This window comes from Aliiglaciecola sp. CAU 1673 (assembly GCF_029223185.1).
Taxonomy (GTDB): Bacteria; Pseudomonadota; Gammaproteobacteria; order Enterobacterales; family Alteromonadaceae; genus Bowmanella.
On record NZ_JARHUG010000017.1, the window covers coordinates 1 to 114,785 of the forward strand.

A 114,785-nucleotide genomic window follows, 5' to 3' on the forward strand; every position below is an offset into this window, starting at 1 on the left:
CCTCAATCACGCTTAAGAAAAAATCAGCCAATCCCATCAATAGGTAAGGAGCCACGGAAAACTCACTGGATGGCCCTAAAAAACAAAACCCCACCAAAATGGTGGGGTTTATCATCAATCTGAAGGGCCTGTCGGCCCTTTTCTTTGTTTATTCCACAGTCACTGACTTAGCCAGATTTCGCGGCTGGTCTACATCCGTACCTTTGATAATGGCCACATAGTAGCTCAATAACTGTAGCGGAATGGTATAGACGATGGGGGCAATGGCCGCATCTACATGGGGCAGGTTAATAACCCGCATGGTAGCGTCACTGACAAAACGGGCGTCTTTGTCTGCAAAAACGTACATGATGCCACCGCGTGCGCGAACTTCTTCGACGTTGGATTTGAGTTTTTCCAGCAGCTCGTTGTTGGGCGCTACCACAATTACCGGCATCTCATCATCAATCAGGGCCAGCGGTCCATGCTTAAGCTCACCGGAGGCATAGGCTTCGGCGTGAATGTAGGAGATCTCCTTCAGCTTCAACGCCCCCTCCATAGCGATGGGATATTGGTCGCCACGGCCCAGGAACAGGCTGTGGTGTTTGTCGGCAAACTCTTCCGCCAGCTTTTCGATGTCTTTGGAAAGGGCCAGGGTTTCCTCCAGCTTTGCAGGCAAGCTGTACATGGCTTCCACAATCTTGTGGTGCTGCGCTTCATCCATGCCGTTATACTTACCCAAGGCCAGGGTCAGCATCAACAGGCCTGTCAGCTGAGTGGTGAAGGCTTTGGTAGAGGCAACGCCGATTTCGGCTCCCGCCAGGGTCATAAAGGCCATATCAGACTCACGCACCAGGGAAGAGCCGGGCACGTTGCAGATAGTTAAACTGGCTGTATAGCCCGATTCCTTGGCCAAACGCAGCGCTGCCAGAGTATCGGCGGTTTCACCGGATTGGGAGATGGTGACCAGCAGGCTGTTAGGATGTACAAAGGACTTGCGATAACGGAATTCAGAGGCAATCTCTACGTTACACGACACATTGGCATATTGCTCCAGCCAATAGCGGGCAGTCATTCCACTGTGATAGCTGGTACCACAAGCCACGATCTGCACATGCCTGATCTTATTCAGAATATCTGCCGCACCGGCGCCGAAGACACGGGCATCGACGCCGTCTTTGGTCAGACGATCTTGCAGGGTATTGCGCACCACAGTGGGCTGTTCATGAATTTCTTTAAGCATGTAGTGGCGATATCCGGCTTTGTCACCGGCATCATGTTCGATTTCTGAATCATGAACCTGGCGCAACACTTCCATACCATGTTTGTCGAAGATACGCACGGTGGTGCGGGTTATCTCGGCCACATCACCTTCTTCGAGGAAAATAAAGCGACGGGTAACAGGCAACAATGCCAACTGATCGGAAGCGATAAAGTTCTCATCAATTCCCAGACCAATCACCAAGGGACTGCCAGAGCGGGCTACCACCATGCGCTCAGGATCCTGCTGATCCATAATCACTGTACCGTAAGCGCCATGGAATTTTTTCACAGCGTTTTTCACCGCTTGTAGCAGTGTGTTGGCGGTTCTGAGTTCCAGCTCTACCTGGTGGGCAATGGTCTCGGTGTCGGTATCTGAGGTAAATACATAGCCTTCACCGCGCAAAGACTCTCGCAGAGCTTGATAATTCTCGATAATGCCGTTGTGGACCACGGCCACGCGATCACTGGAAAAATGTGGGTGGGCATTGGCTTCAGTCACGCCACCATGGGTGGCCCAACGGGTATGGGCAATGCCGGCATGGCCCTTAACCGGATTAGCGGCCAGTGCATCTGCCAGTTCCTGGACTTTGCCGGTGCGACGCACCCGATGCAGTTGATTCTGCGCATCCAATACCGCCACGCCAGCACTGTCATAGCCGCGATATTCCAGGCGCTTTAGTCCTTCCAACAAAATACTGACCACGTTACGTTCGGCGATAGCGCCAACGATGCCACACATAAATCTCTCCTATTCTGTCGCGGCGCAGATCACTTCCACACCCTGCTTTTCAATTTGTTGTTTGGCCAGAGGCGGGATCTGATCATCGGTGACCAATATTGAGATCTCGCTCCATGGCAATTCTAAATTCGGGATTTTGCGTTCCAATTTATCCGATTCGGCCAGCACAATCACCTGCCGTGACACCTGTGCCATCACCTTGGACAATTGGGTCAATTCGTTAAATGTTGTGGTGCCTTTTTGCGGGTCGAGACCCGCAGCGCCCACAAATGCCTGGTCGAAGTTATAGGCGCTTAGCATCTGTTCTGCCATTTGCCCCTGGAAAGAATGAGACTGGTTATCCCAAGTGCCACCGGTCATCAGCACCGTGGGCTCATTTTCCAGCTCCAAAAGCTGACTGGCCACATGTAAGGCATTGGTCATCACCACCAGGCCCCGACGCTTGCCTAACTCCGGCAACATAGCCGAGGTGGTACTGCCGCTATCAATAATAATGCGATAGTTATCTCGAATCAGGGCTGCGGCTGCCTTGGCTATCGCCGACTTTCGATTCGAAACTTTCTCATCTTCTTGTGCGGAAGGCTCTTTATGAGTCAATACCGCACCACCATAGCGACGCACCAATAGACCGTTATGCTCAAGCTCTGTCAGATCTTTGCGAATGGTGACTTCAGAGATGTCAAACAGATGGGTCAGCTCGTCAACTGTGACTTCGCCTTGCGCCATTAAGCGTTCAACTATGGCCCTGCGTCGTTGTTGGGTATTTCTTTTAATCATCAAAACGAAATCATATGTTTCACAACGAAACTTATATTATCGGTTTTTTTTGATTGTGCAACAGCGAAGATGAAATTTTGTGCAACTTCATTTGAAAAATCGTAACTGGAAGAGAATGACCGTTTATGTCGCAAGATTGTCACTCTCTATCATATAGCTAGCAGCAGCGGTTCCTTATAGTGGTGCTCAAGTTAATTGATCCGGTTTGGATGTCGGAAGTTGAGGCACTATGTCGCAGATTCTGTTACTTGAAGCTCCTAAAAACAATAACGTGGGTCAACCGCCAAAAGACCTCTTGCGTGTTGTTTATTCCAAAGACCAAGCTGGCTATGACAATTGGTTAAAGAAGCTACAAGAATACCGGGCAACACAACAGAAAAAACAACAGTTTGAAAGCGTTCAATACTCGCTAACTGCCATGCTTCTTGTAGGTATTGCATTCCTTGGCTTCGAATCCTTGGGCTACGCAACCATTGGTGGCTTTAGCGTCACCGCCATGCTGCTGGTAACCTTGTTGGGCGCAATTTTCCTGGCCCCGGTTTTGACCATCAAAAAAGGGTTGAAAGAAAGGCAGTTTATGTTTTCCCGAATTTTCTTTAGTCACGGTTTGTGCATAGAAGAAACCAACGACGGGATTTGTTTGATCAGAAATGCAGACCATGAAATAGTAGCCAGAACAGCCTAACTGCATGTTCTAAAATTGAATTCCTCCTCTTCCAGCAGAAATTCTTCACTAGTGTGGGTAACCTTAGTGCCCACATTGGCTTTTACTTTATTACTCTTCCTTCCCATGGATGCCAGTGGCCAATTGCTTGCTGCGTTAGGGATCATCATGCTGATGCTGGTGGCTGTTAGCCTCAGCGAACTACAATCCCAGTTACGCCAGCTTTTTCGCGTATTGGTGTTGGTCATGGGCATCGCTCTTACACTCCGATATATATTCTGGCGTGGGCTTTATACGCTAACTGCCGATGATTACTTGTCTTTGCTTTGTGTTTGGCTGTTGTTTGCCGCCGAACTTTACGCCGCTTTTACCCATATTATTGGCTGTATCGTCAACGCCTCTCCGCTAACCAGACCCTTACTCGACATTGAGGAAACGGATCCATCCAAGCTCCCCACTGTGGATGTGCTGGTACCTTCCTATAACGAAGACGAGGAAATCCTGGAAACCACTTTGCGTGCTGCGTTGAACTTGCAGTATCCGTCAGAGCGCTTCACCGTCCATCTGCTGGATGACGGCGGCACTGACGCTAAGGTCAATCAGACCAATCAAAAGGCTGCTGCTGCTGCCCTTTCGCGTCGCCAGTCATTACAGGCCCTGTGTGCCCGATTGGGAGTCACCTACAGAACCCGGCCCAAGAATGAGTTCGCCAAGGCAGGTAACGTCAACTATGCACTGGGACATACTCATGGCGACCTCGTAGTCATCCTCGATGCGGACCATGTCCCTACCGCCGATTTCTTGCGCCGCACTGTGCCGTGGATGATCAAAGACGAGAAAGTGTTCCTGGTGCAAACCCCGCATTTTATGGCCAACCCCGACCCCATCGAGCGTAACTATTTCTCTGCTTTTGAGAGGATGCCCTCAGAAAACGACATGTTCTACGGCACCATTCAAAAAGGCCTGGACTACTGGTCTTCTTCCTTCTTCTGTGGGTCGGCGGCGGTGATTCGCCGTAAACATCTGGATGAAGTAGATGGACTCTCAGGCCAATCCATCACCGAAGATGCCGAAACGGCGCTCGACCTGCATGCTTTGGGCTATCGTTCAGTCTATGTGGACCGGCCCATGGTGAGCGGCCTGGCGCCAGAGACTTTTGATGGCTTTATCGTGCAAAGAATGCGCTGGGCTCAGGGTATGACGCAAATCCTGTTACTCAAAAAGCCTTATGCCAACAAAGGACTGCATTGGTATCAGCGCTTGGGCTATATGAGCTCGATCTTGTTCTGGCTATTTCCTTTTGCCCGAATCGTGTTCCTACTGATGCCACTGGCATACCTGGTGTTCGGGTTGCAGGTTTACCATGCTTCTTTGCTAGAAATTGTTGCTTTCACACTGCCGCACCTTATCGGCACTTACATGGTGTCGACCATGCTATTCGGCCGCACCCGCTGGCCTCTTGTGTCCGAACTCTATGAGTTATTGCAGTGCGTATTTACCTTCCGCGCATTGGTAAAAGTCTTCCGCAATCCGCACAAACCTTCGTTTGTGGTCACGCCAAAAGGCGACACACTGGAAAAAGATTTTATCTCCCCCTTATCTGGACCCTTCTATATTCTCTTTGTTGTGCTGATGCTGGGGATGGTAGTTGGTGGTGTCAGATGGTGGACAGATCCTTTAACCCGCGACCTTACCAGCGTGGTAATGCTTTGGAACCTGTTTAATCTGGTCTTGATGCTGGGCATTTTCAGTGTCTTAATCGAACGCAAACAGGTACGTAGCCAGCCAAGGCTGCCTGCTCAAGACAATGTCACCATGCTCGATAAAACCAGGCGCTTGTTCCAGGCCAAGCTGAGGGATATTTCCGCCAATGGCGCCCGAATTATTGTGGCCGAACCAATAGAATGGCAAGTGGGCGATCAGGTCACCTTGCAAGGCTGGAGCGAAGCGACCCAACGGCTGGTGTTACTGCCCGCAAGAGTGACCGCTGCACAATCCGGCCCCAAAGATGCGATTGTCAGGCTAAAGTTCAATCCACAAACCGAACAACAACACCGGGAAGTGGTGGGATTTACGCTGGGCGACAGTCGTCGCTGGGTTAGTTTTCAACGTCGGCGTACCCGTCCCATGCCTTTTTGGCAGGGGATGAGCCATATTTTAAAGGTTAGTGTGGTACCACCACTCACGCATGCACTTAACTTTCTGATATTGTTAACAAAAAAATTCAACAAGGAAAAAACCAATGTGTAGGTTCTGGCTCATTCTGCTTACTGCACTGTTTTCCATTTCGGCAGTCGCTGCAAAGCAAAGTAGTTACCGACTTACGGATTTTTACCCGGGCACTAATCCAGCCCGCTTACAGGGTAAATCAGACAGTGTTGAATTATCCATTCCGTTGGCGCACGCCTCAAAGGTAGATGAGGCGATACTGCACCTGCGTTTGGTTGCTTCAATGGCGCTGATTAAAGAGCGCTCTATTGTTACCGTGCGCTTTAACCAAGCAGCGATAGGCCAAATTGCCTTGGATGGTAGTCAACCGGAAGTATTCGCTTCTGTGCGAATTCCCAATAGCCTTTGGCGGGGTGGTTTTAACAGTTTGTCCTTTAGCGCCAGTCAGCACTACGATCGCCAATGTACTGACGGTACAGCCCCTGAACTATGGTCGGAGTTGGACCTTTACTCATCCAGACTGGAAGTTTCCCACCAAACCTCGGTAAATAACCCCGTTCTGGCCGACCTAAGTGGATTTCTAGCCCCTGGCATTGGCGGTGTTGATGCCATCACGTTGTTCAGCCATTCCTCTGCACTGAATGACAACATCAACCGTCAGGTTCTGCCTGTGGTATCACAGGCTTTGGCTCTGCGTCGCCAATATGCTCCGCTGCAAGTTCGTCATTCTCAATGGCAGTTACCCCAGGCGGAGCAGTGGAACGAGTCCTGGGACGAAGCCCAAAAAGAACAATATCAACACTCAGCCTTCTATGTAGGCAAGGACGCGCGACAAGCCCCTCTGCATGTTGTTGTTGGCACTAAGGCACAGCTTTCTGACATTTTAACCGCCGCAGAATCAGATGCGATCGACACCGCTTACCTTTCGTTAAAAGCCGTACCGGCTTTTATGGTGGAAGAGGAAGTAATAGTACCAGCCCACCTTCGCCTGGTTGTCAGTGGCAATGATGAACAACAGGTTATGGCCGCAGCCAAGACACTGCTGGCCATGGATGATGCGCTCAACCAGGACGATGCTGTTAAGGCTTTGGAAGAAGGAGCCCATCCCCAGCAAAATGAGGTTCTGGCAGCACAATACCTACTAGCTGACAATACCTACAGCTTTGCCGATATCGGCAGTAGCGACATTGTTTTTTACAGCGCCGATGACCACCGATACGATCTCAACTTCAGGCTCCCTGCTGACTTTTATGTGCCTGAAAGCGCACGAGCAGAACTGTCACTGGATTTTGGTTACGGTGCGGGCATGGGCTTAGGCTCTGTCATGAACGTGATGGTCAACGGTAAGCTTATCCATGGACTCACCTTCGATAATGCCCAAGGCCAATCCTACAGAAGTTACCGACTGGATATTCCGGCAAGACTTTTGAAAGGTGGTAGTAACAGTATTACCTTCGCGGTAACCATCCGCTCTCCTTTGCCTGGTCTGCAATGTGGTGAAGTACCAAGCTCTCACTTGCTATTCCAGCTAGCCAACCGCTCCACCCTGACGTTGCCAGAAGCAGGGCAGGTAAGCCTGTTACCTGACTTGCAGCTGCTGGCCAAGACCGGTCACCCCTATACCGCGCAAGGAAATACCGAGCTGAATGTGTATCTGACCGATAGCGATATGCTGGATGGCGCCCTGACCTTTGTCGGTAAGCTCGCCCAGGCCGCTCATGTTCCTCTGGCCAATGTCACAGTGCACCAAGGTCTTGCTGATTATCAAGCCGAGGCCAAGAACCTGGTATTCGGTACCCCGGACAGCCTGCCACAGGACTTGTTTGCCCAGTGGAATCTGAGTATCAGTAAGACCCAACGTTGGCCCTATCGCCTGATTAATGACCTGCGAATTAAGGCTGATGTGGTGCGGGACGAGTATCAGGTAATTGAAATAGAAAACCAGCCGAGTCTGAAACTTGGCGGCTATCTCGAACAAGTCAGCAGCCTGGGCAATATGGCGGTAATGACGGCTATGGCCACTGAGAAAGGACAAAGCGCCATCATTGCCGCGCAAAATGCCAAGATCCTGAATGCCCGTATCGATGACATCACCAGTCTGACCTTGTGGGGACAACTCAACGGCGACTTCTTTGCCTGGGAAGATAGCAAGGCCCCCTTAATTGCCATGCAGGTAGCAGAGCGTAAGACCTTGGGTAACGCAGAAGACCTTTGGTTGGAGATTCGTCTGTGGCTCTCCAGTCATCCATGGGCCTGGTTGGCTGCCTTGGTTGCCGTTATTTTACTGCTAAGCCTGTTGTTACACCTGATGCTCAAACGCCGTAATGCCAAGTTAGAAGATGAATGGAAGCAGTAAGAGTTGGTGGGCTGCGCTGATAATCATGTTTTTAGCAGGTTGTCAGCCAGCGCCGTCCTTGTTACCGACTAAGAGCTGGCAGGCATTTAGCCAGGCGTATATCGAGCAAGGCCGGGTGGTTGATAAAGATAACCAGGGCGTTTCGCATAGCGAAGGCCAGGGTTATGGGATGTTAATGGCTGAGGCGGCATCTGATCGAAACAGCTTCGACATCCTTTGGGGCTGGACAAAGCAGAACCTGCAGCGTGATGATAACTTGTTTAGTTGGCAATACCGGCCCTGTCCGGCGCAGGATAGCGACTGTATCAGTGATCCCAATAACGCCAGTGACGGCGATGTACTGATTGCCTGGGCATTGCTCAGGGCGGCCAAACGCTGGAACAGCGATGACTATGAGCGTGAAGCAGAGGCCATTATCCAAGCTATCGCCGAAAAGTTGATTATCCAGTACCAGGATTATTGGCTGTTAGTGCCTGGAGAGTACGGTTTTAAAGATCCGAATCGGGTAACCGTCAACCTGTCCTACTGGGTGTTTCCCGCCTTTAAAGCCTTTGCCCAACGTTTCCCGGAGCAGCCCTGGCAACAGCTCATAGACAGTGGCAAGCAGTTAATCCTGCGGGCCAGATTTGGTTCACAACAGTTAAACCCTGACTGGTTGGATATCAGCGAAAATGGGCTGTCAGTATCGGAGCGCTATCCTCCTCAGTATGGTTTTAACGCTTGCCGCATCCCCTTACATCTGGTCTGGGCCAATATATATGAAGAGGAACTGCTGGCACCTTATCTGGCGTTTTGGCAGCAACCCTCGCCACCAGCTTGGATTGATTTAACCCAGGAAGAGCAGGCGCCCTATGCCTGGTCGGCAGGAAAACAAGCCATTGCCCAAACCACATTGCAGATTCTCGGCAAAGCAGTCGCTTCAGCAAAGGTCCCCCCCGAAGTGGATGATCGCTATTTTTCATCTGCGCTTAGTCTGTTATCCCATATCGCCGCTCAGGAGGTTATCCATGGCCAGGGTTAGTCTTGTCACGTTGCTGGTTTGTGCAGCATGCCATAATCAGGCATTGGCACAGGCCACCTATGACAAAGATCAGGTCATTAAAAACGAGATCCCAACGTTGGAATCCCTAACCCAGCAGCAGGTGGATGTAACAGGGTTCTGGTTTTATGTGCGCGAGGGCAAACTGGCGCAGGCCAGAGCAGAGATTCATCGGCTGCAGCAACAATTTCCCAATTGGGTGCCCAACCCCGATATGTTGCAGGCGGTTAACCCTCAGCCATTAGCGCAAGCAGAAAAGACCACAAAACGTCGCGACTTGTACCGTGAAGAAATGGGCATGCTGGCGAAAATGTCAGCCAAGCAATGGAAATATCTCTCCGATAAGCGACTTAGTATGTCGCGAGAAGGGGTAAAACTGCGCAAAAATGCAAAAGACGCGCAACTTCTGGGATGGATCTCACTGGCCAAGGGCCAAGGCGAGATTGCCCAGGACCTGTTCGAAGCAGCCAGAACCTGGAAACCCTCTTTAGACATCAAAGACGGTATGCTGGCGTCGCTGACCCAACAAAGTCAGGCTGCGGTCGAGCAAAAAGATATCGAACGGCTGCAACAAATAGACCATCAAGCCAGGCAATGGGGTGAGGAAGGCATTGGCCTGGGGGGCGCCTGGCAATGGTTTGAGCAAGGTGACTATGATGCCGCGTTGGTGCTATTCAGAGCGTTACCTGAAAGTGCGCAAACCACCCTGGGACAAGCCCTGAGCCTGGAAAGGCTAGGTGATAAGGAAAAGGCCCGGCAACTGGCCTGTGCCAATACCCATATGCCCGATTTGGCAGGGATTTGCGTGGATAAGTGGCGCGAAAATATGGTGAATGCTTACCAGGCTGATGACTACGCCGGTACCATTGAAGTCAGCGACCAGTTAGCTCCCCTGGATGGCCTCAATAGCGACCAGAAAGTACTTCAAGCCTGGAGCTACTACCACTTGGAGCAAACCCAGGCTGCTGCCAAGCTATTCAATGAGCTGCTTGAACAAGCTCCTGAGGACGAAGCATTGGCACAGGGCTTGGTTAATACTGCTGACAGCAACCAGCTTGCCAGCGCTGCACAGCGCTTCCCGGCAGTCCAGCGAGTGCTTCATCAACAAGTCGCCGAGCAGGCGTTCTCGCGCAAGCAATTCGATCTTGCCCATATCAGCGGACATGCCGAGGCCGACTGGCGAGACAGCCTGATGCTAACCCTGGCCACTCAAGGAGAACATCGCGGCGGACAGCAAGGATTGCAGCGTTTCGACAATTGGCACAGTAGTTTAGCGTTATCGGCCATGTACCAGGATTGGCGCTGGTGGTTAGCACTGGATTATCGCGGATTTTACAGCGGCCTGCCGGCGTCGGATGCACCATTTGGCTCCAGACCTGAAGAAGACAGCGTTTCCCCAATTAGCCAAGTCCAGGAGCCAGGCTGGTCGGCCGGCTTTCGCAGAGAGTGGCGTGACTGGCTGCTCAAGGGACGACTGCTATCAGATGACAGTTTGCAAACAGGAAGTCGCTTGTACGGTGATATCGCCCTGCAATGGTTTAACCAGGATTGGACACACCGGATAAACTTGTTTGCCGAGCCTATCAATGAAAGTCTTTTGTCACGTACCGGCGCGTTGGATCCGGTCGATGGCATGGCTTGGGGGGCTGTGGAGCAGCGCGGTGCGGAAGTGTTAAATGTATACAGCTTCCAGCCCTGGGCAGTTGCCATGACCCTGCGTCATGCCAATCTCAGCGGCACCGATGTGGTTGACAACAGTACCCAGTTTATCCGTCTGGATTTGAATCATGACCTCACCGACTCAGATGCCCTGGACTATTGGCGCCTGGGACCATTTATTAGCTATCAGCAATTTGATCACAACCTCAGTGGGTTTACCCGTCAGCAAGGGGGCTACTTCAGCCCGGAACAGGACTGGCGTTTGGGCCTTTACAGCGAGCTACTGACCGCCGAGGCACAGACCTGGCAGGTGCGCGCCAGTACCAGCCTGGCCTATGGCAAAAGTCGAGAACAAGCCGAATTTGCCAATCAAGTTCTGGTAGAAAATTCAGGGATAAATGCTGATCTGCGTGTGGAAGGGCAATGGCTGTTAACCAGCAGGGTACAAGTGGAAGGCTATTTAAGCCGCTCTACCGCCACTGGGTACCAGGGCACCCGTGGCGGTATTTGGATTAGATTATTCTGGCAACCTAGGCAGCATGTGCTGAGTCAGGAACTGCCTTTATCCTTCTAGTACTCATCATCAGGATAATGGCCAGACCCAGGACAAACATCAGAATAACGGCAGGCTCCGGTACCTTGGCGCTGAAGCGATAGTTATTGATCTGGCCTGAGTACTCCCCAAACGGACTACTCAATGACTTACTGATCAGCTGCCCGTCGATATGGCCGTTGAAGAAGGATACATTGGCAAAAGGAGCAAGCACGCTGGCTTTGATACCGATACTGTGAAATAACAATTCGGTAGCATCAACAAAATTGAACAATACGTTATTGGTCAGAGAGCCATCATGGCGGTAGACGCCGGGATTATTGTCCAGAATCTTTTGGTCAGGGGCACTGGAAAGCACATGGTGGAAGCCCATGCTGCTCATATCCACGTAGCTACCAAATACGTTAATGATGGCAAAGGAGTTAGTAGGCAAATCGAACCAGAAAGTGCCAGCCTTACTTAAATCATCGCCGTTAACGTTAAAAATATTGGCGCCTTGTTTTCCTTTGACCGTGATTTCGTTCCATTCGCTAACCACAGTTTGACCGGTCGCAGCCAGGCTGCCCCATGAGGTTGCCTTCTCCTGAAGTTCGCGACCAATAGCGGTAAAATCAAGTGGGTTACCAGCTCGTTTGGTGCCGCTTTCAACAAAATTAGTGCCATTGGTTTCGCTGTAAAACCCAACACTCTGGGCAATATGGTCTGTGCCACCAATAACGGCATTGCCTGAATACACCCGACCATTTGTAAAGTTTGCATCGCCGCCGACAATCAGGTCGTTGCGCGCACCCTGAGAGTTATTTAACTCCATGCCGATTGCGTAGTTGTTTAAAAACAAATTGCCGCCCACAGCCAAACGACCTTCGGTATCAGAATTGATGGCATACATATCTTCCAGGATAAAGGCATTAAAATTGGCTGCCTTTCCTAGGTCAAATGACATCACCGAGGCCTGTGCAGGCATCTGAATACAGATAGCCAGTGCGGCTGCTGTCACTGAGTTGCGAAACGGGTTTAATGAAAGTGCAAACATGGCTTGCGATCCTAATAGCAATCCGATGCTCGCAATATTAAGCAAGTTCCAATCATCAGAATATGACATCAGCTGCCAATACTATGACTTTGCTTGTCAGAACAGGATCTTATGAGGAGGGAGAATAATCCAAGGCCTGTTCACGTAAATGGGAAAGCTTTTCTGAGAAGCGATGGTAAAGATTTTGCACCTTTGCCAGCAGCGCCGAGTCATCTAACTCGGGAAAATCTTGCTGCAGCAACGCCCAGCTATCCCCTCCCACCAAGGGCAGGTTTATTTCTTCCAACTCAAACAAAGCGCTGGCCAGCGCGATCACGCGGGCACTGCGTTTGATCACCTCTGCAGCGCCGGCTGGCTTTGCCAGTTCCTGCAAGATATCGGAAATCTGATCCGGCATATGCCAAAAGCGGCTAAAGAATTCTGTGGCTTCCAGGCTATTTGTGCCAAAACGAAAGGATTGCAGAGCAAGTAACTGCTTCCAGCCGATGATTTCATCCAATTCCTGCATCAATTCTTTATGCGTTGATGGCATGCAATAGGCCAACAACAGGTGACCAATATTGTGTAGCATCCCGGCAAGATATAAGTCCCGGCGTTGACTGCCCTTAATAGCGAATGGCTCAGCCAAATCATTACTTAACTCGGCCACGGCGAGAGCGCGCAACCAGAAATCTCGGTAAGGAAATTGCTCAACATCCACTGTAAAAGCACTGGATGCAGTCAGGGCAACGGTTAATGCACGCAGACGCTTTAATCCCACAACACTGAGAATAATGCGTTTTACCGAGTCTAAATTCAGATGGCCGTATAAGCCGCTGTTGGCAAAGCTTAGGAGTTTTGCTGTCAGTACGGGATCCTGCTCCACCGTTTTCGACAATTCATCCAGATCGCAGTCATCATCCTGAATAAGGTTTAACAGTTTGGCTGCGGATTCCGGAATATTGGGCAGTTTCTGGGCATCAATAATTTCACTGATATCCCTTTCCACGGCCAATTTCCCGTACTGCGACTGGAACTGTACCGGGGTTTTGCCTTGCCATTTTTTAAATGCCCGCTCAAAAGCAGCACGCTCCGAATACCCCAAGTGCAGGGCTGTCTCCTCCACGCCTTTACCCTGAAGCAAATATTCCAGTGCCATGGTGCTGCGAATGGCCACAAAGATATCCCGGTAGCTGGTATTTTCTTCTTCCAGGCGCCTGGCCAAGGTGCGCTCACCGACAAAAAGCTGCTCGGCTATCTTCGCCTGCGAGGCCTCGTTAATATCGGGCAGGGATCTCAGTTTCGCCCTGACCTTATGGGTCCAGCTCTCCGCACCGACAATATCCTGGTAGACCTGTTCAACTTCCTTCTCAAACACTTTGAACAGGCGTTTGTTAGCGTTTTCCAGAATTTGCTCAAAAAGAGCAGAAGGGAATTGCACTTGCAGTTCGGGTTCAGCATGAAAAGCCAGGCTAACATTCATGCTCCCCAGCAGACCTTCTTCGTTTAGAGCTGCAGGGATAAATACTTTCAACGGCTCAGCGGCGTTGCCCAGGCTAAGCATCAAAAGGCGTAACAGGGAGGCCACTTCAAAAAGGGTCAGCAAACGTTCGCCCTGATGCTTCGGCGGCACGATGCTCAAGCTTAATCGGCCTTGACTGTCACTTTTTTTCAAATTAAGCCGGGAGGTATCCAGCCCCAACAACACGCCATGTTTAAACAGGGCCTTTAACCAGCCTTGCCATGATGGTGCCGACAGCAACATATAACCGACACTGCCAAAACTGCCCATCGGGATGGCCAAGGCCTGCTCCCAAATGCTCTTTGGCGCTTGCCCTTCGGCAACAAAGCTAAGCAACAAATTGGCAAACTGGCTGCGACTGACACGATAAGCTTCATCTTCTATTTGACGAGCGCTAAGCAAAGACTGCTCTTTACAGACCTTATCAAGGGTAGCCTTGTTCATGCCTGGCCAACCCAGCACATACTTAACAAAGAGCCCTGGGATCCCGGGCTCTATTTGTACCGAGCCTTGTTTAAGTCCTGTTACGCTCAAGATGTTACTTCCAACTCCGCTATGATTTCTTTACTGGCCGCTGCCATCCATGAATATTGCGCTGCTTGCCACGGGCGATGGCCAGTTCTTCATCTTCCACTTCTTTGGTAATAGTCGATCCGGCACCAACAGTCGCCATCTTGCCAACTGTTACAGGCGCCACCAGCGAGGAATTAGAGCCGATAAAGGCACCATCCTGAATAATGGTCTTAAACTTATTCACACCATCATAGTTACAAGTGATAGTACCAGCACCAATATTAACGCCGTCACCAATCTCAGCGTCACCGAGGTAGGTAAGGTGATTGGCCTTTGATCCTTTGCCAAGCACGGTCTTTTTCATTTCTACGAAGTTACCGACCTTAGCCTTTTCCTGCATTACAGCGCCGGGGCGCAATCTGGCGAAGGGACCCACCTGGCAACGTTGTCCGACCTTGGCTTGTTCAACAATGGAGTTCGCCTCTACCACAGTGTCATCGCCAATTTCACAATCAATCAGCACACAATTAGGACCAATCTGCACATTATTGCCCAGTACCACCTTACCCTGCACAACCACATTCACATCAATACTCACGTCCTGACCTGCAGTCAGCTCACCGCGTAGATCGAAACGATTGGGGTCCAGCAGACTAACGCCTTCCATCATCAAGCGCTCGGCCTGCTCTTTTTGGTAGGCACGCTCAAGTGCAGCAAGCTGCTTACGATTATTGATACCTTCCACTTCAGTCGGGCCACTTGGATGGGCAGCTTTAATCACTTTGCCTTCAGCCGCAGCCATGGCGATAACGTCGGTCAGATAAAATTCGCCCTGTGCATTGTCATTTTTCAGTGCTTTTAACCAACGTTTAAGGTTCGCACCTTTCATCACCATCATACCGGTATTGATTTCGCGGATTTGACGCTGCTCGTCGGTAGCATCCTTGTGCTCAACGATGGCTACCACCTGTTCACCCTGACGGATGATACGTCCCATACCAGTTGGATCAGGCAATTCAACCGTCAGCAAGGCCAAATCGGATTGCGCTTTGGCGGCGAGTAAGGCGTGTAATGTCTCCTTTTTAATCAGCGGGGCATCACCCACCAAAATCAGGGCATCCTCGTCATCTTTGATAAGGGGGGCGGCTTGTTGAACAGCGTGACCTGTGCCCAGCTGCTCTGCTTGCAGGCACCAGCTCAAAGCATTATGAGAGAGCGCTTGCTGAAGCTGTTCGCCGCCATGGCCATAGACCAGATGCACATTTTGTGCACCAAGTTGCGTCACTGTATCGATAATGTGCTGAACCATGGGCTTGCCGGCAATAGGATGCAATACCTTGGGTAAAGCGGACTTCATGCGAGTGCCTTTTCCGGCGGCGAGAATGATGACAGAGAACGCCATATTTGGTCCTTAAGTATCTTAATTGCCTGCTATTCTATCGAAGAGTGCGAATTCTGCCAGGCTTTAGACAAACTCCTTTGTGTCCGGATTGCGAAGCCATACAAAGACAAAAAGTGCATATGGAGGCACATTGAATATTTTTGAATCCATGCAAAGAAACCTGGTCATCCTGTTTCTGTTGGCGGTAGCCGCTATCAGCGCAGTGACTTACTTCGCGATCAACAACGTAGTTTCTGAGCAAAGCCGTATACAACAGCGGGCGATGGCCCCGGTATTCAGCTTGATTCGCCAAGAACTGATTCGTCCCTTATATATGGCTCAGATGCTGGACGCCCTCGGCCCGTTCAAAGGCTATCTGGACGGTTCTGAACCGGATCCGCAGGCCTTGCAAACCAAACTGGAGAACATCGGCAATACGTTGGATATGCTGGTATTTGTGGCCAGTGAGCGGGAGCGAATTCAACTGCAGTCAAACCGCGAAACCATCATCCTCGATCCAGAGCATGTGGATTGGTATTTTCGCTACAAGGATATGCCCGGTGACTTTTTCGCGGTATTGGGAAAACGCGCTCAGCCCCACCTGTACATGGATATTAAACAATATGACAAAGAGGGAAACTTTCTCGGCTTTATTGGTGTGGGCAAAAGTTTGGCGGAGTTTATGCGCACCTTCGAGCGCTATAAGAAACAATATGGTTACGACTTTGTATTTGTGAATAGCGCCGGCGAAATCGCCCTGTCTTCCGATCCTAAATGGGAGCCAAGAGCAGAGCGGTACCAGAAGATTACGGAGTTGGCTTGGTATCAGTACTGGGATAAAAGTAAAAGAACCGAGGAAGAGCGTAGCGAATTTATTTCTTTCAATAATGAAGACTTCCTGATCACGCAAGTGCCCATTGAGGCGATGCAATGGCAGATGTTTTTACTCAGTCCCCTGGAAGAGCAACAACAAGCCAGCCGATACTTCTTTATCAGTAATTTAGCCGTCGTATTGTCACTGATATTGGTGACCACCGTTGCACTGGCCTACTTACTCAAGCACTTCTCGCAGCATGTCAATAAAAGACTCTACACCGACCCGCTGTCCGGAATATCCAATCGTTTGCATATGGAAAAGTTGCTTGAGGATATGCGCGCCCAGGGCAACGAATTGTGCCTGATCATGGCGGATATTGATCGCTTTAAGGACGTAAACGATACCTATGGGCACAATGTCGGCGACGATGTTATCCGCATCGTTTCCAGATTGATGCAGCAAGGCATGCGCAAACAAGACTTCGTTGGCCGCTGGGGCGGCGAGGAATTTGTCATGCTACTGCCAGAAACAGATCTGGAGCTCGCCAGGCAGGTAGCTGAACGTATTCGACTGAGCATTGCAGAGCGGCCCATTGCACTTGGCAATCTCAAGTTGCACGTAACCCTGAGTTTCGGCGTAACCCACACAACACAAAATGAAAATACCACTGAGTTGGTTGATGCTGCCGATAAGGCCTTGTATCAGGCCAAGCAGGCGGGACGCAATCGAGTGGTAGCCAGGGAGTTAACTGAAACCTCGTGAGTCATAGCTTATTGATCGGTAACGGCAGTCCTTGTGACAAAGCGTTTGAAGATACCAGTGGTCAAGCCCACTCCAAGCAGGATCAACACGCCTCCCACTAAAGACTGCCAGCGTAGCACTTCACCCAGGAACAATGCCCCCCACAAAATACCGAACACCGGCACCAAATAAGCCACAGCAATAGCATTGCTGGCTCCGGCCTTTTCTATCAGGCCAAAATACAGGATATAAGCAAATCCGGTACAAGCGATGCCAAGTGCCAGCACTTGCCACCAAGCAACCGCACTTGGGCTATTCCCTGGCCAACTCCAAAGCGCAAAAGGCAATAAACACAAAGCCGAATAGATTTGGCTACCTGTGGCGATGGCCATGGCCGGCACCCCACCTAAGGCTTTTTTGGTGTAATTAGCGGCAAAACCATACAGACAAGCCGCACTTAACCCGGCCAATACTGGCAAATAGGAAAAGGGCCCATCCAGGGCATCACGTGCCAGCACCAGCATAAAAACACCACCAAAGCCAATCATCAATCCTATTACCGCCAGCCACGTCAACGCTTGTCCCAGCCAGAAAAACGCAATTAATGCAGCAAACATAGGCGCAGTGGCGTTAAGAATAGACGTGTAACCGGCTGCCAGGTTCAAGGTGGCATAGGCAAATAAGCAAAAGGGAATCGCGGTATTGGTCAACCCCACTATCAATATGGGCCGCCAATGGGTAAGCACATAACGTTGTTGTGAGCGCATCAACAAAAATGGCAACAGAAATAAGGCTGCAATTGCCGTTCTGAGTGCCATCAGCGCAACAGGACCAAATTCAGGCGCGCCCTCACGCATAAATAAAAAGGAAGCCCCCCAAAGGGCAGCCAATAGCAACAACTGGGTAATTTGCAGCAATGTCATGTGACGTTCCCTGATAGGCGCAGTCCTCGCTCAAGATCAAGCAGGAAGGCCTTGCGCTCAAGCCCACCAGCATATCCGGTCAGTCGCCCATTGCTGCCGATAATGCGATGACATGGAACCACAATGGCAATAGGGTTCTTGCCGTTGGCAGCACCTACCGCCCTGACGGCCTTGGGGTTGGCCACCTTGTTCGCAATGTCGGCATAGCTGGCGGTTTGTCCGTAGCAAACAGATTGCAACTGTTCCCATACCTGTTGCTGAAACAGCGTCCCCTTGGCTTTTAGCGGTAAGTTGAAGGCTTTCCGGCTACCGTTGAAATAATCCTGCAACTGTTTTTTCGCCTCCAGTAACAGGGGCGTATTTACAGGTTCGCTGTCCATTGTCTCAACAAACTCAATGGCACATATTGCATCGTCTTGCTCACGAATGGCCAACAATCCGATAGGGGTATCCAAGTACTGGCCAAGAATGCTCATGCCATGCTCCAAAGTTGAAAAGTAAGGTAACTTCGCCATGGTGCTATTTGTGAAGCATCTACAACATACTTGTTTAATTGCTTCTTGATCACCAAGTCGGTATCCAACCAAATATCTGGATGCGACTGGCCGCGCATTTGCATGTAACTCAAGGTCCAGGGACCGATGCCTTTTAGCGCCAAAATATCCTGTAAATTTTCTGGCTCACCATGCGCATGCCAGTAGGCGGCAAATCGCTGAAGTGCTTCCCGGCGACTACCTGGCATCTTCAAAAATGCTAGATCAGATTGCGCAACAGCCGACGGGGTTGGGAACAGCCGACCTCTGGAATGCGTTTCACCCAATGCTACAACAAGCTGTGTGACCAGCTTAATGGCCGCGGTGACAGACACCTGCTGCCCCAATATGGCCCTGCAACCTGCTTCAAAACTATGCCACACACCCGGCAAACGAAGTCCCTGCACCAGCTTGTCTTCAGGCACGCCGCTGGCCACCAGGCGCTCACCAATCAACATACTGTCAGCGTCTAAATCCAACACCCGGCGGATCTCATCAATTACCGCCTTAAGCTGACTGAGATCGCTGAGTTCAAGCTCGACTTCAAAACCATGACGCTCAGGTCGATGCCGGGCAATAAAATAACCCTCACAGCTGGCCAAACGGAATGTACGTGCATAGCTGTTATCAGTGACCCACTCCATACTCTCAATGGCCCGGGCCGCAAGAAACTGGCGAAGTTCAGGCCAGGCATAGGGCGGACGATAAGCCAGATGCAAAGATAAGGGCGCATCGTGCTTGCTATTGACCTGGCGGATTTGTTTCGGGGACAGCCCGAGATATTGTTTGAAGTTATCCTGCAACCGACGGGCAGATTGAAATCCTGCAGCCAAAGCCACCTCTTCCACATTCAGACGCGACTCGTGCAACAGTTGTTTGGCAAATAACAATTGCTGGAACAATTGGTAACGCTTGGGCGCCAGTCCCACGTGTAGGTTGAACAACTTACGCAAATATCTGTCGCTGACCCCCAGCTTTTCACTTATTTGTTCAAGACTCAGATGCGGATACTCCCGCAAGAGCTTAAGGGCCCGCTCAACCGTGGTGTCGACCCCTTTCCAGGCAAATGAGTGGGGCGAACTGTCCGGGCGACAACGCAAACAAGGTCGATACCCCGCATCCATGGCTTGTTCTGCCATTGGGAAATATTCAACGTTCTCTTCCTTTGGCAAAGTAGCAGGACAAATGGTCCGACAAAAAATCCCCGTGGTCTTCACAGCAATAAAAAACTGGCCGTCAAAACGTCTGTCCCGTGAAAGTCTTGCCTGTTGATGCGTCTCTGTGGTCATGGGCATTCCCGATAAAATGGAACTTGATTGTAGCGACTCTGGAAAGGAATACACGATGAAAACGGAACTGAAGTTATTATTGCTTTGCCCGCTGTCCGGCCGATGACTTTGCGATGGCGCCTGATACAATACGCGCACCGAAATAGACACTAGAAACTATGCGCGCGTTTGTACTGACATTGTTGTTATTGGCACCATTAATGGTGAAAGCTCAGGAAAACTGGCTTGGTGCTTATGCTGAAGATGTAAAAAAGGCAGCCAAACAACAACAGCTCCCCGGTTATGCCTTTGCTTATGTGAATGTCGGTAAAAAAGACCAGATTTTTCAGTACGGTAAAACCAAAAAAGATGGCCATGCCATTAACCCGGATACGTTATTTCGTCTGGCCTCAGTATCAAAAACGTTCACTGGTGTATTGACTGCAAAACTCGCCGAGCAAGGTCAGCTTAATCTAAAGCAGCCTCTGTCCAAGCTGGTCCCTGGCTATCCCTTCGATCCGAAACTCGCCAATAGCATGACCCTGGAACACATCCTCAGCCAATCCAGCGGCTATATGCCCAACGCCTTTGATAATCTGATTGAAGCAAACTACTCAGTGGACAGGGTCATGCAGCAATTGGCCGGGCTGAAACCTATCTGCTCACCAGGTCAGTGTTATACCTATCAGAATGCGCTGTTCGGTGCCGTAGAGCAGGGCATGTATAGTGGTCTTAAGCGCAATTATGCCCAGTTGCTTAGCGAACAATTCCTTAAACCATTATCGATAAAACGCATCAATGTCGGCCGCGATGCTCTGATAAAAGATAATAACTGGGCAGAGCCCCATGTATTGATTGGCCCCAAGCAGTGGAAGAAAGTGGCCGTATCTGAGGACTATTATCGCTTTGCGCCTGCGGCCGGGGTGAATGCTTCGGTGCGAGACATGACCACCTGGTTAAAACTGCTGCTTGGGCAATATCCCCATGTGCTCTCCGGTCACAGCATTGAACAAGTCTTGCAACCCCGCACGAAAACACGAAAAGAGCTGTATCGCCGCCACTGGCGTGGACACCTTAAAGATGCCCACTACGGTTTGGGATGGCGTATCTATGATTTTGAAGGGGAGCGCCTTGCCTACCACAGCGGCTGGGTTAAAGGCTATCGCGCCGATATCGGTTTCGCCCCTAAATATAATGCTGGTTATGTGTTTCTAATGAATGCAGAGTCCAACCTGATGAATGAGATCAGCGTGGATTTCTGGACCCGCTTCTTTGAGCAGCAACGCTTGCAGGCGAAGAAAAACGGTAAGAAGCAGAATACCGGAAAATAGAAGCCAGAAAATCAAACGGGGCCGATCGGCCCCGCTTGTGTTTCATGAATACCTATTTGGTATGTTTCAAATAGGTGTAGCCATGCAGACAGTTTTCATAGAAGTCCGTCCATTTCACCCCTTCGCGCGGCTTGATGGCGCCGGCCGCCACATGACGGTCGATCACACGCTTGACGTTCTGCGCCATGGAAGACGGGTTATATTGCATAATCGACAGCACGCTGCTGACCGATGAGCCGTTGACCACTTCTTCAATGTAGAAATCTTCCGGATCATCATCGTCGGAGAAGATGTGCACTTCGTTCAGACGCCCGAACAGATTATGCATGTCCCCCATCACGTCCTGGTAAGCGCCGGTCAGGAACATACCAATGTAGTAGTCCTCGCCGGGTTGCAATGGGTGCATAGGCAACACATCGGTAATACCGTCTTCACCAACAAACTGGTCAATCTTGCCATCACTGTCACAGGTGATATCTACCAATGAGCAGTTTACGGTTGGGCGCTCATTCATGCGGGTAATAGGCACCACCGGCAACACCTGATCGATAGCCCAGGTATCCGCAGCCGACTGGAAGATAGAGAAGTTACACAGGTACTGTGACGACAGGTTGTAGTCCAGTTCCTTAAGCTCTTCCGGTACAAACTCCTCGTTTTTCAGGCGTGGCTGCAGGCGCGACATAATCTGCCAGTACAGGGTTTCGATCTTGGCCAGCTCGGTCAGGGAAATAACGCTCAACTTGAATGCGTTCAACGCTTGCTCTTTCCACTGCGAAGCATCATTGAAGATTTCCTGGACATTGTCGCTGTCATCCATGGTGTCATGCAGGTCGCGCATATTGTCCACCAACACATGCTCACCTTCCTCGGCTGTGGTATCAAAAGCTGCCGCAGCGGGTTTAATCTCGCCGACAATCTGGGTGATTACACAGCTGTGGTGGGCAGTAATAAAACGGCCACTTTCACTGACCAGATTCGGGTGAGGCACACCTTCCTGCTCACAGACTTCTTTCATCCCGTAAACCACGTCAGCGACATATTCCTGCAGGTTATAGTTACGGGAAGAGTCATTGGTGGACTGACTGCCGTCATAGTCGATACCCAGGCCACCGCCGACATCCACGTATTCCAGTTCAACGCCCATGTGACGAAGCTCCGCGTATATGCGACCACCTTCGCCAATGGCATCTTTCACTGAGCGGATATCGGTCAGCTGACTGCCGATATGGAAATGCAGCAATTTCAGGCAATGAGCCATGCCATGCTCTTCCAGGTAACGGGTGGCGTTAATGATTTCTGCGATCGTCAGACCAAACTTGGCGCGATCGCCGCCAGAGCTTTCCCATTTGCCACGGCCTTTGACGGTGATTTTTGAGCGCACGCCAATCAGCGGATCGATATCCAGCTCTTTGGCAATCTTGACCAAAGACAACAGCTCGGAGTACTTCTCAACCACCACAAAAATCTTGCGACCCAGCTTTCGTCCGAGCAACGCCAGACGCATAAACTCTTCGTCTTTGTAGCCATTGAGTATGGTCAGGGCATGTTCGTTGGTGTTATAGGCCAGAACGGTCAGCAGCTCGGCCTTGGAGCCCGCTTCCAAACCATAGTTGAAGGCCTCACCGGCATCGGCAATCTCTTCAACGACTTCGCGCATCTGGTTAACTTTAACCGGATACACACCCATATAGTTGCCTTGATATTCGGCTTCTTCAATCTTCTGACGGAATGTCTGATTCAGTTCCGCCACCTGAGAGCGCAGAATATCGTGGAAACGCACCACCACGGGGAACTGGATCCCTTCTAACTTGATTTCTTCGATAACGGATTTGAAATCTATGCGCACTTGCGGATTGCCCGGTACCGGGGTGATATGCAAGTTGCCATTGGCGCCGATCTCAAAATAGCCAGCGCCCCAACGATTTACGCGGTAAACGCGCTCCGCATCTTCAATGGTCCAATCTGCCAAGGTGTTTCTCCCTCAGGTCGAGTCTCAAGTTTTTGCTTGAGCTTAGTACAACAAGATCAGAAGTGCTTACGCCCTTCCGCGAGCAGGCCCTCAGGCCGGTTTTTGCGTCAGACACAGGATCAGCTCGCGCACCACCTTGGCAGCAAACACTGAACTATTGCCTGAAGAATCAATTTCTGGTGACAACTCCACCACATCACAGCCTACAAAGTTTTTCTGCGACAGTAACTTAACCAACTTGATAAAGGAGTGGAAATCCTCACCGCCAGGCTCTGGCGTGCCGGTGCCCGGCAAAAAGCTGGGATCAAAGTAATCCAGATCCAATGTCAGGTAGACGGGCCTGTCTGCAGCGATAGCGCGCACATCCTCAAGGAAGGATTCTCTGGATGTGCGAATGGTGCTGTTGGCATGCATCCACTGATATTCCTCCTTGGTACCAGAGCGAATACCGTATTGAATCAACTGATGACCCGGTCCGAAGTGGTCCAGCGCCCGGCGGATAATGGAGGCATGGGAAAAATGATAGCCCTGATAGCCGTCGCGCAGGTCCGCATGGGCATCCAGATGAATCAGCACCAGATCAGGATATTGCTGCAGGTATTTCTTGATTGGCGCATACGAAATGGAGTGCTCGCCACCAAAGGTCATCACCTTGATGCCCTGCTTAACCAAATCCACCCCGCCAAACAAGCGCTCAAAATCGTCAGTTGCACTTTGCCACTGCTGTTCAATATCGTCGCTGTTGCCCAGAGATAAATTGCCGAGATCGACAAAACGGCTCTGTTCCAGATCCTGATCCAGATAGGGAGAATAGCTTTCAATGTCTTCAGATACATCGCGCAGGGCGTCCGGACCGTTGCGAGTGCCTTTACGAAAGCAGGCGGTACCGTCAAAACCAAAGCCAATCAAATGCAGCGCATTGTCTTGAACAGCACGACTATCCATCGCCATATGGTAGACAGTGGTGGGTGCCTCTAAGGCGATTGCATTAGCGCTGGACATGGATTTCTCCTTCGCGACAAAAAATGGGCCGACATTATAAAGAAACTGATGGCATTTCACTCATATTTTCTTCAATAACACCGAGATTCCTTCTAATACCCTGTCAGCCACCAAAACGGACCAGTTTTCAAACGCATATCCTTTGCTTTTTAATCGGGCAATGCCATTATAACGGGTCAAAATAGACGGGTTCGGGAGTATAGGTGAAGGGGTTAAAACTCGCCGCAATTATGCTGGCTTTGTTATTGTCGGCATGTGGAAACCGGGGCAACTTGTACTTACCACCGGCAGAGCAAAACGCCACTGCCACAAAGGCATCGGCAGACCCTCAGCCACAAGCGTCCCAAGAGCAACAATAGATGGACCATTTCACCTATCAGCAGCAACATCTTTATGCCGAAGCGGTGCCGGTTACCGACATAGCCGCAAAATATGGCACCCCTTGCTATGTCTATTCCCGCGCCACCATAGAGCGTCACTGGCATGCTTTTGACCGCGCTGCTGGTGATCACCCTCATCTGATTTGCTATGCGGTAAAGGCCAATTCCAATATCGGTGTGCTCAGCATTTTGGCCAAACTAGGATCCGGCTTTGACATCGTTTCAATGGGCGAGTTGGCGCGTGTTTTAGAAGCAAGGGGAGACCCAGGCAAAGTGGTGTTTTCCGGTGTTGCCAAAACCGAAACAGAAATCGCTTTTGCCCTCAAGCAAGGGATTAAATGCTTTAACGTCGAGTCTCCCTCTGAACTTAAACGCATCAATAAAGTAGCCGCCGAGCTGGGTACTCAAGCCCCCATATCCCTGCGTGTAAACCCGGATGTGGATGCTAAAACCCATCCTTATATTTCCACCGGTTTGAAAGCCAACAAGTTTGGTATCGAGAGAGAACTGGCGGTGGCCGTCTATCTCGAGGCGGCAGCCATGAGCAACCTCAATATCGTCGGCATTGATTGCCATATTGGCTCGCAGCTGACCGACAGTACTCCCTTCGTAGATGCACTGGACAGGTTACTGTTGCTGATTGATGAACTGGAATCCCATGGTATTAAAATACAACATTTGGATGTCGGTGGTGGCTTAGGCGTGACCTATAAAGACGAGACGCCGCCCCTACCAGACGCCTATGTGCAGGCGTTAATGACCCGCCTGAGAGGACGCCGGCAGCTGGAACTTTTGTTTGAACCCGGACGGGCCATTATGGCCAACGCTGGCATCCTGCTGACCAAAGTGGAATTTATCAAACAAGGGGCGCAGAAAAACTTTGCGCTGGTGGATGCCGGGATGAATGATCTTATTCGCCCGGCACTGTATTCTGCATGGATGAATATTATCCAAACAGATCAACGTCTGTCGCGCCAAAGCGCCACTTATGACGTGGTAGGACCGGTATGTGAAACCGGTGATTTCCTTGGCAAAGACAGAGAACTGGCCATTGCCGAAGGCGATCTGCTGGCGGTACGTAGCGCCGGTGCCTATGGCTTTACCATGGCCTCTAATTACAACAGCCGTTGCCGACCTGCGGAACTGCTGGTGGATGGCGACCAGGTTCATGTGGTGCGGGAAAGAGAAACTTTAGCCGATTTATGGCGGGGCGAGCACAAGCTCCCCTAAACGGCCGGGAATAACAGTGGTACCGATGCAGATTCAGTTTTCAAAAATGCATGGATTGGGGAACGACTTCCTGGTCATCGATAACGTGACCCAGAATGTTTTCTTCTCCAAGGAAAAAATCCAGCAACTGGCGGATCGCAATTTCGGTATTGGTTTCGATCAGTTGTTAATGGTTGAGCCCCCCTACGATCCCGATCAGGATTTCCACTACCGGATTTTTAATGCCGATGGCACCGAAGTCTCCCAATGTGGCAATGGTGCCCGTTGTTTCGCGCGCTTCGTGCGTATGAAGGGACTGACCAACCGCAACAAGATAGTGGTAGGAACGCGTTCAGGGCGCATGGTGCTGTATCTGGAAAAAGATGGGCAAGTCACCGTCAATATGGGCAGGCCCGACTTTGAACCGGCGCAAATTCCGCTTAAAGCCAATAAAGAAGAAGCCACCTATATTATCCGTGCAGAAGATCACACTGTCTTTTGTGGCGCCGTGTCCATGGGCAATCCCCATTGCGTGATTGAAGTAGATGATATCGACACCGCGCCGGTTGAGACCCTCGGTGCCCTACTGGTTCAGCATGAGCGCTTCCCGGAAGGGGCAAACATCGGTTTTATGCAGATTTTGTCGCCCGAACATATTAAACTTCGCGTCTTCGAACGAGGCGCTGGAGAGACCCTGGCATGTGGCAGTGGCGCCTGTGCGGCCGCAGTGGTCGGTCAAATTTGGAACAAACTGGGTAAGGAAGTGCGGGTAGATTTACCCGGCGGCACACTCAATATTCGCTGGCAGGGAAGAGATAAAGTTGTGAAAATGACCGGACCGGCTGAGCATGTATTCGATGGAACATTGAGTCTATGAGCGACATATCCCGACAGGAAAAAAGCGAAGCGCTGGCAGACGACCAGCCGCTGGTCACGGCCGCTCAGGTTAAAGACTACCTGTTGGCTCACCCCAATTTCTTTGTTCATTACCCCGGCATTTTAGATAGCTTGCGCATTCCTCATGAAAAGAAGGGCTCGGTGTCATTGGTTGAACGCCAGGCCGAACAGCTGCGTGAGAAAGTCCGTCAGTTACAGCATCAAATCAGCGAACTGATGGCCGTTGCTAAGCAAAACGAGCGCATCTATCGAATCTACGCCGATCTGAACTTACGCTTGTTTCGCTGCAAGACGCTGTTTGATGTGCGCACTACCCTGGAACAGGTGTTGCTGTATCAACTGGAACTGCAGGCAATCTCCCTTAAGTTGTTCGGATTCGAAGACGATTTGCCGGAAACCAACAAGCGCTTGCTGTTGGAAAAACGCTTCAATAACAATATTTATTACCTTGGTCGCTTAAGCAAAGAAGAGCAGGAGATGCTGTTCGGCAAGGCACATGTGGAATCTGTGGCCATGATGCTGATTGGTGAGCGCGGTGAGATGGGCCTGCTGGCGGTGGCCAGTCGAGAGGCGCACCATTTCCATCCGGGCATGGATACCTTGCTGATTACCCAGTTGCAGAAGTTTTTGACCTTGGTGGTGCCACAACTGGCGGAGTATTAAGATGTCATCGCCAGCCCTCTCAAAGCGGCTGGAAGCCTTCCTCGATCACCTACGCTACGAACGCAACCTGTCAGCCAAGACCCTGGAAACCTACGGTCGTCAGTTGGCAGAAGTATCACAGCAGCTGGATATATCCGATTGGTCAACATTGACCCCTGAGCATATTCGCCTTGTTCTCAATCAGGCCCGACGGGCAGGTCACAAACCCACCAGTATTGCCCTGCGATTATCCGCCTTGCGTGCCTTTTGCCGTTACCTGATGGAAATGGGACAACTCAAATCCAATCCCTGTGCCGGAATTCAAGCGCCAAAGCGCGGCAAGCCCCTGCCAAAGCAATTGCATGTGGATGAGATGAGCCGGTTGCTGGAGTTTGATCTTGGCGACGATGTGTTAGCCATTCGCGATCGGGCCATGATGGAACTCACCTACGGTTGTGGTTTGCGATTAGCCGAGTTGACCGGGCTGGATGTCAAAGATCTACTCGACAATATCACTCAGCTCAGGGTCTGGGGTAAGGGTCGGAAAGAGCGACAACTGCCCATCGGTAAGTTAGCCCGTGAATGGGTACAGAAGTGGCTGTCTGTGCGCCACCAGCTAGCTGAAACGGACGAGCGAGCGCTTTTTGTGAGCAAGCAACGCCAACGTATTACATCCAGACAAATCGCCAAACGCATGAAACTGTGGGCGGTCAAACAAGGGTTGAGCCAACCGGTCAATCCGCATAAATTGCGCCACTCTTTTGCGACTCATATACTGGAGTCCAGCGGTGATCTGCGTGCCGTTCAGGAACTGCTGGGTCATGCCAACCTCTCCACAACACAAATATACACGCATCTGGACTTTCAACATTTGGCCCAGATTTATGATAAAGCCCATCCAAGAGCAAAGAAGAATAAAAATTCCTCATGAGATTCTTTCGAAGTATCAGAAAGCCCCTGGCACTCTCATTCGATCTTGATGACACCCTGTACAACAACGGGCCAATTTTGCATCAGGCCGAACAGGCGTTAGTAGACTACCTGCAGCAGACTCATCCCCTGGCAAAAGGCAAAGATCAGCAGTATTGGCAGCAACTTAAGCATCAACTGCTGAATCAAAAGCCCGAACTGGGTAACGATATGACCGTCCTGCGCCGCGCCATATTAACCTATGGGTTGGCAGACAGTGGATTGCAGGGGGGAGAGCTCAGCAAAGCCGTAGAAGAGGCTTTTCACTTTTTTTATCAGGCCCGCAGTAACTTCAAGGTAGATAAGAACGTATGTTCCTTATTGGACATATTAGCCCGGAAAGTACCACTAGTAGCCATTACCAATGGCAATGTTGACTTGGTACGCATTGGCATAGCCGACTACTTTGAGGCGACTTTCCATGCCAGTCTGGCCTTACCCATGAAGCCACACCCGGCCATGTTTGTAGAGGCCATAAGACATCTGAAACTGCCTCCAGGTCAGATTCTGCATATCGGTGACAATCTGCAGAAAGATGTGGCAGGGAGCCTGGCTGTGGGCATGCAAAGCGCTTGGCATGCATGCAACCGGCCCATGCAACTGACAAACGAGCCGCCCGGACCATTACCCGATTTACAGTTAGATAGCCTGGAAGAGATTTTACAGCTGATTTAAGCCACCCGACTGCCGTCATCCCACCCATGGGGATCGTCAGCACCGAAAAAGTAGGCTTGCATCATTACTTTTTCCAATACGTATTTCAGGGCCTGATTGATGGGCATATCCTGCTTGCCGAGATCATAGTCCAGCTGTTTGACCCGCTCCTTACCATGGCGAAGCATAGGCGGAGGATCTGACTCCATCGCGATCAAACTGTCGGCGTATTGCTGAGGATGTGTTGCTTTAATAGGTTTACAGGTAGAAATCTGGATTTTACCATCTTTGCCACCATACCCGGCCGCGCCAAACATACGGCAAATGGCCGGACGCTCTTGATACACGCCACACTGCCCTTGTGAACCATCGAGTGATGCCCGTTGAAAGTGATAGCAGGCAAAGCCAGAGTAAATTTCCAGTTCGGCAAAAACTTGCTCAGCGCGTCCCTCATCATAGAGGCGCAATGCCAGCGGTAACATCTCTAATGGCGTCGCTTCGATAGCGGGGTTATTGCAGCAAGCGCCGCAACCGCTGACACAGTCCAAACCACGACGTTTTTGGTACTCGCCAAAGCTTTCGGAAAGCTCGTTAAACACAGCCTCAACAAGACGCGATAAATCTCGCAGCCTTTGCATAGTGACTCCGCAACAAAAAATGACGGCAGCAAATTAGGGTGGCGGATTGTACGGGGATGTCGGAATTTTGCGCAATAGGGCCAGCAAAATATTTCCTGGCCCGGCGCTGGATGAAAAGATAAGTCCCGGCCATTGACCGGGACTTCCGCCTGCCTAAACGCCAACCTTACCCAGATAGTCAATCTTGCCAATCTCTACACCAAGATGACGCAGAATGCCGTAAGCAGTAGTGACGTGGAAAAAGAAATTCGGTAATACAAATTGGGTCAGATAGTCCTGGCCGTTGAAGTTCAACGTGATGCTAGGGAAATTCAAAACGATAGCTTTGCTTTCACCGCCATCGACTTGCTCAGCCGTTATCCCCGACAAAAAGTCCATGGTACGTTCAATACGAACCTTCAGCTCGGCTAAAGATTTTTCATTATCCTCAAAGCGGGGGATATCTACCCCTGCAAGTCTGGCGCCACAGCCTTTGGCGGTGTCACAGGCGATTTGAATTTGTGAGCTCAGCGGTAACATATCTATCGCCAGACGACTGCCGGCGATAGTGCTGGAGTCCACTTTTTTGGCAGTGGCAAATGCCTCGGCCTTGTCCAAAATCGCTTTCAGGTTGGCAAGGCTGTGTAACAGAACGGGGACGGAAGCATTAAACATGGATAGGGACATGGTTGTTCCTTTTACGTTATCAGGGTTTGTAACAGTAGTGCTAAAAGTCAGTTCGCAACAGGCCGTCTTGGACCAGGTGCAAAAAAGACAGGGACTTACTCCACCAAATGCTGCGCCAGCCACTGCATCAGGCTGTGCTTCGGTAAAGCGCCGGATACCCGTGCTAACTCCTTACCTTGGGCAAAAAGCATCAAGGTTGGAATAGACCGAATCTGGTAGCGGGCGGCACTGTGCTGATTGGCCTGGGTATCGAGTTTGATAAAGCGAATTCGATGTTCCAGCTCTTTGGCAGCTTCGGAAAACACCGGTGCAAAGTTCAGGCAGGGGCCGCACCAGGGCGCCCAAAAATCCACCAGCACGGGCATATCATTTCGCTCAATATGACGTAAAAAGGTCTCATCCGTTGCTTCAATCGGCTTGCCGCTAAGCAGTGGCGCCTTGCATTTCCCACAAAGTGGCTGCTGTTCTAACCGACTAACTGGGATTCTATTGACCGCGGCACATTGACCACAAACCAATTGCAGATTGTTATCCATCAAAGATCTCTACAGGGCGTTTCCCTTAATATGGAGGCGATTGATCTTTGTTCAAGGTAAATAGACACCAATTTCCCGCTGATGCCGATCGGCATCGGGATCAGCCATTGCAGCAACGGCTTCGATAGCAGCAATATAGTTTTCGCAAAAACCATGCTCCATCGCCCCTTTCAGCACATGCCACTTGTACCAGTCGAAAGGCATCAGCTCACTGACCACCTCGGTAGCCAGATAACTATGGGCCAGCAAGCGCTCTCCAGATTCCATTTGGACGCCAAGTGGACGGCGCACATAACCTCTGCCCTCAAACTTATCCAGCAACAATAATTGCTCTGCGCTGATGGCGTAAAGTACTCCCCATACAATGTGTTTTGGATCGCCTCGGTGCCAAATATCACACTTTGCCGAGCCGTCGGCACCGCGCTTGTGAAAACGTAGTTCAAAACCGGATATACAAGCTTTGCCTAACAGGTTTACTCGGCCAAGACGCTGCTCGAGCCGGGCAATGGGCATATTGGAGCCGTAGGCAAAGTAATATTCAAAGGGGATGAGGGACATATCTCTAGACTGGCTTAAGTGGCAGGTTTCGGCGCCAGGCTCACTTCGCTATTGGTCAGCTGGCCGGTGTCCAGTTTAAACTGTTTAAGCCAATTCATTGCCGCCTGATTGTCCGGATGACGAGAAAAAGCGATGGTGCCATGCATTAAGATGTATTTTTCAAGAGCAACCGCTTGCGTTGCGTCTTTTACCAACCAGCATTCACAGATTTGATTGCGCCGGTCAAGCAGCACGCCTGCCGCCGGTGAGTGTTCGGGCCAGCGCACATCACTGCCATCCCATTCCAACATATCTACCAGCACTCCCCATGGATGACCGCGGATCACCATATTGTGAATATGCTCTGAAAATTCAGTTAGGTAGGCGAGTTCCGTATTCGACTGCCAGGCACCTGACAATTTGACCCGGAGCAAATCACCGGTTTGCCAGAATTTAAACGTGCCCCGCTTCACACAGGTATCCTTATAAATTGAATTGCCTTTGTTCAATCTGAGCTTTTGCCAGTCGCTAGTCAAGCCACCAACGCCCTTTTACTTCAGCTGACGGGGTAGCGCTCAGCCGTGCGAGTACTGAGCACCTCAATTTCCATGTCACAGGCAATCATTCCCTCATTCAGCGGAGTGACATTCATGCCGAAGTTAATTTTCCCGGATTCATGTTTGCGAAAACGGCTTAGTGTGGCCAGCGGCTCTTTGTTTTCAAGGAATTCTCCAGTGGCTGGATCGCGGGTGGTGAATATGCAGCGGCTACAAGGACTATCTACCCGGAATGTCACATCGCCGATACGAAACGTCTGCCAACTATCCTCCGCAAATGGCTCTGTATTGCTGACCACCAGATTAGGACGGAACTGAGCCATTTGGCTTGGCACTGCAGCTTTCGCATTAAGTGCTTGCAAAGACGCCTGGCTGATCAAAAGAAGTGAGTAACCATCGGCAAAGCTGACCTTGGCACTAGCACTTTGACTGAAACGGGGGGAGTTCTCACTGGCATATAACAACTGGCAATCCCGGCCCAACAATCTGCTAAACCACTGGTTTGCTGTTTCTGTTGTCGCAAAGGCTTCAAATTCGTCTTTCCACACATGGGTCGCCACACCCTGCATGGAAAAATCCGTACAACGCAAGGCGAGCATCGGCATGTCGGGATGAGAAACCATTAACCCCCAGGCTGTAGGTGCCGTTAACACCTGCACCAACTTGGGAAAGGCACGGCCGGTCAGCATTCTGCCGTTCATATCGGCCAGCATATAACGACGGTCAAAGCTAAGCCCGGTCTCTTCTACCCAACTGCGATCAAGGGTCAGCCCCCGGGTGGATTTAATTGGATAAATGCTGATCTGTGCCAGACTGATCCTACTCATTGGCGTTTCCTTGACCGCTGATTTGAACGAGGTGCAATACTACTCTTTTTGCCAGCGTTGCAGCCACAAAAGCTCTCGCTGGTTCATTTTTTCCTGCCGAATGGTCCAGGCCCACCATGGCAGCAAGATAACAATGACCAATGCCAGCATCAGCGCAGAATTTTGCCATCCCCGGCTTGCCAGCGTCAGGTCAAAATACCAGTTTCCTGACACAAAGATCAGGAAGGCCAGCAATGTGGTTAACAGGCTTAATCGGGTAACCAATACCAGTTTTAGGTTATTTCGGCATTGTGTTTCCAAGCTATGCAAATAGCTACTGGTTGAATCGCTGCTGGTAGAGAGGGTTTGCCAACGCAGCCTGGTGTTGAGAACGGTAAACCACAAAGCGAGTAAAAACATCACGGCAAACCAGGCTTTCTCGAACCAATGCTGCGGCGCGAAAAACCAAATCAATGGGATCAGTACTAGCAAACTCGCTAAATCCAGCATAAAGAAAAGTCGCTGTTTTAACTTTGCATGGCGCCATTTCTTCTGCAGTACAGCGGGATCCGGCACGTTAACGTCCTGCTCCAGCCATACCTCACGCCATTGCTCCAAATTATCCTGCATGGCTCAGCTCCTTAGCAAGTTGGTTTCGTGAGCGGCTGATAATGACCCCCACATTGGATAGGCTGAGACCGCATACCTCAGCAATGTCTTCATAGCTCAAGCCCTCCATAAAAAGGGTCAGTACCTGGCGACTCTGAATTGGCAGGGAACGAATAGCATCCAGCAGTCTCTGCTGCTGCTCATTACGCTGCAATTGCTCTTCCAGCTTGGGTCCTGCTGGCGCAATATCCTCCTCCATCGTCTCTTCTAATTGTCTCACCTGCCTGGCCACATGGGAGACGGCCTTGTTGTGAGCAATCTTCAGTACATAAGTCTTTTCGCTGCTATCGCCTTTAAAGGCCGGCATGGCTTGCCATACCGCCAACAAAATCTCCTGCAGTAATTCCTGACAGAGGGCGTGATTAGCCTCATAACTGGCCGCAACCCGGCTGAATAGTGGGCCATATTGTTGCAGTAGATTATTAAAATCCATGATTTAGCGCTGTTCCATTTTCCTTAGCTAGTCACCATTCGAGAGATTTTCTTACAAGACAATGCATTTTTTTGTAAGAAATTCGCGAAGGCGAAGACTACCAGTGATGAAACCCACACTGGAGGATAATCTGATGGATATGCTTATGTTTTTTACCTTGTTTGCGCTGATGATACTGGCCAGCCTTGGTCTTAGCTGGCTGGATCATAAATACAACGTACGCCTGACCGATTGGCTGAATGGCAAGACGGATAATCCATTCAAACCACGCAGATCGATCAGTCAGGTAGGGCATATGGAAGGATTGAGGGAGCGTATCGAAATACTGGAAAAAATCGTGACCGAACCGGCCTATGAACTGAACAAGAAAATTAACGCCCTGAAGTGATCAGGGCTTGTTTTATACCAAGTCCACTAATGATCTGGTCAACTCAGAGCAGGTCAGAAGGGCTTAGATCAAGGCGCTGCTTTGAAGGCATAGTGGTGTCTATGTCAAAAAGCGGGAACGCGGAGATAAGCCCTTCTGGCCGCTCCCTGCGGGCGAGGTCAAAATACCCCCTGGCGGTGTTAGGGACCTTTGATTTAGTCCCACTAGACCTGCAGGCCCCTGCCTTGCCACGGAGCATTTTGCTCACTCGCTGAGTGAGCACATTATTAATGGACTTGGTATTAGATTACTGACGGATATGGCCATCGCCAAGGACAATGAATTTTTCCGTGGTCAGGGAGTCCACCCCCATGGGACCGTAAGCATGCAACTTACTGGTGGAGATACCAATTTCAGCACCTAAGCCAAGCTCACCACCATCGGAAAAGCGCGATGAGGCATTAGCCATCACTACCGCGGAATCAATGCTGCGAATAAAATGCTGGGCTTTGGAATAATCCTGAGTGGCAATCACTTCAGTATGACCTGATCCATAACGCTCAATATGCTCGATTGCCTGCTCGTAGGTATCTACCACCCGCACGGCAATCTCGAGTGCCAAGTATTCCGCATCCCAATCGGCATCGGTGGCAGGTTCGGCATCATGGAAGTAATCCACGCTCTGTTCACAGGCATGCACTTTCACTTTGTGCTCGGCAAACATGGCGGCGGCCATAGGTAAAAAAGCAGGGGCAATGGCCTTGTGTACCAATAAGGTTTCCAGGGCGTTGCATACGCCCGTCCGCTGGGTCTTACCGTTTTGCAGCAAAGCCAATGCCTTCACTTTATCGGCAGCGTCATCCACATACAAATGACAAACCCCTTTATAGTGCTGGATCACCGGGATACGGCTGTTTTCCGATACAAAGCGAATCAAACCCTCGCCACCACGCGGAATAATCAAATCGATGCTTTCATTAAGGGTCATCAACTCATTCATAATGGCGCGATCAGGATCAGGCACCACCACCACGGCATTAGGGTCAATGTTCTGGGCTTTTAGTGCCGATTCAATACAAGCTGCAAGAGCCAGATTGGAATGCAGCGCTTCTTTCCCTCCACGCAGCACTACCGCATTACCGGCTTTAAAACATAAGGCTGCGGCGTCGATGGTGACATTGGGACGAGACTCGTAAATCATCGCAATTACGCCCAAGGGAATGCGCATTTTACCCACTTCGATGCCACTGGGCTGACGGCGAATATCGCGAATACTGCCCACAGGATCGTCTTGAGCGGCAATTTGCCGTGCCGCTTCGGCAATCGCGGCAATGCGCTTGGGATCCAAGGTTAAACGGTCAAGCATGGCAGCCGATAAACCTGCGCTTTGTCCGGCATCCAAATCTTTCTTGTTAGCCGCTAAAATGCTATCGGTTTTGCTGATTAGTTCATCGGCAATATGTCTTAATACCGCGTTTTTCTTCTCGGCTGTCAGTTTGGCAATTTGTCTTGATGCAATCCTGGCCTTGGCGGCCATCTCTTTAATGGAAAATGTCATAAATACTCCTTGGGGGACGACGCATCTTCGGCCATCCCTTTTTTTATCGCTAACGAATACGAAAAGAAAGCTATAGCAGGGCGAGATCGTCCCGGTGTACGGCGGCCTCACCAGATGAATATCCGATAGCATTTTCAAAATCGTCGCTACGCAGACCCTTAATGGCATTTAAATCTGCCGCACTGTAAAGGGTGACACCTTTGGCAAAAGGCACTCCATTGTGACAGATCTCAACCGCATCGCCGGGTAGGAAATCGCCGGCAACCCTGGTAATGCCAATGGGTAACAAAGACGCCCCTTCCTGTTTTAAGGCATTGCGAGCGCCCTGATCCACTTCGATGCGGCCCGTCGCGATCAGAGTATGCTTGAGCCATTGTTCCTTGGCCGAGTCAGGACTTTTTCCCGGTGAAAATCGGGTCCCCGGAATGCGACCGTCGAGTAACGCATCAAATACTTCGCCTTTGCCACCGTTGACAATCAGGGTTTGGATGCCACTTTCCGCACATTTATCAGCAGCCTCGATTTTTGTACGCATCCCGCCAGTACCCACTTTTGTGCCCGGCCCGCCTGCCAGGGCATAAATACTGCCATCGATTTTATCGACCCTGGGGATCAACTTTGCATCGGCGTTAATACGTGGGTCGGCGTCATACAAACCATCAATATCGGAGCAGATAACCAGCGTGTCGGCTTCTGCCACCATGGCCGTATAGGCTGCCAGGTTATCATTGTCCCCAACCTTCAACACATCCACCGCCACGGTGTCGTTTTCATTGACTATGGGTAGGATGTTGTTGTTCAACAATTCACGGATGGTGCTCTTGATATTGACGTAGCGGGACCTGTCATGAAAATCATCGTAGGTCAGCAGCACCTGTGCACAGGGAAAATCGAAGAAGCGAGACCAATTGGCCATCATTTGGGTTTGCCCAACAGCGGCCATCGCCTGCTTCTCAGCGATAGAAGGGTGGGCGTTGTGCGCAATGCTACCGCGACCTGCAGCAACACTGCCTGAAGACACTATCACCACTTGTTTACCGCGTTCGCGGCTCTCAGTAATAAATCTGGCAATGGCCAGTAAATACTTGGCACTGCACTGATGGCCGTCTGGGGAGATCAGTGCGCTGCCAACTTTTATCACAGCCCGTCGCCATTCAAATTCGTTCATTTATCCTCCAATTCTCAACCCTTTTATTAGGATAAGGAACTAAAAAAGGATAAACAAGTCGGAATAGTTATAAGCTAATGGATAGCAACTCTAGAAGTGTAAACATGGAAGTTTACAGTGCATGTCTTTGACCTAATTGCAGGGGAATGCGCATAGCATCGATCTGCTGTTTTTTATGACCAATCATTTCATCGTAAGGCGACTGATGCACCAGCTCAGCATGGTCTATCTCGCAATGCTCAAATGCCTGGCGTGCTTGTTCGATGCTGGAAAAGCGCAGCGGTCTGTCGCCACTAAAAACCATGCCTTCCTGACCATCCACCGAGATTTTGACGAGATACATCCCCATCTCGAAAGACAGCAGCCAGGCTTTTTGAATATGCGGGGTGTCATTCAGCAAAGATTGATAGTCGTAATGCATAAGATTTCCTCCGTTTGTGAGGAAAGTTACGACGGTCTTTGCTGTTCAGTTCAGTTTTGCGTGGGTAACGGGTCCGGGGATGGCAGTTTGCTGCGCCCCAAAACCACCAATAAAGCCAGGCTCAACGCTGTACCGACGGCCATGGTGTAACTAAACCACACAGGCAGGCTATAAATATACAGCGCAGCAAATACCAACAGGTTTTTGCCACCTTCCAACCAAGATGCAAAGGATCGACCTTCCATCAACGCACCGACACCGAAGCTGGACAGCAGCACAAAGAGCATGATCAGCCATTGATTACCCATGGATATCTGCTCAACGGACGCCATAAACAGGAAGGTAATCAATATGGTCATGGCATGCTGCAGTACCGAGTAAATCTTGGTCGGCAGGCTCATTGGCGTATCAAATTTTTTGAATTTGGTCAGATCGGCTCTGGGTAAGGGATACTTTTGCTCCATGTCGGCAGGTCGCCAGCCGGTGCGTCTGAACCAGATCCCCAACTTGTCCTGCCAGCGCTGGGTGCGCCAGCAGTCCTTGGCCAGTTGACTATATACATGCACATTGGCCCATAGTGGATTCCAGCTATGCAATGCTTTACGAATGCCGTAAATCGGCGGTTCGTTGTCCAGCTCTTCCTGGAAGGAGCCAAACAATCTGTCCCAAATAATAAAGACACCACCGTAATTTCGATCGATGTACACCTGATTTTGCGCATGGTGCACGCGGTGGTTGGAGGGGGTCACAAAAATCCACTCCAAAGGTCCCAGCTTGGGCACATGGCGGGTATGCACCCAAAACTGATAAATCAGGTTAAGGGCACCGACAGCGATCATAATGGCCGGCTCTATTCCTATCAGGGCCATAGGCAGATAGAAAATCCAGCCGAACAGGCTACTACTGCTTTGTCTTAAAGCGGTGGTCAGATTGTATTCTTCACTGGAATGGTGCACCACATGGGCGGCCCACAAGATGTTTACCTCATGGCCCAAACGGTGATTCCAATAGTAACAAAAGTCATACAGGACAAAGGCCAAAACCCACACCCAGGTAGCATCCGGCAATTCAATCAAAGCGATATGCTCGAATACCAATGCGTAAAGCGTAAAAGGGATGATCTTGTGGGCAACGCTGGTAACCCGGCTAAGAACTCCGGCACTTAGACTGTTGATGGCATCGTTGACGCGGTAGTACTGCGTACCTCTGACCTTCTCGAGGACCAGTTCCAAGACTATCAGCAAGAAGAAGAAGGGAACCGCAATCAAGATGTAACTCATGGGATAAACAACCTGAAAAAATTGTTAAACTAACGTAAATAAATCTTGTCTGACCAGTGTAATCCGAGCAGATAGGACTGTCTATATCGGACCCGGTTGAGGCGATCCCCGTTGCTGTAAAATACTTGCAACGGGAACAGGCAAAGGAGTGCATTTCATGCTTCAATTGGGTAACGTATGTTCCCGTTTCCATTGAGAAAAATAGGTCTGTCATGAGCGAAAATGAAAGCGCACCGAAGAAATCTATGTTGCCGCAGTTGGTGATTGCCATCGTTCTGCTGGCCGTGGTGGGGGTCGTTTTCTTTTTACCGGAAAAAGAGCCCGAGCGACAGCCAGTGCCTGTGTTGCAGGAAGAGGTAACCACTGCCCCAGCCGAGTCCACTGAGGAGCTGCCACCCGAGCCTGAAGTGATTGAACCAGAGTCCGATGCATTTATGCCGGAAGCAGTTGCCACCCCGGAGCCTCTGCCCGCACTCGAACCAAAGCCTGTGGATATCAGTGATGGGGCCGTTAAAACCGCCATCGTCAAGCTGGCCTCCTATGAGCCCATAGCCAGGCTGATTGTCGATCAGGAATTACTACGCCGCTTTGTGGTGTTTGCCGATAACCTGGCTAACCGTGAATTGGCTGTCAACCACCAGGTGCTGCAACCACCCGGCCAGGAATTCAAGGTGTACCGACAGGCTGGCAAAGAATGGATAGATTCGGCCAGCTATAAGCGCTATACACCTTATGTTGAGGCGCTGGAATCCATCGAAACTGAGCAGTTGATCAATCTTTATCGCCTGTACGAGCCGGCTATTCTGGAAATTTTCTCCGAGATCAGTGGTCGCGAAGGCAATTTCGATGGGCGTTTACGTGCTGCCATCAACCATCTGTTGGACACACCAGAGGTCCCGATGCCGGTAGAGGTGAGCACCGACAGCGTGATGTATAAATATGTGGATCCGCGCCTGGAATCCTTAAGCGCTCCACAAAAGCAACTACTGCGCACAGGCCCTGAGAATATGCGTATCATTAAGGCAAAACTCAGAGAGATCCTGACTGCACTAAACAGCTAAGCTGCATAGCGAAATGGATCTGGAACGTTTACAGCGGCAACTGGCAGCAAGCGATGCCAAGTTGCCGCCTGTCCATTTATGGCACCCTCCTTACTGTGGACAGCTGGATCTCTGCATCAAGCATGACGGTAGTTGGCACTATCAGGGGACTCCCATTGGTCGGCTGGCACTGGTGAAGCTCTTTGCTTCTGTGCTTTGGAAAGAAGATGAGGATTACTTTCTGGTGACACCTGCTGAAAAGGTAGGGATCCAGGTGGAAGACGTCCCTTTTGTCATCACCCAATGGCAGGAAGAACAAAGCAACTTGCTGTTTACCACCAGCCTAGGCGATAGTTTTTTGGTGGGTAACGAGCACCCCGTAGTCTTAATGCGGGATAAGATCAGCGGGGCCGAGCTGCCTTATGCGAAGGTCAGACGCAATCTTTACGGCAGATTGCACCAAAATATCTACTATCAGCTGGTAGAAAAAGGGCGCGCTAAGACTTATCAAGGCGCGCCCCATTTAATAGTAAGCAGCGGCCCCTACCAATTCAGTTTGGGCCGGCTGTAGCGCTTAACCGAAGGTCTTCACCATCGCGGCGATGCGATCGATACTCGTCTTCAGTTCAGAAGAACTTTGCTCCATCGACTGAGCCACCGCCGCATTCTCATCGGCAACGCGAGTGATATTCACGGCATTACGGCTGACTTCTTCACAGACCAAACCTTGCTGCTCTGATGCGGTAGCAATCTGAACCGAATAGTCGGAAATTTCCGACATCATGCGATAAATATCTTCGATGGATTGAGCCGAGCGATTGGCATCATCCACGCAATCCATGGCGCGGGTCTTACTCTGCTCCATACTCTTCACCCATTGCTGCAGGGTATCGCGCATGGCTTTAAGGCTTTTATGAATGTTGGCGGTAGATGATTGCGTGCGGGTAGAAAGGGCTCGTACTTCATCGGCTACCACCGAGAAGCCACGCCCACTCTCACCAGCACGGGCCGCCTCAATCGCAGCATTTAAAGCCAGCAGGTTGGTTTGCTCGGCAATGGCCTCGATTTCACCCATCACATTGGCCACTTTGTCGGCCTCCGTTACCAACTGATTGGCCGAGCCCGCCGCTTGTTCCACGACGCTGGCCAATCCTGCCACTTTATCTTTGCTGTGCAGCACACTGTCTTTTGCGTTCGCGCAAGATTCATTGGCCTCTTTAACCTTGTTCGAGGTCTCCATGGTGTTGCGGGCGATTTCCCGGCTGGTGGCTGACATTTCGTTGATGGCAGCGGCAATTTGCTGTACTTCAAACTTCTGCTTCTCGAGGCCCCCGGCCGTGTCGTGGGCAGCCTTAGCCGTTTTCTTGGCTATGGAGGCCAGGCCATGGGTAGAGTCCTGCATTCTTCCCAGCGCGGTACGCAATCTGGCTTTGGACAAGCCCAAGTGGAAATCGAAATCGCTGGCGGGGCCTTTGCCGCTGTAGAGCAAACGGGACACGCTGTCGTATTTATTACGAAGCTCTGTGGCCTTCACTGGAATCTTTACCAATTCGGACCAATACAATGTGGCCAAGCAGGCAACCAATGCAAAGGTTACCAGCGCCGGCACCAGGCCACCTTGCCAGGCCACCAGTCCAAGCGCCACAGCACTTAAGCCAACAGCAATGAGCTGCTTGGTACTAACGGATGCTTCACTCCCCAGGCTCTTCCCTGCGCGGATCAAGGCGTAGACCTTCTCGGCCTTTTCCACCAGGTCACGGGCAGGCTTTACCCGCACTGACTGATAACCGACTTTGGTGTCTTTTTCGAAAATCGGGGTGACATAAGCATCCACCCAATAGTAGCGACCGTCCTTACAACGGTTTTTGACCAGTCCACGCCAGGAGTCACCTTTACCTAAACGATCCCAGAGATCTTTAAAGGCTTCCTTGGGCATATCGGGATGACGAACGATATTGTGGTTTTTGCCCAACAACTCTTCTTCCGTGTAACCGGCAATTTTACAAAAGTTTTCATTGGCGTAAGTGATCACGCCCCGCAAATCCGTTGTAGATACGAGCTCCTCTTGCTCCGAATACATGACTTCCTGATTCACCACAGATTCGTTTCGACGCATGTCTCGACCTTTTTGCCTTAGAAGGGAATGAGTATCCCCTCATAATAAACAAAAAATCGAATATTTTCCGTATGTTGGCTCGTTAAATCTGAGCGAGCTTAAATAATGCGTGAGAAGCTTCTGTTTAGTTTGGCAGTCATATAACGGTCGAACTGCATACAGATCGCCCGGATCCAAGGGCGACCGGCATCGGTGACTTCAATGCTGTCTTTATCAATTCTGACCAAACCATCTTTTTCCATTTCAGCCAAACGCCTTAAGTCGTCAGCAAAGTAGGCGTTAAATTCCAGCCCAAAGCGTTTTTCAATTTGGCCGAAATGCAGATGAAAATGACAGATCAGTTCCTTTATCACCACACCACGAATTTTGTCATCCTGATCCAGGGCATAGCCCTTATCTGTTGCCGATCCGCCAGCTTCGACCGCCCCATAGTAGTCCTTAATCTCCTTATGATTCTGCGCTAACACATGACCAATTTGGCTAATGGCAGAGACCCCCAGCCCAAGCAAATCCGCTTCCTGTTGCGTGGTGTAGCCTTGGAAATTTCGATGCAGCTTGCCCTCGCGCTGTGCCTTAGCCAACTCGTCATCGGCCAGGGCGAAGTGGTCCATACCGATACAGAGGTAGCCACCATCCACCAGCAAGGTCGCAGCCATGGTAAAGATGGCGCGCCGCTCATTCACCGTGGGCAGGTCAGATTCTTTGATGCGGCGCTGCGCAGCAAACTTTTCCGGTAAGTGGGCATAGTTGAAAAGTGACAATCTGTCAGGCCGCAGTGCCAGCACTTTTTCCATGGTTGGTCTGAAGGATTCCACACTCTGATGGGGCAGGCCGTAGATCAGATCCAAGCTGATGGAACTAAAGCCAAGCGCACGTCCCTGTTTAACCAACTGAAATATATGCTCTTCATCCTGCACCCGATTCACTGCTTGCTGCACTTTGCTATCGAAGTCTTGCACGCCAATACTCAGGCGGTTAAACCCCAGTGCTGCCAAGTGACCTAGACGCGGCAATTCGGTTTGTCTGGGATCTATCTCAATGCTGATTTCTGCCTTGGCTGCCACTTCGAAAGCCAGACGCAGCGCAGCCATTAATCGGGATAACTGGTCATCATCAAGGTAGGTTGGTGTGCCCCCCCCAAAGTGAATTTGGGTAACGGGTTTACCACTGAACAAAGCAGCGCGTTGCTTTATCTCCAGCAGCAGATACTGCAGATAGGTTTCTGATTTTTGTCGTTGCCGAGTGACCTGTTTATTGCAGCCACAGTAATAACAAAGGGAGTGACAGAACGGAATATGCAAATACAGGGACAACGCCTGCTTGTCTGACGAGGTCCATCCCTGAATCAGGCTTGCAGGATCCAGTTCGCCGAATTCCAAAGCGGTGGGGTAGGAAGTGTAGCGGGGTCCGCTGACGGGGTATTTTGTAAGTAGTGCAGTGTTCATGTCGCTTCCTTAATTTCGCGCCACTTTACCGTTTTATGCGACCAGAGGCTTTGATCTGACACAACAACTCACATACTGTGGTCAGTGTCATCGCCGAACATCTGAAGATGAGGAAAACAATGAAGAAAAATAAACTGCTGATGATGCTGGCCGTGCTTTGCACACCACTGCACGCCGCTACCTATATTCACGCGGGTAAGTTGATTACCGCCAAGGACGACAAAGTCTTAACTGATATGACCGTGGTAGTGGAAAACAACAAGATTGCCTCGGTGCAAAAAGGCTTTGTTGCTCCAGGCGAGGGAGACCAGCTGGTAAACCTGAAAAACGCCACCCTGATGCCGGGATTAATGGACATGCATACCCATATCAGCTCCCAACAAGGACAGGGCAGCTATATGGAACGCTATACCCTGAATGAAGCCGACTACGCACTGAAAGGCGTGTACTTTGCCGATAAAACCTTGAAGGCAGGCTTTACCACTGTGCGTAATCTCGGCGACCAATACAATGAGACGGTTGCCCTGCGCAATGCTATCAATAAAGGCATGATCAAAGGTCCACGTATTTTTACCGCTGCCAAGTCTATTGCCACCACTGGCGGACATGCCGATCCAAGCAATGGTTTTGCCAAGAAGATTGCCGGCGATCCCGGCCCATTAGAAGGTGTGGTCAATGGCGTCGCCGAAGCCCGGGAAGCAGTTCGTCAACGCTACAAGGATGGCGCCGATCTTATCAAGATCACAGCCACTGGCGGTGTGTTAAGTGTCGCCAAAAGTGGAATGAATCCGCAGTTTATGGCAGATGAAGTCAAAGCCATTGTGGAGACGGCTAAAGACTACGGGATGAAAGTTGCCGTGCATGCCCATGGAAAAGAAGGCATGAAGCGCGCCATTGAGGCCGGCATCGATTCCATCGAGCACGGTACTTTTATGGACGATGAAATCATGCGCCTGATGAAGAAGCACGGGACTTACTATGTACCAACGGTGTTGGCAGGCAACTGGGTAGCCGAAAAAGCCAAGATTGACGGTTTCTTCCCTGAACTGGTCAGGCCCAAAGCGGCCTCTATCGGCCCTCTAATCAAGGATACCTTTGCCAAAGCCTACAAAGCCGGGGTCAAGATTGCCTTTGGTACCGATTCCGGTGTGTCCGAGCATGGTGACAACGGTCAGGAATTTGCGTTGATGGTAGAGGCTGGCATGCCGGCGATCGAGGCCATTCGCTCTGCCACCTATCATGGTGCGCAGCTGCTGGGAGAGTTGGACAGCCTGGGCACGGTAGAAACCGGTAAGCTGGCCGACCTGGTTGCGGTTAAAGGCGATCCACTGGTGGATATTCGTTTATTGCAACATATTGATTTTGTGATGAAAGACGGCGAAGTGATTAAATCACTCTGATTCTAGTAGCGAAAATACACGGCAAGCCTAAAATAGAGGCTTTGCCGTGCAATGAGATAAGGGAAATGTTGCAAAAATTAATGTCAGTGCTGGCTTTGGCGCTAGTCGCAGGATGCACTACCACTCCAGAGGCCTCCAAAGCGCTGACACAAAACCTACCGGCGTTAAGCTTCTATTACGTCCCACCAGGAAAAACCCTGCTACGGCAATGTCAGGACATGGCCTTAGCCGGTGAGCAGTGCGTCGGCAATACTTTGGCAAGTTCGGTTTACCAGAAGGCATTGCAAGACAGCGGGAAGTTCCCCTGGGTAGGTCAGGATGAGAACACCGATTACCTGTTGACCCTGGCTACAGCGGGTACCGAAAAGACACCCTGGCTCAGTGCACAGATGGTGTTGAGTTGGCGCGGCATTCCTATTCAATCCTATATATTAAAACGGCAACCTACTTATAGCGCCTGGACTCCCGAGGAAGCCTCGGCAAGGTTAATTGAGCGTTTCCTCGACCAAGTTAATGAAGATGGACTTTTTAGTGCCAGTTTCCTAGCAAACAAACTGGGCTCTGAGGACTATGAAGACGATTTTCATGCACCAGACCGTGTTTCGGCCTTCGAACTGAAAGATAAGGTTATCTATAACGACCCGCTGCAAGGCTCCATGTTGACCTATCAGGATCCTCAATTTGGTGCTGATCGTATAGAGATTTCCGTGTATCCCATCCCCACCAGTGACATTAAAGACACGCCAGCGGTTTTGAGCAGTGAAGCAAATAAACTGAGGGCCAACCTGAATGGCTTTGTGGAACGACATAAACTGCCACCTTTATTGATGACGGAAAACAAGCCGCTAAGCTGGCACGCAAAGGACAAGGAATACAAAGGGTATTATGTGGATGCCGTTATCGACAGCACTGATACTGACCCCTTCTACGCCGCTTACTTTTTCTTTGTGCAGGAAGACAAGATCGTTAAATTCACCACCACATTTCCTGCCAGCTACGCCATGGACTTTGTAAAGGAAACCCTGCCGCAGATGCAAGTACCGCAGGAGTCGGTGTTTTTGTCGAAGCTACGGGCCATGCCCGATTAAGCTGATCTAACAAGAAATTCGATTGGCTGTATCTAGACAGTGCATTTGAGAACAGCTGAATAAGGGGTAATACTGACTGTCGAGTTTTTATCAGGAGGATCAGATAATGAGTAACATCGATATTGGTATCACAGCACAAGACAGAACGGACATTGCAGAAGGTCTTAAACGTCTGCTGGCAGATTCCTACACGCTTTATCTGCAAACTCATAACTTCCACTGGAATGTGACAGGACCGCAGTTTCGCGAATTACACCTGATGTTTGAAGAGCATTACACCGAACTGGCCGTGGCGGTAGACGATATTGCCGAGCGTATCCGCACATTGGGTGTGGTCGCCCCCGGTACCTATAAAGCCTTTGCCAAGCTCAGCTCCATAGAAGAGGTTGAACATGTGCCGTCAGCCTCAGAGATGGTGGTGCTGCTGACCAAAGCCCATGAACAAGTGGTTAAAACTTGTCGCGAAACCCTTAAGCTAGCGCAGGAAGGCAGTGATGAATCCACTGCGGCACTGGTCTCTGACCGAATGCGCATTCATGAAAAAACCGCTTGGATGCTGCGTGCAATGCAGGGCTGAAATATCTCCAACTAAGCCAAACAAAAAGCGTCTTATAAAGTCAGGGGTAAGATCCCCTGACTAGGTGCTTGCAATCCATTCAATTGATAACTATTCTCATTTGCGTAAAGTTCTGACCTTGGAGGAGCTAATGCAAAAGTCAGCAGCCGGTGGCCTTGGCACAAAGAAAACCGTCGATACCGTCGACTATCTGGTCCTGAAAATCAAAACCGCGTCACTGGCAAGATTGCTGTGTCAGCACCAGTTATTTGCTGAAGATCTGCGATGCACTGATGCCCTTGGCGCAAAACAACTTAAACAGCTGCTTCTACAAATGGCCGCAGATTCGCTCTAGGCTTTTTTGCCCTTTCTGATGACATAGCGGTAGGGCGTCTGCTGGGTATCGCTAGCAACCAATTCATGCTCCATAAATCGGCAAAAACTGGGGATATCTCTGGTGGTGGCCGGATCATCGGCTACCACCAAAATAGTCTGTCCCTCTTCCATCTTGCGAATAGCAAGACGCACCATCATCACCGGTTCAGGGCAGCGTAGCCCCAATGTATCCAGGTGCTGATCCGCACTTTCCATTGCATCAGATGCCATAGGTGGCACGGTACTGCTTAATATTCGCCAGATGCTCTGCCATCTGAGGCTTGTCCTGCAGATAACTGACCAAATCCGCCAGACTGACAATGGAAATCACTTTGGTGTTAAAGTCACGCTCTACTTCCTGGATAGCAGACAGCTCACCTTTACCTTTTTCCTGTCTGTCTAAGGCAATCAGGACGCCGGCAAGGTTAGCCCCCGCGGCCTGAATAATATCCATGGATTCACGAATAGCGGTACCGGCGGTAATCACGTCATCCACCAGCATCACTTTGCCTTTCAGTGGGCTGCCAACCAATGAACCACCCTCGCCGTGGGTTTTCGCTTCTTTGCGATTAAAGCAATAGGGCTTATCGGTGTTATGGTGATCCGCCAGGGCCACGGCTGTAGTGGTCGCGATGGGGATACCCTTGTAGGCAGGGCCAAAAAGTAAATCGAATTCGATACCCGACGTCATCAATGCCTGAGCATAGAAACGGCCCAGTTTGGCCAAATCGCGTCCGGTGTTAAACAAGCCAGCATTAAAAAAGTAGGGGCTGGTGCGCCCTGACTTAAGGGTAAACTGACCAAAGCGCAGGACCTGTCGCTCCAGGGCGAACTCAATAAAGGCTTTTTGATAATCTTGCATCTGCTCTATCCGCCGAAAATATCAGTTCAGGGCCGCACGCTGGATATCGAAGATCTCGCGTAAGGCATGCTTGGCCAACTCCATCATTTCCTGCATTTCTTCGAAGCTGAACGGCTCTTCTTCAGCAGTACCTTGCACCTCAATCAGCTTACCAGAATCGGTCATCACCACATTCATATCGGTTTCTGCCGCAGCATCTTCCAAATATTCCAAGTCCGCAATGGGCGTACCTTTAAAGACCCCAACGGAAACCGCGGCAATCATATGTTTCAAAGGGTTGGTTTTGATAATGCCTTTGCTGCGCATCCAGGTCAGCGCGTCCACCAATGCCACGCATGCACCAGTGATCGATGCAACGCGGGTACCACCGTCGGCCTGAATCACATCACAATCCAGCAAAATTGTGTTTTCGCCGAGTAACTTTAGATCGACTGCTGCGCGCAAAGACCGGGCGATCAGACGCTGTATTTCCAATGTACGCCCACCTTGTTTACCCCTGGCCGCTTCACGGTCGCTGCGGGTGTGAGTTGAGCGCGGCAGCATGCTGTATTCTGCGGTTATCCAACCTTTGCCCTGACCTTTCATAAAGCGCGGCACCCCTTCTTCCACAGACGCCGTACAAATGACCTTGGTATTACCCAATTCGATCAGCACAGAGCCTTCAGCATGGCAAGTAAACTGCCTGGTAAGAGTAAGTGGACGGATTTGGCTGGCGGTTCTGCCGCTTGGACGCATAAGCTGAGCTCCTTTTGATGACTGGCCAGAGATCTGGATGGCGCGCCATTATAGCTTATTCCCCTGACCATGAAACATTTGCGGGCTGGGTTTATACCAAGTCCACTAGATAAGTGATGATTCAGCGAGAGCCAAAATGTTCATTGCCAAGGCGGGGGGCTGCAGGTTTAGTGGGCCTAAATCAAAGGCGCCCAACAAAGCCAATGGGCATTTTGGCCTCGCCCGAAGGGAGCGGCCAGAAAGGCTTACCTCTGCGTTCCCGCTTCTCGACGTAGACGCCACTACGCCTTCACAAATGTTTCTGGAAAACATTTGAACATCCGAAGGATGGCCAAAGGCGAAGGGCATGGAGCCCTTAGTCAAGCGGCGCCTTGATATAAGCCTTTCTGACTCGCTCTGAATTAACCACTTATTTAATGGACTTGGTATTAGTCACTTCTGCATAGAAAACGCGGCACTTGGGTTATACTGCCCACATCAAAAGCATTAGGAAATTAAGATGATTTACAGCATGACCGCCTTTGCCCGCCGTGAGCATAAAGCCGACTGGGGTAACGCGGTGTGGGAAATTCGCTCGGTCAACCAGCGCTATTTGGAAACCTATTTCCGTCTGCCTGAACAATTCCGCGGCATGGAACCGGTACTACGGGAAAAATTTCGCCAACAACTGCAACGGGGTAAGGTGGAATGCAGCCTGCGCTTTACCGCTAATGATGCCGCAGTGGGCAAAGTCACACTAAATGAAAAACTCGCCAAACAATTGATGGAAGCGGCTGATTGGGTACAGTCCCACGGCCAGTCCAGTGGCGTAAATCCTTTCGATGTGCTGCGCTGGCCCGGCGTAATGTCTGCCGAGGAGGCAGACATGGATGCCATTCAAGCACAAACGCTGCAAGCCTTTGATCAATGCATCAGCGATCTTATCACCGCCCGCGCCAATGAAGGTGAGACCCTGAAAACCCTACTGAATCAGCGTATGGATGCTATCGAAGTGGAAGTCGGTAAAGTACGCGAGCAAATGCCCACCGTGATGGAATGGCAGAGAGAGCGCATCGCTATCCGCTTTGCCGACGCTAAGGTGGAACTTGAGCCTGGTCGCCTGGAGCAAGAGATGATCATGCTGGCACAGCGATTGGATGTGGCCGAAGAACTCGATCGCCTGGATTCCCATGTGGCCGAAACCCGCAAAATCCTCAAAAAAGGTGGTGCCGTGGGCCGACGCTTAGATTTTATGATGCAGGAATTCAACCGCGAGTCGAACACCCTGGCATCCAAGTCCATCAATGCCGAGATCACCCAGTCTGCGGTGGAGCTTAAGGTACTGATTGAGCAAATGCGTGAGCAGATCCAGAACATAGAATAGCGCCGACCTCAGCGGCAATTACCATTGCCGCCATTTCCACCAATACTAGGCTCTGTGTGATCTGACATACAAAGGGATGACAATGGCCTTGCTATGCGCCTAATATGAGCATTAAAGCGCTCAGAAAGGATAGTCGATGGAAAATGAGAAAATAATTGCTCAAGAAGAGTATGAATTGGTGATTGAGCTTTTACAGGCTTATTACCAGGAACTGCTTAGCATGGGTCAGATGATTAAGATCATGCGCAAGGATATCCTCGAGCTTAACCAGACCCAATTTGCTGAGTTAACCGGTATCAGCCGACGCACTTTGTCAGATCTTGAGCAGGATAAGGGCAGCCCCACCCTAAGCGTCTTAGATGCGGTCTTTGCTCCATTAGGGGTTAAAACCAGTCTACTGCCAAATAATGACAAGGTGCTCAAACAGGTCGCAGCCAGTTTAGGTTCATAAAAAGTAAGTACTCACACCCTCTTTAAAATAGCGCCTTTGCGGTTACCAGACACTAACATTGATATAGGATATTTTCTGAGAACTGAATTTAGATAAGGTTCAGTTATTATTCATCGTTGTCTTCCCAAACTGGATCACAGGATTAAGGAGACGATTATGAAATATCTACTCATCGCCCTGGGATTTGCCAGTGCTTTTGCCGCACAAGCTTCACAGTGGAAAGCGGAGTCAACTGAACTGTACTTAAGCGCTGAATCACAGCCAGTGCAAAAATCTTCTCAGGTATCAGAAACAAAGCAAAATAAATCATCTCAGGAGCAGCCTGCCAAGCACTTGGAAAGTCGACCTGAAGCCATCAGCCACAATGAGTTCTGGATTTACGATGCCTGGGTGGTTTTACACCGGGATGTGGACACCGATGGCTATTATTCTCGATTTTCTCTTACCTTTGATGCGGACACGGTTTATGGCAGCGCCCCCGTTTATGCCAGACTCTATCTGGGAAGAACGGACACCTTCAGGGAGTACCATACGACATCTGTTTTTAATTTGTTAGGTGACAGTACCGATGATGAATTCAGTGTGGAAACTACCTTGGTAGAGGGCTTTATCAGCGATGATTATGAAATTCTGATTGAGCTATATGATGCAGACAGCGGCGAAAGGGTTGCTATTTACGATGGCTTGCAAGACAACGATTTATATTTACTGCCGCTGGAGAGTAGCGATTATGAATATGTTCCGCCGCCGGTTCAGGTCGTGGTGAGCCAAGAATCTGGGGGGAGTTTGGGCTGGCTAGCGTTGCTGGGGTTATTGTCGCTGCTTGCCTGTAGAAGGATTAGATGGTGTCATTGATTTGCCATTCCCATGGGCACCGCTACACTTCTGGGTGCAATGCAAAGCCAGGAGTGAACAATGAAAAAATCCTCTTTCCCCCTGCTTTTGCTGGCATCCATGTTGTCGCTGGCAGGTTGTTCAAGCACTAACACACAAGAAGATGGCCAATGCTGGTCTCAAAAAGGCGGTGTCGGCCTTATCCTGAAAAACTCTTCCACTAAGGAAGAATGTAAGGAGTTGGGTGGTAAGTCTTGGTGTGCAGTAGGTGGTAGTTGTGTCGATCTCGATTGATTATTGAGCCACCCGGGTCGCTTGCCAGTTTAGCGCTTGCCAGCGACCTTCCCTGTTGATAAACACACCGCTGTTAAAGAATCTGTTCTCTTCCTCTGCCGACTTGGCCACCAGTGTAAAAGTGACAATTGCAATATCATTGAAATGGCGAATATTAGTGTCCAAGGCTCTGTACTGAACCGAAGGCATTTCCTCGTCCTGCTTTTCTGACTGTAGGTACTCCATCAATTCGGCCTTGTTGTAGCGTATGCCATGGGAGCTGGTATACACCAATTCCTCAGCCCAAAAGCGATCATGGACTGCCATGTCGTTAACGGAAGCCCCTTGCAAAAATGATTCAAGTGTCTGCATCAATGCCCTATCCGATACGGCACTATCATCACCAAACGACGGGAAACAAAAACCTAACAAGATTGCAAAAAAGCTCAGGCGAGATCGGAGAAAAGACATTTTTTACCTGCATTAAGGTCTTCAATATTTCCATCCTATGCCTTTTAGGACGTGTTTGGCCAGTCTTATGCATGTATTACGTTGGGCTTCTGGCTTTTAAAGATGGTCAAATATTCATCAAGTTGACCTTGCTGGAGCCGATAACATAAATGTGGCAATGACGGTGAGGTGTGTAATGTCTTGTCTTACCAGAGATTTACAACAGCATTTGCTGCGCTATCTGCGTCAGCACAGTGAAATCAGACAGGTGAGAAGTCCGGCTAATGTGCGAAACCTGCTGATTGTAAAGGGGCTTTGTCCTTCTGATGTGACCACAGATCAAGTGCAATGGTTACTGGAAACGGTCAAACGATAAGGTACCTAACCAGCAATTGACTCATTGAAGAAGCGATTAAAGTCGATACCTAACTCCTGTGGCAGTACTGACTTTTCAATATCGACGTTCATCCGCGGTGTACTCAGATCGTATTCCTTTGGGGACAGGTAGTGCCCACCCGTTAATGAATAGAAGACTTTGATTCGAGGCTGAAGCGGGTTTTTCTCGTTTTGTTTGATGACCATGGCGACTTTGCCATTGTCCAATTTCACCAGGCTGCCAGTGGGATAGATGCCCACACACTTCACGAATTTCTGTACTAACAGCATGTCGAAATGATTGTCCGCCTGCAACAAGGTTTTCAGTGCTTTGTTCGGTGGCACGGCCTTCTTGTAGGGTCTTTCGGCGGTCATCGCATCGTAGCTATCGGCAATGGCTAACATTCGGCCAAATAGGCTAATTTCTTCTCCTTTTAACCCATTAGGATAGCCACTGCCATCTATGCGCTCGTGGTGTTGCGCAATAGCAGTCAGCGTCGATTCTGGCACGCCCTCCAGTTCTTTTAACTCATCAACCCCGGCAATGACGTGCTGTCTGACACTTTGCCACTGACTCTCGTTAAGACGAGTGGTTGAATTGAGAATGTCATCGGCGGTTTTTATCATTCCCAGGTCGTGTAGTAAGCCGGCCATGGTCATTTCATGGATGACCTTTTCGTCCATCTCCATCGCGGCAGCAAAGTTTGCCATCAATACCGACACATTGGTGGCGTGCTCCATCAGATAAGCCCCTTTTTCCCTAATTCTGGTCAATGTCATTAAGGCATCGTTATTGCGCCGGCTGGAAGCTACAATGCGCCCGGCAAGATCATCGGTAATGGCAGCATCAATGCCCTCTCCTTGTTCCAGAGATACCAATAAACGCTTACAAAGGGATTTACCCTGTTCGTGCAAAAAACGGGCGCGTCCTATCTCTGCGTCGTAGGAAACGGCAACATCCTTTTCTTCATCGGGAATAACGTCGGGTTGCTCTGATTTTTGTCGCTGTTTTTGCTTTGCAGGGTCAATAATCAGTGACTTGATGCCCTTGCTTTTCAGCTCATCAATGGTTGCCCAGCTAGTAACCAGGCCACGACTCTTAATTTTAAGATTGCCATCCTGGGTAGCGATGCTATGTACATACATGCCCACCACCAGATCATTGATGCTGACTTCTTTTAACATGATTCCATCTGTTAGGTTGAAGCTTTGCTCACCAGCAAAGGAGGACTGCAGTATACGTCAGAACTTTAGGGTAAACAGCAGTTCAGCGAGATCTGGACGCCAACCAAAGTCTTGCAACCGCACTCGGTTATTTAGCACCACAACCCCCTCTTCCTGAAGCTTTCCTTTTTGCTCTTCTGCCCCTTTGCTGCCGGATGGGAAAGCGATTTGTCCATTAGCCCGCAGTACCCTGTACCAAGGCAATTGCATATCGTCCGGCACCATCCCCAGGGCTTTACCAACTAAACGGGCACGTCCCGGTAACCCTGCAAAATCTGCAATCTGACCGTAGCTTGCCACTTTTCCAGGTGGAATGGCCTGAACCGTTTGCCAGATCTTGGTATAGTTTGACGCCTTCACTCTCGTTATCTCTCCTTATGCACAAACGCCAGTATTGTGAAAAATGCCATTACCCTCAATCGGTTTGTCTCTGCAATCAGGTTCGGGGCATAGACAACAAAGTGAGAGTTATTGTTTTACAGCATCCCAGTGAAGTAAATGTGGCTAAAAATACCGTCCGTTTGCTGGCATTGTCGCTTAAACATATCGACGTTTATGTGGGTGAAACCGCCGATGACTTTCAGATTGCTTATGCGCAATGCCTGGAGAAAAGAGCAACAACCGCGGTACTTTACCCTTCGGCAGACAGCCTCGCACTCGGGCGAAATAGGCCTACGCAGCTCAATATCGAGCAACTAATACTGATTGACGGTACCTGGCGTAAAGCATACAAAATATGGAAGCTGAATCCCTGGCTACAGGACTTCATCTGCTGGCATCTGGATTCACCTCCAAAGAGCCAATATCTGCGTAAAACACGCCAAGAGCATGCTCTGTCGACGCTTGAGGCTTGTAGCGAAGCGCTGGCCTGTCTTGGGCAAGATCACACCGCAAGTCTTCTTGAACTTCAGAGGATTCGACAACATTTGGTAACTGCCAAAGCTAAGACAAAATCGTAAATAAAAGTCACCAGGCTTGCATACTCGGCCATTGTTAATCTGATTTTTCTTTTCCCGGAGTCTTACCTACGCTTAGTGCGGCTTCGGTTTTCCCGGAGACTTCACCCATGTTCTGTGGACAACTTTTTTATCACCACAGGCAGTAGCATGAACATTTGAACATCAGGAACATCCATATGTAGAAGGTTTTTATGAAACTTAGAACAAAATTGGCTATCGGCATGGTAGCCGGTGCTTTGACTATGGCACTGCAGCCACTCTCACCGGCCTTGGCAGCTCCCCCACATGACAAAGCAGACAATAAGCAAAAGTTTAAAGATGATTTACCGCATCCACTGGAAGAAAAGCGTCGAGCGAAACGACAGGAAGCTTTAAAACAAGTGATAGCCCAAGGAAAAGCCAAGGGCAAAGTACACCAAGTAGCTAAAGGCCAATTTGTTGAGCTTGAGCGGGAAGGTGAAGAATCTATTTGGACTGTTTTAGGCGAATTTGGCCAACTTGACTCACCCTTTGGCATCTTGCAAGGCGGACTTCCAGGCCCCATGCATAATAAAATCCCTGAGCCTGATCGTAATGTAGATAACTCTACTATTTGGGTCGAAGATTTCAGCAAAGCACATTACGAAGAATTACTTTTTTCCGAAGCACCCGGCGCTATCTCAATGCGCAATTTCTATATCGAACTTTCTGCCAATCGTTATACGGTTAATGGAGAAATCACAGATTGGGTTCAGGTGCCATATAGGGCAGCCCATTACGGCCGTGATTATTGTGGTGGCATCGTTTGTCAAACTACCTGGTGGTTTGTTCGTGATTCAGTCAACGCTTGGTATCAGGCCCAACTGAACGCTGGCATGACGGCCGCCGAGATCGACGATTACCTTAGCCAATTTGATGTTTGGGACAGATACGATTATGACGGCGACGGCAATTTCGATGAGCCGGACGGTTATATAGATCACTTCCAGGCAGTGCATGCTGGTGAGGGACAAGAGACCGGCGGTGGCGCCCAAGGCAGTGACGCGATTTGGAGTCATAGATGGTATGTACAGCTAACCCCTATTGGTGCTGGAGGGCCGGTTTTAGATAACGGCAACCAAGTGCTGTTTGGCGGCACCCGTGTGGGAAATTCAAAATACTGGATAGGTGACTACACAGTTGAGCCTGAAAATGGTGCTGTCGGCGTTTTTGCCCATGAGTATGCACACGATCTGGGCTTACCCGACCTCTATGACACTTCAGGTAATGTGTGTGGTTCAGCTTGCGAGAATTCCACCGCATTTTGGACCCTGATGTCATCTGGCTCGTACGGCAATGACGGCAATCCGGAAAATGGTATCGGTACCAAACCCACCCATATGGGTGCCTGGGAGAAATTCCAACTTGGCTGGTTAAATTACGAGGTAGCCCAGGCGGGTCAAAAGTCAGAACATAAGTTGGGACCGGCTACCGCTAACACCAAACAAGCGCAGGCCCTGTTTGTCTTACTGCCCGACAAGGAAAAAGTTGTGCAGGTCGGCACGGCATACTCCGGTCAGTACTTCTGGTACAGTGGCCAGGGCAACAATCTGGACAATAGCATGGCCAAGGATTTCTTCTTGCCGGCTAACGCCAGCATCAGCACCTGGGTAAATTTCGATATTGAAACCGACTGGGATTATGCCTATTTGGTAATATCGACCGATGGCGGAGCTACCTGGACAACGTTGGCAAATAACCTCTCGACCAACAGCGATCCTAATGGTCAAAACCTGGGTAACGGATTAACCGGCAACTCCGGTGGTTGGACACAACTAAACGCAGACTTATCAGCCTTTAGTGGTAACGTGCTGTTAGGATTCCGCTACGTTACAGACGGTTTTGTGGTAAATCCCGGCTTACAAGTCGACGACATTCACGTCAGTGGTCAAGCGCTTGAGGATGCTGAGACACCTATGGGATGGGCGTATTCCGGCTTCACCCGCACGGATGGCACCAGCACCAGCTATCACTTCAATGCCTATGTAGCCGAGTTCAGGAACTATCGGGGCTTCGATGACAGTCTGCGCACCGGTCCTTATAACTTCGGCTTCCTGGACAATCCCGCGTTGGGCAATTGGGTAGAGCATTTCTCTTATCAGGACGGACTGCTGATCAGCTACTGGGATACCTCTGAAGAAGACAACAGCACCAGTGCACATCCCGGCTCAGGCTTAATTCTGCCTGTGGATGCCCATCCCGAAACCATGTTCCGGGCAGATGGTGCTCCCTGGCGTTCAAGAATTCAGTCTTATGACTCTACCTTTGGACTGGACGCGACGGAAGCATTAGAGCTGCACTATCTTAGCCAGCCTTCGTGGCACCCCAGCCAGAGTGCTGTTCCGGTATTCAACGATAATATTCAGTACTGGAATCCTCAGACACCCACGTCCGGTGTGATTAATCCTCACACTGGCACGCAAATTCGGGTGAAGAGTATTAGTGCTCAGGGTAACTTTATGCAGGTACAGGTATCACCGGTGAAGTGATATAACCTGCTAATTACACCTGTACGTTCTAAATAATAAACCCCGCTATTGCGGGGTTTTTTCTTTGTGGTCCTTAGCTTTCCAGAAAACGCTCCAGCCTCGGCTTGATTACAAGAGACATGAAAACTGAAATCAACAGACCAACCGGCAAGGCAACTATGAAGGCTGGCCACCAGTGACCCATCAGCTCCGTCAATGAGGCCATTCCAACATTATTAACAGTGGTAACTAAAGCCATAGCGGCTTCCATAATGACCGCCATCAACACGCCGATGGTGGTGTTTTGCATGAATTCACTAGCCGAAGGTAAAGAGATGGAGACCAGCTTACTGACAATAGCAATCATCAAAAAACCCAGAGGGGCCATAGTGGCGGCGGACCATACAGTCGAAGTCAGCCATTGCTCAAAAAATCTGTCTGAAAAGCCGATGTTTTTATAGGTCATGGCAAAGGTCAGAATACCTATCAGAACCAACACTAAAGGGATAAGTACCATCAACTTTTTAACCAATTTCATGCATACCCCAAACGACTTTAGTTGATATTATCAACGTTTGATTTGGCGCATGCTACATTTTATAGTTGACAATATCAACATTAAGGAGAGGATAAATTGTACAATGACATGCCGGATACGTTTCTGGCGCTAACGTTCAAATTTAAGTCAGCCACCTTAAAAGCGGTTAAGGCAGCAGGCATAGACATTGTGCCGATGGAAATTCAGACACTGCATGTTATCCATAGAAGGGATAATTGCACCGCTGCCTATATTTCCGAGCAATTGGAGAGAGATAAAGGGCAAATTGCCCGTTTGGTCAGGGAAATGACGGAGAAAGGTTATATCCACACAGTGCCGAATCCTGAGGATACAAGAAGCAAATTCATAAAATTGACCGAGTTTGGTCAACAAACGTTGAGCCGAATGTTGGTTATCGAAAATGACATAATTCAAAGGATGCAGTTGTCTTTAACAACAGAGCAGATCGAAATGTTTAATGAGGTTGCCCTGGCCATGACCCAGAATCTCAGCCAACAGTGAAGAATATATACTAGTGGTGGGTAGATTTTTATGTATGTAGCTATGTCCCTAACCCTGGTATTGAGAATAAAAAAACCCCGCTATGCGGGGTTTTTTTATTCGGTAAACCTTACTTACGCAGGTTTTTGATCAGTCTCAGCTGGGCAATAGCTTCGGCCAGTTCAGCGGCAGCTTCGGCATAATCGAAATCCGTACCCGGATTGGCAATATGCTCTTCGGCGCGACGCTTGGCTTCCATAGCAGCCTGTTCGTCGAGGTCTGCGGCGCGAACCGCTACGTCGGCCAACACAGTCACATTACCAGGCTGAACCTCTAATACGCCACCGGCGATATAAATCAGCTCTTCATGACCATGTTGCTTGACCAAGCGTACCATACCGGGCTTCAGTGTTGTCAGCAGAGGCGCGTGTCCGGGATGGATACCCAGCTCACCCTCACTGCCCGTTACCTGGATGGTTTCAACCCGACCGGAGAAAATCTTCTCCTCGGCACTCACCACATCGAGATGTACAGTCATAGCAGCCATTTCATCTCCTATCAGTTGGAGGCCGCCGGTCGCCCGGCGGCTTCAGCTTACTTGCGCTTGGCCTTTTCGATGGCTTCGTCGATAGAACCCACCATGTAGAAAGCCTGCTCCGGCAGGTGATCGTATTCACCTTCCAGAATGCCTTTAAAGCCGCTGATAGTGTCTTTCAGAGACACATACTTACCTGGAGAACCGGTAAATACTTCAGCAACGAAGAAAGGCTGAGACAGGAAGCGCTGGATCTTACGAGCACGGCTTACTACCTGCTTGTCTTCTTCAGACAGTTCGTCCATACCCAGGATGGCGATGATGTCTTTCAGCTCTTTATAGCGCTGCAGAACAGTCTGTACGCCACGGGCTGTGTCGTAGTGCTCCTGACCGATTACCAGTGGGTCCAACTGACGAGAGGTGGAATCCAGCGGGTCAACCGCAGGGTAGATACCCAGGGCGGCGATATCACGGCTCAGTACCACGGTCGCATCCAAGTGGGCGAAGGTGGTGGCTGGTGACGGGTCAGTCAAGTCATCCGCAGGTACGTATACGGCCTGGATAGACGTGATAGAGCCAGTCTTGGTAGACGTGATACGTTCCTGCAGCACACCCATCTCTTCAGCCAATGTAGGCTGATAACCTACCGCAGAAGGCATACGACCCAACAGGGCGGAAACTTCGGTTCCGGCCAGAGTGTAACGATAGATGTTATCAACGAAGAACAGTACGTCACGACCTTCATCACGGAACTTCTCGGCCATGGTCAGACCGGTCAACGCTACGCGCAGACGGTTCCCTGGTGGCTCGTTCATCTGTCCATATACCAGAGATACTTTGTCCAATACGTTGGAGTCGTTCATCTCGTGGTAGAAGTCGTTACCTTCACGGGTACGCTCACCTACACCGGCGAATACAGAGTAGCCGCTGTGTTCGATAGCGATGTTACGGATCAGTTCCATCATGTTTACGGTCTTGCCTACACCGGCACCACCGAACAGACCAACCTTACCACCCTTGGCGAAGGGGCATACCAGGTCGATAACCTTGATGCCGGTTTCCAGCAGCTCAACGGCGCTGGACTGCTCTTCGTAGCTAGGGGCAGCGCGGTGGATAGACATGCGCTCTTCTTCACCGATAGGACCAGCCTCATCGATGGGGTTGCCCAATACATCCATAATACGACCCAGGGTAGCTTTACCTACTGGGACAGTAATAGGATTACCGGTACTTTCTACTGGGGTGCCACGACGCAGACCGTCAGTGGTTCCCATTGCGATGGTACGAACTACACCGCCGCCGAGCTGCTGCTGGACTTCCAGCGTCAGGCCCTGCAGGTCACCAGAGGTAACTTTCAGTGCATCGTAAACCTTTGGCACCGCAGTTTGTGGAAACTCGATATCCACAACGGCGCCGATAATTTGGACGACCTTACCTTGACTCATAATTTGTCCTCTTGATTTTAAACCTTTGCCTACACGGCCGCGGCGCCGCCGACAATCTCGCTGATTTCCTGCGTGATCGCCGCCTGACGGGCCTTGTTGTATACCAGTTGCAGCTCGTCGATCAGGTTGCCGGCGTTATCTGTCGCCGCCTTCATGGCAACCATTCGCGCGGCCTGTTCTGAGGCCGAGTTTTCAACTACACCCTGATATACCTGGGATTCCACATAACGTACCAGCAGCATATCCAAAATCGGCTTTGGATCCGGCTCGTACAAATAATCCCAACGGTGCTTGTATTGTTTGTCGTCAGACTTTGGCAAAGGCAGCAATTGTTCGATCTTCGGCACCTGACTCATGGTATTCACGAAGTTGTTGAATACCAAAAACAGGCGGTCGATCTTGCCATCGTCGTAGGCGTTTAACATGACCTTTACCAGGCCAATCACGTCTTTAACGCTGGGGGCATCACCGATACCCGATTCCGCCGCCAATACTTCACCACCGAAGCGGTTGAAGAAGGCACAGGCTTTAGAGCCCAATGCAGCAAAGCTCACTTGCGCGCCCTTTTGCTGCCAGGCTTTAGCGTCTTTTACCACGGCCTTGAACTCGTTGGTGTTCAAACCACCACACAAGCCGCGGTCCGTGGAAATGACGATATAGCCCACTGCCTTGACGTCCCGCTCTTCCAGATAAGGATGGCGGTATTCCAGTTTGGCGTTGGCAAGGTGACCGATCACATTTCGCATGTTTTCAGCGTATGGACGGCTTGAAGCCATACGGTCTTGCGCCTTCTTCATTTTGGAGGCGGCAACCATTTCCATTGCGCTGGTGATCTTCTGAGTATTTTTGATACTCCCGATCTTACCTTTTATCTCTTTACCACCGGCCATGACACTCTCCCGATTACTCAACGATGGATGCGCCAGAGGCGCATCCTACGATTACCAAGTCTGCGTAGCCTTGAACTTCTCCAGGGCTTCTTTCAGTTTTGCTTCGATCTCGTCGTTGTAGTTACCGGTACTGTTGATAGTGTTCATCAGCTCGGCGTATTCGCTGGCCATAAAGGCGTGCAGGGCAGATTCGAAATCCAGCACCTTGTTCAGTTCCACGTCTTTGAGGTAGCGCTTCTCAACGGCAAACAGCGACAAAGCCATATTGGCTACGGACAGTGGGCTGTATTGCTTCTGCTTCATCAGCTCGGTAACGCGCTCACCGTGCTCCAGCTGAGAGCGAGTGGCTTCGTCAAGATCTGAAGCAAACTGAGAGAAGGCCGCCAGTTCGCGGTACTGCGCCAAGGCCAGACGGATACCGCCACCCAGCTTCTTGATGATCTTGGTCTGTGCCGCACCACCTACACGAGAAACCGAGATACCGGCGTTCACAGCAGGTCGAATACCGGCGTTGAACAGGTTGGTTTCCAGGAAAATCTGACCATCGGTGATAGAGATCACGTTGGTAGGTACGAAAGCAGAAACGTCACCGGCTTGGGTTTCGATGATTGGCAGTGCGGTCAAAGAACCGGTCTTACCTTTCACTTCACCCTTGGTGAACTTCTCAACGTAGTTAGCGTTAACACGAGAAGCACGCTCCAGCAGACGGCTGTGCAGATAGAATACGTCACCAGGATAGGCTTCACGACCCGGTGGACGACGCAACAGCAAAGAAATCTGACGATAAGCAACGGCCTGCTTAGACAGGTCATCATAAATGATCAGGGCATCTTCACCGCGGTCACGGAAGTATTCACCCATGGTACAACCGGAGTAGGGTGCCAGGAACTGCAGTGCTGCAGATTCAGAGGCAGATGCCGCTACTATGATGGTGTGGGCCAGGGCGCCGTGCTCTTCCAGCTTGCGTACTACGTTGGCGATAGTAGAAGCCTTCTGGCCTACTGCAACGTAAATACACTTAATACCGGTGCCTTTCTGGTTGATGATGGTGTCAACGGCCAGAGCGGTCTTACCGGTCTGACGGTCACCGATGATCAGCTCACGCTGGCCGCGGCCAACGGGGATCATGGCGTCGATAGACTTATAACCAGTCTGTACTGGCTGATCGACCGATTGACGCTCAATTACGCCAGGGGCGATTTTTTCAACCGGCTCGAAACCTTCGGCTTCGATAGAACCTTTACCGTCGATTGGCTCACCCAGGGTGTTAACCACGCGGCCCAGCAAGTTTCGACCTACAGGTACTTCCAGGATACGGCCGGTAGATTTAACCTTTAAACCTTCCTGCAGGTCAGTGTAAGGACCCATCACTACCGCACCTACGGAGTCGCGCTCCAGGTTCAATGCGATGGCAAAACGATTGCCAGGAAGCTCGATCATTTCGCCTTGCATTACATCGGCAAGGCCATGGATACGGATAATACCGTCGGTTACACCAACGATAGTACCTTCATTACGCGCTTCACTTACTACTTCGAACTGTTCAATGCGTTTTTTGATCAGTTCTGCAATTTCAGTGGAATTCAATTGCATGCTCTTTTCCCCGTTATGCTTGCAACGCGTCGGCTAGACGGTTCAATTTGCTTCTGATGGAACCATCGATAACAGTGTCACCGGCTTTAATGATGACGCCGGCGACCAGTGCAGGGTCCACGTTACAATTCAGCTTAACTTTTCGTGCAAGACGTTTTTCAAGAGACGCGCTGAGGTCGGCTTGTTGCTTGTCGCTAAGCTCAACAGCGGAAGTGACATCTACGTCTATTTCCTTGTCGAATTCAGCTTTCAGCTGGTTAAACATAGCCAACACTTCAGGAAGCGTGTTCAAGCGTCTGTTCTCGGCCATCACCTTAATCAGGTTCTGACCGTGCTGGTCGAGTTGTTCACCGCACACTTTGATGAATATGTCAGCAAGGCTTTCCGGGGCCATGGCTCCGGACAGCAGTTCTTTCATCGTTTCATCAGCGGCAACAGCGGCGGCAAATGCCAGCATTTGCTGGAATTTGTCCACCGCCTTGTTTTCGACCGCGACATCGAAAGCAGCCTTGGCGTAGGGGCGAGCAATGGTTGTCAGTTCAGACATAAGCTCAATACCCCTTAAAGTTCGGCGACCAGTTTTTCAACTATGTCACTTTGCGCCGCTGCGTCGATTTGACGCGCTAGTATCTTCTCGGCACCGGCAACAGCCAGAGTGGCAACCTGCTTACGCAGTTCCTCTTTGGCGCGATTGCGCTCAGCGTCGATCTCGGCTTGGCCGGAAGCAACAATCTTGTTGCGCTCCTCGTGGGCACGTTCCGTCTCTTGTTCGACGATCTGTGCGGCACGCTTTTTAGCCTGCTCGATAATCTCGGCTGCTTGGTGCTTAGCTTCCTTCAGTTGTTCAGTGGCTTTTTCCTGAGCAATCTGCAGGTCTTTTTCGGCCCGCTCAGAAGCGGCCAGCCCATCGGCTATTTTCTTCTGGCGCTCTTCGATAGCCGCCATCAATGGTGGCCACACGTACTTCATGCAGAACAGCACGAATACGGCGAAGGCAATCAGCTGACCTATTAGAGTGGCGTTAATATTCACGACCGCTCCTCCTCGTTAGTTGTTCGCGACAAATGTGGATAAATTAGGCACCAACAGCGAACAACAGGTACAGGGCGATACCAACACCGATCATGGCGATCGCATCGATCAGACCTGCAACGATAAACATTTTAACTTGCAGTTGAGGAGCCAGCTCAGGTTGACGAGCAGCAGACTCAAGGAACTTACCACCCAGCAGACCGAAGCCGATAGCAGTACCCAGAGCACCCATACCGATCAGTAGAGCAACAGCGATGTATAACATGTATATCTCCGATTTTTAGTTAAGTTAAGGTTCAAAAAATTAGAAACGAATCTCTAATACGTTTAATGGTCTTCGTGGGCCATGCTCAAATACACAATAGTGAGCATCATGAAGATAAAGGCCTGCAAAACAATGACCAGAATATGGAATACCGCCCATGGGAAGTGCAGTGGCAGCTGCCACAGGCCCAGCATGGCGATGAGGATAAAGATCAATTCACCGGCGTAGAGGTTACCGAACAAACGCAGCGCCAGTGACATAGGCTTGGCGATCAGGGTTACGAATTCCAGGATAAAGTTAACCGGAATAAAGGCCCAGTGATTGAACGGCTGGAAAGTCAGTTCTTTCATAAAGCCACCAAAGCCTTTGACCTTGATGGAATAGAAAATAATCAGGAAAAATACACCGAAAGCCAGGGCGAATGTCATATTTAGGTCGGTGGTAGGTACCACTTTCATGTATACGTCATGAGGGTCCATACCAAAACCGGTTGCGCCGATCTGACCTGCAATCCAAGGCAGCAAATCCACAGGCACCAAGTCCATCAGGTTCATCAGGAACACCCAGACAAAAATGGTCAGCGCCAGTGGGGCAATCAGCTTATTTTTGCCGTGGAAAGTGTCTTTGACGTTAGAGTCAACAAAATCCACCACCATCTCAACGAAAGCCTGCATTTTGCCGGGAACGCCAGTAGTGGCTTTCTTGGCAACGCTACGGAACAGCATCAGGAACAAAAAGCCAAGGCCGATGGACCAGGCCAGTGTATCGATGTGCCATACCCAGAAGCCGGCCTCACTACAGGCTTTGTTGAAAGCTATACCGTTTTCGGTATTACACATTGCCGCGTTGGTTAAGTGGTGCCTGATATATTCAGTGCTGGTAATTTCAGATGCCATTGGTTAACCCAGTTAAGTTTTAAAAAAATCTTTTTAATCAGTGTGTTGCTTTAATCAGCGCAAACCACTGAGATATCGTTGTCGCGATAAAACCGCCGAACATGGGCAGGACCTGTAACTCAGGCCATTGAAACGCCGCGACAAAGAGAAAAATCGTTAATGCCAGTTTGAACTTCGACCCTTGACTGAAACTGCGAACCACCTGCTGGTTGTGACTCGCCCCTGCATATCTGAAAGCAAGAAGGGCAAATACGGTATTGGGGAGAATACTTACAACACCCCCAACGAAAACGGAAAGTCCGCTTTCGCCGCCCATCAATATTGCCACCATCAGGCCCAGTACACAGGCGGTCAGGCATTGTATGGCTATCGCTTTTCTGGCCAGATTCCTGCCGGTTGCGGCCAAGCTTGATGCCACCAAATTCCCCGTTAAGTTCAAACTCTTACAAAAAGCGCCAAAATTATACTGTTTCGCCGCAATTATTCAACAACTAAGCGCACGGATGCCCTGAAATGACGCGGTATTTCGGTTATTTGATACGAGCCAAGATACCATCCAGTTCATCCAGGCTGCTGTAATTGATCACCAGCTTTCCTTTGCCCTTCGGGGTATGGGCTATAGTGACCACGGCGCCAAGATTTTCGGAAAGTTTGCTTTCCAGACGTTTGATATCCGGATCTAGCTTTACCGGTGATTTTGCCGGGGTAGGCTCGAGATATTTCTTAACCAGCTTCTCGGTATCTCTGACGGTCATGCCCTTAGCTACCACAGTACGGGCTGCCTCGTTCTGGCTATCACCTTCCAAAGCTAGCAAGGCTCTGGCATGCCCCATCTCGATATCACCATATTCGAGCAATAGCTTCACGTCATCGTTGAGGTGATTCAGTCGTAGCAGATTGGTCACGGTGGCGCGGGATTTACCCACAGCCTCGGCGACTTCCTGATGGGTCAGTTCAAATTCGGTTAACAGACGTTGCAGGGCCTGAGCTTCTTCCATCGCATTCAGATCTTCACGCTGAATGTTTTCAATCAGGGCAATGGCCACTGCAGCTTCGTCAGGTACATCTTTAATCAGGCAGGGCACCACATCCAAATGGGCCATTTGCGAGGCACGCCAACGACGCTCACCGGCGATGATCTCGTATTTGTTTTCAGCAACTTTACGCACCACGATAGGCTGAATAATGCCTTGCGCGCGGATAGAAGAAGCGAGGTCTTCCAGCGCCTCCGGAGACATGTCTTTGCGGGGCTGATATTTACCAGGTTGCAGGAACTCAACCGGCAGTTTTTGCAACTCACCTCTGGTTATATCCTCACCAGGGGCTCTGTCCTGCCTTGCATGTTGACTGGTTGCCAGCAGGGCATCGAGACCCCGCCCTAATCCTCTTTTTTTGGTCGACATGCTGTTTTCAATCCTCTAGTGCCTTTAACGGCTGCGCATTCTACCTATCCTGCTTCGATTTAGAACCCGCAGGATCAATTCAATTGACGCTTGATGATGTTAACTGGCTTTAGCTACCTTGGTTTCCTTGTCTTTACGACGCAGGATTTCACCCGCCAGGGCCAGATAGGCTTTTGCGCCAGTAGATGATTTTTCATAGTACATGGCCGGAATACCGAAACTGGGAGCCTCAGCCAGACGCACGTTACGGGGGATCACAGTGCGGTATACCTGCTCACCAAAATGCCGTTTTAGCTGTTCGGACACGTCATTGGCGAGACGATTACGTGGGTCATACATGGTACGTAAGACACCCTCAATCTTTAGATCCGGGTTAACCACAGAAGCCAGCTTACGAATCGTGTCCATCAGCGCAGTTAACCCTTCCAGGGCGAAATATTCGCATTGCATAGGGACCAGCACTGAATCGGCAGCGGCCATGGCATTGACCGTCAGCTGATTCAAAGACGGCGGACAATCGATAAAAATATAATCGTAATAATCGCGTACCGGCTTTAAGGCATTGCGTAAACGGACTTCCCGGGCGAAAAGCTCCATCAGCTTGATTTCAGCAGCCGTGACGTCACCGTTGGCTGCAATCAAATGATATTTACCGCTGGTTTCCTTAACAATGACATCTTCCACCGGCTTGTCTTCAATGAGGAGCTCGTAGCAGGTGGAATCCACCTCAAACTTATCCACACCGCTGCCCATGGTGGCATTGCCCTGTGGATCGAGGTCAATTAACAATACCTTGCGGCGCGTCGCAGCCATAGAGGCAGCCACGTTAACAGCGGTAGTGGTTTTACCCACACCGCCTTTTTGATTCGCGATGGCAATGATCTTTCCCACAATGCTACTCGTTATGCAGTGGCGACCGTTGGCGCCTTAAAATATCGAATATTCTTTGTTGCTGGCGTGCTCGCCAAACAAAGAAAAAACATCAGTTCTTGTAAAGTGTGACCAGATGCCGCTCGGCTTGCAACCCCGGTACTTCCAGAGGAGTTACCGACTCACAGCGAAAATCACCGCCGATATGATCCAATTCTTCGGCAGGAAACTGGCCCTTAAGCGCCAGAAAGGCTCCCTCAGAATCTACCAGATGCTGACACCAGTGCAACATATCTTTTAGGCTGGCAAAAGCACGACTTAGCACTCCATCAAAGGGGGCTTGGCCTTGGTAGTCCTCCACTCTGGCCTGGACCGCTTCTACGTTTTCGATTCCCAACTCATGGCAGGCCTGTTTAATAAAACGGATGCGTTTGCCAAGGCTATCCAAAAGCACAAACTCGGTATCAGGCAACATGATAGCCAGGGGTAAACCCGGCAATCCTGGACCCGTACCCACGTCGATATAACGTTTCTTCAGTAAGTAGGGAGCCACCACAATGGAGTCGAGAATATGCTTTACCAGCATTTCATTAGGGTCGCGCACCGACGTTAGGTTATACGCCTTGTTCCATTTGTGAATAAACTGCACCAAGGCCACCAGTTTGGCTGCTTTGGCATCATCAACAGACAAGGGCATTTGGGCCAGTTGCTTTTGTAAACTGGCCAACAGCATAGGATCAGGTTGGATCATCAGGCAGATTTTCTCACTAAACCTTGTTTCTTTAAGTAAACCAGCAATAACGATACAGCCGCCGGTGTGATCCCCGAGATCCTGGAGGCCTGTCCAAGGGTTTGCGGTTTGGCATCGTTAAGTTTGGCGATCACCTCGTTGGAGAGACCGGAAATTTGGCGGTAATCCAGATCCGCAGGTAACAGCGTATTCTCATTACGCTGTGCACGGGCAATCTCTTCGTGCTGACGCTCGATATAGCCGGCGTACTTTATTTGAATTTCTACCTGCTCAGCAGCCAGCGGATCGGCCAGTCCGGGACCCAGATCTTCAATCGATACCAATTGATCATAAGTCATTTCCGGACGACGGATCAGCTCTTCTAAGCTATGTTCACGGGATATGGGGTTTTTCAGCAAAGTATTTAGCGCTGGTACTGCAGCATGGCCGGGATGGATCCACTGACTGCGCAGACGCTGACGCTCCTGCTCAATGGACTCCATCTTGGTATTGAACACTGTCCAACGAACTTCATCCACCAGCCCCAATTCCCGGCCTTTGGCAGTCAGACGCATATCGGCATTGTCTTCACGCAACAGCAAGCGGTATTCGGCGCGACTGGTAAACATGCGGTAGGGTTCCTGGGTACCCATGGTGGTCAGATCGTCGATCAATACCCCCACATAGGCTTCATCACGACGTGGAGTCCAGGTCTCTTTACCTTGTACCTGCAGTGCAGCGTTCATGCCCGCAATCAGGCCCTGAGCACCGGCTTCTTCATACCCTGTGGTGCCATTGATCTGACCCGCAAAAAACAGTCCTTGAATATGCTTTGTTTCCAGGGATGTCTTCAGATCTCTGGGATCGAAGAAGTCATACTCGATAGCGTAACCAGGACGCACAATATGGGCGTTCTCAAATCCTTTAATGGAGCGAATCAACTGCCATTGAACGTCGAAAGGCAGACTGGTGGAGATGCCATTTGGGTAGATTTCAATGCTGTTAAGTCCCTCTGGCTCAACAAAGATCTGATGAGAGATCTTATCAGCAAAGCGCACGATCTTGTCTTCAATTGAGGGGCAATACCTAGGCCCAATCCCCTCAATAACCCCAGCATACATCGGCGATTGATGCAGGTTTTGACGGATGATCTCGTGGGTGCGCTCATTGGTGTGAGTTATGTAACAAGGGATCTGACGCGGATGATCTTCCACTTTGCCCAGGTAGGAAAATACTGGCAGTGGATCATCACCTGGCTGTTCCTGCATTTGCGAGAAATCCAGCGTTCTGGCATCCAAACGTGCCGGGGTACCGGTTTTCAGGCGTCCTACTCTGAAGGGGAGTGCGCGAAGCCGCTTTGATAGCGCATTGGCCGGTGGATCGCCAGCACGACCGCCTTGATAGTTTTGCAGACCAATATGGATAACACCACCAAGGAAAGTCCCAACAGTGAGCACTACCGCATCAGCTCGGAATTTAAGACCCATTTGGGTGACGACACCCACCACGCGATCCTGTTCAACGATCAAATCATCACAGGATTGCTGAAACAGCGTCAGATTCGGCTGATTCTCCAGCACAGCACGGACGGCACTGCGATATAGACTGCGATCGGCTTGAGCGCGCGTGGCTCTTACTGCAGGACCTTTGCTGGAGTTGAGGGTTCTGAATTGGATCCCGGCGCGATCGGTAGCCAGTGCCATGGCTCCACCCAAGGCATCGATCTCTTTTACCAGGTGGCCTTTACCGATCCCACCAATGGCCGGATTACAAGACATTTGCCCAAGGGTTTCGATGTTATGAGTCAACAGCAGCGTTTTTACACCCATGCGAGCACTGGCCAACGCAGCTTCAGTGCCGGCATGACCACCGCCGATAACGATGACATCGAACTTCTCAGTGTAAAACATCTCAACCTCGAGCCTGATAATTAGGGGCGCATATTCTATAGAGTTTCGAGGTTAAACGGAATGGTTAAAATTCCATCAGCAGATCTACCTTGATCCTAAGGATCGGAAGTAAGATCAATTAGATCTCTTGATCTTAGATCTTTATTATTTTTACTATTAGGATCGAGATGATCCGTGGATAAGCATTAAAAGTCCTTTTAAAACAAATGGTTAAACAGGATCTTTTGATGTGAATAAAGGTTGATCCAAGGGGTATAAGCTGGGATCAACTCGCCACTTTATCCACAGGTGGTTGTTTCTATAAAGTTATTCAATGAGTAAACAGAGGATTAACACAGAATAAAGTTGTTTTTATCCACATGCAGGATCAAGTTGTTGTGATCTTGTGAATAATATTGGGATAGATCTGAGGCGATCGTTGCGGTTCGCACGATCTGAAGGATCAGTTACAGATCCTTCAGATCGGTGGATAAGATTGAACGGGATTATCTGACCTGGTTGGGTACATAGCCCTGTCGAGCGGTAGGTTGAACGTGTTCATCTTCCACTGTCTTACGCCTACTAGGGCCAGAAAAGCGTACTTTGTAGGTGTCATATTCCTTGATGGATTCAAAGCAATAGGGCCCCAACGCCGTTTCTAAGCCAGCCAAATCGTGGTTGGTTATCAGAATACAGTTCTTATTTTGACTGTAACGTTGTCTAAGCAGGGTACCCAGCCAGCTTTGTGTGTTTTTCTTCAGTTCGGTCTGATTAACACAGACTTCATCCAGTACCAATAAGTCGACAGAGAGCAGTTCCTGATTGATCTCTCTGAATTTTTGGCCTGCATCATCCTTGGCATTGAAGTCATAAGAAAAGTAACGCATTTCCAAGAGACTGGATAGCTGACGGTAAAGCACTGAAATCTCGTATCGCTCAATCAGTTCATGGGCAATAGCGCCGGCGATATGTGACTTTCCACGGCCGTAGTCACCGTAAAAAATCATCATATGGGAACCACTGGCTCGCCAACTTGGATCATCGTGGGCGGCAATAAAGGACCTGGCGATACTGACAGCTTCTTTCACATCATCACTGTCTTCAATCAGATTAGCGAAGGTCCATTTGCTGTTTAGATCTGAACGGCCATGGATTTGCTGAATACGTTGACGTTTGGCGTCTAATTGCAGTTGATGCACATCTTTATTAGCTTGCTCTTCAAACTGGCGGCGCATTGACGCGTAGTCCCGGCCGAGACTTGCATCGGGTTTTTTACCCAAGGCTTTACCCAGTTGCTCTATTCTATCCTTCAGGCTTTTCACGGTATTTCTCCACCAGTTTTCTGGCATTTTCGTCGGTGCTGATACCCGCAGTGCTGCTTACCAGTTGGTTACCTACTCGCTTGGTGGGCTTTTGCCCATAATCCAGACGTCGTTTTTTCAGATGCAAGGCGAACTTTTGCGTCCATTGGAAAGGTGTCTGAGTCACCTCTGGCCGGCTAAGCCAATAGGCTACAAATTCTCCCCGATCTTGCTCATCAAACAGATGGTCTGCTAACCCTATTAGCTGAGCCAGCTGAGTAAACAGGGAGGGATCCGGAGACCAGCTTAGTGTCATGGGTTGCCAACCCATGTGCAGATTGTCATAACTTTGTCCGGTATCACACACCAAGGGCAAACTGAGGACGCAACCATTCAGACTATGGCCGGATTTCACATCTGCCGGATAGGCCACCAGTCCGGCCTTTTCCAGTTCATCAAGCAATTGATTGATTTGTCTTCCACGCTCAAATAGCGGCTCTTTGGCATTTAACAATGACAGCAGCTGTTTGTAACTAAGTGGTTTGGTCTGTCCGGTTTGTGTATCTGCGTTGGGTCGAAGACCGAGGCAATATAATACCCTCGCAGGGTTGCTGATATTTCCACTAAGTGTATCGATTTCACCTTGGGTCAAGGTATCTGCCTCAATTATTAAACTGCTTGCAACGCTTGGTTGCTCAGAAATACTTCTTCAAACCAACGAACTGCTTCTTCTTCAGGAATAGGATGCTCCAGCACATCGATATAGAAGCCGGGTAATAAAGCTGTTGCACCTGCTTTATTCATCAACTCATACAAGCTCTTGCCGCCTTCACAGAAAGTATCGTAGCTACTGTCTCCCAAGCCGAAAAGAAGGAAAGGCTGAGCATCTAATTTGGCTGATTGCAGTTGGTCAGCGAAGGCCTGAATATTGTCTGGCAGATCACCAGCGCCATGGGTTGAGCTGCAGATTATCCACACGGCATCTCTGCTAAGTTCTGTCAGATCTGGCTGCAGATGTATTCTGCTCTCGTAAGAGGCCTTGTTTAAGCTGGATTGCAGAGCGTCAGCGACATATTCCGTGGCACCCAATACCGAGCCCACTATTATTTCGAAAGTTGGCACGTTGTTTCTCTTTGACTACGTTTGCCGGGATTATATCAAGTTGTCCGATAATTGGACTAATCATTGGCGAATTCAATTGGACATCGATGACAAAGCAAAAAGTGGAAAAATTGTTTCTCCGGAGCATAGAAAGCTATAGTAATCCTAGTTTTACCCACACTTGAATCCAGTGAAAATGTCCCATTTGCACCACGTAGCAGAGGAAGATGAAGCGCTCCTGTTTCAAGAGGAAGAAGAGGAGAGCGTGATATCTGTCGAAGTTCAGCCGTGGAAAATTTTAGTGGTGGATGATGATGAAGAAGTTCATGCACTGACCAAGCTGGTACTTCGGGATCTGGTTTTTCAATCGAGGCCCATGCAGTTGTTTTTTGCCAGCAGTGCCGCGGAAGCGAAGCAAGTGCTTGCTGGTCAATCAGACATCTCTTTGTTGTTGCTGGATGTAGTCATGGAGTCGGAAGATGCGGGGTTACAACTAGTACACCATGTCCGCAGGGAATTGGGTAATCAGGCGGTGAGAATCATTTTGCGCACCGGCCAACCTGGACAGGCTCCAGAACAAAAAGTGGTAATGGAATTCGATATCAATGATTACAAAGAGAAGACGGAGTTAACCTCGCAGAAATTGGTAACGGCGGTAATCTCATCGTTGCGCAGTTATGGCTATATTCAGCAAGTGGTCGCACTTAACCGCGAGCTGGAAGAACGGGTGAAAGCCAGAACCCAGGCCTTGGAGCTGGCCAACAGCAAATTGCACAATACGCTTAAAGCGCTGCAAGAAGGCGAAGAAGCCGGCAAGCGTATCCAATTCAAGTTGCTGCCGCCTAACCCGCAGGAATTTGACGGCATTCGTTTGCAGCATTTGCTGCTGCCTTCGGAGTACATGAGTGGAGATTTTGCAGACTATATAGCTTTGGATAAACGCTACCTGATGTTTTATATGGCAGATGTCTCAGGACATGGGGTGTCGTCGGCTTTCGTTACTGTCTACTTAAAGCGTTTTATCAACACACTGGTCAGTCAGTATGGGATGGGCGAGGTAGATATCCTCGACCCTGCCTATGTGCTCAGGCAATTGAATAGTGCCTTAATGGAAGATGATCTCGGCAAACATATTGCCATTTTCCTCGGCGTATTTGACCGCCAGAAATGGCAGCTGAAATATTGTAACGGCGGTATTTTTCCCTGGCCCCTTTTGATCAGTGAAGGCGAATCACAGTTTCTGGAAATGAAAGGTACGCCCACCGGTTTATTTGATTTTGCTGAGTATGAGAGTGCCTTACTGAATTTGCCGACAGATTTCCAATTGATTCTGTTTTCTGATGGGGTAATGGAAGTTATGCAAGAAGACAGTTTGGATAACAAACTAAAGGTTTTGAAACAGACCGTATTGCCTCATGTTACCGATCTGAGAGCATTAACCACAACATTGGGCAGACAGGATGAGAGGCATCTTCCTGATGATATGACTCTATTAATGATGGAAGGGCGCAAAAGATGACAGAGGACCAGGTGCTCTTCGCCAAGCATGGCCAGTTATGTGTTTTTAAGTTTACTGGTAATGTCCGTCATACCCAAAGTGCGGGTCTTGATCACTTCGTGCATGAGCTGTTTTCACAACAAAGTGGCTGTGACGAAGTGTTGGTGGATCTCCGTGAATGTCACTACCTTGATAGTACCAGCCTGGGCTTGTTGGCGTTGATCGCTCGCTTGTACATCAAACTCCACCAACGCCATCCCAGTCTGTTAGTCACTGAAAAAGATATGCAGGCACTGCTTTGCAGTATGTGTTTGGACAAAGTTTTCACTCTGGTTAATCAGCCTACATCGGCCAGGGAATTGGCATTTGCTGAGATGCCTGCAGCAAATCAAAGTGAGATTGAGCACGTTAAAACCATCCTTAAGGCCCATGAGGAATTGCTCACTCTGGATGAAGGTAATCGTCAGACTTTTCAGCCAGTGGTTGACTTAATGAAACAGGAACTGGCTGAAAAAGACGGACAATAAATCCCTATTTACCGATACAGAATGAGGTAAATATCCGTCCTAACAGATCATCAGAGTTGAACTCGCCGGTGATTTCACCTAAGTGCTGATGGGCCAGTCGCAACTCTTCTGCCAGTAGTTCACCGGCCAGATTGTCCTGCAACTGCCTGTTGCCTATGTCCAGGTGCTCAGCTGCCTTATCAATCGCATCCAAGTGCCGCCTTCTCGCCAGAAACTGACCCTCGGTACCGGCTTCAAAGCCCATGCAATCTTTCAGGTGCTGGGCCAGAATCTCAATGCCCTGGTTTTGTTGGGCACTGAGTTGGATGACCGGGTAATGGGCAAATTGATGTATACCGATAGCTTCACCGCTTAAATCGGCTTTATTGCGTACCAGGGTAACTCCCATCCCCGGTGGCAGTTTGTCGATAAAGTCCGGCCAGATTTGATGGGGGTCTTCGGCGCTGGTTTGGGTACTATCCACCACTAACAATACGCGATCGGCCTGGTTTATCTCTTGCCAAGCCCTTTCGATACCAATTTGCTCGACTTTATCTGTGCTGTCACGCAACCCGGCGGTATCGATAATATGCAACGGCATGCCATCGATATGGATCTGTTCCCGCAATACATCCCTGGTGGTACCTTCTATTTCTGTGACAATAGCCGCTTCGCGACCAGCCAGTGCATTCAATAAGCTGGATTTGCCGGCATTAGGCCGACCGGCAATCACTACTCGCATGCCCTCGCGCAGAATGCTGCCCTGACGGGCCTGATCGCGAACGCTCTCCAATTGCTGAATGATGTTATGCAAGTCGGCCTGGACTTTGCCGTCACTGAGAAAATCAATTTCCTCATCGGGAAAGTCGATGGCGGCTTCTACATATATACGAAGATGGATTATTTGTTCTGACAGGTGCTGAATATGCCGGGAAAACTCGCCTTGTAAGGAACGCAGCGCAGAACGTGCAGCTTGTTGCGAACTGGCATCGATAAGGTCAGCGATGGCCTCAGCTTGAGCCAGGTCCAGCTTATCATTTAAAAATGCCCGTTCACTAAATTCTCCGGGACGTGCCATTCGAATGCCAGGTATTTGCAGGATCACCTGAATCAGCATATCCATCACTACCTGACCACCATGGCCTTGCAACTCCAGCACATCTTCGCCAGTGAAGGAATGGGGGCCCTGGAAATACAGGGCAATACCCTGGTCAATCATCTGCCCATGCTGGTCTGAAAAAGGCAGATATTCTGCACGCCTTACCTCGGGCACTCTGCCCAGAATCAATCGGGCTACCTCAGACGTCTGCTTTCCAGAAACTCTCAATATGCCGACGCCGCCACGCCCAGGGGCTGTAGCCTGGGCGACGATAGTTTGCTGTTGTTGCATGTCTGGCATTAGTCGCGGAAGTTGGTGAACTGGAAAGGTTGTCCCAACTCGGAACTTTTGATCAGGGCGATAGCTTCTTGCAGATCATCGCGCTTTTTGCCGTTGACGCGAACCTGTTCGCCTTGGATCGAGGCTTGTACCTTCATCTTGCTGTCTTTTAACAACTTAACGATTTTTTTGCCCATATCCTGCTCAATACCCTGGCGAAACTTGATCTGTTGCTTCACCGTTTTGCCAATATGATCGACTTTTTGTTCTTCCAGAGATTCGGCATTGACGCCACGTTTAGCACATTTGTCGCGCAGTATGCTGAGCATTTGCTGCAGACGAAACTCACCATCGGCGCTCATGGTCACTTGGTTCTCTTTGAGTTCAAAACCGGCTTCGACGTTACGAAAATCAAAACGTGTGCTGAGTTCGCGATTGGCGTTATCCACGGCGTTGCGGACTTCAACCAGATCTATTTCTGAAACGATGTCGAATGATGGCATGGTACTCTCCGTTTTTTATTGGCTGATTTTAACCCATTGATATAAAAAAGCCCGCGGTGGCGGGCTTTGATTAGTTGCTACTTGGTTTTAATGCCGCGCTTTTCCATGGAACTGTAGATTAACTTGGCCTGGACCAACGTAATCACGTTACTGATTAGCCAGTACAATACCAGACCGGCAGGGAACCATAAGAAGAAGATACTCATCATTACCGGCATCCACTGCATAATCTTTTGTTGCATAGGATCCTGAATGGTCATGGGTTGCAATTTTTGCAGCAGATACATGCTGGCACCGGTCAGCACAGGCAGAACAAAGTAGGGATCTTTGACGGACAAGTCAGTGATCCAAAGATAAAATTCCGCATGGCGCAGTTCCACACTTTCCAATAGCACCCAGTAAAGCGCAAGGAAGATTGGCATCTGCAACAACAGCGGCAGGCAACCGCCCATGGGATTGACCTTTTCCTTACGGTACAACTCCATCATGGCTTGCGACATTTTCTGACGGTCTTCACCATAGCGCTCTTTTAAAGCCGCCATTTTAGGTTGCAGGGCCCTCAGTTTGGCCATGGATTCATACTGGGCTTTGGTCAGCCAATACATGGCACCTTTAACGATGATGGTAATAAAGACGATAGCCAGACCCCAGTTACCCACTAAACCGTGGATAAACTGCAGCAATGAAAACAGAGGCTGAGAAATCCACCACAGCACACCGTAGTCAACCGTCAGGTCTAACCCATTAGCAATTTGTGCCAGTGTGTCTTGGTCCTTCGGACCAACATACAGCACACTGGAGACTTCTTTTTCTTCACCGGCGGCCACGTCAAATGGCGTACCCAAGTAACCGATAGCGGCGTACTGCCCGCCAAGAATACGGCTATACAAGGTATTGCTCTGATCCTGAGAAGGCACCCAAGCCGATACAAAATAATGCTGTAACATGCCGACCCAGCCACCCAAGGTCACTTCCTTGAGGTTCTCATCCTGCATATCATCAAAACTAAGTTTGTTATATCTGTCTTCTTGGGTGGAGTAGGCACCGCCCCGATAAGTGGGCATGAACATGCTACCTTCAGCCCCGACCAATGTTTGTTTTAGTTGGCCGTATTGCTGGAATTGCTGCGTTTGCTCACTCAGGTTTTCAATCTTATAAGCCACATCAATGTGATGTTCACCTTTGTGGAAAGTGAAGATTTTAGTAATTTTTTGACCTTCAGTTTCATATGTCAGAGGAACACTCAAGGTATCGGATGTCATTTCATAGGTTGACTGCTCAACCCGATATTGGGGCCTACCATTAGAAATAGCGTCTGGTCCGTTACGCCCAATCAGACCGCTCTGGGCGATATACAGGCTGGCCGGCTCACTGTTAAACATCACAAAACTGTCTTGAGACCCCTGGGTAACGGGAAAGTCTACCAGTTTGGTTTCAATAATGTCTCCACCTTGTGTATTGATGGTGACATCGAGGCTGTCAGTGGTGATCCTGACAAGTTGAGAGCCCTTGGCGATGTCTGGTACATCATTAGACTGCTGGGAAGAGACCGGCACATCCGAGTGCACAGAGGCTGGAGTGTCAGTTTCCTGTTCAACAGTAGTTGCAGGCGTTTGATTGATCGGCTGTGGGCCGTAATCCATCTGCCATTGCTGCCAAAGGAGAAAGCTGACCAAGGCCAGGCCAATCAGGAGAAAGCTGCGTTGGGATTCCATAGGTGGCTACTTCTTTTTATGTTTTGGTGGTGGAACAGGATCGTGACCACCTTCGTGTAAAGGGTGGCATTTTAATATGCGTTTGGCGCTTAACCAACACCCAATAAAAAAACCATGTTGTGCAATGGCCTCTACGGCATATTGTGAACAACTAGGGTCGAACCTGCATCTTGGACCGAGCAGGGGAGATATCCAGCGCTGATACTGCTGAATCAGCCAGATACCGGCTGTTTGCAACGCTGAATGATTTTTTTCCATAACTTCTCAAGCAGACTCAATAGCTCTGCATTTGTTATTTGATCTAGACCACTTTTACCGACAACGACGATATCGACGGACGGCAGTAGGTGTTGTTTTAGTCGAAAGCTTTCGCGGACAATGCGTTTAACCCGATTGCGTTCATGGGCTCGCTTTAAACGTTTTTTAGAGAGAGTAATACCCAACCGAGGATGATTTAACTGGTTGGCTTTAGCAAGGATAGTAAGCTGAGGAGAAACTGCTGGAATGGCTTGTTGAAATACATTCTCGAAATGGGCGGGAGTAAGTAACCTTAACTCCCGTGAAAAATGATTTTCACCCACTTCGATAAATGCATTAAGCAGTCAGGCGGGCACGGCCTTTAGCACGACGACTGGCCAGAACTTTACGGCCGTTCTTAGTCGCCATGCGGGCGCGAAAACCATGACTACGCTTACGCTTCAAATTACTTGGTTGAAATGTTCTTTTCATGACCTAGTCCGCCGCAAATCAGTAGTGTTTCTAACATTTCCAGCAAGGGTGCCGGAAAAGGACGCTGAATTCTAGAGATCCCGTCAGTCATTGTCAATGCTCTACCAGCATAGAATGGTTTATTTTTACAGCGCTTCTTTCTTCCATATGTTGATAAGGATGGCCTTTTTAATTCTTTATCCACATAAAAACCGGTTTTGCGTAAAACATGGCACAAAAATTTCTATCCAAATAGCGTTAAACACAGAGAGTAAAATAATTATCAAGCGCCAATAATTAATAAAAAGCTAATAAAAACAAATGTGTATGTGTTTTTGGAGAGGGGAGCATAAAACGCGCAAAGATCAATATTGATGTTGTGGATAAATGTCGGCATTATGTCGGTCCGAAAAGGCGGTGCTGATGATAGTCGTTCTATCTTGGAACCGTCACCATTTCCAATATTTGTCTTTTTGGGGCGCATTTTCATTTGGGTTTCGCACTTAAAACCCACTCTTTAGCGCCTTGCAGGAGTGTTAAGTTCATGTCTTTATGGGACGAATGCCTGAAAAGGCTTCAACAGGAGTTGCCTACACAGCAGTTCAGTATGTGGATAAGGCCATTGCAAGCCCATGAAGAGGAGACGTCCTTAACCCTGTATGCACCCAATCGTTTCGTGTTGGATTGGGTCAGGGACAAGTATATTGGTCGGATTACTCAACTTTTTTCAGAAATCTGTACCCCTGATAAAGCGCCGAGCCTGCGTTTTGATGTGGGTGTTGCTGCTAATCAGAAAAGCTTCAGCCCGAGTGTTGCCGTACAGCAGCAGGCCGTGCCGACGGTAAATGGAAACGCCGTCACAGCCCCAGTGGTTCAAGCGCGGCCTTCAACGCCAGTCGTTAATGTTGAACACAAAAGCAATATTAACCTGACCTACACTTTTGAAAATTTCGTTGAAGGTAAATCAAACCAACTGGCCCGTGCGGCTGCTACACAAGTAGCTGACAATCCTGGTGGTGCTTATAACCCGTTATTTATTTATGGTGGTACGGGCCTGGGTAAAACTCACTTGCTGCACGCCGTTGGCAACGGTCTGATGGCACGCAATCCCAGTGCAAAAGTGGTTTATATGCATTCCGAACGCTTTGTACAGGACATGGTTAAAGCCCTTCAGAACAATGCCATAGAAGAGTTTAAGCGTTACTACCGCTCTGTTGACGCGCTACTGATAGATGATATTCAATTCTTCGCCAAAAAAGACCGCTCACAGGAAGAGTTTTTTCATACCTTTAACGCTCTGTTGGAAGGCAATCAGCAAATCATTCTGACCTCAGATCGTTACCCTAAGGAGATCGACGGGGTTGAGGACAGACTGAAGTCCCGTTTTGGTTGGGGACTAACCATTGCCATCGAACCCCCAGAACTGGAAACACGGGTAGCCATTTTGATGCGTAAGGCGGTGGAGAACCGAATTCACCTGCCAGATGAAGTCGCCTTTTTTATTGCCAAGCGTTTACGTTCAAATGTTCGTGAACTGGAAGGTGCATTAAACCGGGTAATTGCGAATGCCAATTTCACTGGGCGTCCTATTACCATTGATTTCGTCCGAGAGGCTCTAAGAGATTTGTTAGCCTTGCAGGAAAAACTCGTTACTATAGATAACATACAGAAAACGGTTGCCGAATATTACAAGATAAAGGTGGCTGACATACTCTCAAAGCGTCGTAGTCGCAGTGTTGCCCGGCCGAGGCAGGTTGCCATGGCGTTGGCCAAGGAATTGACCAACCATAGCTTGCCTGAGATAGGGGATGCCTTTGGTGGACGCGATCATACAACGGTGTTGCATGCCTGCAGAAAAGTGGCACAGTTACGTGAAGAGAGTCATGACATAAAAGAAGATTATCAGAATTTAATTCGAACCCTGTCATCATAAGTTCAGTAAAACGAGTCGCTCATGAAATTTACAATAAGTAGGGAAAACTTCTTACAGCCTCTGCAACTGGTGGCAGGTGCTGTTGAACGCCGACACACATTACCCATTCTCTCTAACGTCCTGATTAAGGTTAGTGAGGGCACACTTTGGTTGACAGGCACTGATTTAGAGGTTGAGCTGATTTCAAATGTCAGCTTGACCGGTGATTACGCTGAAGGCGAGATCACGGTTCCTGCGAAAAAGCTCTTGGATATTTGCAAGGGCTTCAGTGACAACGGAGACATACAGTTCTCCTTGGATGGCAACAAAGCTTTGCTTAAGTCTGGTCGTGGTAAGTATTCTCTGTCTACTTTGCCTGCTTCGGACTATCCCAATTTAGAAGACTGGCAGGGCGAGGTTGAGTTTGAATTGTCTCAGTCTGATCTAAAGCGTCTGATAGACAGTACACACTTCTCCATGGCGCAGCAGGATGTTCGGTATTATCTGAACGGCATGTCGTTCGAAACCGAGAGTAACATCATTCGTACCGTTGCTACTGACGGTCATCGCCTCGCGCTTTGTCGTTTGCCCTATGCCGCAGGCAATCTGCCAGAACGTCAGGTTATCGTACCTCGCAAAGGTGTGCTGGAAATTACCCGACTGATTGAGAACGATGAGAAGCCCATCAAGGTACAGATTGGGGCTAACCATATCCGGATTTTCTCAACAGATTTTATTTTCACCAGTAAATTGGTTGACGGCCGATTCCCGGACTACCGTCGGGTACTGCCCAAAGATGGTGACAAGTCCCTGGAGGCCAGCAAGGAAAATCTGAAGCAAGCCTTTTCAAGGGCTTCAATTCTGTCCAACGAAAAATTCCGGGGTGTCAGGCTCAACCTGGCGAGCGGTGAATTGAAAATTACCGCAAACAACCCCGAACAGGAAGAAGCGGAAGAGATTGTGGATGTGGACTATCAGGGAGATAGTCTCGAGATTGGATTTAATGTCGCCTATCTCATCGACGTATTGAATGCTGTTGGCTCAGATAAGGTTAAGATTACTATGTCTGACTCGAACAGTAGCGCCCTGCTTGAAGACGCCACAGACGATTCCGCGCTGTACGTTATTATGCCAATGCGCCTGTAGGAAATCTGCAGGCACTTAAAAACAATATGCGGCTGGACAAAATTCAGATTTCCAATTTCAGGAATCTGGCGGAAGTGGCAATTAGTCCGGCTCGTCAGTTGAATGTTATTCTCGGTGCCAATGGTAGTGGCAAATCCTCAATACTTGAGGCCATACACTACCTTGGCTTTGGCCGCTCCTTTCGTACTAACCGACACCAACACGTCATCCAGCACCAAACCGACTCATTTACTGTCTTTTGTCGCGCCCAACTGGAGAGTGGAGCGACTACCAGTTTGGGATATCAGCGACATCGCAACGGAGATATTCTCATACGCCAGGATGGTGAAAGCATTAAGCGGGTGTCTGATTTGGTGAAACTATTGCCATGCCAGATTTTTACCCCATCCAGTGTTGAGGTAATTGAAGGGGCTCCTGGATTACGGCGGCGCTTTTTAGATTGGGGATTGTTCCACGTGGAACAATCCTATTGGCCAGTATCCGTAAAATACCAGCAACTACTAAAGCATCGGAATGCTTTATTGCGGCAATCGGCTGAACAACGGAGGACGATGATTGATGACTATTGGCAAGCCAGTTTAGCAAATGAGGGAGAGGTGCTAAGTAGTCTCAGGAAGTCATTTTTGAACGCCATTGAGCCCTACATAATGGCAAATCTATCGCATTTTCTACCTGAGTTTTGTCTCGAAATCTCGTATCATAGCGGATGGGAAAAGGGGCGCTCCCTAGCGGATGTGTTGCAGGAAAATGTACATAAAGACATTCGCTATGGGTACACGACAAGCGGTCCCCATAAGTTTGATATTCGTATCAAGGTAGATGGATTGCCTGCGCAGGACGTTCTCTCGAGAGGACAAGGAAGAATGCTAATGGCTGCGCTGTTATTAGCGCAAGCTCAGTATCTCCAAGACCAAAAGCAACGAGGATGCGTTTTCCTTCTCGATGATATTGGTGCAGAGCTGGATGCGTCTAAGCGCCAACTCTTTGTTGAAAAGCTGTTGGAAACCTCAGCCCAAATTTTTATAACCGCCATAGAAGAACAACAAGTGGCGTTTATCCGGAATCATGAACAAATGAAATTGTTTCACGTGGAACATGGCCAGGTGAAAGAGGAGTGAAGTGATGTCAGAACAAAGCAATTATGATTCATCCAGTATCAAGGTGTTAAAGGGACTCGATGCTGTCAGGAAGCGTCCTGGAATGTACATCGGTGATACAGATGATGGTACTGGTTTGCATCACATGGTCTTTGAGGTTGTAGACAACTCCATCGACGAGTCGTTGGCGGGACATTGTTCAGAAATCAATGTTGTTATCCATAATGATGGCTCTGTTTCGGTAAAAGATAACGGTCGTGGGATACCAACAGAATTGCACCCGGAAGAGGGTGTTTCCGCTGCTGAAGTTATCATGACCGTTTTGCACGCCGGTGGAAAGTTTGATGATAACTCCTACAAGGTTTCAGGTGGTCTGCATGGCGTGGGCGTGTCTGTGGTAAATGCCTTGTCTGAGAAGCTACTTCTGCGGATTCGCCGTGGTGGCAAGGCCCATGAGCAGGAGTACCAGCATGGCGTCCCTCAGGCGCCGTTGGCTGTGGTTGGAGAATCTGAGGAGCGTGGTACGACGATCCGTTTCTGGCCAAGCCCGGCTACTTTTTCCGACGTCGAATTCCACTATGATATTTTGGCCAAGCGTCTTCGCGAATTGTCTTTCCTCAACTCCGGTGTCTCTATTCGCTTGACTGATGAGCGGGACGGTAAGACCGATCACTTCATGTACGAGGGTGGCATCAAAGCCTTCGTTCAATACTTGAATCAGAACAAGACTCCTGTGCATCAAAAGGCATTCCATATCTCTGTTGAAAGAGAGGATGGCATCAGCGTTGAAGTTGCTATGCAATGGAATGACGGCTTCCAGGAAAATATATATTGTTTTACGAACAACATTCCCCAGCGAGACGGCGGCACACACTTGGCCGGCTTTCGTGGAGCATTGACCCGTACGCTCAACAATTACATGGAGCAGGAAGGGTTAAACAAAAAGGCGAAAACGAATGCCAGTGGTGATGATGCCCGCGAGGGTTTGACAGCAGTTATTTCGGTCAAGGTGCCTGATCCGAAATTCTCCTCACAGACCAAAGACAAGCTAGTTTCTTCAGAAGTAAAAGCAGCAGTGGAAGCTTCTGTCGCAGAAAAACTGCAGGAGTTTTTATTGGAAAACCCTGCCGATGCCAAGATCATTGCCGGCAAAATCATTGATGCAGCACGCGCCAGAGAAGCAGCTCGTAAGGCCCGCGAAATGACTCGCCGCAAAGGGGCTTTGGACTTGGCTGGTCTGCCAGGAAAGCTGGCGGACTGTCAGGAAAAAGACCCTGCACTTTCTGAACTCTACATAGTGGAGGGAGATTCTGCCGGTGGTTCAGCTAAACAGGGACGCAACCGTAAAAACCAAGCCATTTTGCCTCTCAAAGGTAAAATCCTTAACGTGGAGAAAGCCCGCTTCGATAAAATGTTGTCTTCCCAAGAGGTAGCAACCTTAATCACCGCGCTCGGTTGTGGTATTGGCCGTGACGAATATGATCCCGAGAAATTGCGTTACCACAGCATCATAATCATGACCGATGCGGACGTGGATGGTTCTCACATTCGTACCTTGCTGTTAACCTTTTTCTATCGCCAAATGCCTGAAATCATCGAAAGAGGCTACATCTATATTGCTCAGCCACCGCTTTATAAACTGAAGAAAGGTAAGCAAGAGCAGTACATTAAGGATGATCCAGCGTTGACTGCCTACCTGACATCTATGGCATTGGATAACGCCGCTTTGCATGTGAATGACAGTGCGCCTGCAATTACCGGTGTAGCCCTTGAGACATTGGTCAAGCAATACCAAACCACTATGGGCATGATCGACCGTATCAGCCGCATCATGCCAAAACACCTGACTACTCGCTTAGTTTATACTCCGGTGCTGACAGTGGCAGACCTTAGCAGCAAAGAGTCTCTTGAGAAGTTTGCTCAGCACTTGACGAGCTCCTTACAGGATCATGAAACCAATGGTGCTCTGTACCGCTTTGAGGTTAGGGAAGATAAAGAGCATTCTTGCTGGTACCTGGTGATTATTGTCCGTCAGCATGGTATCGACAATGAATACCGCTTAGACCACGACTTTATTGCTTCCACTGAATACAAGCGTATCAGCGATCTTAACAAGGCCATCAACGGTATCATCGAAGAAACCGGATATGTTGCTCGTGGAGAGAAAACACAAAATGTTTCCTCTTTCGCTGAAGCATTAGAGTGGCTGTTAAGCGAATCCAAGCGCGGTATCTACATACAGCGATATAAGGGATTGGGTGAGATGAACCCAAGCCAGTTGTGGGAAACGACAATGGATCCAGAAACGCGCCGCATGTTGCAGGTCACGATTGAGGACGCTATTGCTGCGGACCAGTTGTTTACAACTCTAATGGGCGATCAGGTAGAGCCTCGTAGGGCCTTTATCGAAGAGAACGCGCTCAGAGTGGCCAACTTAGACGTATAAAAAAGCCGGGGGAACCCGGCTTTTTCTTTTTAAAACAAATAGTTATCTATTTTTCCAGGACGCTGACCCAAGGTCCGTCGGCCTTACTAAAGTCGATTGTAAATTGATAAACGCCGGTACGTTTGGGCGTAAATTTAAAATTGTTATTGGCCGTGTCACAGTCAGCCTGTACGGCAATGCCAAGTTTTATCTTCTCGTCCTGCTTATTGGCATAACCGCAATTCGAACCTTTTGACCAAGCTTTATCAGCAAACCTGAAATCATAAGGCTGCCCATCGGCAATTAACTCTGCTTCTGTTTGGTAGACTCCAGCTTTATTAGGTTGCATGAGAAAACGCTCATCTGCTTCCCACCAGGTGAACACACCTCTGAGATACAAGGCTTCAATTTGTTTTTTGGCCGGTGCGCCAGGCCCGGTAGCACAGGAGGAAAGCAAGCCTGCCATTACTACAGGCAACAAAACAGAACGAAAAACTGGCTTCATAAAAAGTACCCTGTGATATGTGCAATGCTTCTTTATAACAGATAAAAGAAAATCAGGAATAAAAAAGCCACCCATAGGTGGCTTTGTGACCGTTATAGGTTCTGTTAGTTCAGAATAGAAATATCTGCGACCTTTAAGAACAAGTTGCGCAATGTTTGCAGCAGCGCGAGACGGTTATTTCGAACAGACATGTCTTCATCCATAACCATTACATGGTCAAAGAAGCTATCTACCGATTCACGCAAAGCAGACAGCAGCACCAACGCTTCACGATAGTTAAATTGACTGACCAGCGCTTCTACCTCGTCTCTGACGCGGTAAAGCTGTTGCCATAGAGCAATTTCAGCTTGTTCCTTAAGTAGTTGTTCATCTACTTTGGCGTCTTCTGAAAATTCTGCCTTCGCCAGTATATTGGCTACACGCTTATTTGCTGCGGCCAATGCGCCAGCCGCTTCCAGGCTGCGGAAGTGCTGTACGGCCTTAACGCGGGCATCAAAATCCGCTGGACGGGTGGGGCGTCGAGCCAAAACAGCTTGGATCACGTCCACCTCAATGCCTTGTTCCTGATACCAGGCGCGAAAACGTCCTAGCACAAACTCCAGCACCTGCTCGGCCGTTTCCGGATTAGTGAGGCGCCCTTGCAGCAGTTCTAAGGCTTTCTCAATCAAAGAAACCAAATCAAGATTGAGCTTCTTCTCTACCATGATACGCACTAAGCCAATAGCTGCGCGACGCAACGCAAAGGGATCCTTATCGCCTTTGGGCGACTGGCCAACACCGAAGATACCGACCAAGGTATCTAGCTTATCGGCGATGGCGACAGCGCAGCTGATCCCCGATGCAGGCAAGGTGTCGCCCGAAAAGCGCGGCATATACTGTTCATTGAGGGCATTCGCAACAGCAGGATCTTCACCATCGGCCAGGGCATAATGCATTCCCATTACGCCTTGAACGTCTGGAAATTCCATTACCATTTGGGTCATCAGGTCGGCTTTTGCCAGCAGGCCTGCTCTTGAGGCCAGCTCGCCTGATTCGCCCAGAGCTTCGGCGACAAAGGCGCTAAGCTCGCTCAGACGTACCGATTTGTCCTTCAACGTGCCCAATTGCTGTTGGAACAGTACAGTGTCCAGGCTGTCAATACGGCTAGCCAGACCGCTTTTCCTGTCGGTGGAGAAGAAAAATTGTGCGTCGGCCAAACGCGGACGAATAACCTTTTCATTGCCCTTGATGATTTGTTCAGGATCTTTGCTTTCGATGTTAGTGACAAAAGCAAAGGTGGGCAGCAATTTCCCCTCCTTGCTTTGCAGAGGAAAGTACTTTTGGTCACCCTTCATGGTGTAGATCAGTGCTTCCTTAGGAACCTGCAGAAAGCTTTCTTCAAATTTTGCGGTAAGCACGACAGGCCATTCTACTAGGGCCGTCACCTCATCCAACAGGTCGGGATCAGGTTCAACTATGGCATCCAATTCGGTTGCTATGTCTTGTAGCTGTCTGGCAATGATTTCGCGACGCTTACTGAAGTCGGCCACGACGTAAGCTTGCTCTAGTGTTTGCTCGTACGAATCCGCGTGAGCAAGAATTTGCGCGCCCTGCGAATGGAAACGATGACCCAGAATTGTATTGGAGACTTTGACCCCCAGCACTTCCCCGGCCATCACCTCACTGCCGTAGAGCAATGTGGCGGTATGCACTGGCCGGATAAACTCTGTCCTGCGGCTTCCCCAACGCATTGGCTTAGGAATTGGCAGGGCGGCCAAGGATTCGTTGACCATGCCTGGTAGCAGGGTATCCAAGGATGCCCCTTTCGATAAAGCTTTGTGCACCAGCCATTCGCCTTTATCGGTAGTCAAACGCTGTGCCTGTTCTACTTCGATACCGGCTCCTCTTGCCCAGCCGAGGGCAGCCTTGGTCGGATTGCCTTGTGCATCGAAGCTAGACGCTACAGCGGGCCCGCGCTTTTCTACTTCACGATCCGGTTGCTGAAATGCCAAAGCGCTAACCTTGACTGCAAGACGGCGGGGAGAGGCAAGCCAACTAACGCCCTGGTGAGCTAACTGGGCATGGTCCAAGCGCTTCTGCATTTCCTCAGCGAAGGCTTGTGCTAAACGTGTCAGGGATTTTGGTGGCAGTTCTTCCGTACCAATTTCTATCAGAAGATTCTCTTGACGCATTTAGTTTGCCTCCTGCTTACACATGGGGAAGCCCAGCGACTCTCTGGACTCGAAATAGCTTTGAGCACAGGCTTTGGCCAGTGCACGTACCCTGAGGATGTAACGCTGACGCTCGGTCACTGAAATAGCATGTCTGGCGTCCAATAGGTTAAAGGCGTGCGACGCTTTCATTACCTGCTCATAAGCAGGCAGAGCCAGCCCCTTTTCCATCAGACGCTGGCTGTCTTTTTCGCACTGGTCGAAGGTAGCGAACAGTGCCTGTACATCAGCATGTTCGAAGTTATACGCAGATTGCTCCACCTCATTCTGATGGAACACGTCACCATATGTGACTCGTCCCATGGGGCCATCGGTCCAGACCAAATCGTAGATACTGTCTACGCCCTGGATGTACATGGCCAGACGCTCCAACCCGTAGGTAATTTCACCGGTAACCGGGGCACACTCTAAGCCACCCACTTGTTGGAAGTAGGTAAACTGGGTGACCTCCATGCCGTTAAGCCACACTTCCCAGCCTAATCCCCAGGCACCTAGAGTAGGGGATTCCCAGTTGTCTTCCACAAAGCGGATGTCGTGGACTAAAGGATCAAATCCCAATTCACGCAAAGACCCTAAATACAACTCCTGAATATTATCAGGAGACGGTTTCAGCATGACCTGGAACTGGTAATAGTGCTGCAATCTGTTCGGGTTTTCCCCATAGCGGCCGTCTGTGGGCCGGCGACAAGGCTGCACGTAAGCGCTGCTGATGGGCTCCGGGCCAATCGCGCGCAGAAAAGTCATGGGGTGGAAAGTGCCTGCACCGACTTCCATATCCAGTGGTTGGATAATGACGCAACCTTGGCGCGCCCAGTAGTCCTGCAGGGCCAGAATGAGTCCCTGGAAGGTCTTGATATCAAACTTATGCATAAGGCCTTTGCTTGCTGAATTTGTCTGAAAAAATGCTGGCAAGTATACCTTTTGCCAGGTCATGAATGTAGGGTATTTTGTTTACCTTGTTGAATTAGACTTAAATGGAGTAAAGATGGTGGAGCTTATTCGCTGTGGTTGGGTTAGCGACGATCCCCTTTACCGCAAATATCACGATGATGTTTGGGGACGTCCTCAATGGGATAGCAAAACCTTGTTTGCCAAACTGTGCCTGGATGGTCAGCAGGCTGGTCTTAGCTGGATCACTATTCTGAAGAAGCAAGCCAATTATGAAGCCGCCTTTTACGACTTTGATCCGGATAAGATTGCTGCCTTTGACGAATCGGATGTTGAGAGGCTGTTGTTGAATCCAGGGATTGTAAGAAACCGGCTAAAGGTATGGTCCATCATCAAAAATGCCAGGGCTTACCTGGCGATGGTGGAGCAGGGGGAGGACTTCAGTGAATTTCTATGGAAATTTGTGGGTGGTACGCCGATTCAAAATCGATGGACAGATTTGTCCCAGGTGCCTGCTTCAACCCCTGAGTCTGATGCCATGTCAAAAGCGCTCAAGAAACGGGGTTTCAGCTTTGTTGGTAGTACTATTTGTTACGCCTTTATGCAGGCTGTCGGCATGGTTAATGACCATCTGGTGCAATGTCATTGCTACGAAACAGTTAGCCGGGAAGAAAGTCTTTAAGCTCAGCGGCCTCTTTTAGGATACGAGTTTCAAGCTCAGCTTCAAACTCCCCGCGCTGTTGTTCCATTTTCCTGCGTTCCGTCTTCGGCAGCGCCGACCAAGCCTTATGAGTAGGCATATGCTGTACTTTGCTATATAGCTCATACAGCGCACTAAAGCGCTGCGAATAAGCTTGATTCACTGGAGCCGGCAGATTGTCCAGCAATACGCACAGGCGGATGCTGGCCTCGGACAACTCACATTGCTGCTGCTCCACGGCCATGGCAATGGTTCGGATGCTAGAGACAAGGTAGTCCTGCCGCTGTTGAAGTTGGCGCTTTTGCTGTTGTTGTTGATGATGCAAAAGATACAACAATCTGCCTGCGTAGACCCCTAAAGCGACAATGATAACAACGGCGCTAACTACCGCTAAAGTTAAACCCAGTTGCACTGACTCTACCTGAAGCTGTTAATATCGGCTTTGTGAAACTTGTCAAACAGGTCGTCTTCCTCATCCTGTTCAGGTTCATCCACTTCAGCAACAATACCCAACATGTCACAAAGTTGTGCATGGCGGCTTAACTTGGCTTCCATATAGGCTTTATCATCGGCGTTAAGTTGCTCACCTTCTTCTAACCTGCTTAACAGGCTTTCCAGGCGTGCATCTTCCTCAATAGCCTTAAGCTCCTGAGCGGGTGAAAAATAGCGTTTGGCTTGCTTGGGTTGCTCCTGTACTACCAGTGGAATCGGCTTTTTGCTGCCGATCCTGGGATCCTTATTAACCCCTGTAGTGGAGAGTGTTTTGGCTTTGGATTCACTGTGGCGACTACCTGGTGGACGGCCACTTAACTTCTTAGGCTTTTTGTCTTGTGCAGGAGCCTGCTTACCGTCCTTCTTCTTATAAGGACGGCTTTTCTGGCTGCTCGACGGTTGTTTTGTCATGATGCTCTGATATCTGAGGTGAATAACCCCATTTTACTCTGGCCAGCGGCACTATGCGAGTTTCTGAAAGATGACCACATCGGCACTGGGGAAACTCACTGTCAAATCATATGATTGCGCGAGCCAGGTAAAGGTGTTCTCACTGAAAAAGCATACATGGGTAGGATCGTTCTTGTAATGCCAGGATTGGAAACGCTCCAGACTGATGACGCGCTTGGTCATAATGGCCAGTAAACCCATAGGACGTAACATTGCTAACCACTGCTGCCAAACCCTTCCTGGAGCAAAGAAATGCTCTATGGCTTCGGTACAGGTAATGAAATCGTACTGCGTTTCAAGCAGGCGATGGTCTGGAAAATAGAAGGGATCAAAATATGCAACCTTATGTCCGTGCGTTTCAAGCTCCATGGCCAATACTGGGCAGGGCCCACAGCCGAAATCCAGACCATGACTTTGGTCGCCCAGGCGCGCTTGCAAAGGACTGACGAGGCGGGACAGAAAACGAAGGTAGCCTTCATCTCCGGGATGATTCACATGCAGGTCATACAGGCGCTTTTCTTCTTCGGCAGTCAGTCGGTCCTCAGGCGCTACAAACACCAACTCACATCGTTGGCATTGCCAATAATGTCGTCTTTTGTCTTGCCAGTATGGGGACACTTCGTGAGTGCAGCAGAGAGGGCAAATCATGGTAGCAGATAAGAAAAAGGCGATAGTCTAACTATCGCCTTTCCTATAACCAAGTGCCAAATGACACTTCTCCCGTTTTTTCGTTCTTCCTGAACCTTGATGATAGCCTTATCAGACGCTTCACTTTTTATTTTTGTTTACGAAGCGATTTTTGGCCTTCCCGGCGCGTTATTTGTCTTCCTTGGTATCTTTTTTCATACAGATGCGCTGCAGACTATACTTAACGCTAGTTGACTTCCTTGAAGTCCGCGTGCATTCCCTGTTGTTTGATGCGAAAGAATACAGGAAAAAAATGGTTTTACAACTTTTTTACAAAAGTTTTTTAAACAGAGGGGAACTAAAAGGGCTGATTCAGAGAGAGAGGCGGTGAAAGGCTTCACCGCCAGAGGAGTATTCAGGGAAATCAGTACAGGCCGGCAATGTACTTAGACAGCAGCTCGATATCTTCATCAGTAAGACGCATTGCTACATCGCGCATCATGCCATTCATGTCATTAGCGCGCTTGCCGGCACGGAAATCCATTAACTGCTTTTTGATATAGGCAGTATGTTGGCCGCTTATATCGGGGAAGTCGGCAAGACCCATACCGTTACCTTTAGGGCCATGGCAAGCCGCACAGGCTGTTACGCCGCGACTGAGGTCTCCACCACGATAAAGCTTTTCCGCTTTGGCAATAACTTCTTCAGGAGCTGAGCCTTCCCTGCCTTTCTGAGAAGAGAAGTAAGCAGCTAAATCCTGCATATCTTCTTCACTTAAGGGGGCTGCCATACCGGACATCACCGGATCGTAACGTCCCTCTGCGCCACCGCTGGTTGAGCCCAGCTTAAATTCTTTCAGCTGTTTAACCAGATAGCCTTCATGCTGCCCGGCAATGGCAGGGTACATATCCAGCATACTGTTGCCATCCACTCCGTGACAGGCCGCACAGGTGGCGGACTTGGCCTTGCCTGCTTCGGCGTTTCCTGCCGCGAAAACCGGTAAGGAAAGAGACAGACATAGCAAGAGGCATAATTTCTTCATAGGAATTCTCGTTGAGCTACTGGCGATAATTTTTCATTGCGTATTTTACACATTCTATCCCCGAGGAAAATATATTCCCGTTTATTTGTAGGGATTTAGCCGCTCGATGCAAGGCGAGCGACAGTATCAGTGATATAATCGCATCAATATTTAGCTTTAGACCATGCCGGGGAGCACTGAGTCCCCGCTGCCGGAGTTACCGTGAGTCGTTATAGTCATGCCAAATTCATCATTAGTGCCCCTGATATCAAACATTTAGGTGCCGATGAGGGAATTGAAGTCGCTTTTGCTGGTCGTTCTAACGCCGGTAAATCCAGTGCTCTTAATCGGCTAGCCAGACAGAAAGGGCTAGCCAGGACCAGTAAAACTCCTGGACGCACACAGATGATCAACATCTTTGCCCTGGATGAAGAGCGTCGATTGGTGGACCTGCCAGGGTATGGTTTTGCACAGGTGCCCCTTGAGATGAAGCGTAAGTGGCAGAAGTCACTTGGTGAGTACTTACAACAGCGTAAAAGCTTGAAGGGGTTGGTGGTGCTGATGGATATTCGCCATCCTTTCAAGGATTTGGATCAGGATCTCATTCGTTGGGCTGTTGATGCTAAGCTTCCTGTTCTGGCCCTACTGACTAAGGCAGACAAGCTTAAATCCGGTAAACGTAAAGAGCAGTTACTGATGGCCAGGGAGGCGAGCATGGCTTTCTGTGGTGATGTGACCGTACAGCTATTTTCCTCTTTGGATGGCATCGGTGTCACTGAAGTGGAGAGGGTGTTGGATCATTGGTTTGGCTATAACGTTGCCGAAGAGCCTGAGGCAGAGTAATGCCCAAAAAAAAGCCCCGTATAAAACGGGGCTGAGACTCAGGGACACACACAAACACACATAAACCACTAGTTCTGAGTCGTAACCTTAGGGAAAGTTCATTCGGAATATAATTTCTTTTTTGAAAATTCTATTCGGGGTGTTTTTTTACTCTCGACGTCCTGCCTTTTGCCTAATTCGTCTTTCTTGAAATCTGCCAAAAAAGCCATGTATATCTATGACTAAGCAAAAAAAAGCCCCGGCAACGCCGGGGCTAAGCAAAGGTCTGAAAGATATATAGAACATCTTACCTCTGTACCCTACAGATCGAATCATAGCCAAATTGACTTGGATTGCAAGGTTTTTACGTAATTAAATTACAGTTTAGTGGGCCTCGTCCCAGTTGTTACCTACGCCAGCTTCCACAACCAGCGGCACATGCAGCGATACAGCCTGCTCCATAAGCTGGACAATTCTTTGACGGTGGGCATCCAGATTCTGTTCTTTTATTTCAAATACCAGTTCGTCGTGTACCTGCATGACCATCTTCACCTCATCGTTGCCAAGTGCGCTTATCCACTTAGCCACTTCCAGCATGGCTTTTTTGATAATGTCGGCGGCCGTCCCCTGCATCGGGGCATTGATAGCAGCTCGCTCTGCTCCCTTGCGTCTGGCGCCATTACTGGATTTGATTTCCGGTAAGTAGAGTCTGCGACCAAAGAGCGTCGAAACATAACCTTGTGACTTGGCTTGTTCCCTGGTCTTTTCCATGTACTCAAGTACGCCGGGGTAGCGCTCAAAGTATTTGTCCATATAGCGCTGAGCTTCCTGCCGGGGGATGTTTAACTGTTGGGATAGTCCAAACGCGGACATGCCATAGATAAGCCCGAAGTTGATAGCTTTGGCGCTACGTCTTTGCTCGTTACTGACTTGATCCAGGGGAATATCGAAGACCTCAGCAGCGGTAGCCCTATGAATGTCTTGATTGTCTGCAAAGGCTTTCAGCAAGCCTTTATCGGCTGACAGATGCGCCATAATCCTTAGCTCAATCTGAGAGTAGTCGGCGGCCACTATTTTGCTGCCGGTCGGTGCAATAAAGGCCTGCCTCACCCGGCGACCCTCTTCGGTACGAATGGGAATGTTCTGCAAATTGGGGTCGGTGGATGACAGTCTGCCTGTGGCTGCCACAGCCTGATGGTAGGAGGTGTGCACCCGCCCGGTTTTTGCATTGACCATTTTCGGCAGTTTATCTGTGTAGGTATTTTTAAGTTTGGTTAAGCCCCGAAAGGTCATTAGTAGCTTTGGAAGCTCGTAGTCCCGGGCCAGTTCTTGCAGCACGTCTTCGGAAGTCGAAGGGGCGCCTTTGGGGGTCTTTTTCAGCACAGGCAATCCCAGTTTGTCGAACAGGATTTCCTGCAGTTGCTTGGTAGAACCGAGGTTGAACTCCTGTCCGGCTAGTTTGTATACCTGTTGTTCAAGAGAGAGGATTTCTTTGCCCAGTGACTGACTTTGATTTTTGAGCTTGTTGCTGTCGATCAATACCCCCGTCCTTTCCATTCCGGAAAGCACAGAGAGTAGTGGGACTTCCACTTCTTCAAGCAGTGTTGCCAATTCTGTATGTGCTTGTAGCTTGGGCCACAAGTGTTGATGAAGTTGCAGGGTAATATCGGCGTCTTCCGCAGCATAAGGGGCCGCTTGCTCCAGTGGGATTTGGTTGAAAGTAAGCTGTTTGACGCCTTTTCCGGCGATATCCTCAAAGTGGATGGTCTGCGTGTCCAGGTAACGCTGTGCCAGGCTATCCATGTCATGCCGGCCGGCAACACTGTCCAGTACATAGGACTCCAGCATAGTGTCGAAAGCCACACCTTTTAAGGCAATGTCGTAATTGGCCAATACATTCATATCGTACTTGATATGTTGTCCGACCTTTTTCCTCTTTGCGTCTTCAAGCAGCGGTTTAAGTTTGGCCAATACCAGGTGCTTATCCAACTGAACGGGCGCATCAGGGTAATCGTGAGCAACCGGAAGGTAAGCGGCTTCACCGGCAGTGGTGGCAAAGGAGAAGCCGACAATTTCGGCGTCCATATAATTGAGACTGGTAGTTTCAGTATCCACCGCAAACAGGGAGGCATTTCGCAGCTTATCGAGCCATACATCGAGGGTTTTTTCGTCGTCAATGACGGTATATTGGGTATCCTCGGGGCGCTGAGGGGACTCAGCCTTGACTTCCTCTTTTGAGGTAGCCGATTCTGCTTGTTGTGCCTCATCACGCCAACGCTTGAAGTCCAGCATGGTGTAGAGTTCAGTGAGTTTCGTATTGTCAGCCTCAGTGGGTTCAAGCTCTTGTGGGGCAAAGTGCAATTTTACATCTGTTTTGATAGTGGCAAGTTGGTAAGATAGACGCGCTGCCTTTTCATGCTCAATCATCTTTTGCACCATGCCTTTGGCGCCTCGAAAATCCAGCTCGGCAATTTTTTCCGGTGCCGCATAAATGGCATCGATACCACCGATTCCCTGTAACATAGCCAATGCGCTCTTGTCTCCAACGCCGGGAACACCAGGAATGTTGTCTACCTTGTCACCCTTAAGCGCCAGCAAATCAATAATCAATTCAGGTGGGATGCCAAACTTTTCAATCACACCCTGGCGATCCATCAAGGTATTGGTCATGGTATTAATTAAAAAGACGTTACCATCTACCAGCTGCGCCATGTCTTTATCACCGGTACTGATAAGAGTTGGCATACCGGCCTCGCTGGCTTGTCTGGCGAGCGTGCCAATCACATCATCTGCTTCCACGCCTTCTTCCACCAAAATGGGCAAGCCCATGGCACGAACAATCTCGTGCAGAGGTGCAATTTGGCTGCGAAGATCATCCGGCATAGGTGGTCTGTGCGCCTTGTATTCGGGATAAATATCGTCCCTGAACGTCTTGCCCTTGGCGTCGAACACTACGGCCATATGTGTAGGATTAAATTGTTTTAACAGGCTTTTCAGCATGTTCACTACGCCATAAATCGCCCCCGTAGGTTCGCCTTTGGCGTTGGTCAGGTTTGGCATGGCATGGAAGGCTCTGAACAAATAAGAAGAGCCATCCACCAGAATCAGGGGGTTCTGTGGAAGGTTGGGCATGGTTAGTTGGTATGTTGCTCTAAATCAGGCGATAAGAATGCCATAAGCCCCTCTATAGGGCCAAGGTAAACCGGAAACAGCGATAGAATTACCTGTGGATAACTCTGTTGATGAAGTTTTCGGGCATGGCAATATGCACTCCTTGTCAGAAAAGACAAAGTGCTTGTAAGTCAAGTATTTTGTGCGTTGGGAAAATAACGGAGGACAACTGACCTTGTTATTATTCTTCTATTCCCTTGTGGATATCCATCAAGGATGGGTTTTACCCCGAGGGTTTTCACCCCTTGGCCATGACGGTCAGCTACTCTAACATAATCGGGAATGTTGAAAAGCGTTGATTGATTAATTTTTAGATCATTTGGCTATTGCCTGACGATCGGTAATGCATAAACCAGTGAAATTAAGTGTCGGGAGAACATCATGAAAAAGGTAGCGGTAATACTAAGCGGTTGCGGGGTCTTCGATGGAGCAGAAATCCACGAATCGGTGCTGACACTACTGGCAATCAAGCGTAATGGCGCAACCTATCAGTGCTTTGCACCGGATATGGATCAGCACCATGTCATCAATCACTTGACTGGTGAAGTGGTTGAAGGGGAGCGCCGCAATGTTTTGGTGGAGGCCGCCCGAATTGCCAGAGGCAAGATTCGTCCGCTATCGACCCTTAATGTCGATGAATATGATGCCCTGCTGGTACCAGGTGGATTTGGTGCCGCTAAAAATCTGAGCAACTTTGCTTTTAAGGGAGCCGGATGCGATGTTCAACCCGATATGCTTGATGCCGGAAGAGCCTTTGCAAGGCAAGGTAAGCCTGCCGGATATCTATGCATTGCTCCGGCGATGCTGGCAAAAATCTACGGTAACGGCGTTAAGGTGACGATCGGAACAGACCCGGAAACGGCGTCGGCGGTATCGCAGATGGGTGCCCAACACATAGAATGCGACGTAGGAAATGTGGTTGTGGATAGCGAGCATAAAGTGGTCTGTACCCCTGCTTATATGTTGGCAGAAGATTTAGACGAGGCTGCCCAAGGCATAGACAAACTGGTTAAAAAGGTATTGGACCTGTCTTAGTTATGAGCGATACCTCTGCCAGTACCGATAAAATTTTGTTCCTGCTGAAAGCCCGGGGCGAACAAACTGCCAAACAGTTGTCGCAAGCCCTTGATATGACGTCCATGGGGGCCAGGCAACACCTTTTACAGTTGCAATCGCAAGGGTTGGTGTGTGCTGTTCACCGAGCAGAAAAAGTGGGCAGGCCAAGCCAGTACTGGCAGCTTACTGATAAAGCATTCGGGCGTTTCCCCGATGCACATCGGCCTTTGGCTTTACAGTTGCTGCAATCGGCGAGGGAGCTCTACGGAGAGGAGGGCGTTAATGCACTTGTCCAACATCGTGAGAAGGCGCTGAAGCATGAATATATGGCCAAAATGGCAGAAGAAACATCTTTGCAGGGGAAGTTAGAGGCGTTATGTCTGCTGCGCAGTAAAGAAGGCTACATGGCCGAATGGTTTCAACAGTCAGAAGGGGTGTTTTGGTTTGTGGAGAACCATTGCCCTATATGTGATGCGGCTAAAAGTTGCGCCAGTTTGTGTCAGTCTGAAATGGAGTTGCTGCAAAGCTGTTTAGGGGATGGGATTAACCTGTCCCGTCAGGAACATATTCTTCAGGGACAGCGACGCTGCAGCTATCAAATTACCAAGAAAAGCTGCGGCGTAATAAAAAGCCCTTCATCTTGAAGGGCTTTTTTATATCAGTTTTATTGGATACTTCTTTGTTCCAATTCGCCAAAGGTTGCCACGGCATCTTTAATCGCATCGGCCTTGCCGACGACCACAGTTTGCAGATTCTCCCTGGGGAAGTAGTGATGAATAATGTCCTTGGCTTTCTCTGTGTTCAGGCTGTTCACTTTGACAGAAAAGCTATTGATAAAGTTTTCATCGAAGCCATAAACAAACATCTCTGCCAATAAGTTGGCAAGCTGTCCGGAGGTTTCATACTTCGGCGGGAACTGCCCTTTGACATAGGCTTTGGCCGAAGCCAGTGTTGCTGCATCAATACCTTGTGACCACAGTTTGTTGTAGGTCTTCAACGCCAGCTCCATGGCTTCTTTGGTCGTCTCTGTTTTGGTGAAAGTGGACATATAGAAACTGCCACCCATGCCAAGGCTGTCAAATTGGCTGCGTGCACCATAAGTCAGGCCGGCATTTACGCGCAGTTCGTCATTCAACCAGGAAGTGAAGCGTCCTCCGAGGATGGTGTTCACTACCTGAATAGCCACATAATCAGGGTTATTCCTGTCAACGCCTGGACCGCCAATCATAAAGGTGCTTTCTATGGCATCAGGTTTATCCACCAACAGAACTTTTGTTTTTGTCGGTGTTGATGGCTTGGCGAGTAAAGGTTTTTGCTTAGCCTGGCCTTGCCAGTTAGCAAACAGAGCCTGCACTTGTTGTTTTATCTTCTTGCTGTCAATGTCACCGGTGACAATCAGTGCGGCGTTGTCAGGGCGAAACCAGGCTTGATGGAAGTCTTTAAGATCTTGCAAGCCAATGGACTCTACCGAATCTTTGCTGCCATCGACCAATGCCGAATAGGCGTGACCCTGGAATAACAAGTCATTGAAGTAGTCCTTGATGACCGCTTTAGGACTCTCAGTCTTCTGCATCAAAGTGGCTGTATAACGCTGCTTTAACTTATCAAATTCATCCTGGTCAAAGGCGGGAGTAAGAATGGCATCCCGGACAAGTTGCATCACCATTGCCTGATCTTTACTGGCAAAAGAGGCACTCAGGATACTGCTTTCCAGATCGGCATCCGCCGTAATCGTAGCTCCAACAAATTCCAGCTTCGATTCAAACGCAGCCTTATCCAAGGCTTGGGTGCCAAGCAGTAAACTGGCCGCGGTAAGTTTGGCCTGGCCCGGCTTGTCATCCAACACCGCCCCGGATTTAACCACTAACACCAAATCAACCAAAGGCACTTCGTGTTGTTCCAGGGTGTAAAGGGTCAAGCCATTGTCTAACTGATGTTTTTCGTAAGCTGGCAGAGTAAATTCACCGGCCCATAGCAGGGCTGGTGCAAAAGCTGCTGAGGCAATCAGCGTCTTAAAGATCGTTTTCATTGCTGTCCTCCTGCGCTGCAAGCACACCGACGGTGCGGTTGGCTTTTCTGAGGTAAGTTGTCGCTACTCTTTTGATGTCGTCCGCGGTAACTTTGTCGAAGGCTTGCGGAGCATTGAACAGGGCGCGGTAATCGCCGAAATACATTTCATAGGTGCCAATGGTATTGGCCTTGCCGTTAATGGTGGCCATCTCCCGATAAAAATCGACCAGTTTGCGGTTTTTGATTTTGACTAACTCTTCCTGCGCCACGCCTTCCTGTTTGATTTTTTGTAACTCTTCAATGATGCCCTGCTCTAGCGTCTGTGCAGAGACATTGGGCGCAGCCACGGCGTAAAGATAAAACAAATTAGGATCGATAGACTCCGGGAAGTAGGCAAAGATGTTAGAGGCAAGCTCTTTATCAAATACCAAAGTTTGCTGCAGTCTCGAGGTTTTGCCGGTGGCCAGAATGTCGGCCAACATGGAGAGCGCATAGTAGTCCGGGTGGGATGCACTTGGCACATGGAATGCCATCATGATGTTGGGGCTGGATACGGATGCCTTGTGCAGGTAGACACGACGTTCGCCTTTTTGTTCAGGCTCCACTGTATGAATTTCTCGCGGCTGCTGCTGGGCAGGGATTGGACCGAAATGTTTTGTAGCCAGGGCTTTGACCTGTTCAAACTCCACATCTCCTGCCACCACTACTACGGCATTATTCGGTGCGTAATAGGTTTTGTGATAATCAACAAGGTCTTGCAGCGACCAATTGGCTATATCTGATTCATGGCCAATTACTGACCAACTATAGGGATGGGCACGAAAAGCGGCGCCTTTCACTTCTTCCCAAATGGCTCTGAAATTGGAATTCTCAAGCCCTGTGGAGCGTTCAGACATGACTACGCCGCGCTCACTCTCTACCATCTGTGGATCAATCGCCAGATGAGCAATACGATCGGCTTCTAATTCAAACATCAAATCCAATTGCTCTGCTGGGAACCAATCGGTGTATACGGTCAGGTTCTCATTGGTATAGGCATTGTTACTGCCACCGGCGGCTTCCATCACACGGTCAAACTCTTTGGGCCCGTATTTCTTCGCGCCGTTAAACATCATATGTTCGAAAAAATGAGAGAGCCCTGTAATCCCTGGGTACTCATTGCGTGAGCCTACGCGCCAGAATAAATAAGCATTGGCATTGGGAATGCTACGGTCCTCTAATACCAAAAACTTCATGCCGTTTTTGAGTTGGAAGCTCTGTACTTCATCCTTCATTGCCATAGCACCCAATGGATTGCATAAAGCAATGAAGAACAGCAGAGCCCCAAATTTTGTGGATTTCATGGAGTTCTCCTTAACGTTAAAGGCAACAGTCTAGCGAGCGCAAAGAAATGGAGCCAGACAAATAAGGCCTTATTTAGTAACAAGACTTTTGCTTTGGCTGCAGAAGGACAATAATTAGCTCCACAAAAATAAGTCGATAAAACAAGGTAATGGCGTAGGCTAACGAAGCAGCAGCGTATTCAGGGGGCTTGCCGGAGGTGAATAATTGCAATCGCCAAAGGGTCTGGTAACTAACAGGCAACCGAGTCAAATGCGCTTTAACCCGTTGACCACTCAATAAAATTTAATGCAGTACCGCACAATAATTCGAATTCTGGGACTCTTAGTTGCACTGTTTAGTGTGACCATGATCCCTCCGACCTTCGTTTCCATTCTTTATGGTGACGGCGGTGGATTACCCTTTCTGCTGGCATTTTTCTTGTGTCTGGTGACCGGTTTGTTGGCCTGGTACCCCAACCGCGATTTTCGACGTGAGCTGCGCGCCAAAGAAGGTTTTGTCATTGTTGCCTTGTTCTGGACGGTGCTGGCGAGCTTCGGTGCATTGCCTTTTTTGCTGTTAGAACAGCCTCAAATGTCGTTAACGGATGCTTTTTTTGAATCTTTCTCGGGGCTGACGACTACTGGTGCCACGGTTATTGAAGGGATAGAGTACCTGCCCAAGGCGGTACAATTTTACCGTCAGCAGCTCCAATGGCTCGGCGGTATGGGGATCATTGTGCTGGCGGTGGCCATTTTACCGCTACTAGGTGTGGGTGGTATGCAGCTCTATCGGGCGGAAACGCCGGGACCGGTAAAAGATTCAAAAATGACGCCAAGAATCGCCGATACCGCTAAACACCTCTGGTATATCTACCTCTCTTTAACCATGGCTTGTGCCTTCGCCTATTGGGCGGCCGGCATGAATTGGTTTGACGCCATTTGCCATTCATTCTCTACCATTGCTATTGGCGGTTTCTCGAACTACGACGCCAGCTTAGGTCAATTCGACAGTCCTGCAATCAACCTGGTTTGTGTGGCCTTTTTATGGATATCCGCGCTGAACTTTGCCTTGCATTACAACGTGGTAAATAACCGCAGCTTGAAGGCTTACTTTTATGATCCCGAGCTGCGCGCATTCTTCCTGATCCAGTTTGTTCTGGTCGCCATCTGTTTTGCTGTGCTGACCCATAATCATTGGTACGACAACGTGGAGACGGCTTTTGACCAAGCTCTGTTACATGCAGTTTCCATTAGCACTACAGCTGGATTTGCCACGGACAATTTCTCTGGCTGGCCGCTGTTCCTGCCAATTTTGCTGATTTTTTCGAGTTTTGTAGGTGGCTGTGCCAGTTCTACCGGCGGCGGTCTGAAGGTGGTTCGCGTGGTGCTGTTGTACCTGCAAGGAAAGCGTGAAGTCGACCGGCTTATTCACCCCAAGGCCGTATATTCTGTGCGTCTCGGTGACAGGGCATTGCCCGATCGCGTGGTCGAAGCGGTTTGGGGCTTTTTTTCGGCTTATGCATTGGTCTTTGTGATTATCATGATTGCGCTTATCGCTACCGGTATGGATGATATTACGGCATTCTCTGCTACCGCCGCCTGTTTAAACAACTTAGGGCCCGGGTTGGGCGCCGTGGCAGCCAACTATGCTGATGTGACCGACAGCGGTAAGTGGATATTGGTGATTGCTATGTTGTTTGGGCGTCTCGAAGTGTTTTCCTTGTTGGTACTTTTCTCACCGACATTCTGGCGCAGCTGAAACCTGCTTGCGAGTGAATATGCTGGTTTTCTGAGCGTCATCTGATACAGTCTGCATAAGTAGGTGGGATAACCCTGATACAAGGTATGTTGCGGTCCCCGACCTTTTTCGAGGAATGAGTTAATGTTCGCTTATGTCGCCCGCCATCCAATATTGGATAGCGATAAAAATGTATTTGCGTACGAGCTATTGTTCAGGGACGGGCGCAAAAATTGTTTCCCTGACATTCGTCCTGACGAAGCTACGTCGAAGATTATTACAGCCAGCCACCTGACCCTCGGGTTGGAAGATATTGCCTGTCACAAGACTTCCTTTATCAACTTCCACAAGGAAACACTGCTGCATGGATTTCCGACCATGCTCGATCCGGAAACCGTGGTGGTTGAATTGGTGGAGTCCATTCCCACAGACAGCAATATGGTTACCGCCTGTAAGCAAATTAAAGATATGGGCTACCGGTTGGCGCTTGATGAGCACAATTTCGATCCCAAATGGGATGTGTTTTTGCCCTACGTAGACATCATTAAGGTGGATACCTTACGTAGCGATTATGAAACCATCGCTCGCAATCTGCCGAAGTTTCAAAAAGCCAATGTGAAGCTGGTGGCCGAAAAAGTTGAGACGCAGGAGGATTTCCTTCGCTTCAAGGAAATGGGATTCGACTACTTCCAGGGGTTCTTCTTTGCTAAACCCGAGGTGATTCGTCAGCGTAATCTGCCCACCTCGAAATTAATTTTGCTGGAACTGATGCAGGCCAGCTCATCCAAAGATTTTAGCTTCGAGCGTATCAACGATATTTTCCAACGCGATGTGGGCTTGTCCTACATGTTGCTGCGATTTATCAACAATCCGACCATCAATAAGCGTTATAAGATTTCATCGCTTCGCCATGCCCTGAATTACTTGGGTGAGATGGAGCTGAAGAAGTTTATCGCCATTCTTGCCTTAGCAAACTTGGGTGATGAAAAGCCCATGGAATTACTGCATATGTCTCTGGTAAGAGCCAAATTCTGTGAACTGGTGAGTATGGCAAGAAAGGATCAGGACAATCCACCCAAAGGATTCTTGGTTGGTTTGTTCTCTCTGTTAGACGCTTTGCTCGATCAGTCGATGCCACATCTGGTTGAAAAACTGCCTATTGACGATGAAATTAAAGGGGCGTTGTGCGGGGCTGATGGCCGTCTTCGCAATTACCTGATGCTGGCCCGCGCCTTTGAGAGTGCCAACTGGCTGAATCTGATCAAGCTCTCGAACCAGCTCGAGCTAAGTCAAAAATTACTGCATGGCTTGTTCAACGAAGCCATCGTATGGGGCAATGAGGTCCGTCAAACGGTTTCACCCCATTATCCCAAAGCGCAGGCCAGGGGATAACCACGGCGCTGCATTTTTAGGCGAACAAAAAAATTTATTGTTTTGCTGTTGACAAGGTGTGCGCGGATCAATAAAGTACGCGCACTTCTCGCCCAGGTGGTGGAATTGGTAGACACGCTAGCTTCAGGTGCTAGTGGCCGAAAGGCCGTGGAGGTTCAAGTCCTCTCCTGGGCACCAAATTCCGACAAAAGCCTCAATCTCTGATTGGGGCTTTTGTGTTTCTGGCTCAGTGATTTCTCTGATTCCAATTTATTGTTTGCGTAGCTCGTAGCTCGTAGCTCGTAGCTCGTAGCTCGTAGCTCGAATGGAGTGCGCACGTCCTTGATGTTAGGCACCCAGGTCGGACATCCTCTGTCCTCCCGTAAGCGCCTGAATTTGCTGCGCGCTCTCGCAAATTCCGGGCGGCGCTTACCCAAAGAAAAAGGCGCTGGGTTGGAACAGCTTTTCAACGTGGCTGATAAATTTCTTGTCCACTAAGAACAGGATCACATGATCGTCGGCTTCAATCACGGTGTCGCCATGGGCGATAATCACTTCGTCTTTTCTGACTATTGCCCCAATAGTGGTGCCGGGTGGAAGCTTGATATCGTTAATGGCTCTGCCGACCACCTTTGAAGTATTAGCGTCGCCGTGCGCAATAGCCTCTATTGCCTCTGCCGCGCCACGACGAAGTGAGTACACATTAACAACATCACCCCTGCGTACATGCGTGAGGAGGGCTGAGATAGTGGCCTGTTGTGGTGAAACGGCAATATCGATTTCGCCACCTTGCACAAGGTCCACGTAGGCACTGCGCTGAATCAGCACCATGGCCTTCTGTGCCCCCAGGCGTTTGGCCAGCATGGCGGACATAATGTTAGCTTCATCGTCGTTGGTCACGGCAATAAAGACATCGGTATCTTCAACCTGCTCATCGATCAAGAGTTCCTGATCGGACGCATCACCACAAAAAACGATGGTTTTCTTAAGGTGGGTGGAGAGGTATTTGGCCCGGTCCTGGTTGTACTCAATGAGTTTTACCTGGTGGTTTTGTTCTAATTGCCGAGCAAGGCCTGCTCCGATTAGGCCACCGCCGGCAATCATGACCTTCTTATAACTGGCTTCCAGCTTTTGCAGTTCGCTCATTACCGCTCGGATGTGCTTAGTGGCGGCAATAAAGAAAACTTCATCATCTGCTTCAATCACCGTACTGCCCAAAGGCCTGATAGGGCGACCGCGTCGGTAAATGGCGGCCACTCGGGTTTCCACATTGGGCATATGTTCTTTTAGTGCTGATAAAGCATGTCCTACCAATAAACCACCGTAATAGGCTTTTACGGCCACAAGGCTGACTTTGCCCTCGGCGAATTCAACCACCTGCAGGGCGCCGGGATAGTCAATTAAGCGCTTTATGGAACGGGTCACCAACTGCTCAGGGGCGATGAGGTGATTGATAGGAATATCGGAATGCTTAAACAGTTGCTCTTGGTAAGCCAGATATTGCTCCGAGCGTATTCGCGCAATCTTCGTTGGCGTCTTAAACAAAGTATGAGCAACCTGACAGGCTGTCATATTGGTTTCATCACTGTTGGTCACGGCGATGAGCATGTCGGCGTCTTCGGCGCCGGCCTTTTTCAGCACATCGGGGTGAGAGCCAAATCCCGATACTACTTGTAGATCAAGCCTGTCCTGAAGATTGCGCAAGGTGTCATAGTCGGAGTCTACAACGGTGATCTCGTTTTTCTCGCCTACTAAGTTTTCCGCCAGAGTGCCGCCGACCTGGCCTGCGCCAACGATGATTATCTTCATGTTAGGTTATTCTTATTGTGGTTTGTTGCCATAGGCCCTTTTGCCGATAGCGTAATTTCATAGAGCAATAAGCAAAGGCTCTCAAGACTTTAGCAACCTTGCATAGTAGAAACCATCCATTTGCTCCTCGCCGGGTAGGATCTGCATGCCGGGATCTTCTACAGATTCACCATCACGTATCATATCCAGCTTGGCATCCTGGTGACGCGTCAAGAAAGCTTTTATCTGTTCTCGATTCTCTTCTGGTAATACAGAGCAAGTGGCGTAAAGCAGGGTGCCGCCTTTAGCCAATGTTTGCCACATGGCATCCAGGATGTCGGCCTGCAGCGATACCAGCTTCTGAATATCATCGGCTTTGCGTAACCATTTTATATCAGGATGTCTGCGTATAACGCCGGTCGCAGAGCAGGGAGCGTCAAGCAGAATACGATCGAAGGGGCGGCCGTCCCACCAGTCAGCAGGCGAGGTGGCATCGCCACACAACACCGTTGCCTTATGCCCTAATCGTTGCAGGTTTTCTTCAACGCGAGCCAGACGAGCTTGGTCGGCATCAAGGGCGACGCACTCTTGCATTTTGGGTTGCCATTCTAACAGATGGCATGTTTTGCCACCGGGAGCGGCGCAGGCATCCAGGATCCGATCTTGCGGTTGAGGATTGAGCAGAGGCGCCGCAAGTTGAGCTGCGCCATCTTGAGCGGCAAACCAGCCTTGCTGAAAACCGGGCAATGCGGTGATATCGGTGCCTTTGGTCAGGATCACGGCATCCGGGTGTTTGGCTGATGTTTTATAGTCGATGCCAGCTTCACTTAAAGCGTTAATAAATGTCTCTGCATCTACATTGGCGCGATTTATTCGTAACCAAATCGGTGATTTACTGGCCATGGCGCCGAGCACATCATCGAGTCTGGTCGGGTAGGCCTGACTCAGCTTGCGGTAAAGCCATTTGGGTAAGCCAGACATAATCTGAGGATCCTGAGGGCGCTGGTTGGCCATTTCCTGTCGGATAAAATTACGCAGACAAGCGTTTACCAAGCCCTTGAGCCCGGGACACTTCAACACCTCGCAGGCGCCAACCGTTTCAGCTACAGCAGCATGTTCCGAAACACGGCTGAAAGCCAATTGATAAAGGCCCAGTAACAATAAAGGTTCGACGACTTTCTGACGTCCCTTTAAGGGCTTTTGCAGTAGCTGTCTGAGCCAGAATTGCAACAGTGGGAGTTGCCGTAGTACGCCAAAAATCATTTCCTGCAGCCAGGCTCTGTCTTGTTCCTTGTGTTTCGACTGTATTGCTGGAAGCCATTCTCTTAACGATTGCCCCTGCTCCAGCACGGAAAACAGGGTCGCGGCGGCATCAGCTCTTAGAGTACGGCCGTTCACGCGAGCAGAGTTCCTGGCTCAAACTGTGCCTTTCTGGCATTTAGCACATCGGCTACCGGCATGGCCCGTTTACCGGGCATTTGAATGCTTTGCAAATTAAGGGCACCGTCACCGGTGGCCACCAGAATCCCCTCTTTATCGGCACGCAGGATAGTCCCCGGAAGGCCCTTTCCTTGTTCTACTCTGGCTTGCCATACTTTTACCGGCTCCCCCCCTGACTCGAAGAAACAAATCGGCCAGGGATTAAATGCCCTGATATTGCGCTCCAATTGCACGGCAGGCATAGACCAGTCCAACTTGGCATCTTCCTTTGTTAACTTATGGGCATAATTGGCCAGACTATCATCCTGCTTTTCGGCATTTAGCTGCGGGAGCTGATCCAATGCCTCAATCAATGCTTGGGGCCCCAGGTCGGCTAGTTTTTCATACAAACTGGCGCTGGTATCGTCAGGCAGAATCGGCATGGCGCGTTTTAGCAGCATCGCTCCGGTGTCCAGGCCCTTATCCATTTGCATGATGGTAATTCCGGTTTCCTTGTCGCCAGCCCATAGCGCCCTTTGAATAGGGGCGGCGCCCCGCCAACGAGGCAACAAAGAGCCATGGACGTTCAGGCAACCCCACTTAGGGATATCCAAAACCGCCTGCGGCAAAATCTGCCCATATGCCACCACAACCATCACGTCCGGGGCCAGGTCGGCGAGTTCTTTTTGACTCTCCGGGGTCTTCATACTTGAAGGCTGAAATACCGGGATACCCTGAGCTTCAGCTAGAAGTTTTACCGGACTTGCCTGCAGTTTCTTGCCACGCCCCGCCGGTTTGTCAGGCTGGGTATAAGCGCCGATAACTTCATGGCGTGATTCAAGCAAAGATTGGAGATGACGTGCGGCGAAGTCCGGCGTACCGGCAAACAAAACTCTTAAAGGAGAATTCAAATTAACCTCAGGCTTTTTCCAGCAGGCGGGCTTCTTTTTCCAGCTTCTTACGAATACGCTGGCGTTTTAGTGGCGACAAATAATCAACAAAGAGTACGCCTTTAAGGTGGTCCATCTCATGTTGGATGCAAATGGCCAACAGACCCTCCGCTTCCAATTCAAATTCTTCACCTTTTTCATTAAGGGCCTTGACGCGAACGCGCTCTGCTCTGTCTACCTTGGCATAGTTGCCGGGTACAGACAGGCATCCCTCTTCACTAACCGTACAACCATGCTTCTCAATCAACTCAGGGTTGATAAACACCAAAGGACTGTCCTGATCTTCGGAGACATCCATTACGATAACGCGTAGGTGAGTATTCACTTGTGTTGCTGCTAGTCCTATACCTTGCTCTTCCTTCATGGTTTCGAACATATCAACAACCAGTCGGCGAATTTCATCATCAACCTTTTCAACGGGCTTCGCCACTGTGCGCAGGCGTTCGTCAGGGAATCGCAGAACTTCTAATTTTGCCATCTTCTTTCAACTACAATTGAACAATTAACAGTTAAACGGCAATGAATCACTGTATCGGATAACATACGATACTTTGACCAAGGCTATTTATTACTGGTGGATAGCGGATATTCTAGCTTAACTAAGTGTAAAAAATAATAGACCGCAAGAATCAGGGGGAATCATAGTGAAAGCACTGCGCAAATACCTATTGCTGTTGGGGGTTATTCCCTGGCTGGCGTTGTCGGTTGAAGTAAAGAACGATGCCCCTGAGGTCTACGTGGTCAAAGAGGGCGACACCTTGTGGGATATCTCCTCGTTATATTTATTGCAACCATGGCTGTGGCCAGAGTTGTGGCGTAATAACAGCCATATTCAAAACCCTCATTTAATCTTTCCCGGCGATCAGCTTCGGCTGACCTATGATGCAAGTGGCAATCCCCAATTAAGCTTGGGACGTAGTGATAAGAAAGTCCTCAAGTTGAGCCCGACAGCAAAACGCCAACCAAAACAACAAGACGCCGTACCTGTTATTCCGTGGTCGGTGATAAGTCCGATATTGGAGCAGGGATTGGTTATTGAGCAGGCAACTTTTGACGCTTTACCCAAGTTGTTGGGTGATTACGATAAGAACGGCTCGTTTGCTACAGGCGACCTGGTTATTGGCCAGTCAAAAGGGACTAACGAAGAGAAGTACCTGGTGCTAAGACGTCAAAATGACTTGTTCGACATGCAGGACAATTTACTCGGTTTTCAGGTCAGATATGTTGCAGATGCCGAGGCCATTGGCAAGCAGCCAAAAGGACAAAACATCGTACGCATCAGCGCATCGAATTTCGAGGCTGTTCAAGGCGATCGCCTGGCGCCGACCCATTTCCTTGAAAATGCAGAACAATTGCAGCTGCAGCCGGCAGAAGGCGTGCAGGGACATATTATTGCCAATTTACGAGAGCATCGTTTGATGGGTAAATACGATGTGGTGGCATTAGACCTCGGTAAAACCAAGAACCTTCAACCAGGTACCGTAATGGGCATTTATCAGCGTGGCCCCGCCATAGACGGTGACAACAAACCTGAATATGTGGATACCAGCGGTTGGTTTTCCCAGGCTTTCAATGACGAGAGTGTTCATCAGGCGCCACCCCTGAAAGTAGGAGAGCTGGTTGTCTTTAAAACCTTTGATAAGGTGAGTTATGGACTGATCCTGCGCGCCTCTAAGATGGTTGAAAGAGGAAATATCGTCGCCAGACCATAGGGAGGTCTATGCCGGAGGAATTGGCAACAAGGCAGTGGTTGATACTGGAGCAGGTGCCAAAGCTGGGCGTAGTGACCCTGGCGCGCCTGCTTAGTGCATGTGAAGGACGTCTTTCCCGGCTTTTTGATTTAAGTGAACAGGCTTTACAACAACTGGGTTTAACTACTGCGCAGCGTCAGGCGCTGTTCAAGCCCGACCTCAAAAGATTGGACAATGCCTTGGACTGGTTGGTGCGGGCCAAAGACCACTCTTTGTTGACACTCGATTGTCCAGACTATCCGCAAGTGCTCCGGGAATTATCCAGACCCCCTTTGTTGCTGTTCGTAAGAGGTTCAACAGCGCCACTGATGTCCAGGCAAATCGCTATTGTCGGCAGTCGCAACCCTAGCGCCGCAGGACGTGATATTGCTCATAATATGGCTGCAAGTTTGTGCGAGTCTGGTTTCACCGTTACCAGTGGTTTGGCCGTTGGTATTGATGGTTGTGCGCACAAAGGCGCGCTGGCTACCAAGGGAATGACCATTGCGGTGTTGGGGGCGGGATTGGATAACTTGTACCCAAAAAGACATCAAAAACTGGCAGAGGATATTGTGGCTGGTGGAGGATGTGTGATCAGCGAGTTTACGCCAGGTATGCCCGCATTGGCAGAGAATTTCCCCCGCCGAAATCGCATTATCAGCGGCTTATCTCTGGGCACTTTGGTTGTGGAGGCAGCCTTGAAAAGTGGCAGCCTGATTACAGCTCGTTTTGCCCTTGAACAAGGGCGGGATGTTTTTGCGGTACCTGGCAGCATTCACAGTCCGCTATCCAAGGGATGTCACTATTTAATCAAGCAAGGGGCCAAGTTGGTGGAATGCGTAGAAGACATTCTTGAGGAATATCAAACCTTTGACTTTCAGCCTCATGAAAAGCCCACAAAAGCCGATAAAAAAAGTGAAGAACAAAACTTGGCAAGCCACAGATTGTTAGATAGTGTAGACTTTGAAGTAACGTCCACGGACGTGATTGCGCAGCGCAGCGGCATCCCAGTGAAGGTGGTGCTTTCAGAATTATTAGAATATGAGCTGCGAGGTCTGGTAGCTGCCGTTCCCGGTGGTTACGTCAAATTGAGGGGAAAATAGTATGTTTGACATCCTCATGTATCTTTTCGAGAACTTCATCCACAGTGAAACCGAAATTCGTGTCGACCAAGACGAGTTGACCGATGAGCTTGTGCGCGCTGGTTTTCACCATGATGAAATCTACAAGGCACTGTCTTGGTTGGAAAAACTGGCCGCTCTGCAAGAAACGGATATCAATCCGTATCTGGTCAAGGTGTCCAATACGGCCGTCATGCGCATTTATACTCCGGAAGAGGAAATGCGTTTGGATGTCGAATGCCGGGGCTTCCTGATGTTCCTGGAACAAATCAATGTGCTGGATGCCGCTACCCGTGAAATGGTTCTTGACCGGGTGATGGAGATCGATGCCGCTGAATTTTGTCTTGAGGACCTCAAATGGGTGGTATTGATGGTGCTGTTCAATGTGCCTGGCAAGGAAAATGCGTACGCCCAAATGGAAGACTTATTGTTTGAGGAGCCAGAGGGGCCGTTGCACTAATTTAAACCCCTCTTCAACGCTTAGATATTAAGCGGCAATGTGATATGACATAATGCGTTTATGTCGAAAATAGATCACTCCCTTTTCAGCGCCGACGAGCATGCCCTTCAACATGCCTACGGCGATTGCCCCGAATGCTCAGCCAAGTTACAGATTCGTTCAGGCCGCTCAGGCCCATTTTTAGGTTGTAGTCGCTATCCTGAATGCCATTTCAGCAAACCACTGCATGAGTTCGAGTATACCCAGGTAAAGGAAATTGAAGGCAGCCAGTGCCCTCAGTGTGGTGCCCCCCTGGCCGTGAAGAAAGGGCGCTTTGGCCTGTTTATTGGCTGCACTAACTTTCCTCAGTGTCACCATATCGAAAAATTGAATCGCCCGGGGGAGGCTTTGTTGGCTTGTCCGGCCTGTAAAAAGGGGCAGTTACATAAACGCTCGAACAGGTATGGCAAGTCCTTTTATGCTTGTGACCAATATCCAGACTGTCGCTATGTACTGAATTTTGAACCTGTTCCCCAGCCTTGTCCTTGCTGCGGATGGCCGTTGATGGTGAGCAGGACCTCCGCTTCAGGCCCTTTTCTGCAGTGCCCGCAACGTGAATGCCAACATAAAGTCAAAGTATGAAATTTCACGATGCTATGCGGTTTTTTCTTGTGTCAGCATGATTTAAGATGCCGCCTGAGATTTTAATCAAACCAAAGATGACCGATCAGCAACCCCCATTGCCTCAACAATTGATTGAACAGTTCCAGCAAGGCGCTATTTTGGCATATCCCACGGAAGCCGTTTTTGGCCTTGGTTGTGATCCCCTGAACGAAGATGCTGTGACTGCCTTGTTGGCGATGAAGCAACGCCCGATGGAAAAAGGTGTGATTCTGGTCGCTAGCAACTACTCGCAGCTACTGCCTTTCGTAAAGGACAACGCGATTCCCATGGAGAGACGCACGGAAATATTTTCCAGTTGGCCGGGGCCGAATACCTGGTTGTTACCCAAGTCAAGCATTACGCCAGACTGGATCAGCGGCGCCTCACCGCTGGTGGCTGTGCGCGTTTCTGCGCATCCCCGCGTGAGACAACTATGCGATACCCTGAATAGTCCACTGGTTTCAACCAGCGCTAATCTCAGCGGTAGGCCTCCGGCGCGCACATCCGATGAAGTAAGGAAGTTGTTTGCTGAGCAGGTATTGTTGATTGAGGGTTGTGTGGGTTCTCAGAAAAACGCTACTCAAATTCGTCATGGCCTAAGCGGCCAGATCATCAGGGCCAGTTAATGTCAGAAATCAATGTAGAAAACGTAAAACGATTCTTGTTGGAATTGCAGAATGGCATCTGCCAAACCTTGGAATTGGTCGATGGGAAAGGCAATTTTCATGAAGACCAATGGCAACGGGAAGAAGGCGGCGGCGGCCGCACCAGAGTCATGCGTAAAGGCCTGGTATTTGAGCAAGCCGGCGTCAACTTCTCTCATGTTTTCGGCGAGCGTCTGCCGCCTTCTGCAACGGCCGCCAGGCCGGAATTGGCCGGGCGTAGCTTTCAGGCCATGGGCGTCTCGTTAGTCATTCACCCCCACAACCCCTTTGTGCCGACCTCACATGCTAATGTGAGGCTGTTTGTGGCAGAGAAAGAAGGAGAGGCTCCAGTCTGGTGGTTTGGCGGTGGCTTTGATTTGACCCCTTTCTATCCTTTCGAAGAAGACGTGTTGCATTGGCATAAAACCGCCAAAAATCTATGTGAGCCCTTTGGTGAAGAGGTCTATCCCAAGTACAAAAAGTGGTGTGATGATTATTTTTTCCTCAAGCATCGCAACGAAACGCGTGGCGTCGGCGGCCTGTTTTTCGATGATCTCAATGAGTGGGGATTTGAGCGAAGCTTTGCCTTTATGCAGGCTGTTGGCAACGGTTTCCTCGATGCCTATGTGCCGATTGTGGAAAACCGCAAATTGACGCCCTATGCGGAGCAGGAGAGAGAATTTCAACTCTACAGGAGGGGGCGCTATGTGGAATTCAATCTGGTCTATGATCGTGGCACCCTGTTTGGCCTGCAATCTGGTGGACGTACGGAATCCATTTTAATGTCGATGCCGCCCCTGGCTCGCTGGGAGTATGATTACAATCCAATGCCCGGAAGCCTGGAAGCGCAGTTATATGATCACTACCTTAAGCCAAGAGATTGGTTAGCAGAGCTACCATCCTCCTGATTCTTCATGTGCCGCGCCAGCGGCACCAGATTTTGCCAGACAGCTTGCTTTACCGCCTCATCTGCTGGGCACTGCTTTAAGGCTTGCTGCATACAATAGAGCCACTGCTCAATCATCTTATCATCCACGGGCACATGCAGATGGCGCGCTCTAAGCCGGGGATGACCATATTTCTCAGTAAAAAGCGCTGGACCACCCAACCAGCCGCTCATAAACTCGAAAAACTTTTGCCGGGTGACAGCTAAATCCTCCACATGAATGGCTCTGAGGGCGGCCACCTTGGGATCAGACTCCATGATGTCATAGAATCTATTACATAAGACTCTAACGGCTTCTTCACCACCAACCATCTCATACAAAGTGGAGGGTTTGTCGGAATGGTCTTTCTGGGTTAGTCTCGATAACCAGTTAGTCAGCTTGGTGTTAATCACTTGGTGATACTCATGGATAAATACGCCGTTATTGGAAATCCTGTCGCTCACAGCAAATCTCCGTTTATACATAAGCTGTTTGCAGAGCAGACGGGGCAAGACATGGAATATGGTGCAATCTTATCACCCCTGAATGGATTCAACGACGCTGTTGTCCGATTTATACAGAGCGGTGGTAAAGGGATGAATGTGACCTTACCTTTTAAGGAACAAGCTTACGCACTGGCACAAACTCTCTCGGATGCAGCCCAAAAAGCTGAGGCAGTAAACACGCTTATCTTTCACCAAGGACAAATACAGGGGCACAACACCGACGGTGTAGGATTAATTGCTGATCTGCATTTTCATCAGGTGCCCATTACTAATAAGCGAGTGTTGCTGGTGGGGGCTGGAGGTGCCGCCCGAGGTGTAATACCGCCGCTGTTAGAAGGAAAACCAGCAGTGTTGCATTTGGCAAATCGCACAGTAGACAAAGCCTTGTCGCTGGCTATGCATTTCAAAGGCTTTGGCAATGTGGAGGCCTCTGGTTTGCAGGAAGTGCCGTTAGGTCACTTCGATCTGATCATTAACGCATCCTCGGCCAGTCTTAGCGGCGAAAGGCCAGAAATAGGCGAAGGGCTGGTTGGCAACACAACGGTTTGTTACGACATGCTATATAGCAGAGAGGCGACATCCTTTAACCGCTGGGCAAAGGCGCAGGGCGCCGCCAAGACACTGGATGGTCTTGGCATGTTAGTGGAACAAGCCGCTGAAAGCTTTTATCTTTGGCGAGGTATCCGACCGCAGACTGAAAAGGTGCGGGAAAAACTGCGTGAAGCCCTGATGAATTAGTCCGACCCGTTCAGGTATTCGTCTTTCAGTTCCACATAATTGATGGCAGAAGCTTTGAGGAACGCACGCTCACCTTCATTCAGTGACCTGGCTTGTTTGACCGGGCTGCCAACATAGAGATAACCACTCTCCAGTCTTTTACCTGGTGGCACAAGGGCGCCGGCCCCAATAAACACATCATCTTCTACAACAGCGCCGTCCATAATAATGGCGCCCATTCCAACTAAAATCCGGCTACCCAAGATACAGCCATGCAACATGCATTTGTGACCTATGGTGACATCGTCACCGATCAATAAAGGATAGCCTTGTGGATGTTGATGACTTTTACGGGTTACATGCAAGACCGTGCCGTCCTGAACATTGGTCCTGGCCCCGATTCGAATATGGTTAACATCGCCTCTGGCGGCCACCAGTGGCCATATACTGACATCTTCGCCCAATTCTATATCCCCCACTAATACAGCAGACTCATCTATATATGTAGTGGAAGGGCAGGTTGGGGTGACACCCCGATATGCTCGTAAACTCATAAAATACAAATTCTCTATGGTTATTAACCCATTAACGATACCAAAAATAGCTGCTTTTCACCCTCTTTGCCTGTTTTTTACCCGAACGCATCATTTTTATAAAAAAGCCCTTGATCTCTTTTGTCCGGTGCGTACAATGCGCCCCACTTCAAACGGCAAGCCAGACAGGCGAAGCCGGTAGGCCGGGAAGGCCGAATATCGGAGGATAGGTCAGGGAGAGGCGAGCAACGAAAAGATAAAAAAGTTGCTTGACACAGACGAGGGATGACGTAGAATGCGCGTCCCGCTTGAGAGAGTCAAAACGACGCCTCAAGCTGCCTGAACAGGCACAGCTCTTTAACAATTAGCAACGAGACAATCTGTGTGGGCACTCATTAAGAGTGTCAGCGCAAAAATTCATGATTTTGAAATTAATTGAAGAGTTTGATCATGGCTCAGA

115 protein-coding genes and 1 tRNA gene are annotated in these 114,785 nt (G+C 49.6%); 47 read left to right on the forward strand and 69 right to left on the reverse strand.

Annotated features, from left to right (window positions below; genetic code table 11):
* Positions 1–148 precede the first annotated feature (148 nt).
* Positions 149–1,981: a glutamine--fructose-6-phosphate transaminase (isomerizing) gene (glmS, locus tag P2G88_RS15475; protein ID WP_275797530.1), complete on the reverse strand. Its 1,833-nt coding sequence runs from the start codon at positions 1,979–1,981 to the stop codon at positions 149–151.
* A gap of 9 nt (positions 1,982–1,990) precedes the next feature.
* Positions 1,991–2,758, reverse strand: a complete 768-nt coding sequence (locus tag P2G88_RS15480) for a DeoR family transcriptional regulator (RefSeq protein ID WP_275797533.1) — start codon at positions 2,756–2,758, stop codon at positions 1,991–1,993.
* A gap of 229 nt (positions 2,759–2,987) precedes the next feature.
* Here P2G88_RS15480 and P2G88_RS15485 point away from each other — a divergent pair, with 229 nt between their 5' ends.
* Genes P2G88_RS15485 through P2G88_RS15505 form a run of 5 tightly spaced genes read left to right on the forward strand, consistent with a single transcriptional unit; the run spans position 2,988 to position 11,219 of the window.
* Positions 2,988–3,443: a hypothetical protein gene (locus tag P2G88_RS15485; RefSeq protein WP_275797535.1), complete on the forward strand. Its 456-nt coding sequence runs from the start codon at positions 2,988–2,990 to the stop codon at positions 3,441–3,443.
* Positions 3,444–3,458: 15 nt separating this feature from the next.
* Positions 3,459–5,672, forward strand: a complete 2,214-nt coding sequence (gene bcsA, locus P2G88_RS15490; RefSeq protein WP_275797537.1) for a UDP-forming cellulose synthase catalytic subunit — start codon at positions 3,459–3,461, stop codon at positions 5,670–5,672.
* A complete protein-coding gene (locus P2G88_RS15495) occupies positions 5,665–7,947 on the forward strand; it encodes a cellulose biosynthesis cyclic di-GMP-binding regulatory protein BcsB (protein ID WP_275797539.1) in 2,283 nt (760 codons plus the stop codon). Before bcsA ends, P2G88_RS15495 begins: the two co-directional genes overlap by 8 nt.
* Entirely contained in the window at positions 7,931–8,968 is a 1,038-nt protein-coding gene (locus P2G88_RS15500; RefSeq protein ID WP_275797542.1) for a glycosyl hydrolase family 8, read from the forward strand. The genes P2G88_RS15495 and P2G88_RS15500 overlap by 17 nt, the downstream gene beginning before the upstream one ends.
* On the forward strand, positions 8,955–11,219 hold the full coding sequence (locus P2G88_RS15505) for a cellulose synthase subunit BcsC-related outer membrane protein (protein ID WP_275797544.1): 2,265 nt from the start codon (positions 8,955–8,957) through the stop codon (positions 11,217–11,219). The genes P2G88_RS15500 and P2G88_RS15505 overlap by 14 nt, the downstream gene beginning before the upstream one ends.
* Here P2G88_RS15505 and P2G88_RS15510 read toward each other — a convergent pair.
* The 3 genes from P2G88_RS15510 to glmU form a co-directional block, all read right to left on the reverse strand.
* Positions 11,176–12,231: a choice-of-anchor A family protein gene (locus tag P2G88_RS15510; protein WP_275797546.1), complete on the reverse strand. Its 1,056-nt coding sequence runs from the start codon at positions 12,229–12,231 to the stop codon at positions 11,176–11,178. The two genes, P2G88_RS15505 and P2G88_RS15510, sit on opposite strands and share 44 nt — an antisense overlap.
* A gap of 109 nt (positions 12,232–12,340) precedes the next feature.
* Positions 12,341–14,266, reverse strand: coding sequence for an HDOD domain-containing protein (locus P2G88_RS15515; protein ID WP_275797548.1), 1,926 nt, complete (start codon positions 14,264–14,266; stop codon positions 12,341–12,343).
* A 19-nt stretch (positions 14,267–14,285) separates the two neighbouring features.
* Entirely contained in the window at positions 14,286–15,647 is a 1,362-nt protein-coding gene (glmU, locus tag P2G88_RS15520) for a bifunctional UDP-N-acetylglucosamine diphosphorylase/glucosamine-1-phosphate N-acetyltransferase GlmU (RefSeq protein WP_275797550.1), read from the reverse strand.
* 130 nt (positions 15,648–15,777) lie between these two features.
* Here glmU and P2G88_RS15525 point away from each other — a divergent pair, with 130 nt between their 5' ends.
* A complete protein-coding gene (locus P2G88_RS15525) occupies positions 15,778–17,205 on the forward strand; it encodes a sensor domain-containing diguanylate cyclase (RefSeq protein ID WP_275797553.1) in 1,428 nt (475 codons plus the stop codon).
* Between the two features lie 8 nt (positions 17,206–17,213).
* Here the strand turns inward: P2G88_RS15525 and P2G88_RS15530 are convergent, their stop codons facing one another.
* The 3 genes from P2G88_RS15530 to P2G88_RS15540 are packed head-to-tail and all read right to left on the reverse strand — an operon-like array spanning position 17,214 to position 19,929.
* Entirely contained in the window at positions 17,214–18,107 is an 894-nt protein-coding gene (locus P2G88_RS15530; RefSeq protein WP_275797555.1) for a DMT family transporter, read from the reverse strand.
* Positions 18,104–18,583 (reverse strand): methylated-DNA--[protein]-cysteine S-methyltransferase, encoded by a 480-nt coding sequence (locus P2G88_RS15535; protein WP_275797557.1) that lies wholly within the window; start codon positions 18,581–18,583, stop codon positions 18,104–18,106. The genes P2G88_RS15530 and P2G88_RS15535 overlap by 4 nt, the downstream gene beginning before the upstream one ends.
* A complete protein-coding gene (locus P2G88_RS15540) occupies positions 18,580–19,929 on the reverse strand; it encodes an AlkA N-terminal domain-containing protein (protein WP_275797559.1) in 1,350 nt (449 codons plus the stop codon). Before P2G88_RS15540 ends, P2G88_RS15535 begins: the two co-directional genes overlap by 4 nt.
* 158 nt (positions 19,930–20,087) lie before the next feature.
* On the opposite strand from P2G88_RS15540, the gene P2G88_RS15545 reads away from it, so the two are divergent.
* Positions 20,088–21,239, forward strand: a complete 1,152-nt coding sequence (locus P2G88_RS15545) for a serine hydrolase domain-containing protein (protein ID WP_275797561.1) — start codon at positions 20,088–20,090, stop codon at positions 21,237–21,239.
* A gap of 52 nt (positions 21,240–21,291) precedes the next feature.
* Here P2G88_RS15545 and speA read toward each other — a convergent pair whose 3' ends face one another.
* The gene (gene speA / locus P2G88_RS15550; RefSeq protein ID WP_275797563.1) at positions 21,292–23,208 is read right to left on the reverse strand and encodes a biosynthetic arginine decarboxylase; all 1,917 of its coding nucleotides are present in this window, start codon (positions 23,206–23,208) and stop codon (positions 21,292–21,294) included.
* Between the two features lie 90 nt (positions 23,209–23,298).
* The gene (speB, locus tag P2G88_RS15555) at positions 23,299–24,210 is read right to left on the reverse strand and encodes an agmatinase (protein ID WP_275797565.1); all 912 of its coding nucleotides are present in this window, start codon (positions 24,208–24,210) and stop codon (positions 23,299–23,301) included.
* Positions 24,211–24,569: 359 nt separating this feature from the next.
* Between speB and lysA the strand changes: the two genes are divergently transcribed.
* Genes lysA through P2G88_RS15580 form a run of 5 tightly spaced genes read left to right on the forward strand, consistent with a single transcriptional unit; the run spans position 24,570 to position 28,982 of the window.
* Complete coding sequence (gene lysA / locus P2G88_RS15560) at positions 24,570–25,820, forward strand: diaminopimelate decarboxylase (RefSeq protein ID WP_275797567.1); 1,251 nt, start codon at positions 24,570–24,572, stop codon at positions 25,818–25,820.
* Between the two features lie 25 nt (positions 25,821–25,845).
* Positions 25,846–26,676: a diaminopimelate epimerase gene (gene dapF, locus P2G88_RS15565; RefSeq protein WP_275797570.1), complete on the forward strand. Its 831-nt coding sequence runs from the start codon at positions 25,846–25,848 to the stop codon at positions 26,674–26,676.
* A complete protein-coding gene (locus P2G88_RS15570) occupies positions 26,673–27,359 on the forward strand; it encodes a DUF484 family protein (RefSeq protein WP_275797572.1) in 687 nt (228 codons plus the stop codon). Before dapF ends, P2G88_RS15570 begins: the two co-directional genes overlap by 4 nt.
* 1 nt (position 27,360) lies before the next feature.
* Positions 27,361–28,269 carry a tyrosine recombinase XerC gene (gene xerC / locus P2G88_RS15575; protein ID WP_275797574.1) on the forward strand — a complete coding sequence of 303 codons (909 nt, stop codon included), beginning with the start codon at positions 27,361–27,363 and terminating at the stop codon, positions 28,267–28,269.
* A complete protein-coding gene (locus P2G88_RS15580; RefSeq protein ID WP_275797576.1) occupies positions 28,266–28,982 on the forward strand; it encodes an HAD-IA family hydrolase in 717 nt (238 codons plus the stop codon). The genes xerC and P2G88_RS15580 overlap by 4 nt, the downstream gene beginning before the upstream one ends.
* Here the strand turns inward: P2G88_RS15580 and P2G88_RS15585 are convergent.
* The 8 genes from P2G88_RS15585 to P2G88_RS15620 all read right to left on the reverse strand — a co-directional run bounded on the left by P2G88_RS15585 (position 28,979) and on the right by P2G88_RS15620 (position 33,803).
* The gene (locus P2G88_RS15585) at positions 28,979–29,599 is read right to left on the reverse strand and encodes a YkgJ family cysteine cluster protein (RefSeq protein ID WP_275797578.1); all 621 of its coding nucleotides are present in this window, start codon (positions 29,597–29,599) and stop codon (positions 28,979–28,981) included. The genes P2G88_RS15580 and P2G88_RS15585 overlap by 4 nt on opposite strands.
* A 153-nt stretch (positions 29,600–29,752) precedes the next feature.
* Positions 29,753–30,265: a DUF1993 domain-containing protein gene (locus tag P2G88_RS15590; protein ID WP_275797580.1), complete on the reverse strand. Its 513-nt coding sequence runs from the start codon at positions 30,263–30,265 to the stop codon at positions 29,753–29,755.
* 95 nt (positions 30,266–30,360) lie between these two features.
* On the reverse strand, positions 30,361–30,801 hold the full coding sequence (trxC, locus tag P2G88_RS15595) for a thioredoxin TrxC (protein ID WP_275797582.1): 441 nt from the start codon (positions 30,799–30,801) through the stop codon (positions 30,361–30,363).
* 51 nt (positions 30,802–30,852) lie between these two features.
* Positions 30,853–31,359, reverse strand: a complete 507-nt coding sequence (locus P2G88_RS15600) for a gamma-glutamylcyclotransferase family protein (RefSeq protein ID WP_275797597.1) — start codon at positions 31,357–31,359, stop codon at positions 30,853–30,855.
* A 14-nt stretch (positions 31,360–31,373) separates the two neighbouring features.
* The gene (locus P2G88_RS15605; protein WP_275797598.1) at positions 31,374–31,811 is read right to left on the reverse strand and encodes a hypothetical protein; all 438 of its coding nucleotides are present in this window, start codon (positions 31,809–31,811) and stop codon (positions 31,374–31,376) included.
* Positions 31,812–31,894: 83 nt separating this feature from the next.
* On the reverse strand, positions 31,895–32,722 hold the full coding sequence (locus P2G88_RS15610) for an MOSC domain-containing protein (RefSeq protein ID WP_275797599.1): 828 nt from the start codon (positions 32,720–32,722) through the stop codon (positions 31,895–31,897).
* 39 nt (positions 32,723–32,761) lie between these two features.
* Positions 32,762–33,331 carry a hypothetical protein gene (locus P2G88_RS15615; protein WP_275797601.1) on the reverse strand — a complete coding sequence of 190 codons (570 nt, stop codon included), beginning with the start codon at positions 33,329–33,331 and terminating at the stop codon, positions 32,762–32,764.
* A complete protein-coding gene (locus tag P2G88_RS15620; protein WP_275797603.1) occupies positions 33,321–33,803 on the reverse strand; it encodes an RNA polymerase sigma factor in 483 nt (160 codons plus the stop codon). The genes P2G88_RS15615 and P2G88_RS15620 overlap by 11 nt, the downstream gene beginning before the upstream one ends.
* Positions 33,804–33,909: 106 nt before the next feature.
* On the opposite strand from P2G88_RS15620, the gene P2G88_RS15625 reads away from it, so the two are divergent.
* Positions 33,910–34,191, forward strand: coding sequence for a hypothetical protein (locus P2G88_RS15625; RefSeq protein WP_275797605.1), 282 nt, complete (start codon positions 33,910–33,912; stop codon positions 34,189–34,191).
* Between the two features lie 286 nt (positions 34,192–34,477).
* On the opposite strand, the gene P2G88_RS15630 is transcribed toward P2G88_RS15625, so the two are convergent.
* The 4 genes from P2G88_RS15630 to P2G88_RS15645 all read right to left on the reverse strand — a co-directional run bounded on the left by P2G88_RS15630 (position 34,478) and on the right by P2G88_RS15645 (position 38,597).
* Positions 34,478–35,728 (reverse strand): glutamate-5-semialdehyde dehydrogenase, encoded by a 1,251-nt coding sequence (locus tag P2G88_RS15630; protein ID WP_275797607.1) that lies wholly within the window; start codon positions 35,726–35,728, stop codon positions 34,478–34,480.
* A gap of 70 nt (positions 35,729–35,798) precedes the next feature.
* The gene (gene proB / locus P2G88_RS15635) at positions 35,799–36,896 is read right to left on the reverse strand and encodes a glutamate 5-kinase (protein WP_275797609.1); all 1,098 of its coding nucleotides are present in this window, start codon (positions 36,894–36,896) and stop codon (positions 35,799–35,801) included.
* Positions 36,897–37,008: 112 nt separating this feature from the next.
* A complete protein-coding gene (locus P2G88_RS15640) occupies positions 37,009–37,317 on the reverse strand; it encodes a DUF6482 family protein (protein ID WP_275797611.1) in 309 nt (102 codons plus the stop codon).
* Positions 37,318–37,367: 50 nt separating this feature from the next.
* A complete protein-coding gene (locus P2G88_RS15645) occupies positions 37,368–38,597 on the reverse strand; it encodes a sterol desaturase family protein (RefSeq protein WP_275797613.1) in 1,230 nt (409 codons plus the stop codon).
* Between the two features lie 212 nt (positions 38,598–38,809).
* Between P2G88_RS15645 and P2G88_RS15650 the strand changes: the two genes are divergently transcribed.
* On the forward strand, positions 38,810–39,658 hold the full coding sequence (locus P2G88_RS15650) for a DUF3014 domain-containing protein (RefSeq protein ID WP_275797615.1): 849 nt from the start codon (positions 38,810–38,812) through the stop codon (positions 39,656–39,658).
* Positions 39,659–39,671: 13 nt separating this feature from the next.
* Positions 39,672–40,208, forward strand: a complete 537-nt coding sequence (locus P2G88_RS15655; protein ID WP_275797617.1) for a DUF1285 domain-containing protein — start codon at positions 39,672–39,674, stop codon at positions 40,206–40,208.
* Between the two features lie 3 nt (positions 40,209–40,211).
* Here P2G88_RS15655 and P2G88_RS15660 read toward each other — a convergent pair whose 3' ends face one another.
* Both P2G88_RS15660 and hemN read right to left on the reverse strand, forming a co-directional pair.
* Positions 40,212–41,753, reverse strand: coding sequence for a PAS domain-containing methyl-accepting chemotaxis protein (locus P2G88_RS15660; protein ID WP_275797619.1), 1,542 nt, complete (start codon positions 41,751–41,753; stop codon positions 40,212–40,214).
* 98 nt (positions 41,754–41,851) lie between these two features.
* The gene (gene hemN / locus P2G88_RS15665; RefSeq protein ID WP_275797621.1) at positions 41,852–43,198 is read right to left on the reverse strand and encodes an oxygen-independent coproporphyrinogen III oxidase; all 1,347 of its coding nucleotides are present in this window, start codon (positions 43,196–43,198) and stop codon (positions 41,852–41,854) included.
* A 119-nt stretch (positions 43,199–43,317) separates the two neighbouring features.
* On the opposite strand from hemN, the gene P2G88_RS15670 reads away from it, so the two are divergent.
* The 4 genes from P2G88_RS15670 to P2G88_RS15685 all read left to right on the forward strand — a co-directional run bounded on the left by P2G88_RS15670 (position 43,318) and on the right by P2G88_RS15685 (position 46,597).
* On the forward strand, positions 43,318–44,598 hold the full coding sequence (locus P2G88_RS15670) for an amidohydrolase family protein (protein WP_275797623.1): 1,281 nt from the start codon (positions 43,318–43,320) through the stop codon (positions 44,596–44,598).
* Between the two features lie 65 nt (positions 44,599–44,663).
* On the forward strand, positions 44,664–45,686 hold the full coding sequence (locus P2G88_RS15675) for a hypothetical protein (protein ID WP_275797625.1): 1,023 nt from the start codon (positions 44,664–44,666) through the stop codon (positions 45,684–45,686).
* 106 nt (positions 45,687–45,792) lie between these two features.
* Positions 45,793–46,263: a Dps family protein gene (locus P2G88_RS15680; protein WP_275797627.1), complete on the forward strand. Its 471-nt coding sequence runs from the start codon at positions 45,793–45,795 to the stop codon at positions 46,261–46,263.
* Positions 46,264–46,393: 130 nt separating this feature from the next.
* On the forward strand, positions 46,394–46,597 hold the full coding sequence (locus P2G88_RS15685; RefSeq protein ID WP_275797629.1) for a hypothetical protein: 204 nt from the start codon (positions 46,394–46,396) through the stop codon (positions 46,595–46,597).
* Here P2G88_RS15685 and tusA read toward each other — a convergent pair.
* From tusA to rph, 3 genes are read right to left on the reverse strand one after another with little or no spacing between them, the layout of a single operon-like run.
* Positions 46,594–46,848: a sulfurtransferase TusA gene (tusA, locus tag P2G88_RS15690; RefSeq protein ID WP_275797631.1), complete on the reverse strand. Its 255-nt coding sequence runs from the start codon at positions 46,846–46,848 to the stop codon at positions 46,594–46,596. The genes P2G88_RS15685 and tusA overlap by 4 nt on opposite strands.
* A complete protein-coding gene (pyrE, locus tag P2G88_RS15695) occupies positions 46,838–47,479 on the reverse strand; it encodes an orotate phosphoribosyltransferase (RefSeq protein WP_275797633.1) in 642 nt (213 codons plus the stop codon). The genes tusA and pyrE overlap by 11 nt, the downstream gene beginning before the upstream one ends.
* Before the next feature lie 21 nt (positions 47,480–47,500).
* The gene (gene rph / locus P2G88_RS15700) at positions 47,501–48,214 is read right to left on the reverse strand and encodes a ribonuclease PH (RefSeq protein ID WP_275797635.1); all 714 of its coding nucleotides are present in this window, start codon (positions 48,212–48,214) and stop codon (positions 47,501–47,503) included.
* Positions 48,215–48,713: 499 nt separating this feature from the next.
* Here rph and P2G88_RS15705 point away from each other — a divergent pair, with 499 nt between their 5' ends.
* The 4 genes from P2G88_RS15705 to P2G88_RS15720 all read left to right on the forward strand — a co-directional run bounded on the left by P2G88_RS15705 (position 48,714) and on the right by P2G88_RS15720 (position 51,156).
* On the forward strand, positions 48,714–49,577 hold the full coding sequence (locus P2G88_RS15705; protein ID WP_275797639.1) for a YicC/YloC family endoribonuclease: 864 nt from the start codon (positions 48,714–48,716) through the stop codon (positions 49,575–49,577).
* Positions 49,578–49,713: 136 nt separating this feature from the next.
* The gene (locus P2G88_RS15710; protein WP_275797641.1) at positions 49,714–50,028 is read left to right on the forward strand and encodes a helix-turn-helix transcriptional regulator; all 315 of its coding nucleotides are present in this window, start codon (positions 49,714–49,716) and stop codon (positions 50,026–50,028) included.
* Positions 50,029–50,184: 156 nt separating this feature from the next.
* On the forward strand, positions 50,185–50,883 hold the full coding sequence (locus P2G88_RS15715) for a choice-of-anchor H family protein (RefSeq protein WP_275797643.1): 699 nt from the start codon (positions 50,185–50,187) through the stop codon (positions 50,881–50,883).
* A gap of 60 nt (positions 50,884–50,943) precedes the next feature.
* Entirely contained in the window at positions 50,944–51,156 is a 213-nt protein-coding gene (locus P2G88_RS15720; protein ID WP_275797645.1) for a hypothetical protein, read from the forward strand.
* On the opposite strand, the gene P2G88_RS15725 is transcribed toward P2G88_RS15720, so the two are convergent.
* Entirely contained in the window at positions 51,157–51,507 is a 351-nt protein-coding gene (locus P2G88_RS15725; RefSeq protein ID WP_275797647.1) for a nuclear transport factor 2 family protein, read from the reverse strand. It lies immediately after the preceding gene.
* A gap of 274 nt (positions 51,508–51,781) precedes the next feature.
* Between P2G88_RS15725 and P2G88_RS15730 the strand changes: the two genes are divergently transcribed.
* A complete protein-coding gene (locus P2G88_RS15730) occupies positions 51,782–51,961 on the forward strand; it encodes a hypothetical protein (protein WP_275797649.1) in 180 nt (59 codons plus the stop codon).
* A gap of 5 nt (positions 51,962–51,966) precedes the next feature.
* Here P2G88_RS15730 and P2G88_RS15735 read toward each other — a convergent pair whose 3' ends face one another.
* The gene (locus tag P2G88_RS15735; protein WP_275797651.1) at positions 51,967–53,145 is read right to left on the reverse strand and encodes an HD-GYP domain-containing protein; all 1,179 of its coding nucleotides are present in this window, start codon (positions 53,143–53,145) and stop codon (positions 51,967–51,969) included.
* A 57-nt stretch (positions 53,146–53,202) separates the two neighbouring features.
* A complete protein-coding gene (locus P2G88_RS15740; RefSeq protein WP_275797653.1) occupies positions 53,203–53,544 on the reverse strand; it encodes an MGMT family protein in 342 nt (113 codons plus the stop codon).
* A gap of 17 nt (positions 53,545–53,561) precedes the next feature.
* On the opposite strand from P2G88_RS15740, the gene P2G88_RS15745 reads away from it, so the two are divergent.
* Together P2G88_RS15745 and P2G88_RS15750 are read left to right on the forward strand one after the other, a co-directional pair.
* Positions 53,562–54,143: a tRNA-uridine aminocarboxypropyltransferase gene (locus P2G88_RS15745; RefSeq protein ID WP_275797654.1), complete on the forward strand. Its 582-nt coding sequence runs from the start codon at positions 53,562–53,564 to the stop codon at positions 54,141–54,143.
* Positions 54,144–54,334: 191 nt separating this feature from the next.
* The gene (locus P2G88_RS15750; RefSeq protein ID WP_275797655.1) at positions 54,335–56,650 is read left to right on the forward strand and encodes an immune inhibitor A domain-containing protein; all 2,316 of its coding nucleotides are present in this window, start codon (positions 54,335–54,337) and stop codon (positions 56,648–56,650) included.
* Between the two features lie 73 nt (positions 56,651–56,723).
* On the opposite strand, the gene P2G88_RS15755 is transcribed toward P2G88_RS15750, so the two are convergent.
* Positions 56,724–57,167: a DUF2798 domain-containing protein gene (locus tag P2G88_RS15755; protein WP_275797657.1), complete on the reverse strand. Its 444-nt coding sequence runs from the start codon at positions 57,165–57,167 to the stop codon at positions 56,724–56,726.
* A gap of 108 nt (positions 57,168–57,275) precedes the next feature.
* Here P2G88_RS15755 and P2G88_RS15760 point away from each other — a divergent pair, with 108 nt between their 5' ends.
* Positions 57,276–57,689, forward strand: a complete 414-nt coding sequence (locus P2G88_RS15760) for a helix-turn-helix domain-containing protein (protein WP_275797659.1) — start codon at positions 57,276–57,278, stop codon at positions 57,687–57,689.
* Positions 57,690–57,798: 109 nt separating this feature from the next.
* Here P2G88_RS15760 and P2G88_RS15765 read toward each other — a convergent pair whose 3' ends face one another.
* The 16 genes from P2G88_RS15765 to P2G88_RS15840 form a co-directional block, all read right to left on the reverse strand.
* The gene (locus P2G88_RS15765) at positions 57,799–58,215 is read right to left on the reverse strand and encodes a F0F1 ATP synthase subunit epsilon (RefSeq protein ID WP_275797661.1); all 417 of its coding nucleotides are present in this window, start codon (positions 58,213–58,215) and stop codon (positions 57,799–57,801) included.
* 47 nt (positions 58,216–58,262) lie between these two features.
* On the reverse strand, positions 58,263–59,648 hold the full coding sequence (atpD, locus tag P2G88_RS15770; RefSeq protein ID WP_275797663.1) for a F0F1 ATP synthase subunit beta: 1,386 nt from the start codon (positions 59,646–59,648) through the stop codon (positions 58,263–58,265).
* A 29-nt stretch (positions 59,649–59,677) separates the two neighbouring features.
* Positions 59,678–60,538 carry a F0F1 ATP synthase subunit gamma gene (atpG, locus tag P2G88_RS15775; protein WP_275797665.1) on the reverse strand — a complete coding sequence of 287 codons (861 nt, stop codon included), beginning with the start codon at positions 60,536–60,538 and terminating at the stop codon, positions 59,678–59,680.
* A 51-nt stretch (positions 60,539–60,589) separates the two neighbouring features.
* Entirely contained in the window at positions 60,590–62,131 is a 1,542-nt protein-coding gene (gene atpA, locus P2G88_RS15780; RefSeq protein ID WP_275797667.1) for a F0F1 ATP synthase subunit alpha, read from the reverse strand.
* 13 nt (positions 62,132–62,144) lie between these two features.
* Complete coding sequence (gene atpH / locus P2G88_RS15785) at positions 62,145–62,678, reverse strand: F0F1 ATP synthase subunit delta (RefSeq protein ID WP_275797669.1); 534 nt, start codon at positions 62,676–62,678, stop codon at positions 62,145–62,147.
* Positions 62,679–62,692: 14 nt separating this feature from the next.
* The gene (gene atpF, locus P2G88_RS15790; protein ID WP_275797671.1) at positions 62,693–63,163 is read right to left on the reverse strand and encodes a F0F1 ATP synthase subunit B; all 471 of its coding nucleotides are present in this window, start codon (positions 63,161–63,163) and stop codon (positions 62,693–62,695) included.
* 43 nt (positions 63,164–63,206) lie between these two features.
* Positions 63,207–63,428 carry a F0F1 ATP synthase subunit C gene (gene atpE, locus P2G88_RS15795; protein ID WP_026376053.1) on the reverse strand — a complete coding sequence of 74 codons (222 nt, stop codon included), beginning with the start codon at positions 63,426–63,428 and terminating at the stop codon, positions 63,207–63,209.
* A gap of 62 nt (positions 63,429–63,490) precedes the next feature.
* Positions 63,491–64,324 (reverse strand): F0F1 ATP synthase subunit A, encoded by an 834-nt coding sequence (gene atpB, locus P2G88_RS15800; protein WP_275797675.1) that lies wholly within the window; start codon positions 64,322–64,324, stop codon positions 63,491–63,493.
* A gap of 37 nt (positions 64,325–64,361) precedes the next feature.
* A complete protein-coding gene (locus P2G88_RS15805; RefSeq protein WP_275797677.1) occupies positions 64,362–64,742 on the reverse strand; it encodes an ATP synthase subunit I in 381 nt (126 codons plus the stop codon).
* A 112-nt stretch (positions 64,743–64,854) separates the two neighbouring features.
* Positions 64,855–65,727: a ParB/RepB/Spo0J family partition protein gene (locus P2G88_RS15810; RefSeq protein WP_275797679.1), complete on the reverse strand. Its 873-nt coding sequence runs from the start codon at positions 65,725–65,727 to the stop codon at positions 64,855–64,857.
* 99 nt (positions 65,728–65,826) lie between these two features.
* The gene (locus tag P2G88_RS15815) at positions 65,827–66,618 is read right to left on the reverse strand and encodes a ParA family protein (protein ID WP_275797680.1); all 792 of its coding nucleotides are present in this window, start codon (positions 66,616–66,618) and stop codon (positions 65,827–65,829) included.
* Between the two features lie 91 nt (positions 66,619–66,709).
* Complete coding sequence (gene rsmG / locus P2G88_RS15820) at positions 66,710–67,348, reverse strand: 16S rRNA (guanine(527)-N(7))-methyltransferase RsmG (RefSeq protein WP_275797682.1); 639 nt, start codon at positions 67,346–67,348, stop codon at positions 66,710–66,712.
* Entirely contained in the window at positions 67,348–69,237 is a 1,890-nt protein-coding gene (gene mnmG / locus P2G88_RS15825) for a tRNA uridine-5-carboxymethylaminomethyl(34) synthesis enzyme MnmG (RefSeq protein WP_275797684.1), read from the reverse strand. The genes rsmG and mnmG overlap by 1 nt, the downstream gene beginning before the upstream one ends.
* Before the next feature lie 485 nt (positions 69,238–69,722).
* Positions 69,723–70,538 (reverse strand): ATP-binding protein, encoded by an 816-nt coding sequence (locus P2G88_RS15830; protein ID WP_275797686.1) that lies wholly within the window; start codon positions 70,536–70,538, stop codon positions 69,723–69,725.
* Positions 70,519–71,169 carry a DnaT-like ssDNA-binding domain-containing protein gene (locus P2G88_RS15835; RefSeq protein WP_275797688.1) on the reverse strand — a complete coding sequence of 217 codons (651 nt, stop codon included), beginning with the start codon at positions 71,167–71,169 and terminating at the stop codon, positions 70,519–70,521. The genes P2G88_RS15830 and P2G88_RS15835 overlap by 20 nt, the downstream gene beginning before the upstream one ends.
* Positions 71,170–71,186: 17 nt before the next feature.
* Positions 71,187–71,639, reverse strand: coding sequence for a flavodoxin domain-containing protein (locus P2G88_RS15840; RefSeq protein ID WP_275797690.1), 453 nt, complete (start codon positions 71,637–71,639; stop codon positions 71,187–71,189).
* 175 nt (positions 71,640–71,814) lie between these two features.
* Here P2G88_RS15840 and P2G88_RS15845 point away from each other — a divergent pair, with 175 nt between their 5' ends.
* Positions 71,815–73,137 carry a SpoIIE family protein phosphatase gene (locus P2G88_RS15845; protein ID WP_275797692.1) on the forward strand — a complete coding sequence of 441 codons (1,323 nt, stop codon included), beginning with the start codon at positions 71,815–71,817 and terminating at the stop codon, positions 73,135–73,137.
* Positions 73,134–73,643 (forward strand): STAS domain-containing protein, encoded by a 510-nt coding sequence (locus P2G88_RS15850; protein ID WP_275797694.1) that lies wholly within the window; start codon positions 73,134–73,136, stop codon positions 73,641–73,643. Before P2G88_RS15845 ends, P2G88_RS15850 begins: the two co-directional genes overlap by 4 nt.
* 4 nt (positions 73,644–73,647) lie before the next feature.
* Here the strand turns inward: P2G88_RS15850 and mnmE are convergent, their stop codons facing one another.
* The 6 genes from mnmE to rpmH form a co-directional block, all read right to left on the reverse strand.
* A complete protein-coding gene (mnmE, locus tag P2G88_RS15855; protein ID WP_275797696.1) occupies positions 73,648–75,012 on the reverse strand; it encodes a tRNA uridine-5-carboxymethylaminomethyl(34) synthesis GTPase MnmE in 1,365 nt (454 codons plus the stop codon).
* A gap of 8 nt (positions 75,013–75,020) precedes the next feature.
* Complete coding sequence (locus P2G88_RS15860) at positions 75,021–75,503, reverse strand: YajQ family cyclic di-GMP-binding protein (RefSeq protein ID WP_275797698.1); 483 nt, start codon at positions 75,501–75,503, stop codon at positions 75,021–75,023.
* Positions 75,504–75,580: 77 nt separating this feature from the next.
* Complete coding sequence (yidC, locus tag P2G88_RS15865) at positions 75,581–77,218, reverse strand: membrane protein insertase YidC (RefSeq protein ID WP_275797700.1); 1,638 nt, start codon at positions 77,216–77,218, stop codon at positions 75,581–75,583.
* 6 nt (positions 77,219–77,224) lie between these two features.
* Positions 77,225–77,476 carry a membrane protein insertion efficiency factor YidD gene (yidD, locus tag P2G88_RS15870; protein ID WP_275797702.1) on the reverse strand — a complete coding sequence of 84 codons (252 nt, stop codon included), beginning with the start codon at positions 77,474–77,476 and terminating at the stop codon, positions 77,225–77,227.
* Positions 77,431–77,799, reverse strand: a complete 369-nt coding sequence (gene rnpA / locus P2G88_RS15875) for a ribonuclease P protein component (protein ID WP_275797704.1) — start codon at positions 77,797–77,799, stop codon at positions 77,431–77,433. Before rnpA ends, yidD begins: the two co-directional genes overlap by 46 nt.
* A 13-nt stretch (positions 77,800–77,812) precedes the next feature.
* Positions 77,813–77,947, reverse strand: a complete 135-nt coding sequence (gene rpmH, locus P2G88_RS15880) for a 50S ribosomal protein L34 (protein ID WP_275797706.1) — start codon at positions 77,945–77,947, stop codon at positions 77,813–77,815.
* 523 nt (positions 77,948–78,470) lie between these two features.
* Between rpmH and dnaA the strand changes: the two genes are divergently transcribed.
* Genes dnaA through gyrB form a run of 4 tightly spaced genes read left to right on the forward strand, consistent with a single transcriptional unit; the run spans position 78,471 to position 84,527 of the window.
* A complete protein-coding gene (gene dnaA / locus P2G88_RS15885) occupies positions 78,471–79,859 on the forward strand; it encodes a chromosomal replication initiator protein DnaA (RefSeq protein ID WP_275797708.1) in 1,389 nt (462 codons plus the stop codon).
* Positions 79,860–79,880: 21 nt separating this feature from the next.
* Complete coding sequence (gene dnaN / locus P2G88_RS15890; protein ID WP_275797710.1) at positions 79,881–80,984, forward strand: DNA polymerase III subunit beta; 1,104 nt, start codon at positions 79,881–79,883, stop codon at positions 80,982–80,984.
* 26 nt (positions 80,985–81,010) lie between these two features.
* Positions 81,011–82,102, forward strand: coding sequence for a DNA replication/repair protein RecF (gene recF / locus P2G88_RS15895; RefSeq protein WP_275797712.1), 1,092 nt, complete (start codon positions 81,011–81,013; stop codon positions 82,100–82,102).
* 4 nt (positions 82,103–82,106) lie between these two features.
* Positions 82,107–84,527, forward strand: coding sequence for a DNA topoisomerase (ATP-hydrolyzing) subunit B (gene gyrB, locus P2G88_RS15900; protein ID WP_275797714.1), 2,421 nt, complete (start codon positions 82,107–82,109; stop codon positions 84,525–84,527).
* 46 nt (positions 84,528–84,573) lie between these two features.
* On the opposite strand, the gene P2G88_RS15905 is transcribed toward gyrB, so the two are convergent.
* The 3 genes from P2G88_RS15905 to glyQ form a co-directional block, all read right to left on the reverse strand.
* Positions 84,574–85,011 carry a hypothetical protein gene (locus P2G88_RS15905; protein WP_275797716.1) on the reverse strand — a complete coding sequence of 146 codons (438 nt, stop codon included), beginning with the start codon at positions 85,009–85,011 and terminating at the stop codon, positions 84,574–84,576.
* Between the two features lie 104 nt (positions 85,012–85,115).
* Positions 85,116–87,182: a glycine--tRNA ligase subunit beta gene (glyS, locus tag P2G88_RS15910; protein WP_275797718.1), complete on the reverse strand. Its 2,067-nt coding sequence runs from the start codon at positions 87,180–87,182 to the stop codon at positions 85,116–85,118.
* The gene (gene glyQ, locus P2G88_RS15915; protein WP_275797720.1) at positions 87,183–88,091 is read right to left on the reverse strand and encodes a glycine--tRNA ligase subunit alpha; all 909 of its coding nucleotides are present in this window, start codon (positions 88,089–88,091) and stop codon (positions 87,183–87,185) included.
* A 118-nt stretch (positions 88,092–88,209) separates the two neighbouring features.
* Here glyQ and P2G88_RS15920 point away from each other — a divergent pair, with 118 nt between their 5' ends.
* Positions 88,210–88,791 (forward strand): DNA-3-methyladenine glycosylase I, encoded by a 582-nt coding sequence (locus P2G88_RS15920; protein ID WP_275797775.1) that lies wholly within the window; start codon positions 88,210–88,212, stop codon positions 88,789–88,791.
* On the opposite strand, the gene P2G88_RS15925 is transcribed toward P2G88_RS15920, so the two are convergent.
* The 4 genes from P2G88_RS15925 to P2G88_RS15940 form a co-directional block, all read right to left on the reverse strand.
* Positions 88,769–89,221, reverse strand: a complete 453-nt coding sequence (locus P2G88_RS15925; RefSeq protein WP_275797722.1) for a DUF2489 domain-containing protein — start codon at positions 89,219–89,221, stop codon at positions 88,769–88,771. The two genes, P2G88_RS15920 and P2G88_RS15925, sit on opposite strands and share 23 nt — an antisense overlap.
* A 5-nt stretch (positions 89,222–89,226) precedes the next feature.
* Positions 89,227–89,712, reverse strand: coding sequence for a Der GTPase-activating protein YihI (gene yihI / locus P2G88_RS15930; RefSeq protein ID WP_275797724.1), 486 nt, complete (start codon positions 89,710–89,712; stop codon positions 89,227–89,229).
* Between the two features lie 51 nt (positions 89,713–89,763).
* A complete protein-coding gene (locus tag P2G88_RS15935) occupies positions 89,764–90,309 on the reverse strand; it encodes a class I SAM-dependent methyltransferase (protein WP_275797726.1) in 546 nt (181 codons plus the stop codon).
* 493 nt (positions 90,310–90,802) lie between these two features.
* Positions 90,803–91,420, reverse strand: a complete 618-nt coding sequence (locus tag P2G88_RS15940) for a c-type cytochrome (protein ID WP_275797728.1) — start codon at positions 91,418–91,420, stop codon at positions 90,803–90,805.
* A gap of 201 nt (positions 91,421–91,621) precedes the next feature.
* Here P2G88_RS15940 and yihA point away from each other — a divergent pair, with 201 nt between their 5' ends.
* The gene (gene yihA / locus P2G88_RS15945; protein ID WP_275797730.1) at positions 91,622–92,242 is read left to right on the forward strand and encodes a ribosome biogenesis GTP-binding protein YihA/YsxC; all 621 of its coding nucleotides are present in this window, start codon (positions 91,622–91,624) and stop codon (positions 92,240–92,242) included.
* 363 nt (positions 92,243–92,605) lie between these two features.
* Here yihA and polA read toward each other — a convergent pair whose 3' ends face one another.
* Complete coding sequence (gene polA, locus P2G88_RS15950; protein WP_275797732.1) at positions 92,606–95,353, reverse strand: DNA polymerase I; 2,748 nt, start codon at positions 95,351–95,353, stop codon at positions 92,606–92,608.
* Positions 95,354–95,773: 420 nt separating this feature from the next.
* Here polA and elbB point away from each other — a divergent pair, with 420 nt between their 5' ends.
* The gene (gene elbB, locus P2G88_RS15955; RefSeq protein ID WP_275797735.1) at positions 95,774–96,427 is read left to right on the forward strand and encodes an isoprenoid biosynthesis glyoxalase ElbB; all 654 of its coding nucleotides are present in this window, start codon (positions 95,774–95,776) and stop codon (positions 96,425–96,427) included.
* Between the two features lie 2 nt (positions 96,428–96,429).
* Complete coding sequence (locus P2G88_RS15960; RefSeq protein WP_275797737.1) at positions 96,430–97,092, forward strand: metalloregulator ArsR/SmtB family transcription factor; 663 nt, start codon at positions 96,430–96,432, stop codon at positions 97,090–97,092.
* A gap of 20 nt (positions 97,093–97,112) precedes the next feature.
* On the opposite strand, the gene P2G88_RS15965 is transcribed toward P2G88_RS15960, so the two are convergent.
* Both P2G88_RS15965 and P2G88_RS15970 read right to left on the reverse strand, forming a co-directional pair.
* Complete coding sequence (locus P2G88_RS15965; protein ID WP_275797739.1) at positions 97,113–98,477, reverse strand: pitrilysin family protein; 1,365 nt, start codon at positions 98,475–98,477, stop codon at positions 97,113–97,115.
* Positions 98,461–99,801, reverse strand: a complete 1,341-nt coding sequence (locus tag P2G88_RS15970; protein ID WP_275797741.1) for a pitrilysin family protein — start codon at positions 99,799–99,801, stop codon at positions 98,461–98,463. Before P2G88_RS15970 ends, P2G88_RS15965 begins: the two co-directional genes overlap by 17 nt.
* A 286-nt stretch (positions 99,802–100,087) precedes the next feature.
* Here P2G88_RS15970 and P2G88_RS15975 point away from each other — a divergent pair, with 286 nt between their 5' ends.
* From P2G88_RS15975 to P2G88_RS15985, 3 genes are all read left to right on the forward strand, one after another.
* On the forward strand, positions 100,088–101,539 hold the full coding sequence (locus P2G88_RS15975; protein ID WP_275797743.1) for a TrkH family potassium uptake protein: 1,452 nt from the start codon (positions 100,088–100,090) through the stop codon (positions 101,537–101,539).
* A gap of 123 nt (positions 101,540–101,662) precedes the next feature.
* A complete protein-coding gene (locus P2G88_RS15980) occupies positions 101,663–102,910 on the forward strand; it encodes an EAL domain-containing protein (RefSeq protein ID WP_275797746.1) in 1,248 nt (415 codons plus the stop codon).
* A 90-nt stretch (positions 102,911–103,000) separates the two neighbouring features.
* A tRNA-Leu gene (locus P2G88_RS15985) sits at positions 103,001–103,087 on the forward strand.
* A gap of 231 nt (positions 103,088–103,318) precedes the next feature.
* Here P2G88_RS15985 and trkA read toward each other — a convergent pair.
* The 4 genes from trkA to def form a co-directional block, all read right to left on the reverse strand.
* Entirely contained in the window at positions 103,319–104,698 is a 1,380-nt protein-coding gene (gene trkA, locus P2G88_RS15990; RefSeq protein WP_275797747.1) for a Trk system potassium transporter TrkA, read from the reverse strand.
* Between the two features lie 81 nt (positions 104,699–104,779).
* Positions 104,780–106,075 carry a 16S rRNA (cytosine(967)-C(5))-methyltransferase RsmB gene (gene rsmB, locus P2G88_RS15995; RefSeq protein WP_275797749.1) on the reverse strand — a complete coding sequence of 432 codons (1,296 nt, stop codon included), beginning with the start codon at positions 106,073–106,075 and terminating at the stop codon, positions 104,780–104,782.
* Positions 106,072–107,007, reverse strand: a complete 936-nt coding sequence (fmt, locus tag P2G88_RS16000; protein WP_275797751.1) for a methionyl-tRNA formyltransferase — start codon at positions 107,005–107,007, stop codon at positions 106,072–106,074. Before fmt ends, rsmB begins: the two co-directional genes overlap by 4 nt.
* A gap of 7 nt (positions 107,008–107,014) precedes the next feature.
* A complete protein-coding gene (def, locus tag P2G88_RS16005) occupies positions 107,015–107,524 on the reverse strand; it encodes a peptide deformylase (protein WP_275797753.1) in 510 nt (169 codons plus the stop codon).
* Between the two features lie 166 nt (positions 107,525–107,690).
* On the opposite strand from def, the gene P2G88_RS16010 reads away from it, so the two are divergent.
* From P2G88_RS16010 to hemF, 6 genes are all read left to right on the forward strand, one after another.
* A complete protein-coding gene (locus tag P2G88_RS16010) occupies positions 107,691–108,758 on the forward strand; it encodes a LysM domain-containing protein (protein ID WP_275797755.1) in 1,068 nt (355 codons plus the stop codon).
* Positions 108,759–108,766: 8 nt separating this feature from the next.
* Complete coding sequence (gene dprA / locus P2G88_RS16015) at positions 108,767–109,879, forward strand: DNA-processing protein DprA (RefSeq protein WP_275797758.1); 1,113 nt, start codon at positions 108,767–108,769, stop codon at positions 109,877–109,879.
* A gap of 1 nt (position 109,880) precedes the next feature.
* On the forward strand, positions 109,881–110,357 hold the full coding sequence (locus tag P2G88_RS16020) for a DUF494 family protein (protein ID WP_275797760.1): 477 nt from the start codon (positions 109,881–109,883) through the stop codon (positions 110,355–110,357).
* A 60-nt stretch (positions 110,358–110,417) separates the two neighbouring features.
* Positions 110,418–110,978: a topoisomerase DNA-binding C4 zinc finger domain-containing protein gene (locus tag P2G88_RS16025; RefSeq protein ID WP_275797762.1), complete on the forward strand. Its 561-nt coding sequence runs from the start codon at positions 110,418–110,420 to the stop codon at positions 110,976–110,978.
* 77 nt (positions 110,979–111,055) lie between these two features.
* Complete coding sequence (locus P2G88_RS16030) at positions 111,056–111,625, forward strand: Sua5/YciO/YrdC/YwlC family protein (RefSeq protein ID WP_275797764.1); 570 nt, start codon at positions 111,056–111,058, stop codon at positions 111,623–111,625.
* Positions 111,625–112,551 carry an oxygen-dependent coproporphyrinogen oxidase gene (gene hemF, locus P2G88_RS16035; protein WP_275797766.1) on the forward strand — a complete coding sequence of 309 codons (927 nt, stop codon included), beginning with the start codon at positions 111,625–111,627 and terminating at the stop codon, positions 112,549–112,551. The genes P2G88_RS16030 and hemF overlap by 1 nt, the downstream gene beginning before the upstream one ends.
* On the opposite strand, the gene P2G88_RS16040 is transcribed toward hemF, so the two are convergent.
* On the reverse strand, positions 112,506–113,033 hold the full coding sequence (locus P2G88_RS16040; RefSeq protein WP_275797769.1) for a group II truncated hemoglobin: 528 nt from the start codon (positions 113,031–113,033) through the stop codon (positions 112,506–112,508). The genes hemF and P2G88_RS16040 overlap by 46 nt on opposite strands.
* On the opposite strand from P2G88_RS16040, the gene aroE reads away from it, so the two are divergent.
* The gene (aroE, locus tag P2G88_RS16045) at positions 112,995–113,813 is read left to right on the forward strand and encodes a shikimate dehydrogenase (protein WP_275797771.1); all 819 of its coding nucleotides are present in this window, start codon (positions 112,995–112,997) and stop codon (positions 113,811–113,813) included. The genes P2G88_RS16040 and aroE overlap by 39 nt on opposite strands.
* Here aroE and P2G88_RS16050 read toward each other — a convergent pair.
* Complete coding sequence (locus P2G88_RS16050) at positions 113,810–114,346, reverse strand: gamma carbonic anhydrase family protein (RefSeq protein WP_275797773.1); 537 nt, start codon at positions 114,344–114,346, stop codon at positions 113,810–113,812. The two genes, aroE and P2G88_RS16050, sit on opposite strands and share 4 nt — an antisense overlap.
* Between the last annotated feature and the right edge of the window lie 439 nt (positions 114,347–114,785).

Coding starts and splice junctions, on each gene's coding strand:
- gyrB (WP_275797714.1), top strand. CDS start 82,107: ATGTCAGAACAAAGCAATTATGATTCATCCAGTATCAAGGTGTTAAAG.
- P2G88_RS15630 (WP_275797607.1), bottom strand. CDS start 35,728: ATGACATTTTCCATTAAAGAGATGGCCGCCAAGGCCAGGATTGCATCA.
- P2G88_RS15905 (WP_275797716.1), bottom strand. CDS start 85,011: ATGAAGCCAGTTTTTCGTTCTGTTTTGTTGCCTGTAGTAATGGCAGGC.
- P2G88_RS15685 (WP_275797629.1), top strand. CDS start 46,394: ATGCAAAAGTCAGCAGCCGGTGGCCTTGGCACAAAGAAAACCGTCGAT.
- P2G88_RS15860 (WP_275797698.1), bottom strand. CDS start 75,503: ATGCCATCATTCGACATCGTTTCAGAAATAGATCTGGTTGAAGTCCGC.
- P2G88_RS16020 (WP_275797760.1), top strand. CDS start 109,881: ATGTTTGACATCCTCATGTATCTTTTCGAGAACTTCATCCACAGTGAA.
- trxC (WP_275797582.1), bottom strand. CDS start 30,801: ATGGATAACAATCTGCAATTGGTTTGTGGTCAATGTGCCGCGGTCAAT.
- P2G88_RS15725 (WP_275797647.1), bottom strand. CDS start 51,507: ATGCAGACACTTGAATCATTTTTGCAAGGGGCTTCCGTTAACGACATG.
- P2G88_RS15760 (WP_275797659.1), top strand. CDS start 57,276: ATGCCGGATACGTTTCTGGCGCTAACGTTCAAATTTAAGTCAGCCACC.
- def (WP_275797753.1), bottom strand. CDS start 107,524: ATGGCAAAATTAGAAGTTCTGCGATTCCCTGACGAACGCCTGCGCACA.
- P2G88_RS15705 (WP_275797639.1), top strand. CDS start 48,714: ATGATTTACAGCATGACCGCCTTTGCCCGCCGTGAGCATAAAGCCGAC.
- atpH (WP_275797669.1), bottom strand. CDS start 62,678: ATGTCTGAACTGACAACCATTGCTCGCCCCTACGCCAAGGCTGCTTTC.
- P2G88_RS15965 (WP_275797739.1), bottom strand. CDS start 98,477: ATGAAAACGATCTTTAAGACGCTGATTGCCTCAGCAGCTTTTGCACCA.
- P2G88_RS15845 (WP_275797692.1), top strand. CDS start 71,815: ATGTCCCATTTGCACCACGTAGCAGAGGAAGATGAAGCGCTCCTGTTT.
- P2G88_RS15585 (WP_275797578.1), bottom strand. CDS start 29,599: ATGCAAAGGCTGCGAGATTTATCGCGTCTTGTTGAGGCTGTGTTTAAC.
- P2G88_RS15620 (WP_275797603.1), bottom strand. CDS start 33,803: ATGGATTTTAATAATCTACTGCAACAATATGGCCCACTATTCAGCCGG.
- P2G88_RS15735 (WP_275797651.1), bottom strand. CDS start 53,145: ATGTTAAAAGAAGTCAGCATCAATGATCTGGTGGTGGGCATGTATGTA.
- dprA (WP_275797758.1), top strand. CDS start 108,767: ATGCCGGAGGAATTGGCAACAAGGCAGTGGTTGATACTGGAGCAGGTG.
- hemN (WP_275797621.1), bottom strand. CDS start 43,198: ATGAACACTGCACTACTTACAAAATACCCCGTCAGCGGACCCCGCTAC.
- rsmG (WP_275797682.1), bottom strand. CDS start 67,348: ATGATCCAACCTGATCCTATGCTGTTGGCCAGTTTACAAAAGCAACTG.
- P2G88_RS15745 (WP_275797654.1), top strand. CDS start 53,562: ATGCACAAACGCCAGTATTGTGAAAAATGCCATTACCCTCAATCGGTT.
- P2G88_RS15500 (WP_275797542.1), top strand. CDS start 7,931: ATGAATGGAAGCAGTAAGAGTTGGTGGGCTGCGCTGATAATCATGTTT.
- P2G88_RS15960 (WP_275797737.1), top strand. CDS start 96,430: ATGAGCGATACCTCTGCCAGTACCGATAAAATTTTGTTCCTGCTGAAA.
- P2G88_RS15655 (WP_275797617.1), top strand. CDS start 39,672: ATGGATCTGGAACGTTTACAGCGGCAACTGGCAGCAAGCGATGCCAAG.
- recF (WP_275797712.1), top strand. CDS start 81,011: ATGCGGCTGGACAAAATTCAGATTTCCAATTTCAGGAATCTGGCGGAA.
- P2G88_RS15810 (WP_275797679.1), bottom strand. CDS start 65,727: ATGTCGACCAAAAAAAGAGGATTAGGGCGGGGTCTCGATGCCCTGCTG.
- P2G88_RS15980 (WP_275797746.1), top strand. CDS start 101,663: ATGTTCGCTTATGTCGCCCGCCATCCAATATTGGATAGCGATAAAAAT.
- rpmH (WP_275797706.1), bottom strand. CDS start 77,947: ATGAAAAGAACATTTCAACCAAGTAATTTGAAGCGTAAGCGTAGTCAT.
- P2G88_RS15570 (WP_275797572.1), top strand. CDS start 26,673: ATGAGCGACATATCCCGACAGGAAAAAAGCGAAGCGCTGGCAGACGAC.
- yihI (WP_275797724.1), bottom strand. CDS start 89,712: ATGACAAAACAACCGTCGAGCAGCCAGAAAAGCCGTCCTTATAAGAAG.
- P2G88_RS15600 (WP_275797597.1), bottom strand. CDS start 31,359: ATGTCCCTCATCCCCTTTGAATATTACTTTGCCTACGGCTCCAATATG.
- P2G88_RS15495 (WP_275797539.1), top strand. CDS start 5,665: ATGTGTAGGTTCTGGCTCATTCTGCTTACTGCACTGTTTTCCATTTCG.
- glmU (WP_275797550.1), bottom strand. CDS start 15,647: ATGGCGTTCTCTGTCATCATTCTCGCCGCCGGAAAAGGCACTCGCATG.
- aroE (WP_275797771.1), top strand. CDS start 112,995: ATGGATAAATACGCCGTTATTGGAAATCCTGTCGCTCACAGCAAATCT.
- glyS (WP_275797718.1), bottom strand. CDS start 87,182: ATGCGTCAAGAGAATCTTCTGATAGAAATTGGTACGGAAGAACTGCCA.
- dnaA (WP_275797708.1), top strand. CDS start 78,471: ATGTCTTTATGGGACGAATGCCTGAAAAGGCTTCAACAGGAGTTGCCT.
- P2G88_RS16030 (WP_275797764.1), top strand. CDS start 111,056: ATGACCGATCAGCAACCCCCATTGCCTCAACAATTGATTGAACAGTTC.
- P2G88_RS15680 (WP_275797627.1), top strand. CDS start 45,793: ATGAGTAACATCGATATTGGTATCACAGCACAAGACAGAACGGACATT.
- lysA (WP_275797567.1), top strand. CDS start 24,570: ATGGACCATTTCACCTATCAGCAGCAACATCTTTATGCCGAAGCGGTG.
- hemF (WP_275797766.1), top strand. CDS start 111,625: ATGTCAGAAATCAATGTAGAAAACGTAAAACGATTCTTGTTGGAATTG.
- P2G88_RS15645 (WP_275797613.1), bottom strand. CDS start 38,597: ATGAGTTACATCTTGATTGCGGTTCCCTTCTTCTTCTTGCTGATAGTC.
- P2G88_RS15765 (WP_275797661.1), bottom strand. CDS start 58,215: ATGGCTGCTATGACTGTACATCTCGATGTGGTGAGTGCCGAGGAGAAG.
- P2G88_RS15710 (WP_275797641.1), top strand. CDS start 49,714: ATGGAAAATGAGAAAATAATTGCTCAAGAAGAGTATGAATTGGTGATT.
- elbB (WP_275797735.1), top strand. CDS start 95,774: ATGAAAAAGGTAGCGGTAATACTAAGCGGTTGCGGGGTCTTCGATGGA.
- P2G88_RS15510 (WP_275797546.1), bottom strand. CDS start 12,231: ATGTTTGCACTTTCATTAAACCCGTTTCGCAACTCAGTGACAGCAGCC.
- P2G88_RS15670 (WP_275797623.1), top strand. CDS start 43,318: ATGAAGAAAAATAAACTGCTGATGATGCTGGCCGTGCTTTGCACACCA.
- atpB (WP_275797675.1), bottom strand. CDS start 64,324: ATGGCATCTGAAATTACCAGCACTGAATATATCAGGCACCACTTAACC.
- P2G88_RS15755 (WP_275797657.1), bottom strand. CDS start 57,167: ATGAAATTGGTTAAAAAGTTGATGGTACTTATCCCTTTAGTGTTGGTT.
- trkA (WP_275797747.1), bottom strand. CDS start 104,698: ATGAAGATAATCATCGTTGGCGCAGGCCAGGTCGGCGGCACTCTGGCG.
- P2G88_RS15675 (WP_275797625.1), top strand. CDS start 44,664: ATGTTGCAAAAATTAATGTCAGTGCTGGCTTTGGCGCTAGTCGCAGGA.
- P2G88_RS15650 (WP_275797615.1), top strand. CDS start 38,810: ATGAGCGAAAATGAAAGCGCACCGAAGAAATCTATGTTGCCGCAGTTG.
- glmS (WP_275797530.1), bottom strand. CDS start 1,981: ATGTGTGGCATCGTTGGCGCTATCGCCGAACGTAACGTGGTCAGTATT.
- P2G88_RS16025 (WP_275797762.1), top strand. CDS start 110,418: ATGTCGAAAATAGATCACTCCCTTTTCAGCGCCGACGAGCATGCCCTT.
- P2G88_RS15975 (WP_275797743.1), top strand. CDS start 100,088: ATGCAGTACCGCACAATAATTCGAATTCTGGGACTCTTAGTTGCACTG.
- P2G88_RS15530 (WP_275797555.1), bottom strand. CDS start 18,107: ATGACATTGCTGCAAATTACCCAGTTGTTGCTATTGGCTGCCCTTTGG.
- rph (WP_275797635.1), bottom strand. CDS start 48,214: ATGCGTCCAAGCGGCAGAACCGCCAGCCAAATCCGTCCACTTACTCTT.
- P2G88_RS15610 (WP_275797599.1), bottom strand. CDS start 32,722: ATGAGTAGGATCAGTCTGGCACAGATCAGCATTTATCCAATTAAATCC.
- P2G88_RS15505 (WP_275797544.1), top strand. CDS start 8,955: ATGGCCAGGGTTAGTCTTGTCACGTTGCTGGTTTGTGCAGCATGCCAT.
- speB (WP_275797565.1), bottom strand. CDS start 24,210: ATGTCCAGCGCTAATGCAATCGCCTTAGAGGCACCCACCACTGTCTAC.
- yidC (WP_275797700.1), bottom strand. CDS start 77,218: ATGGAATCCCAACGCAGCTTTCTCCTGATTGGCCTGGCCTTGGTCAGC.
- glyQ (WP_275797720.1), bottom strand. CDS start 88,091: ATGCATAAGTTTGATATCAAGACCTTCCAGGGACTCATTCTGGCCCTG.
- xerC (WP_275797574.1), top strand. CDS start 27,361: ATGTCATCGCCAGCCCTCTCAAAGCGGCTGGAAGCCTTCCTCGATCAC.
- dnaN (WP_275797710.1), top strand. CDS start 79,881: ATGAAATTTACAATAAGTAGGGAAAACTTCTTACAGCCTCTGCAACTG.
- P2G88_RS15720 (WP_275797645.1), top strand. CDS start 50,944: ATGAAAAAATCCTCTTTCCCCCTGCTTTTGCTGGCATCCATGTTGTCG.
- polA (WP_275797732.1), bottom strand. CDS start 95,353: ATGCCCAACCTTCCACAGAACCCCCTGATTCTGGTGGATGGCTCTTCT.
- P2G88_RS15625 (WP_275797605.1), top strand. CDS start 33,910: ATGAAACCCACACTGGAGGATAATCTGATGGATATGCTTATGTTTTTT.
- mnmE (WP_275797696.1), bottom strand. CDS start 75,012: ATGCAACAACAGCAAACTATCGTCGCCCAGGCTACAGCCCCTGGGCGT.
- P2G88_RS15590 (WP_275797580.1), bottom strand. CDS start 30,265: ATGTCCCTATCCATGTTTAATGCTTCCGTCCCCGTTCTGTTACACAGC.
- proB (WP_275797609.1), bottom strand. CDS start 36,896: ATGAACGAATTTGAATGGCGACGGGCTGTGATAAAAGTTGGCAGCGCA.
- atpA (WP_275797667.1), bottom strand. CDS start 62,131: ATGCAATTGAATTCCACTGAAATTGCAGAACTGATCAAAAAACGCATT.
- P2G88_RS15615 (WP_275797601.1), bottom strand. CDS start 33,331: ATGCAGGATAATTTGGAGCAATGGCGTGAGGTATGGCTGGAGCAGGAC.
- P2G88_RS15580 (WP_275797576.1), top strand. CDS start 28,266: ATGAGATTCTTTCGAAGTATCAGAAAGCCCCTGGCACTCTCATTCGAT.
- P2G88_RS15750 (WP_275797655.1), top strand. CDS start 54,335: ATGAAACTTAGAACAAAATTGGCTATCGGCATGGTAGCCGGTGCTTTG.
- P2G88_RS15485 (WP_275797535.1), top strand. CDS start 2,988: ATGTCGCAGATTCTGTTACTTGAAGCTCCTAAAAACAATAACGTGGGT.
- P2G88_RS16050 (WP_275797773.1), bottom strand. CDS start 114,346: ATGAGTTTACGAGCATATCGGGGTGTCACCCCAACCTGCCCTTCCACT.
- P2G88_RS15850 (WP_275797694.1), top strand. CDS start 73,134: ATGACAGAGGACCAGGTGCTCTTCGCCAAGCATGGCCAGTTATGTGTT.
- P2G88_RS15535 (WP_275797557.1), bottom strand. CDS start 18,583: ATGAGCATTCTTGGCCAGTACTTGGATACCCCTATCGGATTGTTGGCC.
- P2G88_RS15715 (WP_275797643.1), top strand. CDS start 50,185: ATGAAATATCTACTCATCGCCCTGGGATTTGCCAGTGCTTTTGCCGCA.
- P2G88_RS15730 (WP_275797649.1), top strand. CDS start 51,782: ATGTCTTGTCTTACCAGAGATTTACAACAGCATTTGCTGCGCTATCTG.
- atpE (WP_026376053.1), bottom strand. CDS start 63,428: ATGTTATACATCGCTGTTGCTCTACTGATCGGTATGGGTGCTCTGGGT.
- atpD (WP_275797663.1), bottom strand. CDS start 59,648: ATGAGTCAAGGTAAGGTCGTCCAAATTATCGGCGCCGTTGTGGATATC.
- P2G88_RS15940 (WP_275797728.1), bottom strand. CDS start 91,420: ATGAAGAAATTATGCCTCTTGCTATGTCTGTCTCTTTCCTTACCGGTT.
- P2G88_RS15540 (WP_275797559.1), bottom strand. CDS start 19,929: ATGACCACAGAGACGCATCAACAGGCAAGACTTTCACGGGACAGACGT.
- mnmG (WP_275797684.1), bottom strand. CDS start 69,237: ATGTTTTACACTGAGAAGTTCGATGTCATCGTTATCGGCGGTGGTCAT.
- pyrE (WP_275797633.1), bottom strand. CDS start 47,479: ATGCAAGATTATCAAAAAGCCTTTATTGAGTTCGCCCTGGAGCGACAG.
- P2G88_RS15545 (WP_275797561.1), top strand. CDS start 20,088: ATGCGCGCGTTTGTACTGACATTGTTGTTATTGGCACCATTAATGGTG.
- P2G88_RS15480 (WP_275797533.1), bottom strand. CDS start 2,758: ATGATTAAAAGAAATACCCAACAACGACGCAGGGCCATAGTTGAACGC.
- dapF (WP_275797570.1), top strand. CDS start 25,846: ATGCAGATTCAGTTTTCAAAAATGCATGGATTGGGGAACGACTTCCTG.
- yidD (WP_275797702.1), bottom strand. CDS start 77,476: ATGGAAAAAAATCATTCAGCGTTGCAAACAGCCGGTATCTGGCTGATT.
- tusA (WP_275797631.1), bottom strand. CDS start 46,848: ATGGCATCTGATGCAATGGAAAGTGCGGATCAGCACCTGGATACATTG.
- P2G88_RS15660 (WP_275797619.1), bottom strand. CDS start 41,753: ATGCGTCGAAACGAATCTGTGGTGAATCAGGAAGTCATGTATTCGGAG.
- P2G88_RS15640 (WP_275797611.1), bottom strand. CDS start 37,317: ATGCATTACGACTATCAATCTTTGCTGAATGACACCCCGCATATTCAA.
- atpG (WP_275797665.1), bottom strand. CDS start 60,538: ATGGCCGGTGGTAAAGAGATAAAAGGTAAGATCGGGAGTATCAAAAAT.
- P2G88_RS15970 (WP_275797741.1), bottom strand. CDS start 99,801: ATGAAATCCACAAAATTTGGGGCTCTGCTGTTCTTCATTGCTTTATGC.